This window comes from Butyrivibrio sp. XB500-5 (assembly GCF_003625505.1).
GTDB lineage: Bacteria > Bacillota > Clostridia > Lachnospirales > Lachnospiraceae > Butyrivibrio.
The window spans coordinates 519,044-634,386 of the sequence record NZ_RAIS01000001.1 but is presented as its reverse complement, the minus strand read 5'-3'; the positions used below and the strand labels follow the sequence as shown (position 1 = coordinate 634,386).

Below are 115,343 nucleotides of genomic sequence, written 5' to 3'. Positions count from 1 at the left end.
TGGGATGTATCAGAGCTCTCGGAGTTCGTTTCCTTGACAAGGACGGATGCGAACTCAAGGGTTACGGAAGAGATCTGATCAAAGTCAGAGACATCGATATATCAGGTATCGACCCAAGAATAAAAGATTGCAACATTGTGGTAATGTGTGATGTCAATAATCCCCTTTGCGGAAAAGACGGAGCGACATGGACTTTCGGAGCGCAAAAGGGCGCAACACCCGAGATTCAGGAACAGCTTGAAAAGGGGATGTGCAATTACCGCGATGTAATTAAGAAATGCTTTGATATTGACTGTGACACCATTAAAGGTGCCGGGGCAGCAGGCGGACTCGGAGCTGCGCTTTCGGTATTTCTTAAAGGAAAGATGAAGCCGGGGATAGATACCGTGCTTGATCTGATAAGCTTTGACGACAGGCTAAAAGGCGTTGATCTTGTTATTACCGGAGAAGGAAGAACCGACTGGCAGAGCTGCTTTGGAAAAGTAATGCAGGGCGTAGGCATTCGTGCCAAGACCAAAGGAATTCCCGTATTTGGCCTATGCGGGTCACTTGGAAAAAATGCACTTGATATCTGCGATTACGGAATAGCATCACTTATGACCACGGTCAATTCACCTATGGCGATCGAAGATGCTATGGGTAATGCAGAGGGATTATATTATGAAGGTGCGATCAGAATGTTTCGCTTTATAAAAGCGGGAATAGAGATCGGAAAAAAAGTTTGATGACGAGAGCTTCGAGAAATCGAAGCTCTTTTCATGTATAATAGAAAAGTGGACTATGGGGACGGGGTTAGCGGTCCACTTTACGGAGGTGCGACATGTTTAGAAAAATGAGAAGATTCAATCAGCAGATTACCGATGAGGAATGCATTGAAGTTCTTAAGAATACAAAAAGAGGCGTGCTGTCTCTTATAGGCGACGACGGCTATCCTTATGGCGTTCCGCTTGTCCACTGGTACTGCGAAGAGGACGGTAAGATATATTTTCACGGAGCCAAAACAGGACACAAGAACGATGCCATAAAGAACTGCGACAAAGCTTGCTACACTGTCCTTAATGACGGCTACCGCGAAGAAGGCGAGTGGGCGCTTAATTTCAAGAGCATTGTCACTTTCGGCAGGATCAAACTTGTTGAGGACGAAGAAAAGGCAAAGAAGATCTGTATCGCCATGGTCAAGAAATTCACCGATGACGAAGCCTTTCTCGAGAAAGAGCTCAAGTTCTTTTTCCCTGTGGTTCAGTGCTTTGAGCTTACGCCCGAGCATATGACCGGAAAGAGAGTTAAGGAAGAGTAACTATGAGCAATCCGTGGGAAGACATCAGTCTGGATACTTACGAGAATCACATGAAGCTTGATTCGGTTAAGCAGCTTCAGACACTTAACAAAATAATGAAGGCGCAGTTTGAAGCCTATCCCGTAAAGACAGCGATGGTTCTAGGCGTCGCCGGCGGTAACGGCTTGGAGCATGTTGATCCATCTAAATATGAGACTGTTTATGGAGTCGATATCAATGGAGAGTATCTCAAGGCGGCGACTGAGCGGCACAAAGAGCTTGTCGATTTCGGGATACTCAAGTTTTTAAAGATTGATATTATTGGCGAAGCTGCTAACTTGCCGCACGCCGAGCTCTTGATAGCAAATCTTTTGATAGAGTACGTGGGTTATGAGGCTTTTTCTAAGGCCATTTCTGTGGTTAATCCGAGGTACGTTTCCTGTGCAATCCAGATCAACGAGGATGTTCAAAACTGGATCTCCGATTCGCCCTACATTCATGCATTTGACGGCCTTGACGAGGTCCATCATCAGATGGAGGAAAAAGAGCTGGCTTCATTCTTGGAGCGAATCGGCTATTCTGAGATTTCCCGGACAAAAGAATCTTTGCCAAACGGCAAGGCACTTGTAAGGCTGGATTTTGAGAAAAGTTGACCTAATTTTCAAGATGATCATAATGAGTCAACTTTTTTGTGGAATTATGTTGACTCAAATTCACATAATACTGAAATGAGTCATATGATTTGAAAGAATTGGTTGACTCTATATCAAGTTATTGTAAATAAGGTCAATTAAGAGGTGAATTTTTGTTGACCTAATAGTATTTATTTCAAGATTGAGTCAACCACGTATCATATATGGAATAAAAGAATAAGATAAAAGTAGATTGATGCTATGAAATATATTTAGAATAGCGGGAAAGAGAATGAATACTAAAGTAATTGAAAGCGCAAAAAAATACATAGAGGTTTTTATTGAAGAATTTAACGCGGAGAAAGGCGTTTGAGTTCGCGGAGGAAAGAATTATTGCTTGAATATCATAAGACTACAGACTCGGAAAAATATGAGATATGTGAGTGGAAATATTCCGGGGAATATGCAATTTACAACAATCCATCGTATGGCGAACAACTTGAGAAGGGAATTGGGTTTGCGAACCCTCTGAACAATTTCTTTTCAGTGTATGATGGATCAAAGCTTGTCGGATACTTTAATCTTATAGATGAAGATAAAGAAGTTTTCTTTGGAATCGGCGTAAATCCTGAATTATGTGATAAAGGCTATGGGCAGGAAATCACGAAGATAGCGTGTGAGCTTTCACATGATCTTTATCCCGGAAAGCCGATTTATCTTGAGGTTAGAACTTGGAATATGCGAGCCGTTAAGTGCTATGAAAAAGCGGGATTTGAAGTTGTCGGCGATCCGATAGTGCAGACAACTCGTATCGGAGAAGGAACTTTTTATCATATGGTTAAAAGATGATCCTCAGGCGGATCCGAGCGCAAACTACGTAAAAACTTATAAAAGGAGAAAAATTAAAATGAAAAAAGTGAAGAAAAGCAATATTTGTTGGGGAATTATAACTGTGATCATATTGAACGCGGTACTTATGGCGGGCTGCACTGAAAAAAATGAAACAGTATCGCAGAGTGTACAAGAACTGACTAGTGAAAAACAAGATCAGGACGAAAGCACAAATAATTCATCTGTCGAATCGGACGAACCGGATGAAAGTGCGACTGCTTCATCTGGCAAACCGGAGGAAAAGTCTCCCGAGGAATTGTTTGATGAGTACTGTTCCAAAGAGTATTCTTCTGCATTTAGTGAAGACGCTGATGCTACAGAAATGCTAACCAAAGAAGATCCTGTTGATCTTGATAATGACGGTGAGAAGGAGTTTATCCTTCGCAATCCGGTCTACGGAGATAGGTATTATGATTGCAAAGACGGCAAGATCACATTATTGGCAGACAGTTATGGAACGGCAGATTATTGTTCATATGTTACTTATAAGGATGCCACCTGGATAGTTCACAGTGATACAACTCACGGCGGACGGGAATACTATCAGTTTGATAAGTATGATGGTGATCTAAACATTGTGGAATCATTTAATCTGTATTGGACTGCAGAAGATGAGGAAGAGAAGAATAAGACTTACTTCTTCAATGATGAAGAGATAACAGAGGAAGAATACAACAAGTATTATAATGAAATTTTTAAATGATAACAAAACGGCTGCAATGGTAACAAAAGATAACAAAACATAACAAAAGATAAAATATGTGGTATAATAATAACAAAACATAAAAACTGCAATAAATGATAAAAATGGAGAAATGTTATGGAGAAAAGAGTAGATCCTTTTACCAGAACCCCCGGAATTGCCGGTGCAGCCTATATTGATACCAAAATAGCAGATGAAATAATAGATAATTTTACAAGCGATGAGTCATCAAAATATGTTTATAAAATAACCGGGCTCAGAGGGGCCGGTAAATCAGTAGAATATGGAAAGGTTATACGTACACTGAAGGATAATAAGAAGTGGTTGGTATATCCTCTTTCTGCCGCCGGAGACGTTGTTAAGACTCTTATATCTAAAATGAGCATGGAAAGCTTTATTGATTCAAAGAGCAGGACAACAGAAGTCAGTTCTTCGGTATCGGCAAGTGGAGATATTTACGTGGCTTCGGGAAAAGGTGAAGTCAATATTGGAAAAAAGATAGCTGAAAATGAGCATTATTATTCAGATGAAGCAACGCTCGTTAAAATGGTTTCTGAAGCGAATAAAAAGAAATACAATGTCCTTGTTGGTGTTGATGATATTTCGAAGACTCCCGAAATGGTCAAACTATTATCTATGATAGGATCGATGATATTGGAAGGAATGCGTATTTATTTAGTTGTGACCGGTCTAGCCGAAAATATTGAAGAGTTCTCATCAGAGAAAAATTTAACGTTTTTTAAAAGGGCTGATGAGCTTGAGATAAAAGGATTAAACAAATTTGATATCACTGCAATGTATCAAAAACTATTGAAAATAGACGCACTGGAAGCAAAAAAAATAGAGGAAGAAACTAAGGGATATGCATATGCATATCAGGTATTGGGCTCGCTATATTACGGTAAGCAAAAGAACGAAACAATAAGTGATCTCATTCCTGAATTTGAAAGAATATTGTTCAGAGATTCATATGATCTGGTTTGGAAATCACTTAGTAAGGGTGAAAAAGAGGTAATCAGATGTATATGCAGAACTAAGGATGGGAAGGCTGAAGATATAAAGAATCTAATGAAAAATAAAGCTTCCTATCCGGTATATAGAAGCAGATTACTTAACAAGCATCTTGTCAACGATGAAGAAAGAGGTTACATGAAAATTAGACTTCCGCATTTCGACAGATTCGTAGAAATATGGGGAGAAGAGTAATGTGTTATATATCTAAGGAAATAGAAAAAGAGGACAAATAATGGCTTTGCAGATGACTCACATGGTTGTTGCTTATAAGCTTGCTGAGCATTTGAAGATAAAAGAGAATACGTCGGAATTTATTTTAGGTTCCATAGCTCCCGATTCTGTCTGGTTTTCGGATTTGTATATGGAGAAAAAGATTCATTCACACTGCTTTGAATGTTGTGGGCCGTGGGGCGAAACGCAGGATTATGTCAGATGGATAGAGAACATAAAAGAGTTTTGGAATAAGTATGTGACACAGGAAAAAGACAGCAGAACAAAAGCTTTTTTGATAGGGCTCTGTGTTCACAATCTGACGGATTACTGTTTTGATATTATGATCTGGAGTGTGCTGAAAAAGAAACTGATCCCGCCCATGACCTTTGATGAGTTTAAAGAGGTTTATTATCCGGAAGCACGTAGATTTGATGAATGGCTATATCAAAATTGTGAATGTACAGAAGAGATTTTTGACCTGTTGGATGATTCTAAAGAACTTGATTTTGAAGACTATGTTTTTGCAGAAAACCAGGTTACCATGAAAAAACATTTTGCTAAGACGCAGTATAATATTCAAGAAAAGGTTGATGCTTCCGTGAATAAATACTTTACTTTTGATATGCATCAGTATTTTATCGATGAGGCACCGGATAAGATCTGTGAGCTTATAAAGGAATTTTGATATAATGAAACACAAAAATAAATCAAAGAAAAAAAGGAAGATTCTTTTGATTATTCTTTTTCTAATAATTATTCTTACCGTTTGGTATGAAAAACTTGTTACCGAGATCATAAGTATAAGCGGCAAAGGGAAGATCGATACACCCGTCAGATTTGCGCTTGTCACCGATCTTCATTCTTGTTACTACGGAAAAGATCAGAAACGGCTTACGGATCTGATAGACAACGGCAAGGTTGACGGAGTTCTTTTGTCCGGAGATATTTTTGATGACAAGTTTAGTGATACGAATGCCAAGATTTTCATGGAAGCAATCTCGAAAAAGTATCCATGTTTTTATGTGACCGGCAATCACGAGTTCTGGAGCAAAAGAGAAAACGAAACAAAAGAGTATCTTAAATCCATGGGAGTTACCGTTCTTGAGGGAAATGCGAGCACAATAGAAATAAAAGGAAACAAGATAGATATTTGCGGAGTTGACGATCCGACCTACATGAAGAACGATGAGTGGAGATCACAGCTTACCAAAGCAAGTGAGAAGTCAGATCCGGAGCATTACAGAATTCTTTTGTCACATAGACCTGAAAAAGTGGATGTGTACAGAGAGTACGATTTTGACCTGGTGGTTTCCGGACATGCCCACGGCGGGCAGTGGACTATACCTTTTTTGCATAGAGGAATTGCAGCGCCTAATCAGGGTCTTTTGCCCAAATATGTCGACGGCCGGTATGATCTTGGAAACGGAACCGAGATGATAGTAAGTAGGGGACTTGCGAGGGAGAGGATGCCGTATCCCAGATTTTTCAACCATCCCGAGGTCGTGCTTATAGATATAGGAAAGTGAAAAACGGATTTTGCAAAATATAAACATCATTTATAATGATTAGGTTATTAGGAGGATTTTTTATGCACTACACTTACAATCCGAAGGGAGTATGTTCAACAGAGATTAACTTTGATCTCGACGAAAACGGCAAGATTTCAGGGCTTCGCTTTACAGGCGGATGCAACGGCAATCTGAAAGCTATTGGCAGGCTTTTGGAAGGTCAGGACGCTAAGAATGCGGCTGAGATACTTAAAGGAAATGACTGCGGCGGAAGAGGAACATCTTGCGCTGACCAGCTTTCAAAGGCTATCTTCGAGGCGCTTAATTCATAACTTGTAAAAAGAGGTTACTTAAATGAGGTTTTATGTAGATTTTGATGATTGTCTTTGCGAGACGGCGAAGGCATTTACCGAGATTGCAACGAGGCTTTTCGGAAAAAACGTTCCTTACGAAGAGGTACGTTTTTTTAACCTGCAGGAGTCTTTTGATCTGACGGATGAAGAATATGAACAGCTTATGAGCGAAGGCCATCGCCCGGAGGTGCTTCTTTCTTATGAGGAGACGCCGGGAGCATCGAAGGTGCTTAATGAGCTTATAGACAAGGGGCACGAAGTTTTTATCATAACGGGACGTCCGTCCAATTCTTTTGAAGCATCCAGAAGATGGCTCGATGAACACGGCTTGGAGCGTGCAACTCTCTACTGCCTCAATAAATACGGCAGAGACTTTTTTTACAAAAAAGGCGAGTTTAATCTGGAACTTGAAGACTATTACAAGATGTCTTTTGACTATGCCATCGAGGATTCACCCATGGCATTTAAGTTTTTTGGCCATTTGCCGGATCTAAAGGTTATGGTCATCGATAGGCCCTGGAACAGAGAACATGAGCTTCCGGGCAGCAATTATACAAGATGCTCCGGCTGGGAGCAGATCAAGGAAAAAATCATGCTTGACTCTCACATTATGTGAGGGATTATCGTTGTAGTGAGCTCAGGAAAACATCCATGGAGGTAAGTACAAATGCTTAAAATAGGAGATTTTTCAAAATTATCCAGAGTAAGTATCAGGATGCTGCGTCACTACGATGATATCGGACTTTTAAAACCGGCGGAAATTGATGAGTTTTCGGGGTATAGGTATTATCATGAGGAACAGCTTTTTACCATCGGAAGGATCACGGCATTAAAAGATATGGGATTTTCCCTTGCAGATATTATCAAGATGCTTGATAACTATGATGATAAAGAAATGATGGACAATTTTTTTTCGGAAAGACAAAAGGAATTATCCAAGCTCTCCGAAGAAACGCAGTATAAGCTGATGCTTCTGGATTCAGCACGTAAGAGGCTGAGGAAGGAGCAAAACATGAGTTATGATGTAACTGTAAAGACTATACCGGAAAGATATGCGGCAACGGTTCATATGATAGTTCCTCGTTATGAGGATGAAGGCATGCTGTGGAGTACAATGAGGAACGAGTGCAATAACTTGAATCCTTCAGATCCTTGTCTTGCGGCAGCTGAATTTCTTGATGACGAATACAAGGAAGAGAACGTTGAGATAATTGCATGGATGACGGTAAAAGGTACTTATACCGACACAGAGCATGTAAAGTTTAAGTCACTTCCTGCGGTTAAGGTCGCCAGCTGTATCCTCAAAGGCAGCTATGACCAAATGGGTGAAGTGTACGCTACGGTGGCGTCATGGATAAAAGAAAACGGATACAAGATGAACGGACACATGTTTAATATATATCATGTGAGCCCGGCTCAGACACAGAATCCAGATGAGTATGTGACTGAGGTTTGTTTCCCGGTTGAATAAAGAATGATGAAAATGCCGGATCGAGAGATCCGGCATTTGTGTTATTATGTTTTATAAGACAAAACGGATAGGAGAAGAATGCATGAACCTCAGAATTACTGCGGATGGAGATGAGCGCGACATAAATGAGATTTTTGAAATGCTAAAGGAATATAATCTCAAAAGTCGCGAAGAATCTGAGAATGTCCCGCTCGGAATATACTATGAAGATGAAAACAACGGAAAGCTTGCGGGATTAACCGGTGAAACATTCGGAAATTGGCTATGTGTGCATTATCTTTTTGTCAGTGAGAAGCTTAGAGGAAAGGGAGTCGGCAGCGAGCTTTTAAATGCCGCTGAGAGCGAAGCCAAGAGGCGCGGCTGCAAGTATGCTTTTGTGGATACCTTTTCTTTTCAGGCACCGGAGTTTTACAAAAAGCACGGATACAACGAGGTCTTTACCCTTGAGAACTATCCGTATACAGGAAAAAGACATTACTATACCAAAGAGTTGATCTGAAGGACTTATGATGAACATACGACAATTTGAGCACAGTGATGCCCACGCGGTTTCGGAGCTGATAAGAAATACAATAAAGATATCTAATACAAAAGATTATCCAAAAGAACTGATGGATGCGTTGGTAAATGTAGAGACACCTGAGCATGTTCTTGAAAGAGCAAGCTGGACGCATTTTTATGTAGTGGAAGATCAGGGAAAGATCATAGGCTGCGGCGCCATCGGTCCTTACTGGGGAAAAGAGGACGAGAGCAGTTTGTTTACGATTTTTGTTTCTCCCGAATATCAAGGGAAAGGCGTGGGGCGCGCGATCATAGATATTCTTGAGAAAGATGAATATTTTCTTCGCGCAAAGCGAATCGAGATACCTGCGTCGATAACAGGTGTACCTTTTTACCTGAAAATGGGATATCATTTTAAAAACGGCATTTCTGAACCTGATGATGAACATCTTATCAGGATGGAAAAAATACAACAAAGATAAAGAACGGCTTTATAAGGGAAAGAGAAATAAAATCGAGATAGGAGATCTTTCGAAATGGGTTCTTTGTTATTGGCGGTAATATATCTGATTTTTATAAGTTTGGGACTCCCGGATTCACTTCTGGGATCGGGATGGCCCAAAATGCAGATGGTGTTTGGCGTTCCGTCATCTTACGCCGGATATGTTTCTATGACTATCTCATTCATGACGATCATATCTGCGCTTCTAAGTCCTAAATTTATAAAAAGATTTCACACCAAATGGATCGTTATCTTTTCCGTATTTCTGACAATCCTTGGACTTCTTGGATTTTCGATTTCGGGGCAGTACGCGATGCTTTTCTTATTTGCGGTTCCTTATGGCCTTGGCGCGGGCGCGATCGATGCTTCCGTCAATCATTATGTGGCCAATAATTATTCAGGTTCCGTGATGAATTTTTTGCATTGCTTTTATGGAGTCGGAGCGGTCATAAGCCCTTCGATCATGGCTATGGCCCTGAAGTATGCAAGATGGAACGAAGGCTACAGATGGACGGCGTTTGTTCAGATGGGGATTCTTTTGATATGCATTTTCTCTTTGCCGCTCTGGAAGAAAAAAGAGTCCGAAAGCGCAGAAGATGAGATCAAGAACAGCGCGGGTATAAGAGAGACAATTAAAGCACCCGGTGTCATTCTCACACTTATTGCGTTCTTTGCGTATTGTTCGGGAGAAGCAACTTGTTTCCTTTGGACGCCGAGTTTTTTTGCGGGAACGAGAACAGGAATGAGCGATCAACTCATTGCCTCTTTTGGTTCACTGATATTTGGCGGACTGATGCTTGGAAGATTGATCTCGGGCTTTATATCAAACAGACTTGGAGACAGACTTCTTATCAGGATTGGAATAGTTGTTGAATTGTTCGGAATTGCACTGGTATTCATACCATCGCCCGGTTACTTGATCGCCGCAATCGGCTTTGTTGTTATAGGAACCGGAATGGGACCGGTCTATCCTGCAATTCAGCACATGGCACCTACCAATTTCGGAAAAAGATATTCAGCCGCGGTTATCGGACTTCAAATGGCATCGGCATATGTTGGAAGTACCTTTATGCCTATGGTGTTTGGACTTTTGCAGCAGGAAATCGGAATAGGAATCATGCCGATTTATCTTTTGATTTTTGCAGTTATGAATATAGGATTCTTGGAGTTAACGTATAAAGTAATCAAAAAAGTATGAGCATTAATATTAATACATTAGAAAATTTAAACATAAAAAGAATTTTGGAGCGCGGGAGCGGAAAAGAAATTTACAGGGATGAAAGCGCAATCCTGGTGCTTGATGAAGTAAGTAAAGCATTCATGATAGCATGTGATGATGCGGATTTCGGCATGAATGTTTTGGAAAAGAATGCGGCAAAAGATATATCGCTTCTTTTTACATCAAACAAAGAACTGGGAGCGCGGGTCTATGAAAAGTACGGTTTTACCGGAAATATGGAATGCTTCCAGATGGCATATCTGAAAAAAGAAATACCGGTAAGCAACGAAAGTCTTTCCTTCAGAGAGGCTACTTTAGAGGATTTTCCGTTTATTTCAGCCGGATATGATCTTATCAGTGATGAAGAATTAAAAGAAGTGATAAGTCGCCGAGGTATTGTCGTCGGACGAACGGATGAAGGAATCGTGGGATTTATCGGAGAGCATCTTGAAGGCAGTATCGGACTTTTGTATGTCTTACCTCAGCATCGTAGAAAAGGATACGCAGCTGAGCTTGAAAAAGAAATGATTCGTCGTCATTTATCAAAAGGTTTTATTCCTTTCGGACAAGTTGAAAAGACAAATGAAGCTTCTATGCGTCTGCAAGAAAGCATCGGGATGACAAAGTCAGACAATACTGTTTTTTGGATGTGGAAATAGATGTAGCAGAGTTTTTGGGGGACATATGAATAGCAAATTGTTTATGCAAGCAATAACAAAAGTTTTATCGGGAATAATTCTTGTGGGGCTTCTGCTCTTTTTACCCGCGGGATCTTTTTCGTATTGGAACGGGTGGCTTTTGATAGGAATTCTGTTTATTCCCATGATTGTAGCAGGATTTTTCATGATGAAGAAAAGCCCGGAACTCTTACAAAAAAGATTAAATGCAAAAGAAGAACAGTCTGAGCAGAAAGCTGTCGTCGTGCTGAGCGGTGTGATGTTTATAGTCGCTTTTATCGTGGCGGGACTAAATTTCAGATTTCGATGGATTGTTTTGCCTAATTGGATTGTATATGCCGCAGCAATCGTTTTTTTGCTTGGATATATATTGTATGCGGAGGTTCTTAGGGAAAACGCATACCTTTCCAGAACAGTTGAGGTACAGGAGAATCAAAAGGTTATTGATACCGGCCTTTATGGGATTGTGCGTCATCCGATGTATATGAGTACATTTCTTTTGTTTTTATCAATGCCTCTTGTCCTTGGTTCCGTAATTTCTTTTGTTATTATGCTCGTTTATATACCTATAATCTCAAAGCGTATACGCAATGAAGAGCAGGTACTTGAAAACGGTCTCGAGGGATATTCGGATTACAAAAAGCGTGTGAAATATAAGGTTATACCTTGGGTTTGGTGAACTTAAAATGACTATATGGATTATTGCAACATTGATTGCATTTTATATTAAAGGGTTATGCGGCTTTGCCAATACTCTTGTTTTTACTTCTATACTGGCTTTCGGAACAACAAATATAAATATTTCTCCGGTGGAATTGATCCTTGGTTATCCTACGAATCTTATTCTTACATGGAAAAACAGAAATAAACTAAACAAAGCTATTTTTATTCCGCTTTCAATTCTGGTTTTGATAGGAAGCATTATCGGAGCTGTTTTATTAAAGAAAGTTAATCCCGGATATATAAAAATAGTGTTTGGAATCATTGTTGTTTTGATTGGGACGGAGATTCTTTTGAGAGAGTTTAATAAACTACAGTTAAAAGAATCTAAGATTTTCCTGGGAGTGATCGGTGTCCTATCAGGAGTGCTTTGCGGATTGTTCGGAGTTGGAGCGCTTCTGGCGGCATATATCGGAAGAGTAAGTAATAACAGCGAAGAATTCAAAGCTAATATCAGCGCTGTTTTCATTGTAGAAAATAGTTTCAGAATAATCCTATACATAGTACTTGGAATATTTACCCTTTCCGGCATAAAGCAGGCGATTATCCTATTTCCGTTCATGCTTATAGGATTATTTTTGGGAATAAAAAGCAGCAAGATCCTCAATGAAAAGACAGTTAAAATTCTGGTTATCGTCTTGCTGATAATCTCAGGTGTGATGATGGTTGTAAATAATATATGATGGACAGACATATGAAATTGATAGCTAAAGGAAATACCGCAAAGAAAATAAAGTAAGGAGATAGTGGGTATGGAACGCCCTGAATTTCAGAAAATAAAAGACTTTGATGAGTTCTGTAAATATTATTGGTATCGTGAGGAATTAATCCAAATATGTAAGTCGCTCGGACTTAAAGCAAACGGTAGCAAGATTGAGTTAAACAATGTCATAAAAGCATATTTTTCCGGAGAAAGAATTCTGCCTGAGAAGAAAAAGATAAAGCGAACGAAGAGCACTGTAAAGGAGTTAACGCTTGATACAGGTCTTATAGAGTGCGGTTTTACTTTTGGAAACAGATTCCGAGAGTTCTTTGCTGAACAAACAGGGGTGACTCCGTTCAAATTCAATGTTGATATGGTCGCAACGGCTAAGGCTGTAAAAGAAAATGGAGATGAATCTTTTACGCTTGGAAATCTTCTTGAAATCTATTACGGAAAAAGAACCTACGCCAAATATGATAAATCTGCGCTTCAATGGAATAAGTTCGTAAAAGATTTTTGTGAGGATGACGCCACGAAGATATACGGCGAGAGATTGAAAGCCGCTGCTGCTCTGTGGAAAGTTGTAAGAGAGTCAGAAATGAAAAAAGTATACACACACGAGCTGTTCGAGAAATACAAAGACAGTATTATGTGATGAGGGAATAATATCTGTTCAAGATAAATCGGGAATAGTGAGGATGACTTATATGACTCGGCAGAGATAAAGGGAGGAAATATGGCAAAAAGAAGATCTGTTGATCCTATATATTCTATGTGTGTTCAGCCTTCGTTTATTATTGGAACGAATAATGAGGATGGCTCGGACAATTTTGCGCCCATCACTTGGGCCAGCGCTACACATGAAGAAGGTGACGGATATCTTTTCGTCATCAGTATGGCAGGAACTAAGATGACCAAGAAAAATGTTATTAGGACCGGTATTTTTAGTGCTAATCTTGTCAGCACCGATATGTTGCCGCTTATGGATTATTTCGGCTCAAAGCATGCGAAAGACGGCGCCAAAGATGATATTTACTATGAGGTCGTCCGAGGAGATGTTCTGGATGTTCCCATTTTAAATGAGAGCCGATGGGTCTATGAATGTGAAGTGGTGAAGACAGTTGAAACCGGCGATTCGACTACTTTCTTTTGCCGTATCCGAAATATTCAGATGGATGAAAACCTTGTGTGTGAAGATACGTTTGATGTGGACCTCACGGTATTGGATCCGGTCATTTATTCAGGAAGATACCATAGCCTGGGAAAGATGCTTGGCAAGATCGGGGATTTTAAAATAGACCGTTAACCTCGTACCTTAGGTACATACTGGGATTGGAGATATTATGAAAGATATCATTATAAAGAAATTGACAGCTGAATTAAAAGGCGATTATCTTGATTTTTTTGATAATCGTGCGTTTTCGGATGGAAATCCCAATGGCCCTTGCTATTGCACTTCTCCTAATCAGGATGAAGAAACAATAAAGCAAATGGTCAGTGAGTTTCAGAAAAACGGTGTAAAAAAGACTGTTAGAAAATATGCGGTAGATATGCTTGATAGGGGAATTATCAAGGGCTATCTGGCATTTGATGATGATCTGTCTATAGGATGGTGCAATGCCGCAGATATAGATAGTTACAAAGGTTTTGTCCCCGATTTTGCCAGAGAAAACAAGTGTGGGAAAACGATTGCAATTGTATGCTTTGAGATAGCTCCGGGATACAGAGGCAAGGGAATAGCCTCAGCATTTATTGAACAAGTGTGCATAGATGCAAAGGCAAACGGATATGTTGCCGTAGAAGGTTATGCCCAAATTTCTGAAACGCGGAATGAATTTGATTTTACGGGGCCTGTTCATCTCTATGAAAAAGCCGGATTTTCTCAGGTTATGGAACGGAATGGACAAGTAATTATGAGGAAGGTTTTATAAATCTGGGTTGTGCGTAATAACGTTAAATCCTTAAGAAAACAGGTCAAAATCTTAAGGATTTTTTCTTTATTCCTGTATCTTTGATTATGAGTTAAGCCTCTATGAACATCAATCCAGCCCTTGCCCCAACATTCTACAACGGAACGATCAAGCTTGAGTTGGATACTGTACATCAAATGGATTTGACAATATCAAAGGGTAATGTTAATCTATTGGCTAATACCATTAGCCAATAAGCTAAAATGATTAGCAAGGGGGAAATATGTCCAGAAAACAAGAAATCATAGATGTATGTGTTGAAATGGTTGATAAAGATGGCTTTCTGAATCTTTCTATAAAAACTATAGCTGATAAATTGGGCATAAAGCCGCCGTCTTTATATAAGCATTTTCAAGGCGGCCTGGATGAAATAAAAGAGGCGATCATTGTATATGGTTGGAAAAATATTGATATAAAGATTGCTAAATCAGCGGTTGGAAAATCTCGGGAAGACGGATTAAAAGCAATGTGTTATGCGCTGCGTGAGTTCGCGCATGATCATCCCGGAGTTTTTGAGGCAATATGTTGGCACAACTCATATACTTCCGATCAGAACCATGAAATAACAAAAGGGGTTATATCATCTTTGTATTCTATTTTGGATTCCCTTGAGTTTAGTGAAGTTAAGAAAATGCATGTACTACGAAGTATGCGAGGCTTTGTGGAAGGTTTTTCCATGCTGGAGTTACATGGTAGTTTCGGAGATAAAATCTCTTTGGATGATAGTTTTGAATATGGCGTAGATGCATTGATTTCAGGAATTATGAAAGGATAAAAAAATGTGGGTTGATGAAAAAAAGAAAGCACCGATAGCAGATTATCTTGGTTGGCTTTTGTTTATAACTGTGTTTGTTCAAATTATTATGCTTATTATCGAGCCTGTATCGGTTAGTTATGCGGAGACGGGAAAGCTGACAATTGCATATATCTTTTATGCGATCATTGGGATACTATTTACAACGCCGGCTCCGGTCATTTCCCTTTTTATCGTGCTCAGGAAGGAAGAGCATATCACTGTAAAAGAATATTTGAAGCGCTTTTTATATACACCCCAAAAGGTGAAAACGATTCTGATAACCGGCCTGTTCTGCATAGCGGCTTTGATATTTGCCATTCTCTGCGGTGAACCTAACGGCTCGCCATTGTACATGATGCCACTTGGCTTTCTTATTATGCTGCCGTTCGTTGGCTTTGCGGAGGAAACCGGCTGGCGTGGTTTTTTACAACCTATGCTGGAGAAAAGATTTCCGTTCCCGGTTGCAACCACTATTGTTGCGGTGATCTGGTGTGTATGGCATTTCCCGATATGGTTACAACCATCATCCAATCATTATGGTGATAGTATGGTGGGGTTTGCTATAAACATATTTGTATGGTCATTTGTAGCCGCTGCGATTTATAAATCCACAAAGAGCGTCCTGGCATGTGCCATTTACCATTCTTTTATAAACTCTATAGGCGCAATTTATGATTGGAATTCGTTATTTGACACATACCCGAAATCAAATGCAGCGTATATATATTTTGGTATTATTTTTATAGCTGCTCTGATAATTTGGTATAAAGAAGATCTACATCAAAAAAGTCTCTTTCCTTCTAGGTTTGAATAATGTATCATCAAATAAATATAGTTAGATCATGATTCCAGATTTGATGATACGGACAATTTTTCGCAAACTAGGAAATGTACCCTTTCCGGAACTCGTCCATAATGGACGTGTAAGGAGGAGAACAAAAGCATGGAATGGATCGAAGCATTACAAAAAGCCATCACGTATATGGAAGAGCATCTTCTCGAGGAGATCAACTATGAAGATGTAGCAAGGCAGGTGCACACGTCGAGCTATGAGTTTCACAGAGCTTTCAGTTTCGTGACCGGCTTAACGGCCAACGCGTATATCAGGAACCGCCGATTGTCTTTGGCGGGAAAAGAGCTTGTGGAGACCGATGCGAAGATCACTGATCTGGCAATGAAATATGGCTACGAGACGCCGGAAAGCTTTACCAAAGCATTTACAAGATTTCATGGTGTCGCGCCGAAAACAGCCAGAGATGACGCCGGCAAGCTTGTGCTTTTTAATCCGCTTACGATTACTATATCCGTGAAAGGTGGTAAGAGTATGGATTATCGAATTGTTCAAACGAAAGAAAAGAAGTTTATTGCGCTGGTAAGAGAATTTAGTAATGGAATTATTAACGATGAAGCCAACCACGATGTGGCGGACTTCTGGGGAGAGTGCAACAGCAAAGAGTTGCTTTCTCCGATCTTTATGCTTAGGGAGGACGGAAAGCGCGACCTCTACGGTCTCTGCAGTCCGACTACAGAAGGAAAAGATACCTTCGATTATGGTATCGGAATCATTATCGACGAGGATACCGCTGAGTTCGATCAGGCGGAGCTTGAGAAAAAAGGCTTCCGCATCTGGGATGTCAATCCCGGTACATATGTGGTTTTTGACTGTGTTGGAGAAGACGGCGATTGTATCGCAAAAACTTGGGTGAAATTCTATAAAGAGTTTCTGCCGCAGATGGGCTACGAGGCTTCCGCAGAGATGGACTACGAACTTTACTATGACGGAACCAAACCGGAAATATTCTGTGAACTGTGGATTCCGATCAAAAAGAAATAAATCAGGACAGCTATCTCGAAAGAGGTAGCTGTTTATTATAAATAAAGGACAAAAGAATATATGAAAGAATATATATCCGCTACAACCAAAGATCTGGAAAAAGTATTAAACATAGTTCAGACCTCAATAAAAATCACTTACCCCAAGTATTATCCCAAAGAGGTTGTTGATTTTTTCAGTGACCTGCATTGCAAAGAGAATATTAAAAAAGATATCGAGGCCGGCTTGGTTGGAATTCTTTTTGTTGATGGAACTTGCGTAGGCACCGGTTGCTACAAGGACAACCATATCACAAGAGTATATGTTGCTCCTGAATATCAAGGGAACGGATACGGAACATATATCATGGATTGTTTGGAAAAAGATATATCAAAAAATTATTCAAATGCTGTTTTGGATGCATCATTACCGGCTTGCCGATTGTATATAAAGAGAGGATATAAAACAGTTGATCATTGTAAATATCCTGTTGAAAATGGCGCTATCCTCGTGTACGAGGTAATGGAAAAAGAATTAGCCCGTAATATGACAGACATAGATTATAACGGAAGAAAATTCGTTCCTTTGATCAATTCCGAAAATGGTGAGGTGGACGGAAATACTGTTTTTCATTATAATCAAAAAGACTTTGACTTTTTCGCTGAATACTCCGGTGGGGAAATAAAGACGGGATTCATGGTCGGAAAGGTTAATAAAGCCGGCGAGATAGATTTTTATTATGAGCATTTAAATATCTATGACGAAATTCGCGCGGGTAAATGCCATAGTGTACCGACCATTAAAGATAACGGGAAAATAGAACTGCACGAAAAATGGCAGTGGCTTAACGGAGATTGCTCCATGGGAGAATCAGTAGTAGTTGAACAGGAAAGAGAGTGACACAATGATTGAGATTACATATTTTCAGATGTTTCTATTTATAACAATAATATGGATTATTTCGCGTTTTATAGTTGCGGTGAAAACCAACACTTTTTCTTTTAAACGAGAATTACAGATGCTTCTGGTTTACGTATGCATCGTGGTAATAGCCAGGTATGTATATTTTGAATTTCATCTTGAAAATGGAAGGATTCAGACAACAAAGCTAGGTCTTGAAGAAGATATCAATGATATGATCAGTATCATTCCGTTTTATTTCTTAGTAGACCGTTATGATGGTTGGCTTATGAACATTATCGCAAATATCGCGATGTTCATCCCTGTTGGAATCGTGTGGCCGATATGTTTTAAAAGACTTGATACTATCCAAAAAACTATTAAAGCCGGCGCCGGTTTCACCTTGTTTATAGAACTCACACAGCTGTTTTGCATCGGAAGACATACGGATGTTGATGACTTGTTTTTAAATACATTAGGTGTTGCGATCGGCGCGTGCATTGTTTTCGCGATTCGCGGAAGTAGAAAGGATGCTTTTGAGAGTTATAAATAATAACTCGAATTTTGCAGAATAAAGATATAACTATGGACCAAAAGAAAGTAGGGCGTTGGTTTTATGACAGGTATTCGCCCAAAAAAGATGAAAATGGAAAAATCGTTTTGATGACAAAGGCTTCGTTTGGACCATTAGAAGTCTATAAATGGGGAATTAACGCTGATAATCAATTGTATGAGGAATACCAATGGATCGAAAACGATTTTTTTAAGGATGAAAATTACGTTAGGATAATTACACCTGAAGAATATCTTGAGGTGTTAATGGTTCAACCAGTGGGGGACGGCTGGATTGATATGATATGTGCACCTGATGATATCGAGGCTTTTATCGATTTTTGCAATGTTATTGGAAAAACCATAAAGGGTTTTACATGGTGGTGTCATGTGACGGAAGGTCATACCCCCTGCGGCATGGGTGGCCCTAAGTCAAAATATTACGAAGGTTGGTTCAGTGAGATTCAAATGGATGATCTGATACGATTTAAAGATAACGAATCATATCGAGATTACTTCAGATACGAATGGCCGGCAGAAAAGCATTACAAAGAGTGTTATTGGCCGGGCTTTTGGCTTAAAAAGTGAGATAAAGCATGGGGAAAATACTAAAATCCTGGAGCGGAATGCGGAAATATCTGGAGAACGAAATGCTTGCCGATTCGCTCCGCGGAAGAGTCAGATACAATTGCACCGCATATGTCGGTATGGATGTTTGCCATTCTCGACAGAAGAGTAGGAAAAAGAACTCTCGAAAAAATGGCTGACAGTATAGATTCGGAACCAATGTGGCTTCAGGAAGTATATGAATTTAGAACTAAAGAAGAAAAGGGGAACAAATAAGATGATAAACAAGATTTCAAAGAAGCTTATCGCAGTACTTTCAATATCTTTTTTACTGATAGCGCAGCTTGCGGGCTGCGGCGCAGTTTCTAAGGAGCCGCTTACCGGAGTTACCAGGGTTGTATATATGTCTACCGGAGGAGATGTGGATAGAGTATCGTTTTATATACTTACCGATGATCTTCAGGTTAAGGGATATGAAATTCAGCCATATTCTGACAACAAAATTGATGTCTTTTCTGGAGAGATTCCTCCGGATGAGTATTTGGAAGAAGAGTATTCGATATCACAAGATGCTTGGGATAAGCTAATGGAAGATCTTGGTCAAAATGATTTTATGTCTATGCCTGAAGAACTTCCCGAAGTTAAGGCTTATGATGGGTCAGCGATGGAGATTCAGATAGAGACAGCCTCAGGGACTCATAGAACCGGAGGCTACCTGGCGGGATATGGCAAAGGAAGATACCATAAGCGTTTTGCAAATATTTCAAGAGCTTTTTTCGAAGCAATATCAAACGAAGAGTAAAAGCTCCGTCACAGGATCTTTTTTATCTTAAAGAAAGTCAGACTGCCGACAACGATGAGCAGGCTTAAGCCGATGATCACGGGGTATCCGAACTTCCAGGTGAGCTCGGGCATGTACTTGAAGTTCATTCCGTACCAGCCAACGATGAGTGTCAGCGGCATGAAGATTGTTGTTACCACGGTAAGGACCGTCATGATGCGGTTCTGCTTAACATCAAGCTGAGACTGATACAGGTCGTTAAGCTGGATGGTGTAATCTCTAAGGTGGGTTGCGGCGTCGTAGAGCCTGTCAACCCTGCTTGAGAACATGTGGAAATATCTGAGATTGTCTTCCTCAAAGAATCCGTTCTCGTTTTCTTCAAGCTCCTGACCAAGATCCTGGAGCTGCTCATAGTGCGTACGAAGGTCTCTTATATCGCCGCGAATTTCGTTGTTTCGCTGGATGTGAGCCTCCTCGGCATCAGTCATGATCTCTTTTTCTATTCCGTCAAGTTCGCGCTCATAGCGCTGCATGATCAGAAGGTCGTTGTGAATTATCTGCTCAAGAAAATCGTAGAGGAATCTCTCAAGTGAAGGCTTGCGCCACTTCTTGTTTCGCTGGATCTGCTTAACGAGCTTGAGTGCGCTGTCTGTTTTATCTATGAATATAATTCCGGTTTCATCCAGGGCAAAAGAAAAACTTTCAGGCTCATCGGTACACGCCGACTGCACGGGAATGCAGAAGGTTCCGGTTAACGAGTCGTAGTTTACTTCGGCCTTGGTTGTAAGGATCTCATCGTTTTCCATATCAAGATCTATGCCCATGTCAAAATTCTCGCTCTGAGCAAGCCATTGCTCCGGCGTAAGAACGGCAACATAAGGAAATCCCGCATCGTGGCACTGCTCTGCGCTGCATTCTTCAAGTGTGTTCTTGATAAGATAGTACATGATGATCCTCCGACATGGTTTATTTTATATCTTTTAGACTTTTGACATATATGATAAACGAATTGCTCCATGACTTATGTCATTTTCGCAATTCTACAAATATTCGAAAACCGCTAATTTGCTATGCAAATTGCTATTTTCTCATATTTGTTCGGGTCATAAAGTCAAAAAGCATAACATGCAAGCATGTACGCTTTTTGACTTTTGACACCTTTATCATATATCATATCACCCTAAAAGCTCATTAAAAAGGCACAAATATTGTATAATTAAAAAAGCGGGGATGAATATATGGAACGTTATGAATACGGGAATCCAAATTCGACGAATGTTTTGATTCAGATGATCGGCGACCATGAGCTTTTGGGCTTGGAAAAAGAGCTTGCTTATATCCGAAAGAACGCGGGAGAAGATTTCTTTTTGATCGCCTTCAAGGTTGATGACTGGAATAAAGAGCTATCGCCATGGAAGGCGCCGGCAGTGTTTGGAGATGAGGCCTTTGGCGGCTTCGCGGACGAAATGCTGGCAAAAGTCTTGGAGCAGCTTAATGATATTGGTAGGCAAAAGAAATACTGTATCGGCGGATACTCGCTGGCAGGCTTGTTTGCTCTGTGGGCAGCGTATGAGACAGATCTTTTTACTGCAGTGGCAGCAGCTTCGCCTTCTATATGGTTTCCGGGGTTTATTGATCATATGAAATCACGCTCCATCCATGCGGATAAGGTTTATCTTAGCCTTGGAGATCGCGAGGCGAAGACAAGAAATCCCGTTATGGCAACTGTCGCGGATTGTATAGAAATATCTTTTGACCTGCTGCAAAAGCAAGGCGTAGATTGCACGCTCGAGTGGAATGAAGGAAATCACTTCAAGGAAGCAGAGATACGGACCGCGAAGGCGTTTGCGTGGGCGCTGGATTGTAATCATTGATGCGGAGATGAGTCATCAAAAGGTATCGCTCAGGAGTAAAAAGTGAAAAACAGCATCATTTCGGTGTATTTTATTATTGGACTGTGGATTGCATTGTTTATATGCGGGCGATTCATAAGTATGAACAAGTATTTATGCGGTAAGGGATTTGATCTGATCGCAGGCCGGTTTTACCGATATATAACGGCATCTTTTTTACATGAAAACTTATTCCATTTGGCAGCAAATTGCCTGGGATTGTATTTTATAACAATCTATCTCGACGGAAAGATAAATAGCGTTGCAATAGCGGTGTTCGCGATCATATCCGCCACAGTTTCAAATATGATCTTTTCATTGATTTATAGATGGACAGAGAGCTTTGTGGGCGGATCGGTCATTATTTATTCCATTATAGGACTGATTGTGATAATGCAGCTGAGATGCCGTGACAGTGCACCGTTCATGCTGGGAACATGGTACGGAAATTGGACTTTGGGATACTTCATTTTGGCAAATGTGATCAATGGCTCAGCAAAGCGCGCAGATATTTCATCCATCATGATCCATGGAATCTCTTTTGCTGTAGGGATGGTCATAGGCGCGATAATACTGATAACCGGCATGATTAGAGTTTAATAAAGGGGAATACATGAAAATTGGAGTTATTCAAGCGGCGCAGTGGGTTTTGTAGTGACCGGATGTTCATCGGAAAAAAGGGATTTTTGCAATGAAGATTTTATTTATCGGCAACAGCCATACATATATGAATGACATGCCACAGCTGGTAAAGCAGATGATTGAAGACGTTACGGGCGAACCGGCCGAGGTTTTTATGCTGGCTTATTCCGGGAGGTCGCTTAAGTGGCACATGGAAGAGGAATATTTCTCTGAAAGGTTTAATATTCTTCACGGAGGCTATGACTTCTGTGTTATCCAGGAGCAGGCACATCCGATGCCGCCAAAAGAGGACACGGTAGCAAACGTTGATAGGATAATAAAACTTTGCAGGCAGGTTGATACGACGCCGATTATATTTGAGACTTGGGCGGAAAAAGAGAAGCCGGAGAACCAGGCTGAGATGAACAGAAGATACAGAGAGATCGCATTTAGGCAGGAATCGCTGCTGGCGCCCGTCGGAGAAGTGTGGGAGCATGCGAAGTTCGAGCTTAAAGATATTTCGAATGCGGATCTGTATTATCGCGACGGAGCGCATGCGTCGGCTGTCGGGGATTATCTGGTCGCAATGGTATTGACCAAAGTTATAACAGGAGCTATGCCTTCCGAGAACTTTAAAAAGTCGTTTGATTTCTCGCTTCCTGATGATGAGTGGAATCATGTGAAAGAAAAAGTGGAAGACGAGAGCGTGGAATTAACAAGTGAGGTGGTTAAAGCAATCAGAGATTGCGTGAAAGAAATATAATTCATTTTTATAGGGGCTAAGGGGGTAAAAAATGGATAAGGCTAAGATTGAACAGTTTGTCAGTAAACAGAGGGCTGCGCTTGTCGGTTCGGTTGATGGGAATGGGTTTCCGAACATCAAAGCGATGCTTAAGCCCAGAAAACAGGTTGGGTTAAAAGAGTTTTATTTTTCCACCAACACTTCGTCAATGAGGGTTCAGCAGTTTCTTAATAATCCCAAGGCGAGTCTGTACTTTTTTCACCAAGGACTGATCAGGTACACAGGGGTTATGCTTATCGGAACGATGGAGGTTTTGACCGATCAAGAGATCAAGAACGAGATCTGGAGAAAGGGCGATACCATGTATTACAAGGGCGGTGTCACCGATCGTGATTACTGCGTCCTTAAATTTACTGCGCAGAAAGGCAGATTTTACAGCGATTTAAAGACTGACAATTTCAGTGTGGAATAAAATGGGAGTATAAGGGGATAGTATGAAAAAGTATAAGATTGCAGCGATACTAATGATAATCCACGGCGGATTCATGGAGATTTTGTGTTCACTAATGATGATACCGGCTATGCTGTCAGGGGCGGGCGAAAGCTCTTTTGTCGGATTTAATCTTGAGTATTTCAGAGAGAATTTAAATCTGATGATCGTAGCAGGCGTCATATTCGGAGTGCTGCGAGTTATAGGCGCTGTGGGCCTTTTGAAAAACAGAATGTGGGGCCTTGCGCTTTCAGTGATAATCTCATCGATCACACTTGCACTTATGATGTTCCTTCTTCCTGCGGGAATCGTTGACGGAATACTTGCGGGCGGAGCGCTTGTACTGATGCTTATGCAATATTTCGGCGACAGCAGTGCAAGTAAATGACCTTTGCAACATCTTTGACTCCTTGATTGTTTGATAGTTAAAGAGATTAACGGTCGATAAAGGAGGAAAAAAGTATGGAATTGATAGCTGCGAAGGAAGAAAACGGATGGGTGCTCTCAAGATGGGATCTGACTTATAAGGTTGGCTGGGAGCACATTCAAAAAGGTGTTTCAGCCGTCTATGATTTTTACAGTAATCCTGAAATTCTTGTGGCGAGTTCGCCGATTAAAATCAACAGTAAAGAAGATATCATGAATATCCCTGAGACCATGAATCTGACTATTCGCGGAATGTCTGATATTATCAAGGCTCCCATCATGATCACTTTCTACAATCAGATGCAAGCGGTTGATGTAAGCGTCGCTCAGGTTTCGGACGAGTTTAAAAATATCAATTACGAGAAGTTCAATCACTCGCTCTGCCAGTACATGGACAGCATAGAGATTGCGATGTATAGGAAATAAAAGGTTGCGGGGATTGTTGGAGGAAGGAAAAAAGATTGTTTTGAAGAATAAAAAGAAACCGATCATCACTATAATTATCGGCATACTATGCCTAACGGCAATCGTTGTAGGTACGCAAGTGTACAAAAATCGTGGTGGTGTAAACGTGAAATGCAGTAAAGACTATCCTGTTTCTGAGGGCTTAGTAAGCTATCGCCAGGATGACGCGGCATGGAAGGATATTCATCTCGGTGATTCCGAATATACAATGGGATCGTCCGGATGCATAACAACTTGTATCGCAACTGCGATCTCAGAGACCGGAGGAGCCATGGATCCCGGAGAGCTTGCGGTTTATTTGTCGAATGAAAATGTATTTGATGATGAAGGAAATATGCTGTGGGGCGAGCTTGACGATCTGGCCGGATTTCATGCTGATGTTTACGGCCATGGAAACGCCGAGTATATAGATGATTGTCTGTCAAATGGCAGATATCCTATCGTTAAGGTCCATAGAAAATCTCTTTTGAGCTATCATCATTTTGTGTTGATCGTCGGAAGCCGTGACGGGGAATACATCTGCATGGATCCGTTAAAAGATTCGCTTACCAAGCTCAGTGACTACGGGAACAGAATCTATTCGGTCAGATGTGTGTGGTACAAGGATGAAATGGAGGATTTTAATGAGCATAATCTTGATATGATCAAGAGGCTTCCGAAGAACAAAGAGGACACAGATGAATTTTTGAAAACAATGAGGCTAGCTGTTATTGAAGTAGATGTTGACGGAGATCCTTGTTATACGACAACATCTGTTGTGGATTTTTCATGTGATAAGCTTTACTTTAATTGCGTAAGTTTCCTTGACTATACTGAGACAGATGAATGTACTCCTTTTTTAACGGAACGGAAAATAGAATATATAAATGATATCAAAAACGCAGTCGAGCATATAGAAACTCTTAATAATGCAGAGACCGATCCATACGAGAACGAATATAAGGATCTCACGGTGAAAATAATTATAGCGAATGATGATTGGACTATACAAAAATTTGAGTGTAGTGTTCCGGGAAGCAGAAAAGACGATCCCGGCGATATGTTAAGCGCATTTGCGTACAAGTTCTGTGATCTGGAGCGTTATTAAAAACTCTTGCATTGCATACTAATCAATAATGAGAGACAATATAGGCGTGATCAAATGAATTATTTTAAATAACGGAGAAATAACATGGGAAAAGAAATATTTGAAAAAGAACAGACCCATTTGACGACGACCTATAATAAACTGCTTGGAATTAAAAAAGATCTCGAGGAGCAGATCTCTGCCCTTAATGAGAAGGCGGTTGAAGACAAAAACGATATCAGGGACAACATCCGTTTTGATTATGCGGATATAGAGACTACAATGGAAACTCTCGCAGAGATTGAGGTATGGAATCGTTACATTGATACCTACAACGTTGAGAGTAATTCCCTTGGTAAAAGGCTTAAGACAGTTGATAAACTGCTTGAGTCACCTTATTTTGCCAAGATAGAGCTTTTGTTTGAAGGAGAAAGTCAGCCTGAAAGTTATTATATAGGACGAGCGGCGATCTCGGAAAACGGCTACGATCAGATGGTTGTAGACTGGAGATCTCCGATTGCGGAAGTTTACTACAATCAGGAAAACGGTAAAACAAGCTATACGGTTGATGACAGGACCATCCCTGTTGATCTAAGGCTTCGTCGACAGTTTGATATAAACAGAGACAAGCTGGTTTCATTTTTTGACACACAGATCGCGATCGAAGATCCGATGCTTCTTAAATCTCTTTCGCAGACTCGCTCTGACAAGATGCAGGCGATCACTGCCACAATTCAGAAAGAACAAAACAAGGTAATCCGTTATCCCGATGTACAGATTCTTTTGGTCAGTGGTATTGCAGGTAGCGGCAAGACTTCGGTTCTTTTGCAGAGAATAGCATATCTTTTTTATCAAAAGAGAAAGACACTTCGCCCAGAGCAGGTATGTCTTTTGACACTTAATCCCGTATTTCGCGATTATATCGATAACGTCCTTCCGGACCTGGGAGAGACCAATCCGCCGACTTTGACATGGCATGAGTTTTTGAAAAAAGTGGGCGTTCCTTTTGCTGACAATGAATATGACGGCACGGACGATGCAAGTTTGCAGAAGATTCATGACGAGCTGCTAAAGCTATGTCCCGAAGAGGATGATTTTTACGATATTACTCATAACGGCAAGCTTGTGATGACTAAGAGCGACGTGTTTGCCGTGATAAAAAAGTTTTCTAAATTCCCGATGGGAGTTCGTCTGATCCAAACAGCTTCGGAGGAAATTGAAGAAAGAGCGAAAAACATACTTCGAAACAAGGATATCTTTAATGATGAGTCCGAAAGCACGGCAAACTCCGATACCGCTGAGGATAATCGCATTGAAAACGATTTTGGCGGAGCGCTTAGCTTTATAAGGCGTTATGGTTTCATCAACGTCAAGCGTGTTGCGCAGAGAATCCTCGGAAGCGAGTATATCACTGCTGCTGAGTGGCTCTTTACCAAGATGGAGCTTACAGGTATATGTGACAGAAATGTGCGGTATGTTATGATAGACGAAGTGCAGGATTACACAGCTGCGCAGTTAATGGTGTTTGGTAAATATTTTCCTAGTGCTCGTTTTATGCTGCTTGGCGATGAGTTCCAGGCAATTCGGGGTGGCACAGTTTCTTTTGCACAGATAAAAGAGATGGCAGAGGCAGCGGGAAAAGAGTTTGCGCTTCTTCCGCTAATGACAAGTTACAGAAGCTCACCCGAGATAACTAAAATGTTTGCTTCTCTCCTTCCGAATGAAAAGAAAATGCTGGTTTCATCGGTAAGACGATTGGGCGAAGAGATTATTGTTAAGAGCTGTGATTCCGAAAAAAAATACTACGAGGAACTAAAGGCGCAGATAGATGAATTCGGCAAAAAAGACGGCCTTACTGCGGTTATATGCAGAAACAGTTACAGCCTTGAAAAGATAGCGGAATCGCTTGGAGATAAAGCGCCGCAGAATATTTCTGAAAATGACAGCCTGCCAAAAAGCGGCGCATTTCTTATTGAACTGGCGCTTGCTAAGGGGCTTGAGTTTGACAATGTAATCCTTGCTGACGCCGATGCAAAAGCCTATCCTTCGGACGAACTCGGAAAGCATTGCCTGTACACAGCTATATCCAGAGCTACGCAGCGTCTTGCTGTTTTGGCCAATGGCCTGTTGGGGACGGGTTTGGCGGACCGCTAAAAATAAAATTTTATAAAAGGAAAAGAGAATGAGGAAAAGAGTTTTTTTATCAACAATTATTATTGCATTTGCGCTATGTGCCTGTGCTAAAGGGGATAAAGCAGTGGGCGAAAATATAAGCGCGGTCGAAGAAAGTAACGAAGCTGTTTCGGAAGCGCCTTCTGAAGCATCATCAGAAGCATCGTCGGAAGTGACAGCATCTGTAGAAGGAAAAAAATACAGCGATTTTAAGGAAGCCTATGCCGACTTCCTTAAGACTAACGAAGTGGATGAAGACGGTTCTCCTATTCAAGAATACATGATATATGATATCGACAAGGACGGTACGCCGGAACTTTTGGCGTGCTGCGGCTTAGGAGAGGCGGATTCGCATAAGCGGGTATACACATTTGCTGACGGAGAGATCAAGTTTATTGATGTGTTATATACGAGTCACACCGGTATTTGGACATATCCGGATGATAACGGCATAATATTACGTTGGACTTTTTCAGGTGGTGAAGATTATACCCGATACTCTTTAAATAACAATGAATTTACAACAGAAGAGTTATATTCCGGAACTACTTTTTATGAAGATCCGGAGACAGGGGAGGCCATTACCAAATTTAAAGCGGCAAAAGATGTAGTTCCCGGCGCAATTTGGGTATCTGCTTTTTCACGTGATAATCTATATCCGCTTGAGATGTATGAAGTTATAAGCGGCGATGTACCTAAGCAGAATAATAAGAAATATACTTATCCGGATAACAATCCAAATTTCTATACGGAGATCATGGAAAAAGACAGTGTTATAAATGTGGTAAATCTTGGGTGGGCCAAAGACCTTGGAGAGATTCGGTTTAGTGAACTTTTAAAAGAAGGTGTGATAGATGCAGGTAAATCATCGGAAAAGCGGGATATAACATATGCAGATCTCAACTTTGACGGTGTGTATGAATGTATTTTTTATATAACGACACAGGATGTAAATTATGATGCCATCACGAATGATTATCGTGTGATCCTTAGTAAGCAAGGCGATGATATTTACGCTTATCTTGCAGGTTATCCTTACGAAAATTCCGTTACGGAAGATGGATATTTTATTACCGAACCGGATGAGAACTGCGATGATCGAGATGTAAGTAGAGTTATGTATGATAAAGAAAAAAGTTTTGACTATTATGTGGCATATTGATATAGTATAGGAAAAAGAAAGAGCGCTTAGCGCATAGGTGAAAGAATGTACAGAAGATAATTCAGTTTAGGTGAACACTATCAGTAATGATGAGGCTGCTTACAGCAGCTGTTTTGTGTACGCTTAATTTGGATTATCATGCATTTCCTGCCTATAAGTTATGTGGGCCTATTTGTGTGAGTCTATTTTGCGTATGCGAAATAGACTTTTTTGCTACCCGTAAATGGCAGCCATGACAGGAGGACGCATGCTCAATATTAAAAACTTAACTATAACGCACCGCAAAGATCTGCGGGTAATTCTTGATAAATTTAATCTTACTCTAAACGACGGCGACAAGGCTGTGATCATAGGCGAAGAGGGCAACGGCAAATCGACGCTCCTTAAATGGATATATGATCCGCTTCTTGCGGATGAATACGCGGAGTGCGAAGGCGAGAGGATACTCGGAAGCGAGATCTTGGGCTATTTGCCGCAGGAGCTCCCTGATAATGAAAAAGAAAAAACGCTTTACGAATATTTTTCGGAAGCCAAACTGTTTTTTGACAAGACACCCAAAGAGCTTTCGGAGCTTGCAAATGAATTTCGGGTTACGAGAGATTTCTTTTACGCAGATCAAAAGATGAAAAGCTTGTCCGGCGGCGAAAAAGTAAAGGCGCAGCTTATGAGAATACTGATTGACGAGCCGACGGTTCTTTTGCTTGATGAGCCGTCCAACGACATCGATATAAGTACGCTCGAACTGCTGGAGAGGCTGATAAATGGGTGGAAACAAATAGTTCTTTTTATCTCGCATGATGAGACGCTCATTGAAAACACTGCCAACGTGATAATCCACATCGAGCAGATCATGCGAAAGACCAAGAGCCGCTACGTGGTTGTGAAGGACAACTACAAGCATTATATCGCGAACAGGGAGGAGGCTTTTGAGAGGCAGGAGCAGCTGGCGATTAACGACCGCAAGGAAAAGAAGCTTCGCGATGAGAGATACAACAGGATTCACGACAAGGTGGAGCGGGCGCTTTTAGGTGTTTCGAGGCAGGAGCCGGGAGTCGGAAAGATGCTAAAAGACAAGATGCGCGCGGTAAAGTCCATGGAGAAGCGCTTTTCAAGGCAGGATGAGCATATGACCAAGATGCCGGAGCAAGAGGAAGCGATCTTTTTTAAACTGGGAAAAGAGAATTCGAAGATGCCGGAAGGTAAGACGGTTATCGAGTTTTCACTGGATAAGCTGATGGCGCCCGACGGATCCAAGGTGCTGGCAAAAGACATTTTCTTAAGGGTAAGAGGACCTGAGAAGATCTGCATTATCGGAACAAATGGAGTCGGTAAGACTACGCTTCTTAGGCTGATTGCGGAGGAGCTTCTTTCAAGGAGTGATCTGAGGGTTCAGTACATGCCGCAAAACTACGAGGATGAGCTTGATCTTGACGTGACGCCGGTGGAATTTTTGGACGATACCGGTGATAAGGAGATACGCACGCGCATCAGGACATATCTTGGTTCGCTTAAGTTTACCGCAGATGAGACAGAGCATCCGATCCGAGAGCTCTCGGGCGGACAGAAAGCGAAAGTGCTGCTTCTTAAGATGAGTCTTTCCGATGCAAATGTGCTTGTTCTGGACGAGCCTACGCGAAATTTCTCGCCGCTTTCGGGCCCTGTTATCCGCAGGATGATAGCTTCATTCCCCGGCGCGGTCATCAGCATTTCGCACGACAGGAAGTACATCGAGGAAGTATGTACAAAGACATATGTGTTGACGACGGAGGGACTTAAGCAATGACCATAGAGACGAATTACAGAGATAACGAAGCACTAAGAAATTCTTTTAATGAACTTGCCGGTAAGATTTTCAGCGGATTGAACTTTGAAAACTGGTACAGGAACGGCTTTTGGAAAGACAACTACATTCCGTATTCAGTTGTGGTTGATGGTAAAGTTGTATCCAACATTTCAGTGAATACTTGTGACATGAACTATGACGGCAGGATTGTAAAGCTGATACAGCTGGGAACGGTTATGACCGATCCTGATTACAGAGGAAGAGGCTATGCAAGGCTTTTGATGGAAAAGGTATTTGAGGAATACGAAGGAAAAGTAGACGGAATCTATCTTTACGGCAATGATTCGGTAGTTGATTTTTATCCCAAGTTTGGCTTTCGAAAGAGCAAGGAATATCGGTACAGCAAAGCGGTAGAGATTGATAATGACAGAACGGCAAAGCTTGTGCCGATGGCGGAAAAGAGCGACTTCGATAAGATGGTCCGGATACTGGATAGTACCGAGCAGAACGCCAAGCTTTACATGGTAAATAATCCGGGCTTGTATATGTTTTATCTTTCTCAGTTTATGCAGGAGAATACATTCTATATTGATGGCACGGACAGCTATGCTATTGCTGAGATTGACGCTGATACGCTCAACCTTCATGCGATTATCGGAAACGCACCTTTGGATGATGTGATCGCTTCGTTCGGAAAAGATATTAAGAATGCCGTTCTTTGCTTTACTCCGCACGATGTGACAGGGTATGATAAAAGCGAGGTTTTCGAAGAAGATACAACTTTTTTTGTCAGAGGAAAATTCTTTGACGAGACCTCAGAAAATGCATTTATGTTCCAGGAAATAACGCACGCGTAACGTATACCCGGGGACGGGGCAGCGGTCCGGTTTTGGAGGGAATGCTATGAATTTTTTTGAAGTGATAAATAAACGTAGAAGCTATCGCGGAAAATACCAAGCTGTAAAGGTTCCGCGTGAAGATCTTAAGAAAATAATGGAGGCCGGACTTGCGGCTCCTTCCGGCTGTAACAAGCAGACAACGAGTCTGATCTGCGTCGACGATCCGGAAGTCCTTGATAAGATTCATGCTGTCGTAACACCGCCTGTTGCAGAAACGGCTCCGATGACTATGAGCTTGTGTGCATTCTCCCTGTCGGTGTCGCTGAGAGTGAGCCCGTCGGCCCCGAGAAAAAGAGCTTCGAAGAGCGCGCGTGGTTTAATACGTTTAGAGGGTAAAAGACATGGAAGAAATAAGAATGATTTTATGTGGCGAAGTTGAAGAAGCCGATGGAACATCTGAGAAAACCGGAGTGGTGTCAGTTGTTTATGTGTCTAAGGATTTACAGAGGATAAAGGCAAAACTTGTTGAATTACAAGAGCGTAATCCGGATAAATTATACATGGATTACATTGTGCCGCTAGATGCTGATCTGACCGCATTAGAGCACTACCCATCTATTGAGATTTCCAGGGAAGATTTAGCGTGATGAAGGAATAGGAGGAGCAAAAATGACTGAGATAGTAATGACACCAATAGGCAAAGTACAAAAAGATGTTTCCTGGGGCGAGGATACTTCAAGTATTGTTCTGGAAAAAGAGTATGTGTCAGGCTTGAAGGGGCTTGATGCTGTTGACGGCACTCCGGTGCTTGATATAAAGCCGTATTATCCGGTTTATGATAAATAAGAAGGATAGGAAATGTATTTTAGGAAAGAGGAATTTAATGAGCAACATAGTTTTTAACTGGACAGATGGAAGCAACAAGGATTTTGGCGAGTTTTATAAAAAGACAGAAGAATACTACAGCAAGATGGTTGGCGGAATAGAGAACAGAAGGGCTTTTGTACCATACAATAATTCTGATGCTATTCCCGATGTGCTTATTGCATATTCGGATGATTCGGCAGTCGCGTGCGCGGGGCTCAAACGTTATTCGGATAGCGACGTTGAAATCAAGCGTGTGTGGGTAGAACCTGAATATAGAGGTCGACACATTGCTCAGGATATTATGAAATATATCGAAGATAAGGCACGAGAGCTTGGGTACAAAAGAACAATTCTTCAGACAAGAGAGATAATGGAAGACGCTGTAGGACTTTATACAAAGCTCGGTTACAGCAAAATAGAGAAATATCCGCCGTACGATAATTTGTCAGGTGCGGTATGTATGGCAAAAGAGCTGTGAGGTTATCATGAGAGTTGAATTGGTCAGAACAAAAAACTTATCGCTGGAAGTTGACTATACTGCTGAAGATTTTGACTATTATTCAAATATAATACTGGAATAGGTGGATTTGAAAAAGAAGACGAAAACAATGATATTTAAAGATAATTTGTTGGAGTTGTACAACATTGTGCGTCGTTACAAAGATGAGGGAATTCCGGAACTTCCGCAGGAGATTTATGATCATTCACTGGGTGTCATGTTGAATGATATTTATCAGAATGATAGTGAGGATAAAGATAATATAGAGAAGTATTGTGCTTATATATCTTTAGACTGCGCGACATGGTTTTTCCGTAAAGAAAAAACATACCGGTTGCAGATTACGCCAATGTATCAAGATGAAGCTGATTACAACGAATTTAGCAAAAACTGTAGTACTGTTTTTGCTTCGGAAATAGGTGGTGAGGAATTAAAAAGATTAGCAGATAGTATTGAGGAATTATATAAAAAGCTAATGTGAATCCATTGAGTATGTAATTAATCCAATGGTAGAGATATAAAAGGAAACTAAATGATCAAACTGACAACTGACAGGCTTATCCTGCGCGATTATTGCGAGGAGGATTTCGAAGCTTATTACAAATTAAAAACCGACGAAGAAACGATGTACTACATGCAGGACATTAAGCTTGGTTCTCGAGAAGAGGGGAAAAAAGATTTCGCTGATGTGCTTGCAGATATGAAGAGCGAACATCGAAAGTTCTTTTTCCTTCATATGGAACTTAAAGACACGCATGAGCAGGTGGGAAGCATCGGATATACCGTTGTCGATGAAACACCGATTGGGAAGATAGTTCATCTTGGTTACTTCACATACAAGAAGTTCTGGGGAAATGGTTACACATCCGAAGCGCTCGGGAAACTTCTGGAGTTTGCATTTACCAAGGACAACGTATACAGAGTTACAACCGGTTGTCTAAAAGAAAATGTGGGTTCCGAAAAGGTCATGATCAAAAACGGACTTATCAAGGAAGCGGAACACATTGATTATGAGTGGCATGACGGAAAGATGAAAACTCGCTTGGAGTACAGGTTGCTTAAGAGGGAGTGGAAAAAATGGTCCAATAGGTTCGCCTCGAAGGGCCATTACTAATATCCTGCAACTATTTTTTCTATGTATTTGTGTATTATATAAAGAAAAACAAATAATAAAAGCGTTCCTATATGCTGCATTGTAGAATGACAGAAACCGGGAGGAAACACATGGCAAGAGACTTAAGCTTTTGGAAAGAAAACAAAAATACCAATAACAGCTGCTCAGAGACATATAAAAACCTTTCGAACGAAGTGTATCTGGACTATGTTTCGGAACTTTCGATTGAGCAGATATTAAATGATGTAAGCACAACCTTTTCCGATTGGACCAAACTCGATGAAAAGAATTATGAAAAGGGCGATGCTGCGATTGAGATTTTTACAACCAAGCAGTTTTGCAGATTTGATTGTTATAGCGTGACTGAAGAAGACATGAATAAGATCATGGATATAATGTTCAAATATGATTGTCCGCTATATGATTCTGCTATAGATGTAAGATTTGCGTGATGATGAAGAATAGAAAGACTGTGAAAAAGGGAACTGTATCAAAAGATAATTAGAGAGTGTATTACGACTATGACAAACCAAATACGAGTGGAAACGGATGACGATTTACTATACATGGAGAATAATAAAATCCACGCCAATGTGAATTCAAAAGAATATGTTTATGACGTGTCGGCAGTAGAGAAGCTTGTAATTTTGACTACAGATATGGGGCCTTTTTATGATGACATGGGGCTTGCTGTCGATGTTGGGAATAATAATGTGATCTTTATCATGTCAGAGCATAGATGTTTTAAACCATTTTTATTTGAACAGATCGGTAAGGCATTGCCTATCGATTATCAGAAAGTAATCGACGCGTCCGCATGTACAGATAGAAAAGTATTTGAAATTTATAAAAAAGAACAGAGTGCATAATGGACAATTATTATGATTGGAGTAGAAAATGTATGATGATCTGAGAAGAATAATTGAGAAAGCGGGAGATATAGTTGATTTTGCTTCGTATGGAGAAGAGATTTATAGTGTGTATGGGATTGATTTCGAAGAGGTTGTTGGAGGCGATATCGTATATATAAATGAGCTAAGCAGAAAAAATGATCCTACTTTTATGGATAAATTGGTGATTTCAGAAACAGACGATGAAATGTTTTACTTTGATTTATCGAATGGATTGATAGAAAATGAATATCCGATTTATGAGTTCTATAGTAAAACATTATACGCTCCTTCTTTTGCTGAATTTTTGAAAAAGAAAATAATGGATATGGAGTTTGGCAATGAATTTGGAAATTGATGAATATTTGGTCGAGATCATTCAAAGTGCAACTGAAAAGGCTTTACTCAAACTGTTTGAAGAACACAATGAAAGCTTTTATTATTGTTCTCTTATAACAACCGGAGAAGGATTATGTCCTATAATCTCGGCATGGTCAAAGGAGGCTTTGGAGAGAGTTGCAAATGAGAGTGATGATGTAGAAGAGGCTAAATACTATTTAAAATGGTCTTATTCGGAAACTCCGTATTTTGCTTATGGCGAGGAATTTTTTGAAGATGTAAAGAACGTGTTTATAGATAGAATGAACAAGTTGAAAACCGCGGAAGAAAGGCAAAGAGAAGTTCAACTAAGAATTAATTCAATGGAAAAAGTAATGCACAATCTGGACGCCAAAGGTATGTTTGGACAAGGAGAACAACGATTAAATATCGTTATTAATGCCGAGTTTATGCCGCCGGACTACACTAATACGGAGAGAGCATTAAGATTAAATCCTCAAGAGGCGCTAAAAGAATGGTTGGAAGAAGCTGCGGAATAATACGCAGGAGGTAGAAATGGATTACACAGAGACAAGTAAATTCCTTAGTTTGATCTTAAGGCATAAGCCGGAAGTAATCGGGATAAGCCTTGATGAGCATGGTTGGGCTAATGTAGATGAGTTAATAGAAGGAATGGCAAAAGAGTATCCGATTGATAAAGATATTCTTGAGCAAATAGTGGCAAGCGATTCTAAGCAAAGGTATTCCTTTAATGAGGATAAGACGCTTATAAGAGCAAATCAGGGTCATTCCATCATGGTGGATGTTGAATTGGATGAGCTCGAACCGCCTGAGATTCTTTGGCATGGTACCGGAGAGAAATTTGAGAAAAGCATTGATGAGCAAGGACTGATTCCCAAAAGCAGATTATACGTTCATTTGTCGTCGGATATTGAAACCGCTACGAAGGTAGGGCAGCGACATGGGAAACCGGTTCTTTATAAAGTCCTTTCGAAAAAAATGTATGATGACGGCTACAAGTTTTATTTATCCAAGAACGGAGTATGGCTTACTAAACAGGTGCCAAGAGAATATTTGATAAAAGAAAAATGAGTGAGGCATAGTTAAGCAAATGCCCCAGACCTCGTCCTTTGGGTTATTATACGAATAATATTGGGGAGCTAAATAATATGAATATACAAAACTTCATAGATAAGATGGTTCTGTTTTTACCTAATTTACCTAATGAGAGGGAAAGGCATATTAAAGAAAATGGTGAATTATTGGCTACGGTTTTCATAGAAAATTCTATTATGCCTAGCGTAATTGAACTACTAAAAAGAAACAATGATAAAGTAATACTGAAAAACATATTTGATTATTTTGAAGATGTTTCTATAAACGCAGATGAAGATTTAAAGAATATTTTTTCTATTACTGTGCTTGAGATACTTGGTAATGACAAAGATGTTTTAGAGATTGCAAAAGAATATATGGGCGTGGAAACTAAGCGGAATCAGGAACAAGCTGATAAAGATTTAGGTCGAATTAGAATAGAGCAGAAAAAGGAGATAGAAAAGTTCAAAACAAGATATTACAAGTTTGATATTGGAGATGGGGGAATGAGAAGAACAGGACCAATATTTGAATACTTGGATTCAAACGGTAATTGGGTTGAAGATCGTAATTTAATTAGAAAATTCATTGGAGGAGACACAGATTTCGATGAAATAACCGAAGAAGAAGCAAATAGATTGGCGATGAATAGGAAAAGAAGGAGTCAGAAGTAGGGATTATGCGCACCCCGGAACACTTTATAAACAAGTGAAAAAGTGCTGTAATGTGGAGATAATTACATGAGAATAGAAGAGCTTAGTATGCAATTGGAAAAAGAAGGTCTATTGCAAATGGATTACTTGGGCTGCCGTAAGTACTATGTGGATGGCGAATTTGTATATAATGACGGACAGTGGAGAAATATACCGGACCTTTTCGGGATATATAAAAGTAAAGAAAGTGGCAACTATGTTTTCTTTATAACTGATACTGAGAGGGGAAATCGTTGTCATTCAGAGAGCTTTGCTACTGAAGAAGAAGCGTGTGAATGCTTGCTAGAGATGACGCGTAGTGGAAAAAGTGATAATACAGAATTATTTGATAAAACAAGCAAAACTACATCTAATGTCAACGAAGATAGGTATACATATTACAAATTTGATATAGGCGATGGCGGAATGAGAAAAAAAGGAAATATCGTCGAATATATTGATAAAAATGGGGAGTGGGTCGAGGATATCGAACTTTTGAGGATGTTTATTGGCTTAGATGGTGGATTTAAAGAAATAACCGAAAAAGAAGCTGAGATATTAGTTGAAAACAGAAAAAGAAATAAGATGGTGTAATCTTTAGATTACTTAAGTGAAAGTTGAAGTAATTATGAAAATACTGGTAGTTGGTGGAACAAGATTTTTTGGCATTCCGATGGTGAATGCTTTGATAGATGCGGGACACGACGTGACGGTCGCAACACGCGGCAACAACGAGCTTAGCTTTAAAGGCGGCGTCAAGCATATCGTCATGGACAGAACGGATGCCGATAGTGTCAAAAGAGCTGTCGAAGGCAGCAGCTTTGATGTTGTGATCGACAAGATTGCATACAGTTCAAATGATGTGAAGGCTCTTTTGCCCAATATAAAGTGCGATAAGTATATTCAGATGTCGACGTGCTCGGTTTATGCGGAAGATAAGCCTTGCATAAATGAAAAAGAGTTTGATGCGGCGGCGCACCCGCTTGTGTGGACGGACAGAACGCAGGATTACGGCGAGTCCAAGAGGCAGGCTGAGAGAGCTGCCTATGAATTTATGGACGCGGATAAGTGCGTCTTTGTGAGATACCCGGTTGTTATGGGAGAGAATGATTACACCGGAAGGCTTCGCTTTTATGTCGAGCATGTAATGAATGGTATTCCTATGTATGTGGATGATCGCGACTTCGCGATTTCTTTTATCAATGAAAAAGAAGCGGGAGAGTTCCTTGCTTTCTTGGCGGACAAAGCAGTGAGTGGGCCGATTAACGGCTGCTCTCGGGGGACGATCAAGATTTCCGAGCTTATAGCTTACATTGAAAAGAAAACGGGCAAGGCTGCAGTTTACAGTAATGACGGCGATGCTGCTTCGTACAACGGCCTTTTGAATGACATGAGTCTTGATACAAGTAAGGCGAAGAGCCTTGGCTACGAGTTCTCGGAGATTGGCGATTGGATATATGAGCTGATCGATCATGAGATCGCTAAGGTGGGATAAGCTATAAAAAAGTGTTTGAATCCTAGTATTTAGGAGGGCAACGATCATGGAAAAGAAGAACCAAGATAAGAAGAAACTAAAAGAAATCGAGCTTAAGCAGAACAAGTACGCCAAGAAGATATCCGCGGTTCCTTCGGATGAACTTGCAAAGGCGCTGAAATCTCTTTTGGCAAAAGATAAGGATGAGAAATGAAACAATACATTGTTGATGCATTTACAGACAGACTTTTTCATGGAAATCAGGCAGCAGTCTGTGTTCTTGATGAGTGGTTAACAGAAGAGCTTATGATGAATATCGCCAAAGAGAATAATTTCTCCGAGACGGCGTTTACCGTAAAGAACGGTGATAACTATGATCTTAGGTGGTTCACGCCCGGCGGAGAGATAAACTTGTGTGGCCATGCGACTTTGGCGACATCGTATGTTCTTTTTAATTACTATGAGAAGGATGCGGATGAGCTCACTTTCCATACCATGAGCGGAGATCTGTTCATACATAGGCAGCAGGATGAGATCGTCATGGATTTTCCTGCCTATAAACTTAATGAGGTACCTGTCACTGAGCAGATGGCTAAGGCGATGGGCGCTAAGCCAGTAAAGGCATATATTGATCGTGACCTTTTGCTTGTTTATGAAGATGAAAAGATGATCCGCGAAATGAAGCCTGATTTTGAAGAGGTGATCCTTCTTGAAGGTGAGGGCGTAGGTGTGACGGCTCCGGGAAAAGAGTATGACTGCGTATCACGCTTTTTTACCCCGAAAGATAAGATAAATGAGGATCCTGTGACCGGCTCGGCGCATTGTATGATAGCACCATACTGGGCGGAGCGCTTGGGCAAAAAAGAAATTCATGCATACCAAGCTTCAGAACGAGGAGGCAGTTTGGAGTGTAAAGTTCAAGGTGACCGAGTTGTTATTTCCGGAAAAGCAGTGTTGTATTCGGTTGGGGAGTTGTTTGTGAATTGAATGAACTCCGGAGCAGTGGGTTGGAGAAAGACAGAATTACGATGGAAAAAAATAGTTTTGAAAATCCATACAGTATAAAGAAAAAGGCAATGCTGGATGCTATTCCTGAACAAAAGAGGCGAGAGATAGATGATTTCTTTTCATTGCCCAAGGAACAAAGATATATCAAGCCTATAAAGCGCAAGATGAAGCCTGGCTTAAAAGCGGGGGATATCTTTGCAATGCATTTGCCGGAAGATGTTTATTTGTATGGCAAAATAATAAAAAAGGCTGAGAATCTTCCGATGATCGAGGATGATTTCTATATTGTTTTGATTGGGAACCTTTGCACTAAAGAACTTGAGAATCCTATTTTTTCTATAGATAAGAATAACTATTTGCTGGGGCCATGGATTATTTCGGATTCGTTATGGCGAAACGGAAAGTGTTTTACGGTCGGAAATTGTCCTGTTGTAGAAGATAAATTGGATATTGGCTTCTACAAAAGCAGGTTAGCGCCGGGAAAAGACGGAAAGTTGCATGAGGCAGGCTTTTTTATGGATATCCATGGGAATAAGCTGGAACGGGAACCGGATATTTTTGAATTATGTGCTTATATAACAATAGACGGTATTGAGCATGATATCAAAACGCAGATTATTCTGGGGAACTTGGGCGTTTCGGAATAAGAAAGAGGTGTCGATGACCACAGAGAAAGCATTGGAAATAATTTCAAAAAACTATAACTGTGAGGACGGAAGTCTCATTTCTTCATTGAATGATAAGAGTAGCTTTTCTGAGGAGCTTTTCCGGGAATTATATGACAGTATTGTTCTTTTGACGAAAGAGTCTTTTTATAACGAGGAACTGACGGAACAGATCAGTGTGAGCTATCAGAGTTTTTTGAAGCTTATGATCTATCATTTTTCACCATACGACATGTGTGAGATAAGTGATTTTCCAAAAGAATACAGTGAATATATTGAGCGGCTTGATCAGGCGGTTCTTGCGTATTATAGGAGGACGATTCATGCACAAAATATTATGTGAAATAGAAAGTATAATACATAAGAGTATTACAGAGGTGCTGCCGGATTTGTCATTTGATGATCTGGAAGATAATGGCACCGTTTTTTATATGAATGGAAAAAACGGCACAGAATTTGATTGGTACGTTAACGAGAAATTGCCTTCATTCATGGTGTTTTACAACGATGAGACTAATCTCGGGGCTGCCCAGGCATACATTTATGATGATGGTGGCATTGTTCTTTATATATATGATCAGCATGGGAATAATTTGGCAAAAGAAATAAAGACCTACGTAGATGCAACCGAAGAAGAAGTGCTCTGTCTGGCCACTATTCTTAGATTAAATTCGGATGAAAAGATGATATTTGATAAGGCAATTGGGGATATCGATACTGATGAATGTCCTACAGAGCAGGAAATTACAGAGTATAAAGAACATAAAAAATATTATGAAGAAATGATTCAGCGTAAGGCTATAATGGGAAAATATGCTGTTGTTTCCAAGAGGATTACAGAGGATGGTTATCGTGTTGGTTACATGAGGAGAGACGAACCAAGAAATGAAGAGGATAGCGGATGGAGCTTCTGGGCCGGAGATGAAGATGATGAATACAGCAATAACGCAGATAATGTCAACCTTTATATGGTTGGTTCAATCATTAATATGGATTCGGCTTTGATGAAATACATAGACAGACCAGCAGAAATTTCCATGATAAGGGTGTCCGATCATGAGTTTATAGAGGATAATGGACAGGACATAGTTCTTGGAAAGTGGAAGGAGACATCCTGATACGCGAAGCAAAAGAGGTGGGACATGCCGTTAGTTAAGATTGAAATGATAAAGGGCAAAGGCCCGGATTATAAAAAAGAGATCTTGGATATCGTTCACGACGGTTTGGTAGATGCTTTGGGCATTGAAGACTGGGACAGGTTTCAGAGGATCATCGAGATAGAAAAAGAAAATTTTGAGCTGCCGGAGGGCAAGACTGAGGATTTTCTTTTGATTGAGCTGATTCTTTTTCCCGGAAGAACGAAGGAGCAGAAGAAAGCCGTTATAGAAACGATTACGAATAGCCTTGGCAGTAAGCTCGGGGTAAAAGAGACTGATGTTTTTATCATCATCAACGAGCCGCCGCTTGAAAATTGGGGGCTCGCAGGAAAACAGAAGGGGTAAAATTATAATGACAACCAAAGAGGTTTTAGAAATAGCGATGCGCCAGTCGGCGGAAGACAACGGCTGTCGCGCTGAAGATTTTGTATCTGATAAGAATGTGGTATTTCCGTTTAAGCTTGGGAAGAATGCGCGTAAGTACTACATGGAGCCGATAACGTGCAACCTTATTTCCTACGGAAGTAACGTTGTCGCGGCGGTGTCGGATGAAGTCGTGGAGCTTGTGAAGGAGTACACAGATAAGTTTGAGTTTTATCACTGTTTTGAGACGCCGAACATGCATTGGCTAAATGAGAGGCTTGAAAAGCTTGGGCACAGAGTGTGTTTTATGGCGGAATATTTTTTGCCTAATGTCGAAAAGATGCCGGAGCTGGATTGCCCGTACGAGACTAGGATTCTTGGGCCTGAGGATTTCAAGGATCTGTATTTGCCACAGTGGAGCAATGCTATCTGCAGTGCCCGCAAGGAACGCGATGTGCTCGGAGTAGGAGCGTACGACAATGATAAGCTTGTTGGGCTGGCGGGATGCTCGGCTGATTGCGATGATATGTGGCAGATCGGAGTTGATGTTCTGCCTGAGTATAGGCGAAACGGGATCGCGTCCGCTCTTACAAATAAGCTGGCTAAAGAAATCTTGGCTCGCGGAAAAGTGCCTTTTTACTGCTGCGCCTGGTCAAATATCAGATCTGCGCGAAATGCGATAAGAAGCGGACTTTTGCCCGCGTGGGTTGAGATGACGGCAAAGCCCGTTGATATCGTAAATGATATGAATGCTTGAATGATGCAGGGGATGAGCAAGCTCATCCCCTTATGAAAGGACCTGATTTTGGAAAAAGACTACAAGATTATTATGGCGACGGAAGAAGATCGCGATGAGATAATGGCGCTTTATAAGGCGCAGATAGGGAGAGAGTTGTGCCCGTGGGATGAGGATTATCCTTCGCATGATACGATTGATGCGGATTTTGCGCGCGACGGACTTTTTGTTTTAAAAGAAGCGGGGAAGATAAAAGCTGCAATCTCGGTTGAAGAAGATGTGGAAGTGGATAAGCTTCCGTGCTGGGATAAGAAGCTGGAACCCGAGGGAGAGCTTGCGAGGCTCGCGGTTTTGCCTGATGAGCAGAACAAGGGGCTTGCGAGGATAATGCTTAAATATGGCATGGATGAGCTGAAAAGGCGCGGCTTCAACGGTATCCACATACTCGTAGGAAAGCATAATACCAAGGCAATTCGCTCGTATGCGGTGTTTGGCTTTGATGAAGTCGGTGAGTGCCACTTGTACGACCGGGATTTCCTGTGCTATGAAAAGAAACTGTAAAAGGAGCCCAAGCTTTTGAACACAAAGAAAAATCCGTTACAAAACAAATTCATAGTGTGTCTTTTGGCGGTTCTGTGCTGTCTTTTATGGGGCAGCGCTTTTCCGAGCATAAAAACAGGATACAAGATGTTCGAGATAGGAGCGCAGGACAGCGTTTCTCAGATTCTTTTTGCAGGAATAAGGTTTTCGCTTGCGGGAGTGCTTGCGATAATCTTCGGAAGTATGCTTCAAAAGAAGATTCTTTTTCCTAAAAAGACATCTTGGAAGATGATAGGGATACTGAGCGTATTCCAGACGATACTGCAGTACATATTCTTTTACATCGGGCTTGCGCACTCGTCGGGAGTGAAATCCTCGATAATTAACGGAATGAGCACGTTTTTTGCAATCTTGTTGGCGTGCCTTGTAAGAAAACAGGAGCGTTTGTCGCTCGTAAAGATAATCGGCTGCGTGCTGGGAACGGCGGGCGTTATCATAGTGAGCCTTTCGGGCGGAAGCATCGGCGCGGGCTTTGCGCTTACCGGAGAAGGCTTTATTTTGATCGCGTCTGTATCATATGCGATCTCATCGGTCATGATAAAAGAGTTTTCGGCAAAAGAAAACCCTGTAACGCTAAGCGGTTATCAGTTCGTGATAGGCGGCCTAGTGATGGTGGCAGTCGGACTCTTGGCAGGTGGAAAAATATACATGACAACGCCTTGGGGAATTCTTCTCATTATCTACATGGCGCTGATATCGTCGGTTGCTTATTCTTTATGGGGGATTCTTCTTAAGTACAACCCGGTATCGTCAGTTACGATATATGGGTTTTCCAATCCAATCTTCGGAGCTCTTTTGTCCGCATTTTTCCTTGCGGAGTGGGATAAACTCAGTGTTTGGTATGTTGTCGCGCTTGCACTTGTGAGTCTTGGAATATATGTCGTAAACAGAGAGTGATTTTTAATAGTAAAACACCTGATTTGTATAATTATAAAAGTATTATAAACATACGAAAATGCGTTTGCGGAGTGATATAATTCTAGTGTGGACATTTTTTTATGGAGGGCTTCTTTTATGCAGGAAAATCACTTAAAGCGAACTTGTAAACTTCTTTTTATCATTCACGCAATTACGACATTCTTTTCCATAGTCGGACTAATCTCACAGCTTGCGGTTGCAGAACTTCCTCCCGTTATGGGAATTTTACCGCTTGTTCTTGTTATTGTGGTTTTCATTGCGGATTCACTTTATCATTTTATTGCCAAAAACGGACTGAAGTACATGAGACTTGTAGCTATCACGTATTCAGTCGTTTACTTTGCGATGCTTAACAGTGGAAACACTGCAACGACATATCCTTACATGATACCGTTCCTTATCATGTTTCTTATGTCGCTTGATAAATTAAGTGTGAGAATCGGAGTAATAGGATTTGCGATTTCCAACTTGGTTCGTGTAATCCTTACAATCTCATCTACCGCTGATATTACCGCAGATATCGAGCTTATCATGATCGAGACGATAATAACTATCCTTACTACGGTAACAATCGTTAAAGGACATACCCTTCTTACAAGATTCTTTACCGATTCGCTTAATGAAGTTACTACCGTTTCGGATAAGAATAAATCAATCACAGGTAAGATCACAGAGGTTGCGGAGAGCGTAGTTGAAGACGCCGCTTCGATAAGCGATGCGCTTAAGACAATCGGAGAGTCCGCATCACTTCTTGATGAGACCATGAGCAATATCATGGACGGAACTCAGCATACAGCTGAAGCGATCACCAATCAGACAGTACAGACACATGATATTCAGGATATCATTGATGATACCAAGAAGAGTGCCGAAAAAGTTGACGGTATAAATGCAGAGGCTGCGGAAGCTCTTAAGGAAGGTATGAGTGTTATGGAGTCCTTGTTTGAGGAAGCAGAAAAAGCCAGAAAGGCCGGAGATGATCTTCAGAAGGCTGCTGACGAGCTTCGTTCCAATACCGATGATGTTAGCGGAATTACCAGCATTATCCTTTCAATTTCATCACAGACTAACCTCCTTGCTCTTAATGCAAGTATCGAGGCTGCCAGAGCCGGCGAAGTAGGTAAGGGCTTTGCGGTAGTTGCCGATGAGATCAGAAATCTTGCCGAGCAGACCAAGAAACAGACTGAGAACATCACAAGTATCATCGAGGTTCTTACAGCCAACGCCGATACCGTTGCGGACTGCGCTACCACAAGTTCACAGTCGGCTAATCGCGAGACTGAATATACTCAGAACGCTTCCAAGAAATTCGAGTTCATTCAGGAAAAGCTTGCTGAGCTTGGTACCGCAATAGGCGATATCAGTAATTACATTTCATCACTCAGTAGCTCCAACAACGAGATCGTCGACAGTGCAAGTACATTGTCCGCGACCAGTGAGGAGATAAGCGCAAGCTCTGCTGAGGCTGCCAAGGCAAGTACACGTAACGTTGAGCTTATCGATCAGTTCAAAGAGTCGATGGACGGCATCATTGCCAAGATCACTGAGCTTCAGAAATATACCCAGTGATAAAAAAGAATATTAGGAAAAAGATATTGTGCCGAAGGCGTAAGCTTTCGGTACTTTTTTCATGTAATGGGAAATCCCTGCGACATAAATATGTCGGTGTTATAATATGAGCGTAGGTTAATAAAATTAAATTAATGTTAAGAGCTGTTCACTACCGCTTTTTTATCGGCACAGATATAATGATGGTCATAACCGGTTATATAAAAGGAAAGATTGGAGAAAATTATGCAGATAAATGAAGTTATAAGAAAATATAGAAAAGAAAAAAACATGACTCAGGAGGAAATGGCAAACAGACTCGGAGTGACCGCACCTGCAGTAAATAAGTGGGAAAGTGGCGCATCTATGCCTGATATAGCTCTTTTGGCTCCTATAGCAAGGCTGCTTGGCGTTTCACTTGATGAGCTTCTTTCATATAATGAGAGTCTTACTGAGATTGAAGAAGCAAACATCATCGGCGGAATATACGCAATACTGAATGCGGAGAAACCTGATGTTGTTTACCAAAGAATCGTGGACATAGCAAGAGAGTATCCTAACGCAGATAACCTCAATCTTACTCTTACGACGCTATTAAACGCAAGGTCTTTTCTCCTTACCGGAAAGGAAAGGAAGAAGTATGATGAATGGATTCAGAGTTCTTTCGAAAATCTTTTGCAGACCCATGATGAAAAGATTAATATGCAGGCAGCTGACGGCTTGTACTCATTTTTTATAACCAGAGAAAAGTATGAGGAAGCGGAAGGATGCCTTAAGTATTATTCGGATCAGAATCCTGATAGAAAGAGAAAGCTTGCGACAATATATGCCGGGACGGGCAAGTATGAAGAAGCATATAAAGCACTGGAGGAAGTTCTCTATTCAAATTATTCGACTTTAAGCGGATTGCTTTATGAGATTTATGGGGTCGCAGTCAAAACCGGAAATCTTGAAAAAGCCGAGGCGATAATAGAAAAAGAAAGTGCGTTTGCGGATCTTTTTGAGATGGGAGAGTATCATAAGAACGCCGGAAGGCTCAGCTTGGCGGTTAAAAAGAAGGATGCTAAAAAGGCACTTGAGCTCATGGACTTGTTATTTGAAAACGTTGATACTATGACAGATTACACGAAATCAAGCTTGTACGAGCATATGACCTTTAATGAAGCTCCGGGCGCATCTCAGATGGTTATCGTCACACTGCTCAAGCAGTACAAAGAGAGTGAGGATATGGAGTTCATCAGAAAAACACCCGAATGGGAAAAGTTTTTAAAGAAATGGGACACAATCCCCTTCCCTACGGTCCAATAAAATTTTGCATAGACCGGTACCCTGGGGACACCAGGACAGTACCGGTCTATTATTATCTATAAATAATGTGGATATGAAGGAGCATATCCAAGTATCTTGTTACAGTTTTTAATATAGCAAAGGATAACACAAAATGAATATCTGCAAAAAATTGGAGATAATTGGTCTTTTGTGACATAATACAGATAATAAAAACAGTAGATATGAAAGAGAAGTCCAAAAACAATACTGTAGTAAAAATCAAGAACAGGGGATTCTAAAGAGGATGGAACTAAAAAAAGTAACTTGTCCAAATTGTGGTAGTTCAGAAATAGAAAAGATAAACATAGAGCAGTATAAATGCCAATATTGTAAAACTACCTTCATGATAGATTATGACGAAGAGGATGCTGAGATTATTAGCAAGAAAACAGATCTGAAAATCCATCGTTCACGAATGATCTTTGCTGCGTCAGGCATATTATTTGCGCTGCTTCTTTTTGGAGGTCTATATTATAGTGACCAGACTTATAGTGAAACAGATGTAGCTCAGGAACGCTCTACAGAACCGGAGCTTCGATACTTGGATGCCTCGGATATTGAAGCTGGAATTGACCTGTCCGAATTCACAAAAGCTACGGACAGCTATGCAAAAAATGATGTTAAGGAAGTCTACACAGGCTCCTGGAAACAGACTGATGATCCCAAACTTGTTGGGGAATATCTTTTGAATTGTGATGACGGCAATATGCTCTGGTTCTTTTACGAGTACAGTTGGGCAAAAGATACTGGCGAGACCGACAAGCGCTATGTTGCAATCAGTTTTGAGGACATACGCATAACAGAAGATGGCAAAATCAAGTCCAATTACAACCCCAAAACAGACATGCATTCAGAATTATTAGGAAACTATCTGGTTTATGGCTATTTTGATTTTGATACTGCTTACAGAGTGAGCATTACCGCACATCCGGAATATAAAGTAACTAAAATAGAGCTTAGTAGGGGATAAACATGGGTAGAAAAATGACATTATCATTGAAATTTCTCATTGCTGCGATACTTTGCCTTTTGTTCGCCGTTTTATTTGGTTATACACTTAGAATGATAGAAACATTTCATAGGTTCAGCTTTATGGAAGTAATCATTTTCGGAACTATTGAAATATTCATGCTAAAGATTGCCCCAATTGCTCTTTTATTGATTGGTCTTGTAATGAAAGTGCTAAAAAAATAGTATAAAAAACTACCGATATATATTACAGTTTTATTGACGATGGAAATGGAAAGACGCGAGGTATGTTTGGAATGTTTATTAATGAATTCGTTGGCGCATTAGTACAGGTATTGCTATTTTCTTTGATTCCCCTGATCTTTTGGCTGATATTTGCCAGGAGAAAACAGAACTTTTTTAAGTGGATAGGAATTAAAAAGATCAAGCATGAAGGGAAATGGTGGGGAACAGCATGTGCAATCCTTATTGCTACGGGACTGTATATAGGCTTAACGTCATTTGCAATCCGTTTTCTTCCTGAAGGGGTGACCACCGCAGGCAGTGACTTTGCCGGCAAAGGATTTGCTGCATTTCCTGCTGTGCTGGCATATGGCTTTATCCGTACCGGATTATCCGAAGAAATAGTCTTCAGGGGTTTTTTATTAAAACGTTTAGGAGAAAAGGTTGGGTTCATCACCGGCAATATCATACAGGCAATCCTGTTTGGCATGATGCACGGAATTCCTTTTGGTTTAGCAACACACAATATACCTGTGACTATAGTAATGACTATACTTCCCGGTGCTTTTGGGTGGTTCCAGGGATGGATGAACGAAAAAAAATTTGGTGGGAGCATTATTCCAAGCTGGTTTTTGCATGGAACGATTAATGTCATAGTGGCGACAATAGCACTATAACTTGGAAGTTAATCGCACAAATTCAAATTTGTCGACCTAATTGAATATTGAACGTAACATAGAGCAGTTATCTCAAATTGAGATAGCTGCTTTTTATACTTGCTTTGCTAAAGCGCGTAAGGGAATTACGAGATTCTCGAGATGGAAGACGAATAGAATACCCAGGGTAGAGAAATAAATAGAAAATGAAACTAGGAATCGGGGAGGCCCCGTAATTTCACGTAGTTTCACATAATCTCCCAAACCCGCATATATTCTAACCTTTCGGAATTTTGAATTTCACGTAATCTTACACAATTTTACATATTTTTAATGCCATTGGCGTAAAGCTGGCGTAGTGCTGGCGTAAATAACAGGTGTAAGTGCATCCTCATGGAAGAAAAAATTGGTAAACCTAGGAGTGATAGTTTTACCAACATATTTTACATAGAGCAGTTATCTCGGAAGAGGTAACTGTTCTTTTTTTATGATTTTTTGAATAGTGTATTCTCTGATAGATAGAGATTCGATATAATTGAAAACAGTGAAATAAACAAATCGGGATTTGTAGGAATATTCATTTCTCTTATAAACAGGCACCAAGGTGCGAGGAGGTAAATAACATGGATATGAAGCAGGCAATGAAAGAACGTCATATGGTTCGAAAGTACACTGATGAACCTATTCCGGAGGATATCGTAGAAAAGTTGAATCATCGGGTAAGAGAGAATAATGAGCAGTATGGACTATCTATCAAATTGATGACCAATGATGATAGTGCTGTTCCCGGTGTGATCAAACTGATCCTCGCTAAGGGGGTCAACAATTTCTTTATCATGGCCGGGCCTGATGGTGCAGATGAACTGTGTGGATACTGTGGAGCTGATCTGATGCTTTACGCACAGACGCTGGGACTGAATACATGGTGGGTCGGAGGAACCTATAACCGAAAAGGAGCACAGGAAAAAATCGAAGGTGCAAAGCCCGTAGGAATCATCGCTGTTGGTTATGGCCAGACACAAGGTGTTCCACATAAGACAAAGACAGCAGAACAGGTCAGTTCATACGACGGAGAAGCACCACAGTGGTTTAAGAACGGCATTGAAGCAGCACTCTTGGCACCTACCGCACTGGCAAAACAGGCATTCACCATCAAAGGTAAAGGAAATAAGGTATCTATCTCCTGCGATAACGGCATCTTTACCGGTGTGGATACAGGTCTTGTGAAATACCACTTTGAGCTGGGAGCGGGAAAAGACAGCTTTGAATGGGTATGATTCCTAAGGTTGAGCATTACAGAAGTGTTTTTCTGGCTGAAAAATAAAAGCTGATAACTTCTGGTTTGTCGACCTAATTGAATATTGAACGTTACATAGAGCAGTTATCTCAGAAGAGATAGCTGTTCTTTTTTTGCGCTCATTTTGCGCGGTAACTATTCACTATTCTAAGGAGGTACGAAATGGAGTACGAGAAATTCAAAGAGCAGTTTGTGGAGGATTTGAAGGAGAGATTAGAAGCTGGAGGCGAGAAGTTCAGTGTCGACCTTAATGCGGTTCAGAAGATGAACCAGAATTATGAGGCAGTCACAGTAAAGCCTGAGGATGCAATCATCGGTGTAAATCTCAACATGACAGAAATCTACGAGCGTTATGACAGGGGCATGAGCTATGACACCTTGGTAAGAGAGGTGGCTGATAAGGCTGACAGAGCTCTTCATGATCGTCCGGATTTCAATCTTGAGGCGCTTCAAGATTACGACCAGATGAAGGAGAAGCTTTCAATGGAGGTGGTTTCAGCCGAGCGTAATGCAGACCTTTTGGAGAAGGTTCCCCATAAGGATATGGAGGATATGGCTGTTGTGTATCGATTTGTACTTGATAGTGATTCTGAGGGCAGAGGTTCTATTTTAGTAACCAATCAGCTCATGGATAACTATGGTATCACAGCAGATCAGCTTCGAGGAGTACGACCATTTTTGTCGGACAAATATGATGTAACCCAGCATCCGCTTTATAAGGAGACTGGTGAGTATGATGACAGGAACAAGTTGGATATCCAACGGTTCGTACATCAGACGCTGAAAGTCAAAAGTGGAGAAATGTTTGATGTGGTGAGGATTTAAGGTAACTTCAGCCCCTTTATTTAGATAAATACTGTATAATGAGTAAGTGTTGAAAGGGGTTGAAATTCATGGATAATAGACGACGAAAAATTATTAATTCAAGTACTGCAAGTGATAATATTTTAAAGTACATCAATGAGCAAGTTTTTATAAAAATATTTGAGCCGCATGATGTAAATGGTAAAGAACAATTAGAAGATTTTTTTGAACAAACAAAAGAAAATAATAATGTTACAAGTGAATTTGGATGTACATGGATATTATTAGAAAAGAAAGAAGATATTTATAAAGCAATAACACTAGGGCAATCTCAAAATATAAGAAATGAGTTGCTAGGAATTTATAGGGATATGCAGTCTATTTCCCTAAGTTCTGACAAAACTAAAAGAAAATATTACAGAGCTTTATATGAGAAAGATACTAATCTTTGTTTTTATATAGTTGATATTGATTTATACATGAATATCTATTGGAATAATTATAAAGATGATTCTCAAAACAATTTATTTTACGAAATTTCAAAAGATTATTTTGCAGAGGCGACGTTAGCTTATTTTACAGGGGCTATAGATTGGAACTATAGTTTTGGTGGTATGGATAAACGTTTTTATTTTCATCTTTTGGATATTCTTGAAGAAAAACAAAAAGATTTTAAGGAGCAATAAATTTGGAAAACAATAATGTTAAAGCACTTTTAGTTGGAGTGAGTGATTATAGCCAGATAGAACGTGATAAAGACTTGTATGGCGATAATGATGTTATGGTATTAAGTAATGCATTAAATAAAGGGTTAAAAATACCATACAGTAATATTAGGATTCTTGGGTTAGCATCAAGAACAGTTAACTATAATAGTTTTGTAGAGACATTAAAACAAGAATTATCAAAGATAAATGGAGGCGATACATTTATTTTCTATTTCTCAGGACATGGTGGGATTGATTGTACTGGAAATTCTATTCTATTTTTAAGTGATCGTCCTATTAGTAGTCAAGAGCTTATTTCTGTTTTTGACGAGAGTTTAGCCGGGACAAAAATTGTGTTAATAGATGCGTGTCATGCGGGATCTGGAAGTCTTACAGACAATAGTTTGGATGAAGAAAAATTTGCAACTAGTTTTATGGGTAAAGGAACCATTGTGATGGCTTCGTGTAGAAAAAATGAAAAGAGCACATATTTACCTAATGTAAATATTCCCGTGAGCGTTTATACCTCTGTATTATCTGGGGCATTCACCTCCAAATATTTAGTAAGAAATGGGTATATAGCAATGGAGGATATTGCACGGCATGTATCAGTAGCAGCGGAAGTATATAATAGAAAATATAGTGATATTCAACAGACGCCAATTTATTATTCAAATATAATTGGAGATGTTCGTTTTCATGTCGAAGAATACCATCCATACAATGCAAAAAAATACTATTCTGAGAATGAAGATTATATTGTTTACAATGTAGAGAATATTAGTACGGCAAGTACAAAGAGATATTCTGCAAAAATAATTTTAAAACATCCAGCAGATATAACAGCGGTTGCAGATATCAGCTCTATGGTTGTTAATGAACTGAAATATGTAGATGTATATAAAAGTGCAAAATCCGAAATAAAATGGAAAGGAAAAAACGCAAATATTATATTCATGTATTGGGGATATGATGAGATAGACATGGATGGGAATTTTGCTTTTAATTCTACGTGGGCAGAAACTAGTCAGGATAGAGCATGGTTCTATAGAGATAAGACTGAAATTAATGATATTGGAATTAAAGCTAATAATTCATATGATATGCTGCGTAAGTTTACTATTGAAAATACTGCTAATAAGGATGAACTTATAAAAGAAACAAGGCTTTTGTTAAATAGTCTTATAAATGCTGGGAACGAATTAATTAGTAAATTTAGAGCTTTTTTGAATGCTGAGTTTGATGAGAATAATTTTATAGAGAAAGCTTCTGATAGTTGTAATGAAATAGACAGGCTCTACTTTGAAATGTCTAACTTAGATATATCTCCAATAGAAATATCACGATGGACTAATTTGTGTATGTGTGTAGCCTGTGATATAAGTAATATGTCTTTATATTATAACGCAGAAATATTCAAAAACCGTACCGCTGACAATCGTAAAGCATGTATGGAAATGGAGATAAAGCATTATCAGCAGGATTTAATAGCTTTAAAAGATGAGGAGAAAAGACTAGGATTTACCATAGCTTAGAAAAACGATTAATTTAATTAGAATAATAAACTTACATAGACCAGTACCTCTTGAGACGCCCAGATTGATTCGTACTGGTCTATTATTATGCCCATTTTTAGCGCAAGAAATGGACATGAGCGTAACTATCAATTCATTTTCAAGAAAGGAAAATTCGGGAGCGCTACTTCCGAATAAAGGTATTTAGGGTAATCAGATCCTGGTGTAAAAAGGTGTTTAGGAAAATTAGAGATGGATGATGAAGCCGTTTAGGAAGAAAGCGAAACCTGGACCAGAAGAGAAAAATATGGCATTTTTCAATTCAGCAATCACAGTATTACAGACACTTGTTATCGCTCTTGGAGCAGGCTTAGGAGTATGGGGCGCGGTAAACCTTCTTGAGGGTTACGGCAACGACAACCCAAGTGCGAAGTCACAGGGGATGAAGCAGTTTATGGCCGGAGGTGTATGAAAGTTGTCACTACACGTTTTTACAAATCCGTCCTGACATGGTAATATATATTCGCTGTGTCAGGACTATTTTTATGTCATGATAGATAAATGGTGCCCGGCGTGGTACTCGGTACAATGAGCTGAGATAACAAATGGCTTAAATAAAGCATTTTTAGAAGGAGATATATAGAAAATGAAACTAGGAATCGTAGCAATCCGCCTATTTCACGTATTGTCACGTTTGGTTTCATATCCTGATATTTCCTAATGTTTCCCAAATCCCTATTTTACATAAATTCACGTAGAATCACGTGAAATAGATAATGCTGGTACAGAGATGGAACAAAATTGGTACAAAGATGCGTTCCTACGCCATTAAAGTATGGTAAACCTAGGGAGGGTAGTTTCACCAGGTTTTTTGATTTAATTTAATAGTGATCATTACATAGAGCAGTTATCTCAAAAGAGGTACCTGCTCTTTTTCTATGCCTTTTTGGCGGCAACAATTCACTTTCAGAAGGAGGTAGGCGATGAACTACGAAGAATTTAAAGACAAGGTTACAGAAGACGTAAAAAGAGAGCTTGAGAGTAGAACCGGAAAATCCTATGATGTGCAGACGCACTCGGTAGAGAAGATGAATGAGAACTATGATGCTCTTACCATTAAGCCTGAGGATGGGATTCTTGGTGTGAATCTTAATATCGGAGAGCTTTATAAGGCTCATGAAGAAGGGCACAGCTACGAGGATCTGATTGACAGCGCAGCTTCAAGAGCAGAATCAGCTCTTGAGAATCACCCTGATTTCAATCTTGAAGCCCTTCAGGACTACGACCACATGAAAGAGACTCTTTCCATGGAGGTTGTATCTGCAGCGCGTAACGCAGAGCTTCTTGATAAGGTTCCACACAAAGAGATCGAGGATATGGCTGTTGTGTACCGCTTTGTGGTTGATACCGGAGATGATGGCAGAGGTTCAATCCTCATCACTAACCAGCTCCTTGATAACTACGGCATCACAGCCCAGCAGCTCCATGAGGATGCTCTTAAGTATGCTCCTGTCATGAGACCAGCAGTCATCAAGACTATGTCAGAGACCCTTATGGAGATGATGGGACCTGAAGCTAAGGACATGATCCCCGTTATGCCAAGTGATCCTTTGTTCGTTGCCTCAGTACCTGACAAGATCCAGGGAGCCAGCGTAATCGCATATCAGGATTTCATGGATCAGGCTGCTGAGAGGGTCGGCGGCGACTTCTACATTTTGCCTTCATCGATTCATGAGGTTCTCCTTGTAAGAGACGACGGAACCATTGACCGCAGCAATCTTGAAGGCATGGTAAAAGAGGTAAATGAGACCCAGGTAGCGCCTGAAGATCTCCTTACGGACAGCGTTTACCACTACGATTCCAAGGACAAGGTATTTGAGCTTGCAGAAAAATACGAGGAGCGCATGGCATCAAAGCAGCGTGAATCAGTCATTGATAAGCTTGATGGAAAAAAGCGTGAGACCATTTCTCATGATTCTATCCCTCGTCCACGTGCCAGAGGAGGGGAAGCCTTGTAATGAAAAGAAAAGCAAGTAAGAAGCCCTCTGCTTGCGATGGTTGCCCTTACGGAAAGCATCAGCCATGCATTGGCTGGTGCACCCGTAAGATCATAGAAGAGATGAAAGAAAAGAGGAAGCGGCATGACGTTTGATTATTTTTACGGTCGGGAATCCGATCTTTTTTCATTTATGAGGGTTCCTAAAGCTCTTTTCACAGAGGAACGCTTTAAACGGCTATCTGCGGAATCGAAGCTTTTGTACGGACTTCTCCTGGACCGCATGTGCCTGTCTGCTGAAAACGGTTGGCTTGATGAAAAGAGGAGAGTCTTTATCGTCTACACCATTGATGAGGTTCAGACGAGCCTTAACTGCGGTAGCAAAAAAGCTGTAGCCATTATGAAAGAGCTTGAAGAATGCGGTCTTATTGAAAAGAAACGTCAGGGACTTAGCAGGCCCAATCTTATCTATGTAAAGAACTTTGCAACTGAACCGGAAGGAAAATTCAAGAATTGTCAAAAAGACAATTCAGGAGTTGTCCAAAGGGAAATTCAAGAATTGTCCAAAGCACAGTCAAATAATACTGAGCATAATAATACTGATTTTAGTGATACTGATTCTGTTCCCTTCGCTTCAAGGCCATTGCGTATCTATTCTGGCAGCGGTTCCTGTACCGAACAGAACAGAAGCGAAGAGATGGATGAAACAGAGCAGTATCGAAGGCTGATTGAAGAAAACATCTCTCTGGATATCTTAAAAGAGCGGTATCCACACGAGGCAGACTTCCTTGATGAGATAGCAGCTATCATCCTTGACGTTGTCGTCTCTTCCAGGGAAAAGATACTAGTTGGCAGAGAGCAGAAACCAATAAATCTGGTTAAGAGCCAGTTTTTAAAACTAAATAGTTTGCATATCGAGTATGTCTTGGAGCGGCTAAGTAAGAACACCACCGAGATCACAAATATGCGCCAGTACCTGATAGCAGTTTTGTATAACGCACCGCTTACCATGGATGCACATTACAAGTCTATGGTTAATCACGACATGGCGCATGGCTTGATATAAGGAGGAAACGATGAGTAAACCAACAGTAATAGCCCTTGTAAATCAAAAGGGCGGAACAGGAAAGACGCAGAGTACCGAGAATCTTGGAATTGGTCTTGCATCTGAAGGAAAGAAGGTACTGCTTGTGGATATGGACCCGCAGGGCTCACTTACCATAAGCCTTGGGCATCCAAGAGCAGATGATCTTCCGGTCACAATAGCAGATATCATGGCAAAGGTATTGCAGGAACAGCCTATAGAGCAAGGTGAAGGGATTCTTCATCATCCTGAAGGTGTCGACCTCATGCCGGCAAACATAGCTCTATCAGGCATGGAAGTGTCCCTTGTAAATGTCATGAGCAGGGAAAAGGTGTTAAAAGAGTACATCGACTCTGTGAAGAACAATTATGATTACGTCCTGATCGACTGCATGCCTTCCCTTGGAATGCTGACAGTTAATGCACTGGCAGCGGCAGATAAGCTGGTGATCCCGGTGCAGGCTCAGTATTTATCAGCTAAGGGCCTTGAGCAGCTTCTTCAGACTGTGAATAAGGTACGCAGGCAGATCAATCCTAAGTTAAAAATCGATGGCATTTTGTTGACTATGGTGGATAACCGAACCAATTATGCCAGGGATATCAGCAACCTTATTCGTGATACCTATGGAAGCAAGCTCAAGGTCTATAGCACTGAGATTCCTCATTCAGTGAGGGCGGCTGAGATAAGTGCAGAAGGCAAGAGCATCTTTGCGCATGATCCAAAGGGTAAAGTGGCAGAAGCCTACAAGAATCTGACAAAGGAGGTGCTAAAGAATGAAGAAAGAGCGCTCAAACATTCAGCTGAGCAGCTACGATGATATCTTTGGTGATAACAAGGCTGCGGAAGTCACAGCTGATCAGGTAGTAGAGATTCCCTTATCACAGCTTCATCCATTTAAGTATCATCCTTTTAAAGTCAGAGATGATGAGGAGATGGAAAAGACAGTTGAGTCCATCAGGGAGTTTGGCGTACTGACGCCAGCTATTTGCAGACCGGATGGAAAAGGAGGCTATGAGATCCTGTCAGGACATCGAAGACATCATGCCTGTGAGATAGCAGGGCTTGAAACACTTCCTTGCATCGTAAGGGAACTTGATGATGATGCAGCCACAATACTCATGGTCGATAGCAATCTTCAGAGAGAGGAAATCCTTCCAAGTGAGAGAGCCTTTGCTTATAAGATGAAGCTGGATGCGATGAAGAGACAGGGACGAAGATCTGATTTAGAGGCAGGAATAACTTCCACCCAAGTTGGGCGGAAGTTAGAATCAGCAGAAATATTGGGACAACAAGTTGGAGAGAGTAAGAATCAGGTAAGACGATATATTTCACTTACCAACCTCATCCCCGAACTCCTCGACATGGTAGATGAAAAGGTCATCGGCTTAAATACCGGAGTAACACTTTCGTTTCTCGATGATAAGCAGCAAAAAGAACTGTTATCAGCCATGGACTATGCTCAGGCAGTTCCATCACTTGAACAGGCACAGCGCATCAAGAAGCTTGCTCAGAATAATGAGATCTCACAGGAAGGAATGAACATCATTCTTTCTGAAGAGAAGAAAACAGATGTAGACCGTGTAACTTTAAAACACGACACCCTTAAGAAATATTTCCCTAAGTCATATACGCCAAAGCAGATGGAGGATACCATCATTAAGCTTCTTGATCAATGGCAGAAGAAACGTAACAGGGAGATGAGCCTGTAAGGAGGTGATCACATGCAGGAAGAGATAGAAGAGAAAACCGTGAGACTTGCCATTTCAGGAACAAGGCTCACAGCCAGAGCTATAGTATCTGCAATCAGAGCATATCTAAGACACCGTGCTAATAGAAACCTCGCATCCATAGACGAGCACATCCAGGGCAAACAGTCCATTGATGAGCTTGTTAAGCAGAATCAGGGCGTTAGCAGCATGGTTGTTGGAGATGCAGGCATCAGAGATTTTGAAAAGATAGCCAAGAAGTACGGCGTTGATTTCGCCATCATGAAGGACAAGAGTGAAAAGCCAGCCGTCTACACAGCTTTTTTCAAAGCAAGAGATACAGATGCCATGGAGGCAGTAGTCAATGAATACAGCAAGAAGATGATGAAGATCAAAACAAGGCCGAGCGTAATAGCCAAGCTGAAGCACTTCATTGATATTGCCAAGAACCAGCCAATGAAGAACAGAAACAGAGCACAGGAGATGACGCGATGACTAAGAAACAAAAACGCTTCATCCTGCTGAATATCCCTTATCTGCTGGTAGGAATACTTGCGACAAACTTAGGAGAGGCTTGGAGGCTGTCCCAGACAGTGGATGCAGTTAATGAGGTAGCGGCGCTGGCAAAGACCATACCTATTGCATTCTCTAATCCCATGCCAAGCCTTGTTCCCTTTGACCTTATCATAGGTATTATCTGCGGAGCAGTCCTTAAGATAGTAGTTTTTATCAAAGGGAAAAACGCCAAGAAATACCGCCACGGTGCAGAGTATGGAACTGCCAGATGGGGAAATGCGCAGGATATAGAGCCCTTTATGGCTCCCAATTTTAAGGATAATATCATCCTTACACAGACAGAGCGGCTCATGATGAACAGTCGCCCTAAAAGTCCAAAGTATGCAAGAAATAAAAATGTATTGGTAACAGGAGGATCTGGTTCAGGTAAGACCAGGTTCTTTTTAATTCCTAACCTTTTGCAGATGCATTCAAGCTATGTAGTAACTGATCCTAAGGGAGATGTGGTCATCAATACAGGCAAGACCCTGCTCCATCATGGATATAAGGTGAAAATCTTCAACACCATCAATTTTGGTAAGAGCATGCACTACAATCCATTTGCCTACATCCGCTGCGATAATGACATCCTAAAGCTTGTGAACACCCTTATCGCAAATACAAAAGGCGATGGCAAGGCAGGGGATGAGTTCTGGCAAAAAGCCGAGACTCTTTTGTACTGCGCACTCATTGGATATATCCATTATGAAGCTCCCGAAGAAGAGCAGAACTTTAACACCCTCCTTGAGTTCCTGAACGCATCGGAAGTCAGAGAAGATGACGAAGACTACGAGAATCCGGTAGATATGATGTTTAATGAGCTTGAGAAAAAGAATCCCAAGCACTTTGCGGTAAGACAGTACAAGAAGTACAAGCTGGCAGCCGGGAAAACAGCTAAGTCCATCCTTGTCAGCTGTGGTGCCCGCCTTGCGCCATTTGATCTTGATCAGGTGCGAGAGATCACCATGTATGATGAGCTTGAGCTCGATACCCTGGGAGATAGGAAGACAGCTCTTTTTCTTGTAATGAGTGATACGGACCCGACCTTCAACTTCCTGATATCCATGATTTATAGCCAGCTTTTCAACCTGCTGTGCGATAAAGCCTACAACGTCTATAAGGGAAGACTTCCGGTTCATGTGCGCTGCCTTATCGATGAGACAGCCAATATCGGCCAGATTCCTAATCTGGAGAAGCTTGTAGCCACCATCCGAAGTCGTGAGATCAGCGCATGTCTCTTCCTTCAGGCTAAGTCCCAGCTTAAGGCAATCTATAAGGACAACGCCGATACCATAATCGGCAATATGGATTCACAGATCTTTCTTGGCGGCACAGAGCCTACCACGTTAAAAGACCTGTCTCAGGCTCTGGGAAAAGAGACTATCGATATGTATTCCACAGGCGAAAGCCGCGGCAACAATCCTTCATACTCCATGAACTACCAAAAGAGCGGCAAGGATCTCATGACAATAGACGAGCTTGCAGTCATGGATGGCGACAAGTGCATCTTGCAGCTTCGCGGTGTACGACCATTTTTGTCGGACAAATATGATATAACCCAGCACCCACTGTATAAGGAGACTGGCGAGTATGATGACAGGAATAAGCTCGATATTGAGAAGTTTGTGCATCAGACTTTCAAGGTGAAAAGTGGAGAGATGTTTGATGTGATGAGGCTTTAAATCATTTTATGCACCTCTTCTTACATGAAATAAGATATAATAAAATGTGCGGGGAGGTGCTTATTTACTGCATCTTTGCTAGATGGATTATCTGCTGGAGGATATATGCTAAATGGGTGAATTGGAAGAGTTATATTTTCAAAAAGAGAACGAAAAAATAGTAAGAAATGAATTGGGGAAGGGGCAATGGATACAGGTATCTGGTAAAAAAATTATTAATCATGCAGATGCTACTTTTTGGTGCGGATTAGTTAAAGTGGATAAGGTAGATACTGTATTTCGTGATGTTGGATGGGATATTGATAATAGAATTGGTTATCCAGGCTTTCTATATGACGAAGGTGATGATTCACAGTATTATAAAAATTGCAACGAGGATGAAGGTAAGGAAGCTTTATTATATGAACGAGACTATTATGGGATTAAACCATCCACTATAGAAGTGGCAGAGGAATTTAGACTTATCAATAACCTTTATTATGAAGAAAATGATAAGTCTTACTATTCTATAAAAGAAGATGGACAATGTGATCAGGCTGTAAGAATCGAAGGGAATGCAGTTTTTATCAAATTGAATTATCTTATGCGATATATTGCAGCAAAACAGATGGCATTAGTTCTTTTCTTTGATATACGTTTTGAAGTGAAAGGTAGTCTAGAAGAAAATGGGTTAAAAGAGTTTTATGGTAAAGATATCAAAGAAAAAAATATATTTTATTCTATTAATGGTGGAGAACTATCTTTCCCAAGGAAGTCTTTTAGTCGTTTGCTTGGTAAAAAAGTATTTATGCCACGAGACAAAAAAACATGTGGTTACTGGCCTTTTGAAAAAGAAAGAAAATATGTTGATTATATAATTGGTTCAGATGAGTACGGTGAACCAATTACTTTTAATTCGAATCCTGACAAACTTGGAAATTACTTTGGAGGGAATCCGACAGCACCACATTATTTAACACCTGTCTTTTTTAAGAAAGATGTATTACACAAGTATATGTCAGAACCTTCAAGATTTACGATTAAAGATGGATATTTATCATGTGGTTATTTGTGGGGGCTGAGCATTGATGTAGACCATAAGGATTATGTAATGGTATATTTGGGAGATTTGGGGAGAGATTTGCCGGAATGCGAGCAGGATCATTGGAAAAGTTATAATGTTCTGACAGACGAAAAAATAAGTAAATCAAGTTTTATGAGAGATTTTATGAATGTAGCATCATCACCAGAGATTGCTGATGTAAAGTTTAGAAATAAATATAAGTCTCTAAATGATAAGTGGGAAAAAGAGCTTGACTGGCCGCTTTTCAATCCTTTAGCTGACGGAGATGAATATAATCTCGAAAATATAAGGATTCCACTAAGTCAAAGTCAGGAAGAGTTTGATCAGCAGGTACTAGCATTAAATAAGACCCTGGTAGATTCATTAAATGAGAAAAAAATAGGAAAAGATATTACTCTTCAAGATGGCATGAAAGGAATTTCAAAATTGGAAGAATGGTTGCGAAATAAGAATTGTAATGGCTTTGAAAAGCATATTTCATTTTTAAGAGATTTACAGGAACTAAGATCTGCAGGTACAGGACATAGAAAAGGTAAGGGATATATAAAAATATCAGAGAAATTTGGATTATCAGACACTGATAAAAAATCGGATTTTGAAGGGATTTTAAAGGAAGCGATAGCTTTTCTTGATTATATGGAATCGATTTTAGAAAGTATTGCTTGATACCTGATTATATATTACATAGGCCAGTACTTATGGTGCCAAGAAAGTGCTGGTCTATTAAAAACAAAGGGTAAAATCTTTGTAAACAATATCCATACCATATTGAATTTGACATTGCATGATGTTATATTCAAGACAAATAAGAAACCTATGAAGAGTGCGCGAGGGACAAGCCCTATGACCGCACGACAACCTGCCACAAATATTGGTGGTAAGGTGCCAAAGCTTGATCGATGGGTGTGGACTATTTCGTAGTTAGGACTCATCGAGACGATGGGTCTTTTTTGTTGGATTTCCAACGGGAAAGATGTCTTTAGCTGCCCTCTTTATAGTAGATAAGGAGAAGAGAATATGAGTAATGAAAGGAAACTTAAGGAAGGCGCAGCGACATTCTATATTTATGACAAAGAATTGCATCATAAAGATGATGACCCGTTTATTGTTTGGCTAAAATCTGAAGGTTTTAAAGCAGAGTACTTTGGCCATGGGAATGTTGATAATGCAATTTATGTAAATATCAATTCAAAAGTATACACATGGGGAATGGCTGGAGTTAGTTTGAGCGCTGTTGTTGGAAATCATGCAATACACATCGATGAGTTTAAGAAAATCTATGAGATTTTTAAGAAATACAGTGGATTTACTTTCTCAATCTACACTGAGGAAGACCAGAGAGCATATGATGATTATATGGCTCAAATACCTATTCTTAAAGAACAAGCAGAAAAGTCCAGAAAAGAGTATTTTTCTAAAAATCCAACTTACGAAGAATGGTGCCATGATGTGGCTTGTAAAATTATGGAAGATGAGTGGTATAGCCAGTATACTTCAATGGAAAAAATATATGATGACATGAAGGACAAGTTTATAGAAAGCGAATTAAGATTTGATTTTAGTGAAAAAAAACTACCAGCTGAAATTGCATGCGAATGGTGGATCATAACGTTTTGAATTCTTACATAGACCAGTACCCTGGGGACGCCCAGACAGTGCTGGTCTATTTCTATGCCCAAAATCATATGCGCAGTGATGGGGCACGAAACTATCAATCACATTTTAAAAGAAAGGGAAATTCGGAGGCTCGCGCTTCCGGATGAAGGTATGACGAATGAAGGTATTTAGTCGGATCAAGGATTTAATAATGAAGGTGAGAAGGAGGCTTGCGAGGAACCGAAAAGGTAACAGTATGGAATTTTTCCAGAGTTCAATTCAGGTACTTGAAACACTCGTAGTCGCACTTGGTGCAGGTCTTGGAGCATGGGGCGTTGTTAACCTCCTTGAGGGGTATGGCAACGACAATCCGGGCGCAAAGTCACAGGGAATGAAGCAGCTCATGGCTGGCGGTGGAGTATGTCTTCTCGGCACACAGCTCATTCCTCTTCTCGCAGGATTGTTCTAAGAACCGCGTTTACGGGCAGTAGGAGCCCAGACCGTGCAAGAACAATTGCACAGTCTGACCTCCCCGAGCTGGCAAGAACAAGTTGCCAGCTCAGAACCGCCCGCAAACTACAACCAAGTTAAGGAGATCATCACATGGAAAGAATTTTCGAGCAGATGACCTCTTGGATTAAGGGATGGATTGTTGATGCGCTGATGGTGCTGCTTGAAGGCATGTTTGACAGTATCAACGATCAGGTTGGACAGGTAGCAAGCGATGTAGCTACGAGCCCGGCGAGTTTTACGCCGGGCGTATTCGACCTGATGAAGCAGGTATCCAATAACGCGATCATGCCAATAGCAGGAATGGTCCTGACGTTCATTGCCTGCTACGAGCTGATACAGCTGGTCATCGCCCACAACAATCTGGCAAACTTTGAAACCTGGATATTCTTCAAATGGATATTCAAGACCTGTATAGCAGTAATGCTCATCACAAACTGCTTTGATATCACAATGGCGATATTTGACGTTGCAGGGAATGTCATCACCAACAGCGGAGGCATTATCCAAAGTTCCACCGCAGTAAACGGATCGCAACTTGAGACCCTACGCGAGACCTTAGAAGCAATGGACATCGGAGGACTTCTTTCAATGTTTGGAGAGATCTTCCTCATAAACATCGGAATCAAGATCATGTCCATGATGGTATTCCTCGTTATCTATGGCCGAATGATTGAGATTTATCTCATGATCAGCCTTGCGCCGCTTCCATTTTCAACCTTTGGCAACAAGGAGCAGAGCATGGTGGGACAGAACTACGTAAAGAGCCTTGTAGCCCTTGGCTTTCAGGGATTCCTTATTCTCATATGCGTAGGTATCTATGCCGTGCTGATCCAGAACGTCACAATCTCAGATGATGTCGTAGGCTCTTTGTGGGGAATCATGGGTTACAACATTCTGCTAGTGTTTGCTCTGTTCAAGACAGGCACCTTATCCAAGAGAATTTTTTCAGCACAATAAGGAAGGATGATTATGGCAATAAGAGTAAATGTGCCAAGAGATTTATCCAGGGTAAAAGAGAAGGTGGCATTCAATCTCACCAAAAGGCAGCTCCTATGCTTTTCGCTCGCCGGAATGATTGGACTTCCCACCTTTTTTCTTGTTAAAAGCGTATCTGAAAACGTAAGCTGCGCCACATTTATCATGATGGCTGTCATGATGCCAATGTTTTTCATGGCCATGTATGAGAAAAATGGGGAGAGCATAGAGCGCATAATTCAACACGCTATTGATTGGAAAAAGAGAAAAAGAAACCCCGATGAGGATAAGTATTCATGGCAGATGTTTAAGAACGGTATCTGCAGAGCAGATGAAAACTTCTATTCGAAGACCATGAGCTTTTCAGATATCAATTACAAGCTTGCTACCGATGAGGATCAGCAGGCTATTTTTGACAATTGGAGGAAGTTCCTTAACTTCTTCGACAGCTCAGTTTCCTTTGAGCTTACCTTTGTGAACGTAACCAAGGATGAAGCCAAGTTCTACGAGACAATCCGTATCAAGGAAAGAGACGATGGCTTTGATGATGTAAGGGCTGAGTATTCAGAGATGCTAAACAGGCAGCTTGAAAAAGGTAACAACGGCCTTGAGAAATCCAAGTACATTACCTTTGGCATAAACGCAAAGTCCATCAAGGATGCCAAGCCAAGACTAAGAGCCATAGAAAGCGACATCCTAAATAACTTCAAAAAGCTCGATGTAAAAGCAAAGCCCCTTAATGGAAAAGAGCGTATCGACCTTATCAGGGAGATACAGCGCCTTGGCGGCGAAACAAACGACCCGCTGAAATACCCAACCAAGAACACCATACGCACCAAGACAAGGTATGCGACAATTTCAGCCTTTTCCTATGATGCACCAACCATGGAAGACAGATTCCTTATGGAGCTTCAAAACTCAGATTCATCTCAGGTCATCAGCATCCACCTGCAGTCCATCAACCAGAACGACGCTATCAAGAGGGTAAAAAGAACTATAACCAGCATCGATTCTACCAAGATCGACGAGCAGAAAAAGGCTGTTCGTTCCGGCTATGACATGGATCTGATCCCGGGAGACCTTGTGACCTATGGAAAAGACGCAAACTCATTCCTTCAGGACTTGCAGGATCAGAACGAGCGAATGTTCAAGATGACATTCCTTATCATGAACACCGCAGGCTCCCAGATAGAGCTTAAGAACAACTATCTGCAATCATCAAGCATGGCCCAGCAGTTTAACTGCGACACCTTCAAGCTGGACTATCGCCAGGAACAGGCCCTAATGACCTGCCTTCCACTTGCCAAGGACTGGATCAACGTAGACAGAAGCCTTACCACAAGCTCTGTAGGCATCTTCATTCCATTTACAACCCAGGAACTCATGCAGACAGGCGAAGAAGCTCTTTACTACGGCCTTAACGCCTTATCTCAGAACATCATCATGGCAGACAGAAAGAGCCTCTCTAACCCTAACGGCATGATCCTTGGTAAGCCTGGCTTTGGTAAGTCATTCTCAGCAAAGAGAGAAATGAGTAACGTAATTCTCTCCACAGATGATGACATCATGATCTGTGACCCTGAGCAGGAGTACTCGGCACTGGTTAAGAAGTTCAACGGTCAGGTTATTCATATCAGTCAGAAATCCAAGCAGTACATCAATCCTATGGATATCAACGAGAACTATTCAGATGGCGACGATCCGGTATCCCTGAAGGCTGAGTTTATCTTATCCCTCTTTGAGCTCATCATGGATGGCAAGGGAGGTCTCGGTCCTGTGGAGAAGACCGTTATCGACCGCTGCATCCATAAGATCTACGAGAAGTACTTCAAGGAACCTATACCGGAGAACATGCCAATCCTTGCTGACCTCTACAACGCACTTATGGATCAGGAAGAAAAAGAAGCTACAGAAGTGGCAACAGCCCTTGAAATCTATGTATTTGGTTCCCTAAATGTTTTCAACAACCATACCAACGTAGATATCAATAACAGAATCGTCTGCTATGACATCAAGGATCTTGGTAAGCAGCTCAAAAAGCTAGGTATGCTCATAGTTCAGGATCAGGTCTGGGGCCGCGTTACCGCAAACAGAAGCGTTGGTAAGGCTACCCGCTACTACATGGACGAGTTCCACCTGCTCCTTCGTGATAAGCAGACAGCCAGCTACAGCGCAGAGATTTATAAGCGTTTCCGTAAGTGGGGCGGCATACCCACAGCCATAACTCAGAACGTAAAAGACCTTCTGGAGTCATCAGAGGTCGAGAACATTTTCGAGAACTGCGAATTTATCTACATGCTCAATCAGGCACCGGGAGACAGAGCAATCCTTGCCAAAAAGCTAGGCATCAGTAAGTATCAGCTTTCCTATGTTGAAAAAGCTGAGCAGGGCGAAGGACTTCTTGTATTCGGAAGCCTTATTTTGCCATTTAAGGATCAGTTCCCTGAAGACCTTGAACTTTACAAGATCATGACCACTAAGCCAAAGGAGGTTGCTGCCTGGCAGAAAGGAGTATAATCGTGAGCTTTAACCAGGATGAAAACATTGGCGGACAGGCCCTTGAAGAAGGCGCAAAAGCAGCTGGAGAAACAAGCCGCGAGATGCAAAAGCATTATCAGCGCCAGCAGATAAGGAAAGGTTATTACAAGAAGGATACCGACAACCCTTATGTAAAGAGCTTCTCCGACAAGATGAAAGAAGCAGCAGAAGGCGCCAGGGATGCTGCTAAGGAGACAATAAGACGCATAGTAGATCTGATCAAAGAGCACCCTGTGGTGCTTATTTTAATTGTGGTTGCGCTCCTGTGCTTCTACCTGATGCACTTTCTTATAAGCGGCTTTGAAGTGATGATATCCAGTATGGGAGATACGACACTTTCAGCCACATATACAGCCTACGACGAGGATATAACCGGCGTAGATGCTGATTATGTGAAGCTGGAAAAAGAGCTGCAAAAGACCATAGAAAGAACGGAAGAAGACTTCCCTGAGTTTGATGAGTACGAATACAACCTTGATGAGATAGGCCATAACCCGTATGAGCTTGCATCCTACCTCACAGTCAAGTACGAGGACTATAAGCGCAAGCAGATGAAGAACGTGGTAAAAGACCTTTTCAACGAGCAGTACGACCTTTCCTACAGTAGCCGCATAGAAACAAGATCCCGCACTGTCACTAAAACAGAAACAGTACGTGTTACAAACGGCGACGGGTCAGTAACGGAAGAAGAAATCGAGTATGAAACGACAGAATACTATCAGGTCAAGATCCTCACAGTAACTCTTGTTAATAAGAGCCTTGGAGCAGTCATTGAATCCAAAGGTCTTAGCGAGGATGACATGGCAAGGTATGAAGTCCTTCTTGCTACTCAGGGCAATAAGTCCTATCTCTTTGATGATGTCTACGCAGATTATGAAGATCCTGACGATTATCACCCTGCCACAGATGCAATGTCCAATGAGAGATTCGCAGCCATGATAGCAGAAGGTGAGAAGTACCTGGGACGAGCCTATGTATGGGGAGGTTCAAGCCCTTCAAGCGGCTTTGACTGTAGCGGATTTGTCTGCTGGGTTCTGAACCACAGCGGCTGGAATGTTGGCAGGACGACAGCCAACGGCCTTAAAAACATGTGCACTGTGGTTTCACCTGGAGAGGCACGACCTGGAGATCTCATATTCTTCCAAGGAACCTACGCTACCAACGGAGCAAGTCACGTTGGCATCTACGTAGGTAACGGAATGATGCTTCACTGCGGAAATCCAATACAGTACACGTCCATAAACACACGTTACTGGAAAGAACATTTTTATTGTTTTGGTAGATTGCCGTAAAAGGAGAGAAACATGCTTGAAAGGTTAGAAAAGTACAAACAAGAGCTTGAAAAGGCAAGAGGTAAAAGAGCTGAATGGGATGCCAAGGTCAAAGCTCTTGAAAAGAAGGTTTCCGAAGAAGAAAAGACAACCATCCATGAGATGGTAAAAGCAGCAGACCTGTCCCCGGAACAGTTATCAAGACTCATTGCCTATTCCAAAAGTCACATACCGGGAGATATGCCGGTAGAGGAAATAATAAAAGAGGGTGCAGACACAGTCCCTGCATCTCATATAAACGATTTAGAGGAGGTTACAGAAGATGAAGAATAAACTAAGGCTCCTTGCCATATCTGTTGCACTTATGACCTGCGCTATGCCCCTTACAGTAAGTGCCAACGTCCCTGACAACGTAGATACCACAGTAATTGATGAAGAGGAAGAAGATCCCACTCCCCTTACACCTGAAGGAAACATGACCCTTGTTGATGACATAGTAAGCAGCGACAATCACAGCAAGGAGTTTTTGACAGTAACTACCAGGAACGGAAATATCTTTTATATCATCGTAGACCGCGATAACAATACGGGAGTTAATAACGTCCATTTCCTCAATCAGGTAGATGAAAGAGACCTTCTGGATGTTCTAAGCGATGAGGATAAAGAGGCACTGGAAGCTTCCCTTGGAAGTAAGGTTGAAACTCCTGTAGAACCCGTTGTAGAGCCTACCCCTGTAGAGCCCGAACCGGAAGAGCCTGTCAAAAAGTCAGGGCCCAATCCTATCCTTGGACTGATCATAGTCCTTGGTCTTGCAGGCGTAGCAGGATTTTATTTCTACAGTAATTCTGAGAGCTTCAAGAAAAAGAAAAGCGGCGAAGATCCTGACAGCGCCTATGCTGATGATTATATTGATATCCCTGAAGAAGATGAGAAGGAGGAAGAGTAATGGAGCAGATGATATTTGATAAGGAGGCGGCAGTTCGCCGCTTTCAGGCATTTAGTAAAAAAATGGATACCATGGTAAAAGAGCAGGTGAAAAAGCCATCTGTTCTAAAGAAGCTTGATGAATACAAGCAGATGTAGGAGGCGTTTATGGATGGACTCGATATTGCTGAAAAAAGATTAGCCAAGGAAGAAGAGCTTTCAAAGGTAGAAGAAAATATATTAGAGGAGCATACGATCTTTTCAAAAAAGAACCATCTAAAGGCAGTAGAGGATGCCATAGAAGGTAACGACAATAACTTCGACGGCATTATCAATAACATGCCAGAGGATGCACCAGCTGAGACTACCATTAAGAAAGCCAAGGAGTATGAAAAACTCATAGAGAAAAAAGCTGAGGTGGTGAAAGTTGCAAAATCGCACAAACAAGATCTCGGTGAGATTGTCAGATGATGAGCTGACCCGCATGAAAGCCAAGATGGAAGAAGCCGGTATCACAAACATGAGTAAGTACATGCGTAAGATGCTGCTTGATGGCTACTGCGTAAGAGTTGATACCACGGATATTAAAGAGATGGTATATCTTATCCGCATGTGTTCCAACAACCTTAATCAGTATGCCAGGAAAGCAAACGGTCTTGGCGTTATCCATGAAGCAGATATCAAGGACCTGCAGCACAGGTTTGAAGATATCTGGGAAGGCATGAGAACGATCCTTAAAAAGTTTGCTGCCATCAGATAACCATCAAAGAGCCATCAACTTTCCATAAACAAAAAGAGGCATCCTTGCATTTTGTTTTTACTGGAAATAGACTTAAGGCAAAAGATGGATGAAGGAGGTTTGACATGTGGATTATGAGATTTCTTTTAAAGATAATAGTGTTACCATTACTGCTAGTGGTCGACGTACTGACACTCATTACGAAGGCTTCTATATTCGTTGGATGCTATGTCGCTGGTTTTGCTGTGTGGCTGTGTGGTATCTGCTGTGTTCTTTCAATCGTATTTAAGATGATCCCATGCGCAATCTTCTTTGGGGCAATTCTTATAGCGATGTTTATATGTCTGTTCGCAGCAGCCAATATCCAGCTTCTCCTAGAGTCAGCTCACGGAGTTCTCAAAAGAGTATAAAAACTAAATAATTGGTAAATGTCTAAAGGGCAGTTTTTCCAAAACGGAAGAGCTGTCCTTTTTCTATGTCCAAAAGAAAGGAGGAACCCATGGCAGCTACAAGGCTTATGGCTCTTCATATCGTCCGGGGCAGGAGCCTTTCTTCGAGCTTAAAGGAGCGAATGGATTATACAGAAAATGATCTTAAGACAGAAGAGAAAAAGTATATTTCCACCTATGGCTGCGATATCGAAACCGCTGATGAAGAGTTCTTGCTATCTCACCAGCAGTACCACAGTAAGGTCAGGGATATCAGAAAAAAAGAGATAATCGCATACCAGATCAGGCAGTCCTTTAAGCCGGGAGAGATTACGCCGGATAAAGCAAATGAGATAGGATACGAGCTTGCCATGAGGTTCACCAAAGGAAAATACGCATTCACGGTCTGCACTCATACTGATAAAGCTCATATCCATAATCACATCATATTCAATGCAATCTCCATGGATGGGAAAAAGAAATTCCGTAATTTCTACTTTTCAGGAATCGCCGTAAGGAGAATCTCAGATATTCTCTGCGCGGAAAATGGCTTATCTATCATAAAGCCTGCCCCATATGCAGAGAGGAAAAGTCATGGAAGATATTCAAGAAAAGGCCATTTCTATGATAAGAGGCTTGAGTTTCTTAAGGATATTGAAGCAAAGCTCCATGAAGGAAAGGGCAAAGGTTATGTGACCTGGGCTAGGCGCTTTAATGCAAAACAGATGGCAAAGACAATTCTCTTTTTGCAGGATCACAAGATTGAATCTTACGAGCAGCTAAAAGAAATCACAGATGAGCGAAGTGGGAAGCTGCAAAAGCTAAAGGATTCCATGAAGGAGAAAGAAGCTCTTTTGTCAGAAAACAAAAAGCGGCAGCAGGCCATAATCGATTATTCCAAGAACAGAAGCATATTTGAATCCTACAAGAAGAGCGGCTACAGTAAGAAGTTTTACGCTGAGCATGAGTCTGAGCTTCTTATCTATAAGGCAGCAGAGGAAGTCTATAAGTCAGTGCCAAAAGGACAGAAGCTCAACATGCAAAAGCTCCGTGATGAATATGGCTGCATTCTTGAAGATAAGAAAAAAGAGTTTTTGGAATATGCTCAGCTTAACAAAGATATGCATGAGTATATGATCGCGAAGAAAAATCTAGAAATGCTATACCAGCAGAATGCAGAGAAAAACGAAAAAGAGGGTCGTGATAAACGTACCCGAAACTCACATTCAGAGAATGTGTTGTAAGAGCCGCAAAACGCGTTTGTCGGACAAACGCACTGCTCGCCACAACGAAGGCCCTCAGAGAAGTGCCAAAAAAATCAGGAGGATTAAAACCTATGAAAGTTAGTGTTAAAGCAAATAAGCTTGAAGCCAGTTCAAATAATGTGCAGGGACTTTGCACAGTTACCTTTGGAGATGCCTTTGCAGTTAAAAACATCTCCATCGTGGAAAGTAAGAAAGGTGGCAATTTTGTCTCTATGCCAAGCTTCAAAACCAAAACAGTTGATGAGGAAGGAAATCCGATTTTCAAGGACATCGCATTTCCTATAACCAAGGAGTTTCGTGAGAAGCTTTTTGCCAAGATTATGGAAAGCTACGAGTCCGGCGAAGCGGTAGAGTTTGAATGGGAATAATGGGGAGAGACTGCTATGGGAAAAAGAAAGACACCTGAAGAGATACCACTTATGAAGAGCGAGCTGGTGGCTGAAGCTTTTACAATTCTGATGGAAGCCTACACCAAGATGATAGGTCGCTGCGCCTCAGGTCAGAAGATGACCATCACCATGAAAAGCTACAACCGCTATATCAGATTTTCAGGATTCCGCGAGTACTTCGACATCTGCCTCTACAAAAGCGGCGATATCGATATCAAGATGGATGAGTATTGCCACGACAAGTACGTAGAGAGAATCTTCGAATTCACAGAGAACAGATCAGAACAGAATGCGTTCCTCGACAAACTGCGAAATGGTCTGGCTGAAGAAATCATGGAAGTAGCAACTTGTAAGCTGGTGGATTATCACTCCTTTATGGATATGCTGCATGGGGAGTGGAAGTTTACGGATGCGCATAATTATTTTAAGAATGAGATAATGGGATAGTAGAACAGCCTGTGAGGTCTAGATGGCTTCACAGGCTGATTTTTTACTGTAATTTAAGCAATTCTTTTATTTTGTCTTTGGTTGAATCATCTGCAACGCTGTATGCTTCTATAACTTTATATTCATCATCCGTAACTCGTATGCTCTTTTTGAGCCCGTTCTTACGTACTTCAGCATCGATTTCATAAACTGTCATAGAAGGGTTAATATCAGCATTCAGTAACTCCTGCTTGCTCCATTTTGCCATTTTCTCTAGTTGAGTTGAACTATAATCTTTAAAGTTGTAGTCTAGCTCAAATTCTTTTGTATGAGTATTGAAAATGAAAAAATGCCTGGCAATAGTTCTCATTACTTGAACATTTCCATGTTTATATCCAAGAACTCCTTCAGCAAATTCATCTATATTTTGGTAGCCAGAAAAACCACAGTCAAATTCTTTTAGAAGATCAATCATTATGAAATCTGGTATGAAATCAAGCACATTATGAGGGCTGGCATTTATGGCTATTAAACTATCTTTTCTGGCTTCATAATCCTTTAAAGAAGCAACAATTCCGTTACGTTTCAGAATGTCCTTCATATTTTTTGTTAATTCTCTTTCATTGCTCATAAGGCCCCCCTCATATACATGATATATGCGATATTTTAACATAACTGAGAGTTGTGCGAGGATATAGAGTCAGATCTTGGTCAGATCTTTTTGAATGAAATGCTTGTTTTTTTATTGTTAATTGGTGCGAACGCGAGATTTTTAGAGTGCTTGTTAAGCATTTATGGTATAATATAAAAGACGCGTAATAGGCTCTGTTGAGCCGTTTTAAAAGGTTAGAGGAACAATTTATGGCAGTATCTTATAAGAAGCTTTTTAAACTGATGATCGATAAGGATATGAAACGTAAAGATCTGATCAAAAAGACTGGCTTAAGCTATGCGACAATTACCAAACTTGAGAAGGGTGAAAATGTGCAGATGGAAGTATTGGAGAGAATCTGCAAAGAGTTTAAATGTCAACTAAATGATATAGCTGAGATTATTTTTTGATATGAAGTCCGATTTTTAGGACACATGATTGGCTAGAATAATAGTTGTAAAAGAATATTCTTTGAAAATAGTGAGGATACCTTCATGGTAGAAAATGAGATTAAATATGCTCCTGGAATGCGAATTATAGTTCGCGGCGAAGAGTGGATGGTTAAAAAAGTTGAGAGGAACAGTTTAGGAAATCAGACCTTGCATGTTATAGGTCTTTCTCAGCTTGTAAAAGATTATGAGTCAATGTTCCTGGTGGATGTTGAAGATGATATAGAGATTGTTGACCCGGCTAAAGTTACACTTGTGCCAGATGATTCTGCGTTCTTCAGAAAGTCTAAGGTTTATATCGAGAGTCAGTGGAGAAGTAAGATTCCTACAGACAATAAGATTCATATTGGTAATAAAGCAGCTATGGATCTTATGTCTTACCAGCTTGAACCGGCGCAGATGGCACTTAATAAGACTCGTCAGAGAATTCTAATAGCTGATACGGTAGGCCTTGGTAAAACTCTTGAGGCAGGAATACTTATGTCAGAGCTTATAGCTCGTGGCAAGGGTAAGAGAATTCTTGTAGTTACTGTAAAGAGTATGATGACTCAGTTCCAGAAAGAAATGTGGAACAGATTCACCATTCCATTGGTGCGCCTTGATTCTGCACGAATTCAGAGTGTTAGGGCGAAGCTACCAACAAACTATAATCCATTTTTCTATTATGACAAAACAATTATTTCTGTAGATACATTAAAGAATGACCTTGATTATCGCACGCATCTCGAAAATGCATGGTGGGACATCATTGTAATTGATGAAGCGCACAATGTTGCTAAGAGAGGAGATAGAAGTTCCCAGAGAAGCAAATTGGCAGCGCTTCTTGCTAATAGATCAGATACATTGATCATGCTCACAGCTACCCCTCATGATGGCAAGGGACAGTCTGTGGCATCACTTATGAATATGCTAGATCCAACTGCTATCGCTGATGAAGAAAACTATACTAGAGATGATATTCAGGGGCTTTTGATCAGACGTTTTAAGAAAGATATTCAGGATCAAGTATCTGGTGCATTTAAAGAACGTGTCATAAAGATCGAAAAATGTCATGCCTCAGCACGCGAAGAAGCTGCTTATGAAATCTTTGCAAATATGAAGCTTGAGATGGATGAATCAAAAGCAAGGGGAAAGGGGATTCTATTTAAGACAAGTTTGGAAAAGTCGTTGTTCTCATCGCCTGCTGCGTGTATTAAGAGCCTTGAAGCAAGAATAAAGAAATTAGAGAAGAGATTTTTAGATGGCGAAATGCCTGATATAGCGGCTCTAAAAGAACTAAAAGATGCTTTAGAGCTTATTACTCCTGCAGATTTTTCTAGATATACGCAGTTATTGAGCGTGTTAAAAAGTGAAGAATATGGTTGGAAACCAAATAAGCATGATGATAGGTTGGTGATTTTTACTGAGCGCATAGAAACAATGCGTTATCTCGAAGAAAACCTTAAAAGGGATCTAGGACTTAAGGATAATCAACTTAAAGTGATGCATGGTGGAATGAGTGATAAAGATCTTCAGGGAATTGTAGATGAGTTTGGTAGATCAGAGTCTCCACTTAGAGTAATTGTGGCATCAGATGTTGCTTCAGAAGGTATCAACCTTCATTACTTATCTCATAGGCTTATCCATTTTGATATTCCATGGTCTCTCATGGTATTCCAACAGAGAAATGGACGTATCGATAGATATGGTCAGCATGAACAGCCTGATATTAGATACATGCTTATAGATAGTACTAATCCTAAGATAAAGGGTGATGCACGTATTATGGAAATACTTGTTCAGAAAGAAGAACAGGCATTGAAGAATATCGGAGACCCTGCAATGTTGTTCGGAAAGTTCAATCAGGAGGAAGAGGAAGAAGAAACAGCTAAGGCAATAGAAAGTGGAGAAGGAGCTGATGCATTTGAAAAGCTCCTTACTTCTGATGCAGAAGAATTTGATCCATTAGAACTTCTGATGGGACTGGGAGAAGACAAGGAAGTTAATGTTGAATTTAGTGATGAGGAGACTCTTTTTTCTGATTTAGATTATGTTAAAAATGCTCTTGATATCTTTACAGATACAGAAGAAATAAAGTATGCGGATCTCACTGGTACGCAGGGAGTTGAGATAAAGCTAACAGATAATGTAAAAAAGAAAATCAGAAAACTCATGCCACCTGAGGCTATGCCATCAGATGATTATTTGAGGTTGTCTCCGGATAGGGATTATTGTTTGGAAGACATGAAAAGATGCATGCAGAATGATCTTGCTGAGACTACATGGCCAGCAACGCAGTACCTTTGGAAACTTCATCCAATATTTAATTGGATTGAGGATAAAGCAGGAGTGTTTTATAAACGAAGCGAGGTGCCAGTGTTGGGATTATCCAATAGTCTCGCGACTGATGAAATGATTTTTCTGGTTGCTGGACTTATTCCTAATAGAAAATCAACGACAGTAGTTGATGAGTGGTTTGGAGTTTCGTATAAAAGCGGACAGTTTAGCCGGATATTATCAATGAGTGAAGTGCTTCAAAAAACTCATATGAATGTTAAGGCTTCAAATACTCAAAAAGTTTCTGAACAGCAAATAGAAAAAGGACAAGCTTTACTAAGTGATGTTATAGCGCACGCCCAGAAATTAATGGCGGATAAGTGTGCTGAATACAAAGAAAAGACGGATCCATATGTTTATGAAGAAATGGAGCGCCTTGAGCAGCTGAAGGCCAGGCATAAGGAAGCTCAGTTATCATTCGCAGATTTGGGAGTAAAGGGTTTTGAACGTAAGAAATCCGAGAAGGAACGTGAGATTGACAATATCTTTGAAAACTTCATGGATTGGGAAAAAGATACATTAGAGATTGAAGAGAATCCTTATATAAGAATAATTGCTGTAGTGACAGGGGTGAACTAAATGGAAATGATTCTAACAGGAATTGAAAATAAAAATGAATATTACACCAATCATTACTTCACATCAATATTCCAGGATAATGCTGAGGATACTATAAAAAAATGGAAGGAAAGAGAGAAGACAGAAGAAATACAACTTCCTTGGAAAAAACTTCGTGATGTAAGGACACAGTATTATAACATTCGAGACAGATATCTTCGTTCAAAGAATGAAGAGGTTAGTAAGCCAATGATACAGGAGCTTGCTGAACTATACTTGAACGCATTTGGCTATGAAACGATTAATAGTGTAACCGAAGAAGTAGAGGATGGTTTATCTGTTCCGATATTTCATGAGGAAACTAAGACAAATGGAGCGCCATTGTTATGGGCTTTTTTGACTGTTGCAGAAGAACGTGACGATGATATTCTTCAGGGCAAGATCTTTGAGAAGAGTGATGATGAGGAAGAAAACGGGAAGTCGCTGGAGATAATCAACGATGATGTTTTGGCTAAGCTCTTTTTTGCAGGAGAGGAAGCTCCTCGATTCATCATGCTCATTGGCATAAATCAGATTGCGTTGATTGATAGAAATAAGTGGAATGAAAAGAGATACCTTCAGTTTATGATGGAGGATATCTATAGCCGTCATGAAGATTCCACATTTATGGCAATGACTGTACTTCTTCATAAAGAAAGTCTTTGCCCAGCAGATGGCTCTATAGTGCTAGATAGTCTTGATGAGAATTCTCATAAGCACAGTGCTGGAGTATCTGATGCTCTTAAGTATGCCCTAAGGGAAAGTATTGAGATACTGGGCAATGAAGTGATCTATGACATGAAAACAAGACAGGGCATCAATTTGGATGAAAATCCTGTAGATGCTGCGGAGCTTACTCTTGAATGCTTACGATACATGTATCGCTTCCTATTCATGCTTTTTATCGAAGCAAGACCTGAACTTGGTTATGCTCCAATGAAATCGCAAACCTATGTGCAGGGATATTCTTTGGAAGGCCTCCGTGATGTATGCGATATGGTCAAGGAAGATTGCGAGGCATTATCTGAAGGGTATTACATTGATGATACTTTGAAGAAGCTCTTTCATATGACATATTATGGCTATCCAGAGAATCTGGAAGACTATAAAAAAGCTATAGAAATCGAAAAGAATTCTATGCACGATGCTTTTACAATCGAGGCACTTAAGGCTCATATTTTTGACCCGGAATATACAAAGCTTATTACTAAAGCTCGTCTTCGTAATAGTGCTATGCTCCAGATTGTAGATCTTATGAGCATATCACGTCCTGGTAACTCAAAAGAGAGGAAAGGAAGAATATCTTACTCTGCGCTGGGAATCAACCAGATGGGTGCTGTATACGAGGCACTTCTTAGTTATAGGGGGTTTATAGCTGAGGAAGATTTATATGAAGTAAAGCGAGCTGGAGATAAATTCAATGAGCTGGATGTCGGATATTTTGTAAAAGAGAACGAATTAGAGAACTATGATGAAAAGACCGAGCGTGTTCGTTATGAGTCAGGAGATAAAAAAGGTCAGCTTCGTATGTATGAGAAAGGGACCTTTATTTATCGACTTGCTGGAAGAGAACGTGAGAAGTCAGCATCATACTATACTCCTGAGGTGCTTACCAAGTGCCTAGTGAAATATGCGCTTAAGGAGTTACTGAAAGATAAGACCGCAGATGAAATACTAAATCTTACCGTTTGCGAGCCTGCGATGGGAAGCGCAGCATTCTTGAATGAGGCAATTAACCAGCTTGCGGAAGCATATCTTTCAAAGAAGCAGGAAGAACTTGGCGAAACGATTGCTTTTGATAAACGTTTTGAAGAGCTTCAGAAAGTAAAAATGTATATAGCAGATAGAAATGTGTATGGTTGCGATTTAAATCCTGTAGCTGTGGAATTAGCGGAGGTTTCTCTTTGGTTAAATACCATATACAAAGGAGCATATGTTCCGTGGTTTGGTACCCAGCTTGTAAATGGTAATTCTCTTATTGGAGCAAGAAAGCAGGTTTATTCTCAGGCACTTCTTGAGTCTGGAAAGTGGTACGAAAAGGCACCGAGAAGAGTAATGCCTGGAGAAGAACGCACTAAGAAAGGTCAACATGAGCATACAAAAGAAGTATATCATTTCCTGCTTGGTGATCCAGGTATGGCTAACTACACAGATAAGGTTATAAAGAGCCTTGAACCGGAGAATATAAAAAAGCTCAAAGAATGGAATAAATCTTTTACATCAAAATTTGATGATGAGGATATAAAGACAGCGCTTAGGTTGTCAGAAAGTATAGATAAATTATGGAAAGATACTGTGAAAATGAGAAAGGAGGTCGAAGAAGCAACGTATGAACCTTTGAGTGTATATGGACATGAAGAAACAAAAGAGAGCTCTCATACAACAATAAGGGAAAAGGATGGCATTTATAAGACTTATTATAAAACAGAACAAGCTCAGAATGCAGGACCATATGCACGCTTAAAAGCAGCTATGGATTATTGGTGTGCTCTTTGGTTTTGGCCAATAGATAAGGCGGAATTGCTTCCATCAAGGCAGGAGTTCTTTTTTGACATGTCTTTGATTCTTGAAGGCAATATACGTGCAGTGGATGTTAGTTCAACTGGACAAATGAGCTTTCATTTTGATGATAAGGACAATGTATCATATGTTACTGAAGGTGATCAGCTTGCTCTTCAATTCCGGTCTCAGTATAGCGATTTAGGGGAAGTATGTCTTGATGACTTGAGAGAAAGAAGTGAACGACTTGCCTTAGCAAATCAGATTTCTGAAAAACAAAAGTTTCAGCATTGGGAGTTAGAATTTGCAGATGTGTTTGAGAAAAATGGAGGATTTGATTTAGTTATAGGAAATCCACCATGGCTAAAACTTGAATGGAAAGAGCAAGATGTGTTGGCTGATATGCAACCTTTATTTGCTGTAAAAAAGATGTCAGCTACTGAAACTGCATCAAATCGTATGAAACAATTAGAAGTACCAATAGTAAGAAAAATATATTTTAATGAGTATTTGTCGATAACGGGGGAGCAAAACTTTTTGAATAGTACTCAGAACTATATTCTTCTTAAGGGACAACAAACAAATCTATTTAAATGTTTTATTCCAGTAGCATGGATGATTCAAGGACATAAGGCTGTATCAGCATATGTTCATCCAGAAGGTGTTTATAAAGATCCTAATGGGGCCATATTTAGGAAGGAAGTATATAGAAGGTTAAAATATCACTTTCAATTCAGCAACGAACTGAAATTATTTTCAGAAGTAGATCACCATACCATTTTTTCCATAAATATTTACGGTGAACACGGAAAGGTGGCATTTGATTCTATTTCTAATTTGTTGACCACATCTACTATAGAAGAATGTTATAACAATAGTAATATCGGAGCTTTTCTAGGTATAAAAAATGATTCAGGCGAATGGAATACTTTAGGTGCTTATGAAAGAATCGTTCATGTAACTGAGTCTGAATTACAATTATTTTCAGAATTGTTTGATGGTGTTGATGATGCACTGGGTGCCAGACTGCCGTCCATACAGATTCAACCCTTACTTTCCGTGCTAGAAAAGTTATATTCGTATAAGCACAAAATTTATGATTATGAAAAAAATATATTTTTCACTCAAATGTGGAATGAAACAGGTGCACAGAATGACGGTACAATAAAACGTGCTGTGGGTTTTCACAAAGGGATAGATAACATTTTTTCGGGACCACACTTTGGATTAGGAAACCCAAGGTTTAAGTCTAGCCGGAAAAAATGCGAAATCAATAGTGATTATGACAATATAGATTTGGAAGCAATAGATTTAAACTTTATTCAGAGAAATAATTATATCCCTTGCTGTAGTAAAGAAGAGTATAAAAGAAGAATTCCAATGATAGATACGGATTGTTATACAAATCATTATAGAGTGTTTATGCGTCGTATGATGGGAATGTCTGCTGAAAGATCTTTGATACCTGCTGTAATTGAACCTGAAATTGGACATATTCATACAGTTGTTGGCATGGCATATAAAGATGACAAGAGGATGTTGATTGATTCAGCGATGTTGATGTCAATAGTAGCAGATTTCTATATACGTTCTACAGGAAGGACTGACTTGTATTTTAGCACCATTCGACAGCTGCCCAGTATTGCTAATGAGGATATTTGTAATATGTTGATAAACAGAGTACTTAAGCTGTCGTGCTTAACAGTTGGGTATGAGAATTTGTGGAATGAAAATAAAAAATATATCAATGAGAATGATCAATGGTTAAGAAAAGATGATCTATTGGATGACTCACATATAAGTTATAGAAGTGATTTCTCAAGGCTCTCTTCATTAAGAACGGATTATGAACGACGGGAGGCATTGTTGGAAATAGATGCATTAGTGGCATATGCATTAGATATGTCATTGGATCAATTAATTGATGTTTATAAGATACAATTCCCGGTTCTAAGAGCATATGAAGCTGATACTTGGTACGATTCGCACGGAAAGATTGCGTTTACAAATAATCGGAGTCTGACAGGAGTAGGTTTTTCTAGGAAAGCCTTTGAGGAGAATGTTAAAAAAAATGAGGGTTCCTATCGTATCAAATACAGTAATGAGGCTTTTTCTGATATTGCGGAAGACAGAGAAGTTGTTTATGATGCACCATTTTTTGTGTGCAACCGAGAAGATAATTATGGTGAAATATGGGGCACAATAAATAAGATTTTTCAATAATAAAGTAAGGGGCAGTATGTAATGTTACCATCAATTCTTGCAAGGCAGTATCAGGAAGGCCTGATAGATTATATTGATACTTCATTTCCTATAACAAATCCTATATTTAAAGGTTCAATTAGGAATATGCTCAACACAAAGGACGCGGTATTTCATGAGCCTTATGTTGCGGTGCGTCTTCCTTTCCGTGTATATGAAGGCGAGAACAACTTATTTGAAGCTATACATCAGCCATTTAGCCCTTATGTTCATCAGCAGAGAGCATTTGAAAGGCTGACTGGAGAAGATGGTCGTTCAACGCTAATTGCTACGGGTACCGGCTCTGGTAAGACGGAGTGTTTTCTGTATCCAATTCTTGAGTATTGTTATAGACATCGTGGTGAAAAAGGAATTAAAGCGCTAATTATATATCCTATGAATGCGCTTGCTTCTGATCAGGCGAAGCGTATAGCAGAGCTCGTAGATGGAAGTAATGAGCTTAAGACTGCTGGCATCCGTGTTGGTATGTATGTTGGCGGACAGGAAAAGACATCTGCAAAGATGATGCTTCCAGATAGAGTAATTACTGATCATGATACTCTTTTGGCAGCTCCACCGGACATTCTTATGACTAACTATAAGATGCTTGACTATCTGTTGGTAAGACCAAAGGATGCAGAGCTTTGGAGAAATAACAATCCGGATACTCTTAAGTATATTGCGGTTGATGAATTACATACATTTGATGGAGCACAGGGAACAGACTTGGCGTGTCTTTTAAGAAGGTTAAAAGCACGTCTTAATGTGCTACCTGGACAAATTTGTTGCATCGGAACATCTGCTACTATGGGGGCAAAAGATAGTGCAAAGAGTATAAAAGAGTACGCGTCAGATGTATTTGGCGAGATCTTTGATGATGATGCTGTAATAACAGAAGACAGGCTTTCATCTGACGAGTTCTTTGCAAATTCTGATGTTACAGATTACAAAATACCTAGTCATGAAGAGGCTATAAGAATAAAGGAATTATCTTCAGGAGAAGATGAAGAGGAATACCTTAGAACAGCTGTAGATATATGGCTTGATAATGCAAAAAAGATTTCTTCTGTTATGAGCGATGATTCAAGGGTGGAACTCGGAAAGCTACTCATGCATCATAACTTCACGCAGAGCATTATCGCGGAAGCAAAAGGATCATATATTCAAAACTCTTACGCATATGAAAACTTGATAAAGAGATTCCCGCTGCTTAGTGAGCTGGGGGAAGAGCTGGCATGCATTGCAATTGATGCTTTATATGCTTTGATTTCACATGCAAGAACAAAGACTTCGTCAGGAAAGCTTCGCCCATTTCTGAATGTTCAGGTTCAGGTTTGGATGAGGGAACTAAGAAGATTGGTTGGTGAAGTAGCAGATAAAGATATTAAGTATGCTCTCTCTACAGATCTTAATGAACAGCAAGCTAAACATTATCTTCCTGTAATAAACTGTAGGGAATGTGGACAGACCGGATGGGCTTCTGTTGAAGATAACGGCAGTGTCGAAATACGTGATATTAGAGCATTCTATAATGCATTCTTCAGTGCTGATCCTAAAGTAAGGATAATGTTTCCTCATAAAGAAGGCGAAGAAGCATTTAATCTATCCAACAGGATGCGTATTTGCCCTACGTGCATGGAAATCATGTTTGATGAGGACAATAGAAAACTTTGTTCTAATGGACATGAGACAATTCCGATATGGGTGCCAGATCTTATTTCAGAAGGTAAAGCAAATTCTAAAGCTTATAAGTGTCCATTCTGTAATAGTAAGGGGACTCTTTCTATTATTGGTTTAAGAAGTGCGACTGCCATCAGCGCTGGTATTTCGGAACTTTATGCATCTAGATTTAATGATGATAAGAAGCTGCTGGCATTTACTGATAATGTTCAGGATGCTGCTCATCATGCAGGATTTTACAATTCTAGGACATGGAAGTTTGGCCTTAGAACAGCTATAACTCAGTTTATAGAGATTGATTCGAAGGAATACTCTTTTGATGAGTTTATTCAAAGAGTTGCTGCATATTGGAAGAATTTCCTGGGAGAAGAATACTTTGTATCTCATTTCATTCCGGCTAATCTCACATGGATGAGAGCTTATGAAAGAATGTGTGCAGAAGGACAACTTCGAAAAGATGATGATGCTAAAAATCTTGTTAGTTTTGTAGAACAGAGATTTAAGTATGAGACTTTAATGGAGTATGGAGTATCATCGAGAATCGGAAGAACACTTGAAAAATCAGGCTGTTCAGTTTTGTCATTAGAATTTGAGAAGGCTATTCCTTCAATCATGGAGCGAGTTGCTAATGAGGTTGGTAGGCTTCAGAGTGCAGATGTAGAAACATTCTATAAAATGGTACTTGGTGTCTTATATCAGATGAAGACGAACGGTGCCTTTACTTATTATGTATTCGAACAGTTTATTGAGTCTGGTGCAAATTATTACCATCTAAGTAATGACAGAAAGAAGTGGCTTCCAGGCGTGAACCGTGGATTAAATATGCCAAAGTTTGTTGCTGTTAATCGTGGTTCAAAGAAAGCAAAGGATTTTGACATCGTTAATCCAAAATCTTGGTATTCAAAGTGGATCGATAAGTACCTTCCAGAGTTTTCATTGGAATCTGATGCAATTGATATCATGAAGATTATTTTGGAAGAACTTACCAAGGCGGGGATTCTTGATAAGGTTGTAACACCAGATTCTATTGATGTTTGGTCTATCAATCCTTCAAAATGTACAGTCACTAAAGATGTAAAGCAGATGGTTTGTGATGAATGTGGATCACAGATATCAATGTCTTCAGATAATGCTGAAATTTTTGAAGGAGCCTGCTGTACAAGACATGGATGTTCTGGTCATATGCATGTTGCTAATGACAAAGGGCTTGACTTCTATGGAAAGCTTTATAGTCAGGGAGAGCTTGTTCGTATAGTTGCCAAAGAGCATACAGGCTTACTTCAGCGTGATGATAGAGAAGAATTAGAAAGAAAGTTTAAGAAAACAAAAGAAGACAAGAAGCCGTGGGAGCCTAATTTGCTCTCATGTACTCCTACTCTTGAGATGGGTATTGATATCGGGGATCTTTCTACAGTAATACTTAGTTCAATACCTCCGGCACAGGCTAACTATGCTCAAAGAGCAGGACGAGGTGGACGTAAAGATGGTAATGCTCTAACTGTAGCTATAGCTAGTGCAAGACCGCATGATCTTTATTTCTATCAGGATCCAATGGAAATGATTGCGGGAGCTGTAGAACCACCAAAGGTATTCTTGAAGGCATCAGCCGTATTGGCTAGACAGTTTACTGCTTATTGCATGGATTGCTGGGTAAAGAGTGGGAAAGCTCAAATATCACCAAATGTTGGAGCATGTCTGGCAAAACTGGACGAGAAATCAACAGAGAGATTCCCTAATAACTTCTTGTATTATGTACAAAACAATATGACTCGTCTTATCAGAACTTTTGTGCAGACATTCTCTGTAAATCCTGGCGGTGGGGACGGATTAGACGAAGCATCTATAGAGGATATAAAGGCTTTTGCTATGGGCGATGGGACAACAAACAGTCCTATGCATATAAAGATATACAACGAGTTCTATGATCTGAAGAAACAGAGGAATGGAATTCAGAAGAGTATCAAAGAACTAGGAAAGATGATCAAGGATTTGGAGGCTAAGCCTAAAGATGCATCTTATGATGAGCAGATAAAAGAACTTAGAGCTGAGAAAGCCGCTTGGTGCAGTGTAGTCGAGAAGATAAATAGAAAAAACGTTTTTAATTTCTTGTCAGACTCAGGCCTCTTACCTAACTATGCATTCCCTGAAGAGGGCATAGTACTCAAAGCTGTCCTTACAAGGGTTGAAAAGGATGAGCACGATAAAGAAAAGAATAAGTATGAGAGTACAACCTATGAATATAATAGGTCTGCTTCTGCTGCAATCAGTGAGTTTGCACCTTTAAATAGCTTCTATGCAGGAGGACATAAGCTGACAATTGATCAGGTGGACATTAACACAGCAAAAGCAGAACCATGGAGATTATGTCCAAATTGTTCTCATGCAGCAATAGAGGATTCGAGCACACCAGTGCATGTATGTCCTAAGTGTGGCAACCCAGGATGGGCTGATGCAGGACAGGTTCGGTCTATGTTTAAAGTCCAGATGGTTTATTCCAATATGAAAGAGGAAGAAAGCCAGATTGGCGATGAAAGTGAAGATAGAGCAACTATGTTCTATGATAAAGAGCTCCTTGTTGAGGTTGATGAGGACAAAGATGTTATTCAGGCTTTTGAGATGGATAACAAGGACTTCAAATGGGGTTATGAATTCTTGCAGAAAGCTACTATGCGAGAGATTAACTTTGGTGAACAGTCAATTACAGGTGATAAGCTCCTTGTTGCAGGACATGAGGGCGTAAGAAAAGGATTCACCATATGTAAGTACTGCGGAAAGATTCAGGTTCAGGGTTCGCAGCCTAAGCATTCAAGATTCTGCAAAATGGCTAAGGATAAGACTATAGTTGCGGATCCATTTGAAGAATGTCTGTTTTTATATAGAGAATTTGAAACAGAAGCATTACGACTTCTTATTCCGGCAACTACTATGGATGCTACAAGTGTAAGGGTAGAATCCTTTGTTGCGGCTTTCATGTTGGGAATGAAGAAAAAGTTTGGTAATGTTGATCATTTAAGAGCCACTGTTAGTGAAGTACCAGTGCCAGAAGCAGATTATCGTAAACAGTATTTGGTTATTTATGATTCTGTTCCTGGAGGAACAGGATATCTAAAGCAGCTCATGAATGATAAAAATGGAATTATCGATGTGTTTGAAGGCGCTCTTGAGACAATGGAGCACTGCAATTGTAATGATGATCCTCAGAAAGACGGATGTTACAAGTGCTTATATGCTTACAGACAGAGCCAGCATATTGGAGATATTTCCAGGGATCGCGCAATTGATCTGCTAAAAGCTATATTGAGTGGAAAAGATAATAGAGTAGAGATTAAGAAGTTGTCGCAGGTTGATACAAATCACCTGTTTGATAGCGAATTGGAGAGAGAGTTTGTAGGAGCTTTTGAGAAACTTGGTACCGCTGAGCGTCCTATTAGAGTTCATAAAACTCTTGTTAATGAAAAAGAAGGTTATTCCTTACAGGTTGGAGAAGCTTTGTGGACTATTGAGCCACAGGTGGACTTTGATGAAGGCATGGGCATATCAGTAAAATCACGTCCGGACTTTGTTATCAGACCAAAGAGAGTAACCGGAAATCAGAAACCAATAGCTGTGTTTACTGATGGCTTTTACTACCATAAGGATATTGTGGAAGATGACACATTAAAGAGAATGGCCATTATGCTTTCTGGTAAATATAGGGTTTGGTCTTTAACTTATAAGGATGTTCATAACGTCTTTAAGAGTCAGGGAGATTATAGAACTGAGACACTTAATTCTGTAAAGATGCCTTCAGCTAAGTTGTATAAACCAGCTGTAAAGAGTGCTAATGCAGAGGCTATTAATCCTGAGAAGGAAAATAGCTTAGAGTTATTAGTTGATTATATGTCGCTTTCAAATGCTGAAGATCTTTTTGCTGTACATGCCAGATCTTTTGCCATGTCGATCATGGACATGAAACTTATGAGTAATCAGGTTGTTTATGGCGAGTGGCATAGTAAGTGGCAGAAAGTATTACATGTCATGGATTCAATGGATGAAATTGATGAGTTCGGACAGGCTATTTATGGTATATGGAGACCTAGGCAGGATATGGGCAATCTCGAGATGATGTCGGAGGTATCTTTGCCTGAAATGACTGGAATGAAGATGGGAGCACCAGCTAAGATTATAGCAATCATAGATGATGATCCTTCAACAAGGACAGATAAATATGAAGCTGATTGGAATGGTTTCTGGCACTTTGCAAATGTCATGCAGTTTAACAGCACTGCTATATTCTTGTCTAAGCTTGGAATTGAAAAAGCAATTTATACAGTTCTTGGAAGTATAATTCCAGAGCAAGATTTACCAGAAGTAGTTGCTGACACAGATATTAAAATTGATGATAAGTGGAATGATATCATGGATGAGTTTATCGATGATATTGCGATTACCTGCGCTACTGAAATGTATAAGAATGGCATTCCTGCACCAAGTGTGGTGGGTTATGAACTTTCAAGTACAGCAAATGGTGCAACAATAGCTGAAGCTGAAATGGCGTGGGAAGACAGAAAGATAGCTTGGCTATTGCCTGATCAGGAAGATTATTCTGAGATATTCAAAAAGGAAGGGTGGACTGTTCTGCTCAGCAGTGAAAAGATAACTACTACAGTGTTTGGAGGGAGTGTAAATGAGTGATAAAGCAACGGTTGCAATATCTGCAGACTTTTTAACAGCATATGCAGCTTTACCAAGGCAGAAACAGGGAAAGGTAACCGAGTTTTTTAATAAATTCAGAAATGATCCTACACATCCTGGAATCAATTTTGAGAAGATAAATGAAGGGATAGATAAAAATATCTGTTCCGTAAGGATTGATGATACATATAGGGGAATAGTTGTACGTGAACCAGAGAGCAATGTCTATATTCTTCTTTGGGTGGATCATCATGATGAGGCTTATGACTGGGCAAAGCGTAAAAAATGCTCAATCAACAAGCTTACTGGAAGTGTGCAGATTTTTGATGTTAAAGAAGTTATAGAAGAGCAAAAGGCAATAGATGAGCCAGCGCTGTTCCGAGATATTTCTGACGATGTATTTGCAAGAATTGGACTTCCTGAAGAGCAGCTTCCAATGGTAAAAGCTATAAAAACTCTTGAAGGATTGCATTCTATGAAAGGAGCAATTCCTGAGGAAGCATTTGAGGGACTTGAGTGGTTAGGAAATGGCTTTACTGTAGAAGAAGTGCTTTCAACATTATATCCAGAGACTGATCATGTAGATGTTAAGGAGAATGACTTTGCAGCAGCCCTTCAGACTGACGCTAGTAAAAAGAGTTTTGTTATTGTAGATGGTGAGGAAGAGCTTCAGGCTATCATGCAGGAGCCTTTGGAAAAGTGGCGTATTTTCTTGCATCCTACACAGAGAAAAGTTGTTGGTAAGAAGTTTAGTGGACCAGCAAGAGTCCTGGGCGGAGCGGGAACAGGAAAAACTGTTGTTGCAATGCATAGAGCAAAGATGCTTGCTGAGACTCTCGAACCAGGAAAGAAGATCCTTTTCACTACATATACAAAGAACCTTGCAGAAGATATTAAGGATAATCTCAGAAAGATTTGCATAGCAGATGAAATGAAGAGAATAGATATCATAAACCTCGATGCATGGGTGTCTAACTTCCTGCGTAGACAGGGCTATGAATATCAGATTGTTTATGATGACGAAGTAGATAAGGCTTGGAAAGATGCATTGGCAATAACTGGCGGAGAGCTGAGTTTTGTTGATGGCTTCTATAAGGATGAATGGGTTAAAGTTGTTCAAGCTCAGGAGGTGTATGATAAGGTTTCCTATTGCAAAGCACCAAGGCTTGGTCGTGGCGTACGCTTAGATAGAAAAGTACGTATGCAGTTGTGGGATGTTTTTGATGAGTACCAGAACATCATGAATGAAAGACAGCAGCGAGACGTTGAGACTGCTATGTATGAGTGCAGGAAGATTCTTGAGAGTAAGAATATGACCGGACAGTATGATTCTGTCATCGTGGACGAAGGACAGGATCTTAGTCCAAGTGCATATAGGCTCCTCAGAGCTCTTGCTGGAGATGAGCATGAAAATGACATATTTATTGTAGGAGATTCTCATCAGCGTATTTATAGAAATAAAGCTGTTCTTTCAAAGTGCGGTATTAATGTACGCGGTAGAAGCAGCTATTTGAGAATTAATTACAGAACTACTGAAGAAATCCGCAAATTTGCTTTCGCACTTTTGAATGGTGTTTCTTTTGATGATCTTGATGAAGCTTATGATAATGATAAGGGTTGTCAGTCTCTTACTCATGGAGATAAACCAGAGATTAGTGAGTTTGCAACACCTGAAGAAGAACTTGATTTTATTGTAAAGAAGATCAAGGAATTAGAAGCAAACGGTGTAGAGCAGAAGAATATATGCATTGTAGCAAGAACTCATAGGCTCCTAGATAACTATGTGGCAGGACTTCAGAGAGCAGGTATTAAGTCTTTTGAAATCAAAGCAAATAAGACAGATGACCGCTCATTTGAAGGTGTAAGAATTGCAACCATGCATAGAGTGAAAGGACTTGAGTTTGATCATGTATTTGCTGTTGCAGTAAATAAGAAGGTGCTTCCTTTCGGAACAAAGGCAGATTTCGAAGATGATATTTCTCTTGAAGAGTTCAGAACTGGAGAGAAATGTCTGCTTTATGTTGCTCTTACAAGAGCAAGGAAAAGTGCTTATGTTACATGTTATGGTGGGTTGAGTGAATTAGTAAAATAAGTATGGCGTTCTTGATTTAATCAAACTTCTTGAGGGGCATCAAAAAGAAGAATTATTTAGTAGGCGGTGTGCATTAATTTGCACATCGCCTTTGTTATTATTTTTCTAAAAGTATTATAAAATGTCCGTAATTACAACAAAAAATGTGCCATTAGTAATAATATAGTATATGTGGGAATATGAATTTCAGAGCAAGAAAAAGAGGATGATTATATGACTAATGCGATCGACTTTAAAGCAGTTATACAGCAAATGAAGGAGGCGGGAGTTCGTTTTGTTACAGATAAATCTGACTTGGATATATCTGCGGCCTATGCTGTTTTGGGGAGTAAATCTGCAATAAGATATTTAGAGGGCGAATCTGATGGTATAAATGGACTAGTAATACTGTGTGCAGAAGACGAAGTAGATATGAATCGCCTTTGTGCTGTTTTTAACAGAGCATATTTTGATACTGACGATGAGAAGAGACCTTTCAAGGTACAGTTTGATATTGAGGAATTACAGAAGGTCATAAATATTCTTAAGATGAACACTCTTAATGTGGCATGCGTTGAACGTACTTCAAGCAGGCCTAGATCAAGCGAAGCGGGAGAAAAGCATACTCGAGCACGAGCTTCAAGGGGAAGTACGGAGATAAGGGGACCTATCAAATGGATTGTTTCTGCCAATGCAGGTTTTGATACGGTGCGAGCATTCAAAAAGTTGAAAACATTGGACTGGAAACAGTACAATTGCAAATTTAAGGTTGATGATATCGTATACATCTATTTTGGACTTCCAGATCAGAAGGTGAGGCTTAAGTGTAAGGTTGTGAAGGCTGATTTGCCTCACACGGAAATAGATGACAGACAATTTATTGTTGGCATTCAGGATTATGAGCTTGAATATGAATATGAGCCGGTATATGAAACTACCATGCAGCTTACAATACTAGCAGAATTCGTCGATTCAGACTTGTTTGGATTTGAAGCACTGGCTGAGCATGGAGTTAAAGGAACAATAAGATCGCCCAGGACAATTACAGGAAAAGTGTTGGAATACTTTGACTCAATTGATGTTCCTGAGAATATAAAGAAAAGCTACGAAAAATAATCATTGCATAGATGTTGATAGGAGAATGTAATAATGGCATACGAAACCCCTTTAACTATTTCTGAAGTGATTTCTAATATTTCATCAAACAAATATGTACTTCCGGCTATTCAACGAGAATTTGTTTGGGATACTGATCAGATAGAGCGTTTGTTTGATAGTATTATGCAGGGATATCCTATAGGTGGGTTCTTGTTTTGGGAGTTGTCGAGTGATAAATACAGAAAGTATGACTTCTATAGTTTTTTACAAAATTATCACGAGAAAACGTCAAGACATAATCCTAAAGTGAATTTGCGTGGAAATGATAATGTGATGGCAGTGCTTGATGGACAACAGCGACTTACTTCCTTGTATATCGGCCTTTGCGGAACATATGCATATAAAATGCCATATAAACAGTGGAAGAGCGAGGGAGCGTTTCCAAAAAGAAAACTATACTTGAATATTATTCAGCCATTAGAAGGTGCTGATAATAAATTTGAGTTTGAATTCCTTGCTGAAGATGAGACTGTAAATGATGAGAATCATTATTGGTTTGAAGTTGGGCGTGTACTGGATTTTGAGAGCAGTTCTAGTGTTCACAAATACATAACGCAGAATATTTATAGGGGAAGCGTACAGTATACTGATAATCAGGAGGATTTTGCTACAGATGCGCTGTCATTACTTTTTAATGCAATATGTGTTAATCCATCAATTAGTTATTACAGAGTGAAGTCTGATGAACTAGATAGGGTCCTTAACATTTTTATACGTGTCAATAGTGGCGGTACTCCTTTGAGTTATTCAGATTTATTATTATCAATTGCTTCAGCACAGTGGGAAGAAATCGATGCTAAGAAAAAGGTATCAGAAGACGATCTGGATTGGTATGTTGATCATGTAAATGACATTAGTAATTTACAGTTACTAGAGGCTATGCCGAATATTGAGAAACAGAATACTGACTTTGAAGAATGGTATGAAGATGAATATCCTACAGAAAAGGACAAGATTCAATACCGAAAGATAAATTATATTCCTGATATGGAGTATACGTTTGCAGATTTCCCGGAGTTTATGGATCAAAGACGAGAACTGCTTCGAAAGGCATTTGAAAAAGTATTGAAATGAACAATGAAGAGCACAGTCGTACCCTTCGCTTCAATGATCATTCATGTTATCGTTTGGAGGTTAGAATTATGCTTACGTTTACAGATGTACTGAAAAAGGCTGGTTTGGATCCCAAAAAAGTCAAGCTGATAAGGCATTCACTCACGCATAAAAAATTCAAGGAATGCTATGAAAAGGGATTTCTATATGAATATACATGCCATCAGAAGATGACTGATGTGAGAGAGTTGGATACCAAGGTCAAGCCGATGAAGCAAGTAGAAGGTCTTGAACATGGTCTTAATCTTCCTAAGCACATGGCTGAGCATATTTATATGTTTAGCGGTCCGACTGTCAATGTGAAGATGGAGACAGTTCCAGAGATGTTCTCTGATATTACTGATTGGTTTGGTACAGATGTAAAGATAGTAGAAGAAACAGAGGATAAGTTGATTGTAAGAGTTAATTGTAATGAAAAAGCTATGAGATATTGGGCTTTGCAGTACGGACCATCGGTTGAAATCTTGGAACCGGAATCTTTGAGAAACCAGCTGATTGCCGACATGAAAGATATGCTTAAAAGATACCGGGATTAACTACGTGATGAACTGTATATTACTGATTCAGAAAGGAGCTTCGGCTCCTTTTTGTGTGCAAAAAAATGCACATCGACTTTGATACGATATAGTCACACAAAGGAGGTAGAAATGGATCTGCTTAAGGAAGGCAAAAGGCCCGAATTTAAGAGAAACTGTTAACTGCGATTTATGAAGATTTATATAAGTTTGAGGTAGCGTGATGGATGAGATGTTCAGAATTCGAAATGATTCATATGAGATTTATGAGGAGTTACTCCTGAAAAGGGATCAGTTGGAGCGCGAGGCAGCTTCCATAAGGATTTCCTATTTCAAAGAGTTTGGAGATCTGATTACGGAGAGTTTCAATCTTAAGGTTGAGTGTATCAAGAAGAAAAAGACGATTGCATACTGTCAGCAGGCGATAAACAGAGGAGAGTTTATTGACATGCAGGCTGTTAATGAAGCTGTAGAAGAAGATATGGAGCTTTACAATCTTGAGCTTGAAAAACTTATGAACGAGTGCAAGTTTGCTAAAGAGTCCAAGATTTCTTCTTCATCAAAGGCAGAGAGAGCCAGAAAGATTTATAGAAGAATAGCTAAGAGAATTCATCCGGATATCTATCCGGAGGTGATGGAGTATGAGGAACTTATAGATCTATGGCAGAGAACAGTGGTTGCATATCATATGCTTGATGCTGACGAGCTTGCTGATCTGGAGGTTCTGATAAATAGGTTCCTTAGAGAAATTGGTGAGGGAACAATAACGATAGACATACCTGATATAGAGGATAGGATTGATCTTCTTGAGCAGGAAATCAATGAGATTCTGACAACAGAGCCATACACATACGAGAAATTGCTTCGCGATGAATTAGCAGTAGCAGAGAAAAAGAGCGAGCTTAAACTTGAGATCCTAGAGTATGAGAAATACCTAAAAGAACTATCGGAGATTCTGAATAATCTTCTGGCAGAAGGAGGTGCAACATTTATATGGCGAATGAATTAACTATTGGAAAAGAGAATATGGTTGCCCTTGTTTCTGAGAAGGGTGTAGGAGATTTGATCAAGCCTCTGACAAAAGAGATATTTCTTTTTGATTCTTATGTTGCTGGGACCACACATCTTAAGGATGACAGCGTTCTAGATGAAATCAATGAAGGGGATAAGCTTGTTCTACAGCGAGAGAATAACCGGTTTGATGAAAATGCGATACTCGTTATGACTAAGGAAAAGAAGAGGCTTGGATATGTACCTGAGAAAGACAACATTGTATTTTCAAGGCTTATGGATGCAGGGAAGATGCTTACGGCACAAATAAGCAGAATAGAGCACAAGGGCACTTTTAGACAGGTTAATATTGGGATTTATCTTGTGGATTTTTAATGGAGATGAGTAATGAAGGATATTCCAAAGGAAGTACAGATTTGGAAGGTAATTGAGGAAGATATCCCAGATGAGATTGGAGTAAGTGCTGAAGACTATTTCTTTGCCGGATGGCAGTATGAGTATGGAATAAATGCTACAAAAAGCTTTGAATATGCTGTTAAAGCATATGAGATTGCACTTTCAAAGGGATATATGAAGGCCTCCAGAGCACTGGGGGATATTTATAAGAAAGGCAGGAATATACCTGAGGCATATAAGTGGTATTTAGAAGGGTGTCTGAATGAAGAGGTTGATGCTTTATCTGCGTATGAATTGGGAATGATGTATCAAAGTGGTGAGTATGTCTCGAAAAACCATGCCAAGGCATTTGGCTTTTTTGAGCTGGCCTATCATGGAGGATGCAGTAAGGCGGCTTATTATCTGGGAAGATATTACGAGAATGGCATAACGGTCGAGGCAGATCAGGAAAAGGCACTAGAGATTTATATGGCAGGCGCTGGGAAATATGAGGAAGATTGTAGGGATGCAGTTAAAAGGCTAAAGGGTGATGTTTATGGAAATGATGGGACAGGATGTTGATATTGTTGAACTTATGAAAGAAGCGGAGAACGGCGACGACGCAGCTGTAGAAACACTTTTGTTAGCTTCAACTTTTATTGATGAATTATCTTCGTCTAATCATGAATTTTGGACGCTTATGCATGGATATTATAAAAGAATGGCAGCTAGAGGCAATGAGCGCGCATTTATTTATTTGGCAGATAATTATAAAAATGGTGTTGGAGGTGTGGAAAAGGATATTAGAAAAGCAAAGGAATACTATGAACTTGCGATAGGACATGGTTGTCCTGCTGGATATGAATTCCTTGCACATCTCTACATGTTAGGCGACACGTTGCCAGTCAATTACAAGAAAGCATATAGACTGTTTATGAAGGCATTAAGTTATGACGAGAATAGGCAAGCACTTCAATCTGATGTTGGTTGCTACTTGCTGGCAGAAATCTATTTCCGAGGGCTATATGGATATCAGAATTTAAAATGTGCAGAAGAACAATATAAAAATGTTATTAGCATGGGAAGTGACTTTGATGCTTCATATTATTGGCGTGCTCAGTATAGGCTTGGCCAGATCTATGAGCTTGAAGGAGACAATGAGAGTGCCAAGAAACATAAAGATATAGCGCGCGAATACTATAACGCCGATGAGGCGTGGGATGAGGTTAATGTCGAGAAATTGCTTATAGATTATAAATGATTACTCGTGGATATTTGTTAAGGTTCGATATGAAAGAAATTTATGATGACTCACAATTTCATGATATGACTCTGGAAGAGTTTCAGAAGCTTATTGAAGAAAGCTCTGAAGTAGATATTCCTTTGGATTCATTTCAGGATTTTGTGAATGAAGTTAATTATATTGATGAAGCTGCTTATTGGGACACTAACAACTATCTGTCTTATGCCGAGGAATGCTTGTGTAAAGCAGAGTATAAAGAAGCATTTTCTGTGGCGCATCAGTATAGTAAGGCTGTTCCCCAAACGCAGCAGGCACGACTACGAGGAATTTATGACGCGTGTTCAGAGCATGGGATATTAGATGCAAGCATCATCATGGCTGATTATTATTTTGAACGATGGGAATCATCTGATGAGTACAGAGGAAAAGCATACAAATATCTTAGACGTGTATACAAGGCAGGATATCTTCCGTATTTCTGGAAGTATGGTTATTGCTATTTGAATGGAATAGGAGTGTTGCCTAGCAAACTTCAGGCAAAGTGTATTTTTATGGACGGTATGCTGTGTGGTGGAGACGATATGTGCGCCGGATACTTGAAATACCTGGTGCCGGAAGTAGAAAATGCATTGGAAGATGCTACAACACTTTTCTTTGATACTTCAAAGGAACATAACTATCGAAAAGCGTATGAGTTATACATAAATGCCGCAATACATGCCGGCTGGAACTCTGACAGGGGATATCCTATAATGAGAATTGCAGATATTCAGATGCAAAAAAACATTGATGATAGTATTACTCCTAGGAAATGCTTCTTGATGTATAAAACTGCCCTCAAATTGGGAGTATGGGGATATCCGGAGCAAGACAGTGATTTCGACGAATCAGAGTTATATTACAAGCTGGGAGAAATATATTTTGATGGATATGGTACAAAGAAGGATTATTACAGGGCTGCACAATATCTAAGCTGTGGTTGGTTGCCTGCTTTTGATGAGGATGAAAAAGCTTTGGCAAAAAGAGAAAAATATATCAATGAAGCATGGGAAAAAGCAGAATTGCTTTCAAATGATGATGCGGACTGGAAGTATTATCGAGAGTGCTTTAAAAGAGGAGAAATGGATATATACGAAGAGGATGAAGACCCTGAGGATAACTTCTTATATCTTTACTAGATTTCTTAATAAGAGCATGGACTTTGAGGGGAGTTGTGATGGCTAAAGATTTATCTTTGATTTTTGAAAGAAAACCGGAAACATGGGGAGCGCGTGGTAATCCATATATGTGGGATGCTATGCAAGAACTCTGCATTGGAGAATCATTGGATAATGATGCATATGGAATTGCCGGGATGGTCAGTGAAGTATTTGAAAAGATGACAGGAAAACCGCTGACCTATGATGCTGAGGAATATGTTGAAAGCCTTGCTCATGGTGGAATGTCATCTGGAATTGTGACAGGTTCATTTTGGATGAGCTTAGGAATACCTTATTTAATCGAGAATTTGCGTAGAATAAAAGCTGGATATCCAGTAATAACGCTTTGTGGAAGTACTCGTTTCAAGGATGAGTTTATGGAAGCGCAGAAGAGGCTTACACTGGAAGGCAACATTGTTATTAGCGTAGGACTTTTTGGGCATTCAGGTGATCAGGAAGTCTGGGAGAATATGGATGAGGGAACTCTTACCAGAACCAAAGAGATGCTTGATGATATGCACAAACGCAAGATAGATATGGCGGACGCAATATATGTGATAAATGTAGGTGGCTATATCGGAGACAGCACGCGTTCTGAAATAGAATATGCTATAAATCACGATAAGGAAGTGAGATATCTGGAGGTAACGAATTATGAGAATTGAAAACTTTGAAGATCTGCATAAGGCTATTATTTCCGTTCACGAGGCATTGGCAAAAACGGAGGATTACCCCGAAAGTGCTGAAAAAATAGAGTACTGGCTGGATTTTGCGGATGAACTCTATGAAGACTTCTTAGCAGCTGGAATGGATATCGCAAGTACTTTGCATGACGCTGATGGTGCGTTGCCTTTACATCCTGCTGTTGCTGAGCTACTGACAAGTATATATGAAAAAGGCGTTGAAAAGGGTGATAGTGAAGCGGCTTGTGACCTGGGATCTTTATACTATACCGGAAGAGCCGGCACACAGGATTATGAGAAGGCTGCACATTATTATCACATTGCTGATAAGGGCGGTGACAGACAAGCTACGGAGAACCTTGGATACATCTATTACTATGGCCGCATAGGCAAGAGGGACTACGAGAAGGCTTTCAATTACTTCATAAAAGGTGCATTGGACGGACATCTAAGGTCTTTATATAAGATTGGAGATTTTTATAAGAACGGCTATTACGTAGAAAAGGACGAGAAGGAAGCCTTCAGAATCTACCAGCAGTGTGTAAATATGATTTCAGACGAATCAGCTCCTTTGGTTGGCGCAGATATCTATATGAGGATGGGCGATTGCTTCTTTGAAGGCTGTGGAGTAGAGAAAGACATGATTGCTGCTTCTAAATTTCTTAGTGTCGCAGAGAACATGTTTTATGTGAGATTGATGGAAGGCGATTTTTACCAGCAGAAGAATCTTGAACACGTTTTGGAACGTCTTTCAGAGATCAGGAAGATTATCAAAGAAGAAATGCTTCCGGATTTATCATGGTCAGGATATAACGAATAAAAAATAATAGATACTAAAAGAAAGATTCTTACCTTTGGAAGTTATATTCTTCCTATACTCAATTATCTTAGGTAAGAATCTTTCTTACAATATTGGTGTAGCACTTTCGTGGGAGATAAGGAGGTGTCTTCACCATGTTAACAGGCCAAGATATTATTGCTAGAATTGATCAACTCCAGAGCGAAAGGCACATGTCTGATTACGATATCACTAAGAGGGGGAATCTTTCCACAGGCTGTATGAGCAAGCTTCGCGGAAAGGGCAATTTTCCCAGATTAGATACATTGCAGAAGATATGTGAAGCGTTAGAAGTATCGCTGAGCGAATTTTTTAATATGTCATCGGAGGCTCGCAATGGGGAGTTCCTGACGGAGTATGAGCTGAGACTTGTAAGTTACTCTAGGCTGATTGATAAGAATCAGAAAGAAAGGCTTATGGCCTATGCTGAGGGAATATGCGGCTACGTCGATGGCGGACAACAGGATAATACGTAGGATTCGCATCGGGATTGAGGTCTCAGATTAGTGTCTAGATAGCTAAAGAGAAGGTTGGACTTAAGTTCCGATACTTCTCTTTTTGTTATACACGCGTTTATACAAGGAGGGAGGTATAAGATATGTTATCGAGGAATGAAAAAAGGATTGATAATCTGTGTATTTCGGAGGGCTTCGAACCCAAGGATGTCTACGACCTGACCAAGATCTTGCTGGAACATTATCGCAATGGATTTGGGACATCTGAGTTGTTTCGGTTTAATCTTGACGAAGAGGGAATCAAAAGACAAAAGGCACAGATGCGGAGGGACTTCTTGGAAGCGATTAAAATGCCTATGGAGGAATCTAAGGAGTATCAGGATAGGCTTTATCAGAATCTGAGGGATTGTCCCTGGATGAGGCAAGTGTTGGATACGATCCTGGATGCGATAGGCGCCAGTATTGAAGATGGACCACTTTATAAGCGGATCATCGAGAATTACTATTTGCAGTCCGGTGGACGTTCCAATGAGGATATGGCTCGTGTCGAGCATCTGTCCACGGCATCAATTGAACGCAAGAAGCGCGAAGCAATCAAATTTTTGGGGATTTGTTTGTATCGCTTTGCTCATAGGCGAGAAATGGAGGATGTAGAAGAAATTTCATATGTTGGAACAAGGTGATCTGTAGGCTGCTGTTTTGCATGAAAATGTGAGACAGCAGCCTTCTATCGTTGATGGTTCTTTGATGGTTTCTTGATGGCATTGTGATGCCTGTTGTTAGGGTAGATTGACGCCATGTTGATGGAGTTTCCAGTGTTTATGCGTGTTATCATAATGCCAATAAGACGTGCGTCAGGTTTTCAGAGGGGGACTAAACATGTGAGGAGGAATTCTATGCGGTGGAGAAGGTAAAAAAACAGAGGTATAAGATTTTTTGTCCTAAATGCGGGCACAGGCTTTTCAGAGGAAGCAGCTTTGATCTTGAAATGGACTGCCCTAATTGTGGCTCCAATATAGACTTGGAGCGTGAGGATGTTGGTATTCGTATTGTTCTGGAAGTGCATCAGGTTCCAGAGGGGTGACTATAAAGAGAATAATGAAATGAGCTGCCTGTAAGCTGGCATTGTATTCGGTGTAGGGACCGGAAGGTTTGCTGGTTGGCAGCAAGAGTTTGTTAACGGCTATGAACGGCTAAGAATCGTTGGAAGGCGGAGCAAAACAGAAGAAAGTATTTGATTCAAATACGCTGTTTTGCTTCGCCTTCTTTTTGTGCACTTTCTTCTGTTGCTCTGAGAGTGAGTAACGGTGCATGAGTGGGAAACGTATGTAGGCAGGTATCCATGACCTTCGGTTTTGAAACTATTCACTTTTTCAAAATCGGAGGTCAAATATGGAGAAAAATCATGAAGGAAAGCTTGTAATAGCTAAGAAGATAAATGAAAGTCAGGATATGTTTAAGCTTCACAGCTTAGAGGTGCAGTATCCAGGGATTAAAGGCGGTGTTAAGTGGGCTGTAGCTACTGATCTAACCAGAGAAGAACTTGAAGCGTCTGATGGATGCGAGCTTCAATCATTTAAGCCTTACATCATCATTACACCTGAGCAGGGAGAAGTATTTGAAGAGTTCGAGCGCATGCAGAAAAAGCTCCGCATGCAGGACTTTCGCCATACGGACATGAATGCCTATGAGGACGGTATGGAGATAAGTCTTCGTGCTACAGACTATATTCACGGCCTTAGCAGGGAAGTAGATTCTGATGAAGCTCTGAATGCTTATCTTATCCGCGTGGCTATTAAGCAGCTTCCTGAGCTTTTACAGAGAAGACTTCGTATGTTCTTTTTCCACGGACTCAGTGAGCAGGAGATTGCAGACATTGAAGGTGTATCACAGCCAGCTGTGCATTATTCGATAAAAAGTGGGATTAGACAGTTGAGGTACATGCTGGATATCTAAAATTTTTTCGTTTCAGACTTATAATTTGCCCACTTTCTGTAGTTATAGGTAGAAGGATTTTTATCCTTGGTACCTTGACATCAGAATACACATTCACTAAGTACGTTCCTGTATACCGGAGCACCATAGGTACGCCTTGCGCGAGATAGCCTCACTGGAAAGTCGGTAGCACCGGCCTTTGCCAAGATGGATACAGGGATAATGATACTTCCGCTTAGCCACAGCAAGTAAGCTTTGTGCTGAACACGCAATGGGAGCGGCCTGGCGAGAACCGCGAGGAGGATTAACCTATGGAGCTGTGCTGCAGCCGCTTAGTGATTCCCGTATCTCCGGGGTGTCGAGGACAAATTAGAGAAATGATAACTGTATTGTAAGAAGGCACCCATCGTGTACTGGCGGTGGGCAGCCTTCTTTTTACATCCATATAGGAGAAAACATATGAGAGAGATAAAGAGGGGAGATATTTATTTAGCAGACCTTGGACAAAACATAGGATCAGTCCAGAGGGGAGAGCGACCTGTGATAGTCGTTCAGAATAATAAAGGCAATAGATTTTCTCCAACCATAACAGTGATACCCACCACAACCAAAATACATAGGAGCAAAGGTTTTCCTACACATGTCATCCTGGACCATATGGGAGGCTTAGATGAGGAATCAGCATCCATGGCTGAACAGATAACTACAATCAGCCGAGACAAGCTGGTGAGGTACATTGGAAGCCTTTCAGACCATTTCATGGCTACGAAGATAGATAAGACCTTAGGTATTCAATTGGGACTTAAAGCTGATAATAGAACTGATATCAGGAAGGAAGCTCCTGACAGGGCTTCGGAATCCTGTGAAGTACCTATATGGCATAAAGCATCTCTGACAGTGGAAGAGGCTGCTGCATACACCAATATAGGGCTAAATCGTATCAGGGAATTATGCAAAGTTCCACACAACAATTTTACGTTTCTGGTAGGTAGAAAAATACTTATAAAGAGAGAAGCATTCGACAAATATCTCCGTGATATAGAGGCGTTATAGAGGGAGCCTGAAAGCGGAGCTATGCTTGATAATATCGCATTTCTGTGGTATTTTAATACTCGGCGTAGGAATGCTTCTTTTCATAATTAATGGAAGGAGGCTTCTCTTATGGGTAAAGACTTGAAAGGTCGCGAAATAGGTGAAGGAATCAGTCAGAGAAGTGACGGTTATTTCTTGGCCCGGTTCACGAACTCTTGTGGAAAACGAGTCGTTAAGTACTTTGATAATGTTGCTGATGCAAGGAAATGGATTTTAACTGCCAAGTATGAGGATATGAGCGAAGATCATGTTGCTGTGCAGTATTCCATGACCGTTGACGAGTGGTTTGATTACTGGATTAAGAACTTTAAGAAGGATTTATCTCCTAATACAGTACGAAACTACAGAGAACGTTATAATAACGATTGCAGACAGCAGATTGGCAAGATGTTACTTGCGGATGTTAAGGGAGTGCATTGCCAGAAGATTTTAAATGATATTCAGGCTGTGTATGCCAGAGGAACAGTCTATCAGACTTACATTTGTCTCGGCACCATGTTTAAATGTGCTCTTAAGAACGAACTGATAGAAAAGCACCCGCTTGATTCTGTAGAGCTTAAGTTCAAGAGGCTTAAGAAGAAGCAGGTCAGGGCACTTACTATCGAAGAGCAGGAAACATTTTTGGAGTATGCAAAGAAGACTCGCAATTCAAAGCAGTTCAGGCTACTGTTAAACACAGGACTTCGAACCGGAGAACTGATTGGACTTACATGGGACAATTTTGACAGGAAGAACCGTATGCTTACTGTAGATAAGGCATTAGAGTATAGGCACGAATGGAAAACATGGCGTGCAGGTCCTCCAAAGACAATGTCAGGATTTCGGAAGATTCCCCTTACAGAAGAAGCTTATGATATATTGATGGAGCTTTACAAAGAACGTATGGATCGCAAAGAGGATGAAAGTCTTTCACAGGTTTTGACGTTTGTTGACCCTCGAAGCGGTATTGAACGCGAGGTTTGTATGAGAGACCTGATCTTCATCAACTGGAGAACCGGTAAGCCGATGAAAAATTCAACCTATGACAACGACATATACAAGATATGTGATAAGGCAGGGATCAAACCCTTCTGTATGCACGTACTCAGGCACACCTTTGCTACCAGATGTATTGAGAGAGGAGTTAGTCCTAAATCTCTACAGAAAATCTTGGGTCATGCACAGCTGTCCACCACAATGGACACATATGTACATGTGACAGATGAATCTCTTGAGCTTGCGATGAAGACATTTGAGGCTGCAATATGAGTCTTGAATTTTTTTTAACGAAATTGCTTGGGGATAAAATTAATAATCAAAACTTAGGATTTCTGGTACAATTGGTACAAAAATTGATAAAAAATTTTTTAAGAAACCCAGTATTATTGGGATATAGGAGAAAAACATGAAACTAGGAATCGTCGGACTTCCGAACGTCGGAAAGAGTACACTTTTCAATTCACTTACAAATGCAGGAGCGCTTGCTGCGAATTATCCTTTCGCAACCATTGATCCCAACGTGGGTGTTGTTGCCGTTCCGGATAACAGACTTAAGCAGCTCGGAGACCTTTACCATTCCAAGAAGGTAACACCCGCTACGATCGAGTTCGTTGATATCGCCGGACTTGTAAAGGGCGCATCCAAGGGTGAAGGACTAGGAAACCAGTTCCTTGCCAACATTCGTGAGACTGATGCTATCGTGCATGTTGTAAGATGTTTCGAGGATCCCAACGTTGTACACGTAGACGGAAGTGTAGATCCAGCTCGTGATATAGAGACAATTAACTTGGAGCTTATTTTTGCGGATCTTGAGGTTCTTGAGAGAAGAATCGCCAAGGTTTCCAAGACAGCCAGAATGGATAAGGCTGCAGCAAAAGAGCTTGAGACTTTAAATAAGATAAAAGCGGTTCTTGAAGCCGACAAGATGGCAAGTGCACTTGAGGTGGATGATGTAGAGGAGAAGGCGTTTATTAACACACTCGATCTTCTTACATGGAAGCCTGTTATTTACGCTGCCAATGTAAAGGATGAGGACCTTGCGGACGACGGAGCCTCCAATCCTTATGTTAAGGCGGTTAGAGAGCTTGCTTCAAAATCAGGAAGCGAAGTATTTGTTATCAGTGCTCAGATCGAAGCTGAGATCTCTGAGCTTGATGAGGATGAGAAGGCTGAGTTCCTTGAGAGCATGGGACTTTCCGAATCAGGACTTGATAAGCTCATAGCTGCAAGCTACAAGACACTCGGGCTTATGAGCTTCCTTACATCAGGTGAGGATGAGACAAGAGCTTGGACCATCAAGATCGGAACCAAGGCTCCTCAGGCTGCAGGTAAGATCCACACTGACTTTGAGAGAGGCTTCATCAAGGCGGAAGTTATCAACTATCAGGATCTTCTTCGCGAGGGTTCGATTGCTGCTGCCAAGGAAAAGGGCCTTGTTCGTATGGAAGGTAAGGAGTACGTTGTTCAGGACGGCGACGTTATCCTCTTTAGATTCAACGTTTGATAAAGACTGATGTAAAAGGGAGAGACTGATATGCCGGACATGATGGAAAAAATGGACATTGCGTTTCCCAATCTCAATATTTATCTTCGCAATGTGCCAAAGAGCTTTAGCGTATTCGGATTTGAGATAGCTTTATACGGAGTCATAATCGGATGCGGTTTTTTATTCGCGCTTCTTCTTATAGCAAAGCTTGCAAAAAAGACTGATCAGAATCCTGATGAATACTGGGATCTTGCGATTTATCTCATTGTCTTTTCAATAATAGGAGCAAGAATCTACTACGTTCTGTTTGCGTGGGATTCTTACAAGAACGATCCGATAAGCGTTTTTTATATAAGAAACGGCGGACTTGCGATCTACGGCGGAGTAATAGCGGGATTCCTTACGGTATTTATTTATTCGAGGATTAAAAAGAAATCCTTCCTTCGCTATACGGATACGATCATGCCGGGACTTGTGCTTGGACAGGCTATCGGAAGATGGGGCAATTTCACCAACAGAGAGGTGTTCGGAGAATATACGAACGGCCCCTTTGCAATGAGACTTCCCCTTGAAATGGTAAGAGCGAGTGATGTTTCAGAGCTTATGAGAGAGCATATGAGCACTGCGACCAACTATGTTCAGGTCAGTCCCACATTCCTTTATGAATCACTTTGGAATGTAGCTCTTCTTATAATATTGCTTCTATATATAAAGCGTAAGAAGTTTGACGGTGAGATGACTCTTTTGTATCTTGGAGGTTATGGCCTCGGAAGAGCATGGATTGAGTTTGTGAGAACAGACCGCTTGTATATTGCAGGCACACATATTCCCGTATCTATGGCGCTTGCTATTGTATGCGTAGCGTTTGCGGTTGTATGTGAGATACTTGTGCGCGGAAAGTTCATTAAAATCAAAGCTTCCGTGGGAAATACTGATGAGATTGAAGCTTCGGAAGAATCTTCCGAGGAAAAAGAATCTTCTGAAGAATAATACGGATAACAGAATAGAGATAATCAAAAAAGAGTCGACCTCTTTAAGAGGCCGGCTCTTTTTTATTTTCGAAAACCTACTTAAATTTACGAAATTTTTTCAAATTAAAGGTTGTTAAATAAAAATTTATAGTCTATAATGGGGTTAAGTGGTAAAAAGTGTTAAAAAGTGGTTGAAAGTGGTAGAAAATAATTGGGAACAGCATTCAGAGGCGAATACAGTCATTCCATTGACGCCAAGGGAAGACTCATAATTCCTGCTAAGTTCCGTGAACTCCTTGGTGAGCAATTTGTGGTTACCAAGGGATTTGACGGTTGTCTTTTTGTGTTCGCTCAGGAAGGTTGGGACAAGTTCGAAGAAAAGCTTCAATCACTGCCCATGGACAAGCCTGAGGCTCGTATGCTGGGACGTTTCTTTATCGCCGGAGCCATTGACGCTGAGACGGATAAACAGGGAAGAATACTTATTCCCGCCAATCTGTTACAGCACGCAGGTATCGAGAAAGAGGCTGTTATCGCCGGAGTCGGAAACAGAGCCGAGATCTGGAGTAAGACTGAGTGGGAGAAAGCAAGCTCTTTTGAAGATATAAATGGAATAGCGGCTAAGATGAGCGAGTACGGCTTGAGCATCTAAGCTGTGTAAATGGCAGATCGTAAGGATATATAGATGGAATTCAAACACTATTCGGTGCTTCTTGAGGAATCGCTGGAAAATCTGAATATAAAGCCCGACGGGATATATCTCGACGGAACGCTTGGCGGCGGAGGACATTCCTACCACATAGCTAGCAGATTGTCGGACAAGGGACATCTGTACGGCACGGATCAGGACGCCGATGCGATAAAGGCGGCAAGCGAGAGATTGTCCGAGTTTGGAGATAAAGTAACCATCATAAGAGATAATTACGAGAATGCCGTAAACAGACTTAAAGAGCTTGGAGTTACAGGTGTTGACGGCATCATACTTGACCTTGGGGTTTCATCTTATCAGCTTGATAACGCTGACAGAGGATTTACTTATAAAGAAGATGTTCCGCTCGACATGAGAATGGACAGGAGGCAGCCGCTTACTGCCGGAAATATAGTCAACGAGTATTCGGAGACTGAGATCTTTCATATTATAAGGGATTACGGTGAAGATAAATTTGCCAAGAATATAGCCAAGCATATATGCCTGGCAAGACAGAAGGCTCCCATAGAGACAACTTTTCAGCTTAACGACATCATCAAAGCGGCAATCCCCGCCAAGATGAGAGAAAAGGGAGGCCATCCTTCCAAGAGAACATATCAGGCTCTTAGGATTGCACTTAACAGAGAACTTGATGTTCTCAGGGATTCACTCGACGGATTCATAGATTTTCTTAATCCGGGCGGAAGGTTGTGTGTTATCACTTTCCATTCATTGGAGGATCGCATAACCAAGACCAATTTTAAAAAGAACGAAAACCCATGCACGTGTCCGCCGGAATTTCCGGTCTGTGTATGCGGAAATGTTTCAAAAGGAAAAGTAATCACAAGAAAGCCCATTCTTCCGAGTGAAAAAGAGCTTTCGGAAAATAAAAGATCACAGAGTGCGAAGTTAAGAGTATTCGAGAAAGCACAGTGATCACGGTAACTAAGATAAATACGTATTAAAAGGCATGACATCATAGATGGAAAGGAGAGAGAACATGGCACAGTACGTACGCGGTAACGCAGCAAGACAATTTAATAACGCACCTGCATACGAGCGCAGAAGAGTTCATGTCCACGATCCTTTACATCAGCATAAGAGACGCCATCACATGAGCCTTGGATATCTTATATTCTTGTCTCTTGCCATGGTTCTAATGGTAGGAACTCTTGCATGGTATATTTCGCTTCAGTCTCATGTGACCAATAGCATCAAGAATATAGCAGCACTCGAGAGTCAATTAAATAATTTGAAACAAGACAACGATGAAGCGTATAATAGAGCTAATGGCAACGTGGATCTTGAGGAAGTTAAGCGTAAAGCCATACAGGAATATGGTATGACCTATGCGACTGACGGTCAGATAGTCACATATTCCGACGGCGGCGGTAACGATTATGTAAGACAGATTGCACCGATACCGCAGGCCGATAGTAAGTAATAAGGAAACGCTTTTTAAAATGAAACAGAATTCCCGTGTTAATAAACAGAAATTTACTATAGGAATGAAGAAAAAGCTGGTAGTGCTATTTGTGATAGTGCTACTGGCTTTCGTTGGATTAGGAGTCAGACTTATTCTGATAACCAAGAATAACGGCGAAGAGTATGAGAAACAGGTGCTTTCACAGCAGCAATACGATTCGACGACTATTCCTTTCAGAAGAGGAGAGATCAAGGATTCTAACGGAACAATCCTTGCTTACAGCGAGAAGGTATATAACGTTATTCTTGATGCCAAGCTCCTTCTCAGAAGCGATAAGTACGTTGATCCGACCGTCAATGCCCTTGTTAAATACTTTAAGCTTGACGGAGGCGAGATCAGAAATTATCTGAGCGAGCATCCGACATCCCAGTACTATACTTTGGCTAAGAAGATTGAGTATGACCAGGTTGCGCCTTTCCAGGATCTTATGACTCCCGGAAGCGATACTTACGATGAGAATATCCAGGGCGTCTGGTTTGAGGATAATTATATAAGAAAGTATCCCAACGGAACAATGGCATGTGATGTTATCGGATTCACAACGAGCGATAATATAGGAACTTACGGGCTTGAAGAGTATTACAACGACACACTCAGCGGAACACTCGGAAGAGAGTTCGGATATCTTGATGAAGACTCCACTTTGGAGAGAACAACCATTCCCGCTACCGATGGAGACAGCATTGTAACTACGATCGACGGTAACCTTCAGACTATCGTTGAGAAATATATCAAGCAGTACAACGACGAACATGCAAATAAGGCTCGCCAGGGAAACGGCGCCAATAATATCGGATGTATCATGATGGACGTTCATACGGGAGATATCCTTGCCATGGCAAGCTATCCCAACTATGACCTCAACAATCCGAGAGATACGTCCAAGCTAATCGGAATGCCCATGGTGGATGAAAAAGGAAAGCTTTTGGTTTTGGAGGACCAATCTGTTTTTGACTCCGGTGTCTATATGACAGAGGAGATGATCGCAGATTTTTCCGATGAGGAAACATACAGACAGCTTAATGCGCTTTGGAAAAATTATTGTATAAGCGACACATATGAGCCGGGATCTGTCTCAAAGCCTTTTACAACCGCCACAGGTCTTGAAATCGGAGCGCTTTCCGGTAATGAGCACTATAATTGTAACGGTTCGTTGGAGATCGGTGACTGGAAGATTCACTGCCATAATACATACGGTGACGGCGATGTTTCCGTTGAGCGTGCGATTGAGATTTCATGCAACGTAGCGCTTATGCATGAAGCGCAGGCTATAGGAAAAGAAAATTTCACCAAGTTCCAGAGACAGTTTGGCTTTGGCCTTAAGACCAATATTGATCTTGCCGGTGAGTTTAGAACAGAGGGACTTACAATTGCGGCAAGTGATATGACATCGACCGACCTTGCGACCAATGCTTTCGGACAGAACTATAACTGTGACATGATCGAGATGATCACTGCTTTTTCTTCACTTATTAATGGTGGTTATTATTATGAACCTCATGTGGTAAAAAAGATTGTTTCAAGCAGCGGATCTACTATTAAGAATATAGAGCCCAGAGTGCTTAGGCAGACTATTTCTCCGAGCACTTCGGAAAAGATTATTCAGTATTGCAATAAAGTCGTGGCGGGTGAAGAAGGTACAGGTAAAACTGCAAGACCTGCCGGATACATGATAGGTGGTAAGACAGGTACGGCGCAGACCCTTCCTCGTGGAAACAGACAGTACGTTGTATCGTTCATGGGTTATGCTCCTGCAGATCATCCGGAGATCGCAATCTATGTTGTTGTGGACAGACCAAATGTAGCGTTGCAGGATGATGCCAAGAATGCAACCTGGATCGTGAAAAGAGTGCTTACAGAGGCTCTTCCTTATCTTAATTATCCTATGACAGAGGAGATCAGTGATAAGGAGCAGGCTGAGCTTGATGAGATCCGTGCCAATATGGTAACTCCGACACAGCCCAATCAGGAAGACGGAGCTGCAGCCGAAGACGGAAATCCTGATGGTGAAAATTCCGAGGGTGAAAAGGCAGAAGAAACTTCTGAAGAAGGCAAAGCCGACGAAAAGAAAGAAGATGCCGAAAAGCAGAAGAAAGACAAGAAAGAAGAGAAAAAAGATGACACCAATATTTGGGAGTCATTTGACGTAGACGAGACAACAGGGTATTATATTGACCCGAACACAGGTAATCTTGTTAACCCCGAAAACGGAAATGAAATGGGCGGGGATGATTTGCCTGATTTCACGGGAGCGCCTACAGCGGAGGCTGCCGAAGGAAAGAGTAGTGAATGATTTAATCAGTTAGTGAGGTTTTATCGTGAGTAGTTATGTTTTGAGAACGTTTATTCCTGTGGTTGTTTCATTTATGATAGCTGTTATTACAGGACCTGCTATCATAAATGAACTTAGAAAGCTAAAGGCAGGACAGACTGAGAGAAAAGAGGGACTTGCATCCCATCAGAAAAAGACAGGAACACCTACAATGGGAGGAATTATCTTTCTCCTTCCGCTTTTGGTAGTAGGGCTTTTTTACGCACCCACTCATAAGGAAGTTATACCCGTTCTCATTCTTACATTCGGATTTGGATTCTTGGGATTTCTTGATGATTTCATCAAAGTAGTTAAAAAAGACAATTTGGGACTGCGAGCTTGGCAGAAGTTCCTCGGCCAGTTCGTTGTTTCTATGGCTTTTGCTTTTTATATTGAGAGTTGTACGGACCTTTCGCTTGCAATGAGAGTTCCTTTTACGGATATCATGCTTGATTTCGGATTCTGGAATATCCCTATCATGTTCTTTATCGCGATCGGAACAGCAAACGGAACCAACTTTACTGACGGTGTTGACGGCCTGTGTGCATCGGTTACGGCTGTAATAGCCGGATTTTTCGGAGTTGCGGCAATAGCATACGGAAGTGACGGAGCACAGGTGGTATCTTGTGTAATGCTGGGAGCTCTTTTGGGCTACCTTGTATATAACGTATATCCCGGAAAAGTTATGATGGGCGATACCGGCTCACTGGCTATCGGTGGCTTCGTTACGGGAATAGCATATGTTCTTCAGATGCCGATCTTCATAGCAATTGTTGGATTCATCTATATGTTTGAGGTTATTTCCGTAATGCTTCAGGTATCATACTTTAAGCTTACTAACGGAAAAAGAATATTCAGAATGGCACCCATTCATCACCATTTTGAAAAGGGCGGCTGGTCAGAGACTAAGGTCGTTAACGTGTTTACAACAGTCACAATTCTTTTGTGCCTGCTTGCATATATTGGACTGTAATTTGAGGTAAAAGAAATGAAAACAAGCGATATTATTGACAAGAAAGTATTGGTCATCGGCTCCGGATTATCAGGTGTCGGATCGGTAAACCTTTTAAACAAAGTGGGTGCTAAACCAGTTGTACTTGAAGAAAACAAGTCTTTATCAGAGGAAGACATCAGATTAAAGCTCCACGAAGAGGACAGAGATAAGACAGAAATAATCGTAGGCGAAATAAGCGATGCGGTTCTTGACGAGCTTGTTTTGGTTGTTCCAAGTCCTGCTGTTCCTCTTGATTCACCAACCGTACTTCGTATTAAAGAAAAGAATATTCCTATCTGGAGCGAGATAGAGCTTGCATATAATTTTGCAAAAGGCAAGGTTGTGGCTATTACCGGTACAAACGGAAAGACTACAACTACAACACTTGTCGGCGATATCATGAAAGCTCATTTTGGAAAGGTATATGTTGTCGGCAATATCGGCGTGTCGTACGCAGAGAGTTCGCTCCTTATGGATGATTCATCGGTTACGGTCGGAGAGATCAGCTCTTTCCAGCTTGAGGCAGTTGATAATTTCCATGCGAATGTGTCTGCCATATTAAACGTTACACCCGATCATCTCAACAGGCATCATACAATGGAATGCTATGCTGCGATGAAGGAGAATATCACCAACAATCAGACTAAGGACGATACCTGCGTCCTTAATTATGACAATGAATATACAAGAGATTTCGGAAAAAGATGTCCCGCCAAGGTGGTTTTCTTTTCAACAAAAGAAAAGTTATCGGACGGTCTTTTCCTTGACGGAGACGAGATTTACATGAGCACAGCGGGTAATGCCGTAAGTGTCATGAATATCCACGATATGAATCTTGTCGGACTTTGCAACGTGGAAAATGTAATGGCTGCGATTGCAATGTCACTTGCCATGGGCGTTCCGATGTCTACTGTTCTTGAAGTTATCAGAAATTTCAAGGCTGTTGAGCATAGAATTGAATTCGTTGCCACAAAGAGAGGCGTTGATTATTACAACGATTCCAAGGGAACCAATCCCGATGCCGCTATTCAGGGAATCAAGGCTATGAGTAAGCCTACAATCCTTATCGGAGGCGGATACGACAAGGGCAGTGAATACGATGAATGGATCGAGAATTTCGGAGATAAAGTTAAGCTCCTTGTTCTTATAGGACAGACCAAAGAGAAGATAGCAGAGTGCGCCAAAAAGCACGGCTTTAATGATTTTGTATTTAAGGATACTTTTGAAGAGGCACTTGAGTTCTGCACTCAGAGTGCAAATGAAGGCGATGCGGTTCTTCTTTCTCCCGCATGCGCAAGTTGGGACATGTTCCCGAATTATGAGACCAGGGGTAAAAAATTCAAAGAATACGTTTGCAAATTATAATATTTTTTGTAGCGAGGGGATGTTTTGAACAGGATCAGGGCACTTAGAAAACCAAGAGAAGAGTCTTATATTGATTACAGTTTGATATTTATCATACTGTTTCTTTTGGCGTTCGGACTTGTAATGGTTTATTCCACAAGTTCCTATGAGGCCAATCTTGACCTGGGTGACTCATCTTACTATTTCAGACACCAGATGGTTTCAACAATTATCGGTCTTGCTGCAATGATGATCGTTTCATATATTCCATACAGATTTATAGCAAAATTTGCATTTCCGATTTATATAGCGGCGGCTGTGTTGCTGATTTTGGTTATTCCTTTCGGAAAAAGGATCAACGGTGCTAAGCGTTGGATCTACATCATGGGTATGTCGGTTCAGCCTGCCGAAGTTGCGAAGTTTGCGGTTATAGTCTTCTCCGCAGTTCTGATCATCAAGCTTAGAAAAAATCTTATGAGTCCCAAGGGATATATGACAGCGCTTGCGTTTCCGGCACTTTATTCACTTATGGTGTACGGCATTACCAAGAACCTGAGTTCTGCCATTATCATTATGGGAATTACTGTTGTCATGCTCTTTATCTCAACTCCCGGATACAGAAGATATGTTATCGCGGCATTGTCGTTATTTGCGCTTGTTGCGGTTGTTGTCATCATTATAGTCAATTCGGAACATTCTAGCGGAATGAACTACAGATTTGAAAGAGTACTTGCTTGGCTTGATCCCAAAGCTCATTCAAGCGGAAAGGGATTCCAGACACTGCAGGCTCTTTATGCGATCGGTTCCGGTGGAATATTCGGAAAAGGCTTGGGTGAGAGTATGCAGAAGATGGGATTTATCCCCGAAGCTCAGAATGACATGATCTTCTCGGTTATCTGTGAGGAGCTTGGATTATTCGGAGCAATAGCCGTTATGCTTATGTTTCTCCTTCTTATCTGGAGACTTATGATCATTGCAAACAATGCACCTGATATGCTTGGAGCCCTTCTCGTTATCGGAGTTATGGGACATATTTCCATTCAGGTTATCCTTAATATAGCGGTTGTTACCAATACAATTCCAAATACGGGAATCACACTTCCGTTTATAAGTTACGGAGGATCGGCGGTTATTATTCAGTTGGCGGAAATTGGTCTGGCGCTTAATGTTGCAAGAAATATAGGAAGATAAAAATGGCAAGAAGACGTAGAAAAAGGTCGTCTTCCGTAAGGCGATCCGAGTTTAATAACAGGTGGCATATTAAAGACTCCATCAGAAATAACAGGAGTCTTTATATTATTGCGCTTATAATTCTTGCTGTTCTTTTGATAATACTTGGTGTTATTAAATACATTTCCGACACCTATACAATTACCAATGTTTATGTTTCCGGTAATAAGCATTATACGGATGAAGAGATAATAGACATGGTAATGACTGACAGACTGTGTAAGAACTCGATGTTTCTTTCTCTGAAGTACCGAAATAAGAGCATTGGTGATATCCCGTTTATAGAAAAGATGGATGTAGACATAGTCTCCCCTGATACGGTTAAGATCAATGTCTATGAAAAGGCGATAGCGGGATATATTTCTTATCTCGGTCATTACATGTATTTTGACAGAGACGGGATTGTTGTTGAAAGTTCTTTTGAACCTTCCGACGAAGTACCGCAGGTTATGGGACTGTCGTTTAACAGTGTAATAATTCACGAGAAGCTTCCGGTGGAAAACGATGAGGTTTTTGATGAGATACTTGATATCACACAGCTTCTTTCCAAATACGAACTTAACGCCGACAAAATATTTTTTGACAGCGAATATAACGTTTATCTGTATTTCGGAGGCATAGAGGTCAGCATAGGAACAAAGGATTTTATTGATGCCAAGATCATAGAACTTAAAAAAATTTTTCGTACCGATCAACTTGACGGAAAAACGGGACTTTTGGAGATGAAAGATTTTAATGAAGATACCAAAAACACCTCGTTTATTCCAAAAAAAGAATGATATTTCGTATTTTTTGGATTAATTATCGAACAAAAAAACGGGTTGATAATTTGTTTTAAAAATCGTATCATTGATAACAGGAGTTTAAAGGTCGTGAAGGAGGAGTTGTTTTGCTCGAGATAAAGTCAAATGATGCGGAATCTGCTTGCAAGATCATCGTTGTCGGGGTCGGTGGTGCAGGTAATAACGCTGTTAATAGAATGGTAGATGAGAATATAACCGGTGTTGAATTCATCGGTATCAATACAGATAAGCAGGCGCTCCAGCTCTGTAAGGCACCCAAGCTTTTACAGATCGGCGAGAAGCTGACCAAGGGACTTGGCGCAGGTGCTAAGCCTGAGATCGGTCAGAAGGCTGCCGAGGAGAGTTCTGAGGAGATCTCGGCTGCTCTCAAGGGTGCAGATATGGTATTCGTTACCTGTGGTATGGGTGGCGGAACCGGTACAGGAGCTGCTCCCGTTGTAGCTAAGCTTGCGAAGGATATGGGTATCCTGACTGTAGGTGTTGTAACCAAGCCTTTCAGTTTCGAAGCTCGTGTTCGTATGCAGAATGCTATGCTCGGCATACAGAACATCAAGTCCAACGTAGATACGCTTATTGTTATCCCTAATGATAAGCTTCTTCAGATAGTCGACAGACGAACAACGATGCCCGATGCTCTCAAGAAGGCCGATGAGGTTCTTCAGCAGGCAGTTCAGGGAATCACAGACCTTATCAATGTACCCGCAGTTATCAATCTTGACTTTGCCGATGTTCAGACGGTTATGAAGGACAAGGGCATTGCTCATATCGGTATCGGTACAGGTAAGGGCGATGAGAAGGCATCAGAGGCTGTTAAGATGGCCGTTGAGTCTCCTCTCCTTGAGACTAAGATCAATGGCGCTTCAAGCGTTATTATCAATATTTCCGGTGACATCACTCTTCAGGATGCTTCAGATGCTTCCGAGTATGTTCGCCAGCTTGCGGGAAATGATGTTAACATCATCTTCGGTGCAATGTATGATGAGAATCAGCAGGAATCATGCACGATTACAGTTATTGCTACAGGTATTGACGACAAGCAGATCAATACACCTGTGAAGCCCGTTGCGGCAGCTACAGCTTCACCTGTTTCAGCTACGATAGCTCCTCAGCCTCAGGCCGTTGCAGCACATACACCCGTGGCTCCCGTTACACCTGTAACACCTATTCAGCCTACGATCACACCTATCGGTGTTTCATCAGCTGATGCTTCTGCAGCAGCTGCGGCAGGTCCCAGACCTACACTTGGAATCAGCCGTCCCAGTGAGATCAAGAGCACAGTAGAGCCCAAGTCTCTCAAGATTCCTGATTTCTTACAGAGAAAATAATAAGACAATAAGCCCTCCGCTAAAGCGGGGGGCTTTTTAAGTACTTTTTTTTTATGCAAAATAATGATACAATAACTGGTAGAAATGCGTGTATTTTCGGCAAGATGTTGTGGATGAAATCTGCCGATAATAAATACTTATCAAATGTCATTTTGTTGAGATGGAGGATTTGGTATGAAATGCCCATTCTGCGGAAAAGATGATACAAGAGTAATCGATTCAAGACCTGCGGATGAGAATACGTCCATTAGAAGAAGACGTGTATGCGATTCCTGCGGCAAGAGATTTACCACTTATGAGAAGGTTGAGACGATTCCGCTCATAGTTATAAAAAAAGGCGATGTGCGTGAGCCGTACGACAGAGCCAAGATTGAAGCCGGCGTTTTCAGAGCTTGCCACAAGAGACCTGTTAGTGCCGAGCAGATCACTAAGCTTGTTGATTCGGTTGAGACCGAAGTTTTCAATATGGAGCAGAAGGAAATTCCCAGCCGTGCTATCGGTGAGATAGTAATGGACAAGATGAAGAACTTAGATCCGGTCGCATATGTAAGATTTGCTTCCGTATACAGAGAATTTAAGGATGTTAATACCTTTATGGACGAACTTAAATCTGTTCTTCGAAAAGAGGCTGACGGAACTATCACAGATACAACAGATAAGAACACTCCGCTACTTAAGAAAGAATGACTTGGAAGCCTTGACAGAGACTTGTCAAGGCTTTATATTTTATCAGTAATGGCATAGCCAATGCCTATAATTCAATAAGGAGGAAGATTTTTAACATGATTAAAAGAAGTATTGGCAGAAAGGTAGGCTGCCGTCTTCTGATGGTTGTGTTGACAACACTGACTGTTGCATTGAGCGGCTGCTCAAGTGACAAGACAGGAGATTCCAAGAA

General features: G+C 40.7%; 131 protein-coding genes and 1 riboswitch (2 of these 132 running past the window's edge). Of the genes, 129 read left to right on the top strand and 2 right to left on the bottom strand.

Going from position 1 to position 115,343, the window contains the following annotated elements:
- The 29 genes from D6856_RS03000 to D6856_RS02865 form a co-directional block, all read left to right on the top strand.
- Positions 1 to 725: the 3' portion of a glycerate kinase family protein gene (locus D6856_RS03000; RefSeq protein ID WP_120685665.1), read on the top strand. 424 nt of this gene lie to the left of the window's left edge; 725 of the gene's 1,149 nt are visible here — the last part of the coding sequence; its start codon lies off the left edge, out of view; the stop codon is at positions 723 to 725.
- Between the two features lie 95 nt (positions 726 to 820).
- Positions 821 to 1,297 carry a pyridoxamine 5'-phosphate oxidase family protein gene (locus tag D6856_RS02995; protein ID WP_092249427.1) on the top strand — a complete coding sequence of 159 codons (477 nt, stop codon included), beginning with the start codon at positions 821 to 823 and terminating at the stop codon, positions 1,295 to 1,297.
- A gap of 2 nt (positions 1,298 to 1,299) precedes the next feature.
- Positions 1,300 to 1,929, top strand: a complete 630-nt coding sequence (locus D6856_RS02990) for a methyltransferase type 11 (RefSeq protein ID WP_120685664.1) — start codon at positions 1,300 to 1,302, stop codon at positions 1,927 to 1,929.
- A 372-nt stretch (positions 1,930 to 2,301) separates the two neighbouring features.
- Complete coding sequence (locus tag D6856_RS02985; protein ID WP_120685663.1) at positions 2,302 to 2,757, top strand: GNAT family N-acetyltransferase; 456 nt, start codon at positions 2,302 to 2,304, stop codon at positions 2,755 to 2,757.
- Between the two features lie 58 nt (positions 2,758 to 2,815).
- Positions 2,816 to 3,502 carry a hypothetical protein gene (locus D6856_RS02980; protein ID WP_120685662.1) on the top strand — a complete coding sequence of 229 codons (687 nt, stop codon included), beginning with the start codon at positions 2,816 to 2,818 and terminating at the stop codon, positions 3,500 to 3,502.
- A gap of 117 nt (positions 3,503 to 3,619) precedes the next feature.
- On the top strand, positions 3,620 to 4,708 hold the full coding sequence (locus tag D6856_RS02975; RefSeq protein WP_120685661.1) for a hypothetical protein: 1,089 nt from the start codon (positions 3,620 to 3,622) through the stop codon (positions 4,706 to 4,708).
- Between the two features lie 40 nt (positions 4,709 to 4,748).
- On the top strand, positions 4,749 to 5,414 hold the full coding sequence (locus tag D6856_RS02970; RefSeq protein ID WP_120685660.1) for a zinc dependent phospholipase C family protein: 666 nt from the start codon (positions 4,749 to 4,751) through the stop codon (positions 5,412 to 5,414).
- A gap of 46 nt (positions 5,415 to 5,460) precedes the next feature.
- Positions 5,461 to 6,255: a metallophosphoesterase gene (locus D6856_RS02965; protein WP_243114016.1), complete on the top strand. Its 795-nt coding sequence runs from the start codon at positions 5,461 to 5,463 to the stop codon at positions 6,253 to 6,255.
- A gap of 62 nt (positions 6,256 to 6,317) precedes the next feature.
- Entirely contained in the window at positions 6,318 to 6,569 is a 252-nt protein-coding gene (locus D6856_RS02960; RefSeq protein WP_092249446.1) for a TIGR03905 family TSCPD domain-containing protein, read from the top strand.
- A gap of 22 nt (positions 6,570 to 6,591) precedes the next feature.
- Entirely contained in the window at positions 6,592 to 7,206 is a 615-nt protein-coding gene (locus D6856_RS02955) for a 5' nucleotidase, NT5C type (protein WP_120685658.1), read from the top strand.
- A 51-nt stretch (positions 7,207 to 7,257) separates the two neighbouring features.
- Positions 7,258 to 8,061, top strand: coding sequence for a MerR family transcriptional regulator (locus D6856_RS02950; RefSeq protein WP_120685657.1), 804 nt, complete (start codon positions 7,258 to 7,260; stop codon positions 8,059 to 8,061).
- An 82-nt stretch (positions 8,062 to 8,143) separates the two neighbouring features.
- On the top strand, positions 8,144 to 8,560 hold the full coding sequence (locus tag D6856_RS02945; protein ID WP_120685656.1) for a GNAT family N-acetyltransferase: 417 nt from the start codon (positions 8,144 to 8,146) through the stop codon (positions 8,558 to 8,560).
- A 7-nt stretch (positions 8,561 to 8,567) separates the two neighbouring features.
- Entirely contained in the window at positions 8,568 to 9,044 is a 477-nt protein-coding gene (locus D6856_RS02940) for a GNAT family N-acetyltransferase (RefSeq protein WP_243114014.1), read from the top strand.
- Between the two features lie 54 nt (positions 9,045 to 9,098).
- Positions 9,099 to 10,262, top strand: coding sequence for an MFS transporter (locus D6856_RS02935; protein WP_120685654.1), 1,164 nt, complete (start codon positions 9,099 to 9,101; stop codon positions 10,260 to 10,262).
- Between the two features lie 44 nt (positions 10,263 to 10,306).
- Positions 10,307 to 10,942 carry a GNAT family N-acetyltransferase gene (locus D6856_RS02930; protein WP_158588805.1) on the top strand — a complete coding sequence of 212 codons (636 nt, stop codon included), beginning with the start codon at positions 10,307 to 10,309 and terminating at the stop codon, positions 10,940 to 10,942.
- A gap of 25 nt (positions 10,943 to 10,967) precedes the next feature.
- Positions 10,968 to 11,639 carry a methyltransferase family protein gene (locus D6856_RS02925; RefSeq protein WP_120685652.1) on the top strand — a complete coding sequence of 224 codons (672 nt, stop codon included), beginning with the start codon at positions 10,968 to 10,970 and terminating at the stop codon, positions 11,637 to 11,639.
- A gap of 7 nt (positions 11,640 to 11,646) precedes the next feature.
- Complete coding sequence (locus D6856_RS02920; RefSeq protein ID WP_120685651.1) at positions 11,647 to 12,363, top strand: sulfite exporter TauE/SafE family protein; 717 nt, start codon at positions 11,647 to 11,649, stop codon at positions 12,361 to 12,363.
- A 69-nt stretch (positions 12,364 to 12,432) separates the two neighbouring features.
- Positions 12,433 to 13,038: an SAP domain-containing protein gene (locus D6856_RS02915; protein ID WP_334295368.1), complete on the top strand. Its 606-nt coding sequence runs from the start codon at positions 12,433 to 12,435 to the stop codon at positions 13,036 to 13,038.
- Positions 13,039 to 13,119: 81 nt separating this feature from the next.
- A complete protein-coding gene (locus tag D6856_RS02910; protein WP_120685649.1) occupies positions 13,120 to 13,689 on the top strand; it encodes a flavin reductase family protein in 570 nt (189 codons plus the stop codon).
- Positions 13,690 to 13,726: 37 nt separating this feature from the next.
- Positions 13,727 to 14,314, top strand: coding sequence for a GNAT family N-acetyltransferase (locus D6856_RS02905; RefSeq protein ID WP_120685648.1), 588 nt, complete (start codon positions 13,727 to 13,729; stop codon positions 14,312 to 14,314).
- A gap of 262 nt (positions 14,315 to 14,576) precedes the next feature.
- The gene (locus D6856_RS02900) at positions 14,577 to 15,128 is read left to right on the top strand and encodes a TetR/AcrR family transcriptional regulator (protein WP_120685647.1); all 552 of its coding nucleotides are present in this window, start codon (positions 14,577 to 14,579) and stop codon (positions 15,126 to 15,128) included.
- 4 nt (positions 15,129 to 15,132) lie between these two features.
- On the top strand, positions 15,133 to 15,963 hold the full coding sequence (locus D6856_RS02895; RefSeq protein WP_120685646.1) for a CPBP family intramembrane glutamic endopeptidase: 831 nt from the start codon (positions 15,133 to 15,135) through the stop codon (positions 15,961 to 15,963).
- A gap of 129 nt (positions 15,964 to 16,092) precedes the next feature.
- Complete coding sequence (locus tag D6856_RS02890) at positions 16,093 to 16,983, top strand: AraC family transcriptional regulator (protein ID WP_120685645.1); 891 nt, start codon at positions 16,093 to 16,095, stop codon at positions 16,981 to 16,983.
- Between the two features lie 60 nt (positions 16,984 to 17,043).
- Positions 17,044 to 17,862, top strand: coding sequence for a GNAT family N-acetyltransferase (locus D6856_RS02885; protein WP_120685644.1), 819 nt, complete (start codon positions 17,044 to 17,046; stop codon positions 17,860 to 17,862).
- 118 nt (positions 17,863 to 17,980) lie between these two features.
- Complete coding sequence (locus D6856_RS02880) at positions 17,981 to 18,415, top strand: VanZ family protein (RefSeq protein WP_243114012.1); 435 nt, start codon at positions 17,981 to 17,983, stop codon at positions 18,413 to 18,415.
- 32 nt (positions 18,416 to 18,447) lie between these two features.
- Positions 18,448 to 19,002 (top strand): hypothetical protein, encoded by a 555-nt coding sequence (locus D6856_RS02875; protein WP_120685642.1) that lies wholly within the window; start codon positions 18,448 to 18,450, stop codon positions 19,000 to 19,002.
- Between the two features lie 8 nt (positions 19,003 to 19,010).
- Positions 19,011 to 19,181, top strand: coding sequence for a hypothetical protein (locus tag D6856_RS15535; RefSeq protein WP_442861330.1), 171 nt, complete (start codon positions 19,011 to 19,013; stop codon positions 19,179 to 19,181).
- Positions 19,114 to 19,257 (top strand): hypothetical protein, encoded by a 144-nt coding sequence (locus D6856_RS02870; RefSeq protein ID WP_158588804.1) that lies wholly within the window; start codon positions 19,114 to 19,116, stop codon positions 19,255 to 19,257. Before D6856_RS15535 ends, D6856_RS02870 begins: the two co-directional genes overlap by 68 nt.
- A gap of 1 nt (position 19,258) precedes the next feature.
- Complete coding sequence (locus D6856_RS02865; protein ID WP_120685640.1) at positions 19,259 to 19,783, top strand: hypothetical protein; 525 nt, start codon at positions 19,259 to 19,261, stop codon at positions 19,781 to 19,783.
- Between the two features lie 8 nt (positions 19,784 to 19,791).
- Here D6856_RS02865 and D6856_RS02860 read toward each other — a convergent pair whose 3' ends face one another.
- Positions 19,792 to 20,709 carry a magnesium transporter CorA family protein gene (locus D6856_RS02860; protein ID WP_092250682.1) on the bottom strand — a complete coding sequence of 306 codons (918 nt, stop codon included), beginning with the start codon at positions 20,707 to 20,709 and terminating at the stop codon, positions 19,792 to 19,794.
- A gap of 291 nt (positions 20,710 to 21,000) precedes the next feature.
- Here D6856_RS02860 and D6856_RS02855 point away from each other — a divergent pair, with 291 nt between their 5' ends.
- From D6856_RS02855 to D6856_RS02545, 66 genes are all read left to right on the top strand, one after another.
- A complete protein-coding gene (locus D6856_RS02855) occupies positions 21,001 to 21,636 on the top strand; it encodes an esterase (protein ID WP_120685639.1) in 636 nt (211 codons plus the stop codon).
- A 120-nt stretch (positions 21,637 to 21,756) separates the two neighbouring features.
- Positions 21,757 to 22,254, top strand: a complete 498-nt coding sequence (locus D6856_RS02850) for a rhomboid family intramembrane serine protease (RefSeq protein ID WP_120685638.1) — start codon at positions 21,757 to 21,759, stop codon at positions 22,252 to 22,254.
- Positions 22,255 to 22,345: 91 nt separating this feature from the next.
- Positions 22,346 to 23,038 carry an SGNH/GDSL hydrolase family protein gene (locus D6856_RS02845; protein WP_120685637.1) on the top strand — a complete coding sequence of 231 codons (693 nt, stop codon included), beginning with the start codon at positions 22,346 to 22,348 and terminating at the stop codon, positions 23,036 to 23,038.
- 31 nt (positions 23,039 to 23,069) lie between these two features.
- Positions 23,070 to 23,489: a pyridoxamine 5'-phosphate oxidase family protein gene (locus D6856_RS02840; RefSeq protein WP_120685636.1), complete on the top strand. Its 420-nt coding sequence runs from the start codon at positions 23,070 to 23,072 to the stop codon at positions 23,487 to 23,489.
- A gap of 22 nt (positions 23,490 to 23,511) precedes the next feature.
- Positions 23,512 to 23,895, top strand: coding sequence for a DUF2127 domain-containing protein (locus D6856_RS02835; RefSeq protein ID WP_120685635.1), 384 nt, complete (start codon positions 23,512 to 23,514; stop codon positions 23,893 to 23,895).
- Positions 23,896 to 23,969: 74 nt separating this feature from the next.
- Positions 23,970 to 24,359, top strand: coding sequence for a hypothetical protein (locus tag D6856_RS02830; RefSeq protein WP_120685634.1), 390 nt, complete (start codon positions 23,970 to 23,972; stop codon positions 24,357 to 24,359).
- A 40-nt stretch (positions 24,360 to 24,399) separates the two neighbouring features.
- Entirely contained in the window at positions 24,400 to 25,485 is a 1,086-nt protein-coding gene (locus tag D6856_RS02825; RefSeq protein ID WP_147367794.1) for a hypothetical protein, read from the top strand.
- A gap of 84 nt (positions 25,486 to 25,569) precedes the next feature.
- Positions 25,570 to 27,618: a HelD family protein gene (locus tag D6856_RS02820; protein ID WP_120685632.1), complete on the top strand. Its 2,049-nt coding sequence runs from the start codon at positions 25,570 to 25,572 to the stop codon at positions 27,616 to 27,618.
- Between the two features lie 103 nt (positions 27,619 to 27,721).
- Positions 27,722 to 28,798 (top strand): hypothetical protein, encoded by a 1,077-nt coding sequence (locus D6856_RS02815; protein WP_147367793.1) that lies wholly within the window; start codon positions 27,722 to 27,724, stop codon positions 28,796 to 28,798.
- 247 nt (positions 28,799 to 29,045) lie between these two features.
- Positions 29,046 to 30,581 (top strand): ATP-binding cassette domain-containing protein, encoded by a 1,536-nt coding sequence (locus tag D6856_RS02810; RefSeq protein ID WP_120685630.1) that lies wholly within the window; start codon positions 29,046 to 29,048, stop codon positions 30,579 to 30,581.
- Entirely contained in the window at positions 30,578 to 31,438 is an 861-nt protein-coding gene (locus D6856_RS02805; RefSeq protein ID WP_120685629.1) for a GNAT family N-acetyltransferase, read from the top strand. Before D6856_RS02810 ends, D6856_RS02805 begins: the two co-directional genes overlap by 4 nt.
- A 46-nt stretch (positions 31,439 to 31,484) precedes the next feature.
- Positions 31,485 to 31,859, top strand: coding sequence for a nitroreductase family protein (locus D6856_RS02800; protein WP_120685628.1), 375 nt, complete (start codon positions 31,485 to 31,487; stop codon positions 31,857 to 31,859).
- Complete coding sequence (locus tag D6856_RS02795) at positions 31,822 to 32,067, top strand: hypothetical protein (protein WP_120685627.1); 246 nt, start codon at positions 31,822 to 31,824, stop codon at positions 32,065 to 32,067. Before D6856_RS02800 ends, D6856_RS02795 begins: the two co-directional genes overlap by 38 nt.
- Before the next feature lie 22 nt (positions 32,068 to 32,089).
- A complete protein-coding gene (locus D6856_RS02790; RefSeq protein ID WP_120685626.1) occupies positions 32,090 to 32,266 on the top strand; it encodes a TrmO family methyltransferase domain-containing protein in 177 nt (58 codons plus the stop codon).
- A 37-nt stretch (positions 32,267 to 32,303) separates the two neighbouring features.
- Entirely contained in the window at positions 32,304 to 32,765 is a 462-nt protein-coding gene (locus tag D6856_RS02785) for a GNAT family N-acetyltransferase (protein ID WP_158588715.1), read from the top strand.
- A gap of 130 nt (positions 32,766 to 32,895) precedes the next feature.
- The gene (locus tag D6856_RS02780) at positions 32,896 to 33,267 is read left to right on the top strand and encodes a hypothetical protein (protein ID WP_120685624.1); all 372 of its coding nucleotides are present in this window, start codon (positions 32,896 to 32,898) and stop codon (positions 33,265 to 33,267) included.
- A 51-nt stretch (positions 33,268 to 33,318) separates the two neighbouring features.
- Complete coding sequence (locus D6856_RS02775; RefSeq protein ID WP_120685623.1) at positions 33,319 to 33,900, top strand: GNAT family N-acetyltransferase; 582 nt, start codon at positions 33,319 to 33,321, stop codon at positions 33,898 to 33,900.
- 110 nt (positions 33,901 to 34,010) lie between these two features.
- On the top strand, positions 34,011 to 34,352 hold the full coding sequence (locus tag D6856_RS02770) for a hypothetical protein (protein WP_120685622.1): 342 nt from the start codon (positions 34,011 to 34,013) through the stop codon (positions 34,350 to 34,352).
- A 114-nt stretch (positions 34,353 to 34,466) separates the two neighbouring features.
- Positions 34,467 to 34,769: a hypothetical protein gene (locus D6856_RS02765; RefSeq protein WP_243108332.1), complete on the top strand. Its 303-nt coding sequence runs from the start codon at positions 34,467 to 34,469 to the stop codon at positions 34,767 to 34,769.
- Positions 34,770 to 34,797: 28 nt separating this feature from the next.
- The gene (locus tag D6856_RS02760) at positions 34,798 to 35,148 is read left to right on the top strand and encodes a hypothetical protein (protein ID WP_120685621.1); all 351 of its coding nucleotides are present in this window, start codon (positions 34,798 to 34,800) and stop codon (positions 35,146 to 35,148) included.
- Positions 35,132 to 35,668 carry a DUF4303 domain-containing protein gene (locus D6856_RS02755; protein ID WP_120685620.1) on the top strand — a complete coding sequence of 179 codons (537 nt, stop codon included), beginning with the start codon at positions 35,132 to 35,134 and terminating at the stop codon, positions 35,666 to 35,668. The genes D6856_RS02760 and D6856_RS02755 overlap by 17 nt, the downstream gene beginning before the upstream one ends.
- 16 nt (positions 35,669 to 35,684) lie before the next feature.
- Positions 35,685 to 36,221: an RNA 2'-phosphotransferase gene (locus tag D6856_RS02750; RefSeq protein WP_120685619.1), complete on the top strand. Its 537-nt coding sequence runs from the start codon at positions 35,685 to 35,687 to the stop codon at positions 36,219 to 36,221.
- 77 nt (positions 36,222 to 36,298) lie between these two features.
- Positions 36,299 to 36,898, top strand: a complete 600-nt coding sequence (locus D6856_RS02745) for a DUF7674 family protein (RefSeq protein WP_120685618.1) — start codon at positions 36,299 to 36,301, stop codon at positions 36,896 to 36,898.
- A gap of 66 nt (positions 36,899 to 36,964) precedes the next feature.
- On the top strand, positions 36,965 to 37,510 hold the full coding sequence (locus D6856_RS02740) for a hypothetical protein (RefSeq protein ID WP_120685617.1): 546 nt from the start codon (positions 36,965 to 36,967) through the stop codon (positions 37,508 to 37,510).
- 34 nt (positions 37,511 to 37,544) lie between these two features.
- Entirely contained in the window at positions 37,545 to 38,411 is an 867-nt protein-coding gene (locus D6856_RS02735; protein ID WP_120685616.1) for an NAD-dependent epimerase/dehydratase family protein, read from the top strand.
- A 46-nt stretch (positions 38,412 to 38,457) separates the two neighbouring features.
- Positions 38,458 to 38,604: a hypothetical protein gene (locus D6856_RS15130; RefSeq protein WP_158588801.1), complete on the top strand. Its 147-nt coding sequence runs from the start codon at positions 38,458 to 38,460 to the stop codon at positions 38,602 to 38,604.
- Positions 38,601 to 39,377 (top strand): PhzF family phenazine biosynthesis protein, encoded by a 777-nt coding sequence (locus tag D6856_RS02730; RefSeq protein ID WP_120685615.1) that lies wholly within the window; start codon positions 38,601 to 38,603, stop codon positions 39,375 to 39,377. Before D6856_RS15130 ends, D6856_RS02730 begins: the two co-directional genes overlap by 4 nt.
- 41 nt (positions 39,378 to 39,418) lie before the next feature.
- The gene (locus tag D6856_RS02725; RefSeq protein WP_147367792.1) at positions 39,419 to 40,045 is read left to right on the top strand and encodes an Imm26 family immunity protein; all 627 of its coding nucleotides are present in this window, start codon (positions 39,419 to 39,421) and stop codon (positions 40,043 to 40,045) included.
- Between the two features lie 13 nt (positions 40,046 to 40,058).
- Complete coding sequence (locus tag D6856_RS02720) at positions 40,059 to 40,406, top strand: Imm41 family immunity protein (protein WP_158588800.1); 348 nt, start codon at positions 40,059 to 40,061, stop codon at positions 40,404 to 40,406.
- Complete coding sequence (locus tag D6856_RS02715) at positions 40,387 to 41,181, top strand: immunity protein Imm33 domain-containing protein (protein WP_120685612.1); 795 nt, start codon at positions 40,387 to 40,389, stop codon at positions 41,179 to 41,181. The genes D6856_RS02720 and D6856_RS02715 overlap by 20 nt, the downstream gene beginning before the upstream one ends.
- 24 nt (positions 41,182 to 41,205) lie before the next feature.
- Positions 41,206 to 41,565 (top strand): tautomerase family protein, encoded by a 360-nt coding sequence (locus D6856_RS02710; RefSeq protein WP_120685611.1) that lies wholly within the window; start codon positions 41,206 to 41,208, stop codon positions 41,563 to 41,565.
- A gap of 7 nt (positions 41,566 to 41,572) precedes the next feature.
- Positions 41,573 to 42,340, top strand: a complete 768-nt coding sequence (locus D6856_RS02705) for a GNAT family N-acetyltransferase (RefSeq protein ID WP_120685610.1) — start codon at positions 41,573 to 41,575, stop codon at positions 42,338 to 42,340.
- Positions 42,341 to 42,388: 48 nt separating this feature from the next.
- Positions 42,389 to 42,880 carry a GNAT family N-acetyltransferase gene (locus D6856_RS02700; RefSeq protein ID WP_243114008.1) on the top strand — a complete coding sequence of 164 codons (492 nt, stop codon included), beginning with the start codon at positions 42,389 to 42,391 and terminating at the stop codon, positions 42,878 to 42,880.
- A gap of 15 nt (positions 42,881 to 42,895) precedes the next feature.
- On the top strand, positions 42,896 to 43,816 hold the full coding sequence (locus tag D6856_RS02695; protein ID WP_243114006.1) for a DMT family transporter: 921 nt from the start codon (positions 42,896 to 42,898) through the stop codon (positions 43,814 to 43,816).
- Between the two features lie 117 nt (positions 43,817 to 43,933).
- Positions 43,934 to 45,406 (top strand): methyl-accepting chemotaxis protein, encoded by a 1,473-nt coding sequence (locus D6856_RS02690; RefSeq protein WP_120685609.1) that lies wholly within the window; start codon positions 43,934 to 43,936, stop codon positions 45,404 to 45,406.
- Positions 45,407 to 45,631: 225 nt separating this feature from the next.
- A complete protein-coding gene (locus D6856_RS02685; protein WP_120685608.1) occupies positions 45,632 to 46,693 on the top strand; it encodes a helix-turn-helix domain-containing protein in 1,062 nt (353 codons plus the stop codon).
- A gap of 265 nt (positions 46,694 to 46,958) precedes the next feature.
- Positions 46,959 to 47,684 (top strand): hypothetical protein, encoded by a 726-nt coding sequence (locus D6856_RS02680; protein ID WP_120685607.1) that lies wholly within the window; start codon positions 46,959 to 46,961, stop codon positions 47,682 to 47,684.
- Between the two features lie 2 nt (positions 47,685 to 47,686).
- Entirely contained in the window at positions 47,687 to 47,908 is a 222-nt protein-coding gene (locus D6856_RS02675) for a hypothetical protein (RefSeq protein WP_120685606.1), read from the top strand.
- Between the two features lie 71 nt (positions 47,909 to 47,979).
- Positions 47,980 to 48,582, top strand: coding sequence for a CPBP family intramembrane glutamic endopeptidase (locus D6856_RS02670; protein WP_207667259.1), 603 nt, complete (start codon positions 47,980 to 47,982; stop codon positions 48,580 to 48,582).
- Between the two features lie 602 nt (positions 48,583 to 49,184).
- Positions 49,185 to 49,838 (top strand): nitroreductase family protein, encoded by a 654-nt coding sequence (locus tag D6856_RS02665; RefSeq protein WP_120685604.1) that lies wholly within the window; start codon positions 49,185 to 49,187, stop codon positions 49,836 to 49,838.
- 182 nt (positions 49,839 to 50,020) lie between these two features.
- A complete protein-coding gene (locus D6856_RS15295) occupies positions 50,021 to 50,683 on the top strand; it encodes a DUF5688 family protein (RefSeq protein WP_243114003.1) in 663 nt (220 codons plus the stop codon).
- Between the two features lie 68 nt (positions 50,684 to 50,751).
- Complete coding sequence (locus D6856_RS02655) at positions 50,752 to 51,348, top strand: hypothetical protein (RefSeq protein WP_120685603.1); 597 nt, start codon at positions 50,752 to 50,754, stop codon at positions 51,346 to 51,348.
- Positions 51,349 to 51,350: 2 nt separating this feature from the next.
- Positions 51,351 to 52,904 (top strand): caspase family protein, encoded by a 1,554-nt coding sequence (locus D6856_RS02650; protein WP_158588799.1) that lies wholly within the window; start codon positions 51,351 to 51,353, stop codon positions 52,902 to 52,904.
- A gap of 286 nt (positions 52,905 to 53,190) precedes the next feature.
- On the top strand, positions 53,191 to 53,355 hold the full coding sequence (locus tag D6856_RS02645) for a Maff2 family mobile element protein (RefSeq protein ID WP_120685965.1): 165 nt from the start codon (positions 53,191 to 53,193) through the stop codon (positions 53,353 to 53,355).
- A gap of 511 nt (positions 53,356 to 53,866) precedes the next feature.
- Entirely contained in the window at positions 53,867 to 54,901 is a 1,035-nt protein-coding gene (locus D6856_RS02640; protein ID WP_199704105.1) for a DUF5688 family protein, read from the top strand.
- Positions 54,901 to 55,035 carry a hypothetical protein gene (locus tag D6856_RS15425; RefSeq protein WP_256372400.1) on the top strand — a complete coding sequence of 45 codons (135 nt, stop codon included), beginning with the start codon at positions 54,901 to 54,903 and terminating at the stop codon, positions 55,033 to 55,035. The genes D6856_RS02640 and D6856_RS15425 overlap by 1 nt, the downstream gene beginning before the upstream one ends.
- Complete coding sequence (locus D6856_RS02635) at positions 55,025 to 55,945, top strand: DUF6017 domain-containing protein (RefSeq protein ID WP_120657721.1); 921 nt, start codon at positions 55,025 to 55,027, stop codon at positions 55,943 to 55,945. The genes D6856_RS15425 and D6856_RS02635 overlap by 11 nt, the downstream gene beginning before the upstream one ends.
- A 10-nt stretch (positions 55,946 to 55,955) precedes the next feature.
- On the top strand, positions 55,956 to 56,780 hold the full coding sequence (locus tag D6856_RS02630; protein WP_120685601.1) for a ParA family protein: 825 nt from the start codon (positions 55,956 to 55,958) through the stop codon (positions 56,778 to 56,780).
- Positions 56,737 to 57,672, top strand: coding sequence for a ParB/RepB/Spo0J family partition protein (locus D6856_RS02625; RefSeq protein ID WP_120685600.1), 936 nt, complete (start codon positions 56,737 to 56,739; stop codon positions 57,670 to 57,672). Before D6856_RS02630 ends, D6856_RS02625 begins: the two co-directional genes overlap by 44 nt.
- A gap of 12 nt (positions 57,673 to 57,684) precedes the next feature.
- Entirely contained in the window at positions 57,685 to 58,164 is a 480-nt protein-coding gene (locus D6856_RS02620) for a PcfB family protein (RefSeq protein WP_120657718.1), read from the top strand.
- On the top strand, positions 58,161 to 59,906 hold the full coding sequence (locus D6856_RS02615) for a VirD4-like conjugal transfer protein, CD1115 family (RefSeq protein WP_120685599.1): 1,746 nt from the start codon (positions 58,161 to 58,163) through the stop codon (positions 59,904 to 59,906). Before D6856_RS02620 ends, D6856_RS02615 begins: the two co-directional genes overlap by 4 nt.
- A 112-nt stretch (positions 59,907 to 60,018) precedes the next feature.
- Positions 60,019 to 61,635 (top strand): hypothetical protein, encoded by a 1,617-nt coding sequence (locus tag D6856_RS02610; RefSeq protein ID WP_120685598.1) that lies wholly within the window; start codon positions 60,019 to 60,021, stop codon positions 61,633 to 61,635.
- A 145-nt stretch (positions 61,636 to 61,780) separates the two neighbouring features.
- Positions 61,781 to 61,875, top strand: a riboswitch (SAM riboswitch).
- Between the two features lie 111 nt (positions 61,876 to 61,986).
- On the top strand, positions 61,987 to 62,586 hold the full coding sequence (locus D6856_RS02605) for a hypothetical protein (RefSeq protein ID WP_120685597.1): 600 nt from the start codon (positions 61,987 to 61,989) through the stop codon (positions 62,584 to 62,586).
- A 235-nt stretch (positions 62,587 to 62,821) separates the two neighbouring features.
- A complete protein-coding gene (locus tag D6856_RS02600; RefSeq protein WP_120657715.1) occupies positions 62,822 to 63,034 on the top strand; it encodes a Maff2 family mobile element protein in 213 nt (70 codons plus the stop codon).
- Positions 63,035 to 63,168: 134 nt separating this feature from the next.
- Positions 63,169 to 64,035, top strand: a complete 867-nt coding sequence (locus tag D6856_RS02595) for a VirB6/TrbL-like conjugal transfer protein, CD1112 family (protein ID WP_120685596.1) — start codon at positions 63,169 to 63,171, stop codon at positions 64,033 to 64,035.
- Between the two features lie 12 nt (positions 64,036 to 64,047).
- Positions 64,048 to 66,570 (top strand): VirB4-like conjugal transfer ATPase, CD1110 family, encoded by a 2,523-nt coding sequence (locus D6856_RS02590; protein ID WP_243114002.1) that lies wholly within the window; start codon positions 64,048 to 64,050, stop codon positions 66,568 to 66,570.
- A gap of 2 nt (positions 66,571 to 66,572) precedes the next feature.
- Positions 66,573 to 67,883, top strand: a complete 1,311-nt coding sequence (locus tag D6856_RS02585) for a C40 family peptidase (protein WP_120657713.1) — start codon at positions 66,573 to 66,575, stop codon at positions 67,881 to 67,883.
- Positions 67,884 to 67,895: 12 nt separating this feature from the next.
- On the top strand, positions 67,896 to 68,195 hold the full coding sequence (locus tag D6856_RS02580) for a DUF4315 family protein (RefSeq protein ID WP_120657712.1): 300 nt from the start codon (positions 67,896 to 67,898) through the stop codon (positions 68,193 to 68,195).
- A complete protein-coding gene (locus tag D6856_RS02575; protein WP_120657711.1) occupies positions 68,185 to 68,808 on the top strand; it encodes a CD1107 family mobile element protein in 624 nt (207 codons plus the stop codon). Before D6856_RS02580 ends, D6856_RS02575 begins: the two co-directional genes overlap by 11 nt.
- Complete coding sequence (locus tag D6856_RS15125) at positions 68,808 to 68,945, top strand: hypothetical protein (protein ID WP_158588708.1); 138 nt, start codon at positions 68,808 to 68,810, stop codon at positions 68,943 to 68,945. Before D6856_RS02575 ends, D6856_RS15125 begins: the two co-directional genes overlap by 1 nt.
- 9 nt (positions 68,946 to 68,954) lie before the next feature.
- Positions 68,955 to 69,257, top strand: coding sequence for a DUF4316 domain-containing protein (locus D6856_RS02570; RefSeq protein ID WP_120685595.1), 303 nt, complete (start codon positions 68,955 to 68,957; stop codon positions 69,255 to 69,257).
- A complete protein-coding gene (locus D6856_RS02565; RefSeq protein WP_120685594.1) occupies positions 69,214 to 69,546 on the top strand; it encodes a plasmid mobilization protein in 333 nt (110 codons plus the stop codon). The genes D6856_RS02570 and D6856_RS02565 overlap by 44 nt, the downstream gene beginning before the upstream one ends.
- 104 nt (positions 69,547 to 69,650) lie before the next feature.
- On the top strand, positions 69,651 to 69,935 hold the full coding sequence (locus tag D6856_RS02560; RefSeq protein ID WP_120685593.1) for a hypothetical protein: 285 nt from the start codon (positions 69,651 to 69,653) through the stop codon (positions 69,933 to 69,935).
- Between the two features lie 89 nt (positions 69,936 to 70,024).
- Positions 70,025 to 71,197 (top strand): relaxase/mobilization nuclease domain-containing protein, encoded by a 1,173-nt coding sequence (locus D6856_RS02555; protein WP_158588798.1) that lies wholly within the window; start codon positions 70,025 to 70,027, stop codon positions 71,195 to 71,197.
- A 92-nt stretch (positions 71,198 to 71,289) separates the two neighbouring features.
- On the top strand, positions 71,290 to 71,586 hold the full coding sequence (locus D6856_RS02550) for a SpoVG family protein (RefSeq protein WP_120685591.1): 297 nt from the start codon (positions 71,290 to 71,292) through the stop codon (positions 71,584 to 71,586).
- A 15-nt stretch (positions 71,587 to 71,601) separates the two neighbouring features.
- Positions 71,602 to 72,054 carry a hypothetical protein gene (locus D6856_RS02545; RefSeq protein WP_120685590.1) on the top strand — a complete coding sequence of 151 codons (453 nt, stop codon included), beginning with the start codon at positions 71,602 to 71,604 and terminating at the stop codon, positions 72,052 to 72,054.
- A 43-nt stretch (positions 72,055 to 72,097) separates the two neighbouring features.
- Here D6856_RS02545 and D6856_RS02540 read toward each other — a convergent pair whose 3' ends face one another.
- Entirely contained in the window at positions 72,098 to 72,664 is a 567-nt protein-coding gene (locus tag D6856_RS02540) for a hypothetical protein (protein ID WP_120685589.1), read from the bottom strand.
- Between the two features lie 230 nt (positions 72,665 to 72,894).
- On the opposite strand from D6856_RS02540, the gene D6856_RS02535 reads away from it, so the two are divergent.
- From D6856_RS02535 to D6856_RS02370, 34 genes are all read left to right on the top strand, one after another.
- On the top strand, positions 72,895 to 73,095 hold the full coding sequence (locus D6856_RS02535) for a helix-turn-helix domain-containing protein (protein WP_120685588.1): 201 nt from the start codon (positions 72,895 to 72,897) through the stop codon (positions 73,093 to 73,095).
- 84 nt (positions 73,096 to 73,179) lie between these two features.
- Positions 73,180 to 76,029 (top strand): DEAD/DEAH box helicase, encoded by a 2,850-nt coding sequence (locus tag D6856_RS02530; protein ID WP_120685587.1) that lies wholly within the window; start codon positions 73,180 to 73,182, stop codon positions 76,027 to 76,029.
- On the top strand, positions 76,030 to 80,769 hold the full coding sequence (locus tag D6856_RS02525; protein WP_243114001.1) for an Eco57I restriction-modification methylase domain-containing protein: 4,740 nt from the start codon (positions 76,030 to 76,032) through the stop codon (positions 80,767 to 80,769).
- Positions 80,770 to 80,790: 21 nt separating this feature from the next.
- Positions 80,791 to 87,141, top strand: coding sequence for a DEAD/DEAH box helicase (locus tag D6856_RS02520; protein WP_120685586.1), 6,351 nt, complete (start codon positions 80,791 to 80,793; stop codon positions 87,139 to 87,141).
- Positions 87,134 to 89,233, top strand: coding sequence for a UvrD-helicase domain-containing protein (locus D6856_RS02515; RefSeq protein ID WP_120685585.1), 2,100 nt, complete (start codon positions 87,134 to 87,136; stop codon positions 89,231 to 89,233). Before D6856_RS02520 ends, D6856_RS02515 begins: the two co-directional genes overlap by 8 nt.
- A gap of 213 nt (positions 89,234 to 89,446) precedes the next feature.
- Complete coding sequence (locus D6856_RS02510; RefSeq protein WP_120685584.1) at positions 89,447 to 90,328, top strand: hypothetical protein; 882 nt, start codon at positions 89,447 to 89,449, stop codon at positions 90,326 to 90,328.
- A 33-nt stretch (positions 90,329 to 90,361) separates the two neighbouring features.
- Entirely contained in the window at positions 90,362 to 91,444 is a 1,083-nt protein-coding gene (locus D6856_RS02505) for a DUF262 domain-containing protein (RefSeq protein WP_120685583.1), read from the top strand.
- 68 nt (positions 91,445 to 91,512) lie between these two features.
- Entirely contained in the window at positions 91,513 to 92,019 is a 507-nt protein-coding gene (locus D6856_RS02500) for a WYL domain-containing protein (RefSeq protein ID WP_120685582.1), read from the top strand.
- Positions 92,020 to 92,221: 202 nt separating this feature from the next.
- Positions 92,222 to 93,007 (top strand): hypothetical protein, encoded by a 786-nt coding sequence (locus D6856_RS02495; protein ID WP_120685581.1) that lies wholly within the window; start codon positions 92,222 to 92,224, stop codon positions 93,005 to 93,007.
- Positions 92,992 to 93,384, top strand: a complete 393-nt coding sequence (locus D6856_RS02490) for an HIRAN domain-containing protein (RefSeq protein ID WP_120685580.1) — start codon at positions 92,992 to 92,994, stop codon at positions 93,382 to 93,384. The genes D6856_RS02495 and D6856_RS02490 overlap by 16 nt, the downstream gene beginning before the upstream one ends.
- Before the next feature lie 12 nt (positions 93,385 to 93,396).
- Positions 93,397 to 93,966: a tetratricopeptide repeat protein gene (locus tag D6856_RS02485; RefSeq protein ID WP_120685579.1), complete on the top strand. Its 570-nt coding sequence runs from the start codon at positions 93,397 to 93,399 to the stop codon at positions 93,964 to 93,966.
- Positions 93,941 to 94,645 (top strand): tetratricopeptide repeat protein, encoded by a 705-nt coding sequence (locus D6856_RS02480; RefSeq protein ID WP_158588797.1) that lies wholly within the window; start codon positions 93,941 to 93,943, stop codon positions 94,643 to 94,645. Before D6856_RS02485 ends, D6856_RS02480 begins: the two co-directional genes overlap by 26 nt.
- A gap of 29 nt (positions 94,646 to 94,674) precedes the next feature.
- Positions 94,675 to 95,805, top strand: a complete 1,131-nt coding sequence (locus tag D6856_RS02475; RefSeq protein WP_147367791.1) for a sel1 repeat family protein — start codon at positions 94,675 to 94,677, stop codon at positions 95,803 to 95,805.
- Between the two features lie 38 nt (positions 95,806 to 95,843).
- Positions 95,844 to 96,491, top strand: a complete 648-nt coding sequence (locus D6856_RS15290; protein ID WP_243113999.1) for a hypothetical protein — start codon at positions 95,844 to 95,846, stop codon at positions 96,489 to 96,491.
- The gene (locus tag D6856_RS02465) at positions 96,481 to 97,329 is read left to right on the top strand and encodes a tetratricopeptide repeat protein (RefSeq protein ID WP_120685576.1); all 849 of its coding nucleotides are present in this window, start codon (positions 96,481 to 96,483) and stop codon (positions 97,327 to 97,329) included. Before D6856_RS15290 ends, D6856_RS02465 begins: the two co-directional genes overlap by 11 nt.
- Positions 97,330 to 97,463: 134 nt before the next feature.
- Positions 97,464 to 97,823 (top strand): helix-turn-helix domain-containing protein, encoded by a 360-nt coding sequence (locus D6856_RS02460; protein ID WP_120685575.1) that lies wholly within the window; start codon positions 97,464 to 97,466, stop codon positions 97,821 to 97,823.
- Positions 97,824 to 97,945: 122 nt separating this feature from the next.
- A complete protein-coding gene (locus tag D6856_RS02455) occupies positions 97,946 to 98,485 on the top strand; it encodes a hypothetical protein (RefSeq protein WP_120685574.1) in 540 nt (179 codons plus the stop codon).
- A gap of 218 nt (positions 98,486 to 98,703) precedes the next feature.
- Positions 98,704 to 98,886, top strand: a complete 183-nt coding sequence (locus tag D6856_RS02450; protein ID WP_120657687.1) for a hypothetical protein — start codon at positions 98,704 to 98,706, stop codon at positions 98,884 to 98,886.
- Positions 98,887 to 99,194: 308 nt separating this feature from the next.
- Entirely contained in the window at positions 99,195 to 99,758 is a 564-nt protein-coding gene (locus tag D6856_RS02445) for a sigma-70 family RNA polymerase sigma factor (RefSeq protein WP_120685573.1), read from the top strand.
- Positions 99,759 to 100,196: 438 nt separating this feature from the next.
- Positions 100,197 to 100,790: an excisionase gene (locus D6856_RS02440; protein WP_120657685.1), complete on the top strand. Its 594-nt coding sequence runs from the start codon at positions 100,197 to 100,199 to the stop codon at positions 100,788 to 100,790.
- Between the two features lie 108 nt (positions 100,791 to 100,898).
- On the top strand, positions 100,899 to 102,077 hold the full coding sequence (locus tag D6856_RS02435; protein ID WP_120685572.1) for a tyrosine-type recombinase/integrase: 1,179 nt from the start codon (positions 100,899 to 100,901) through the stop codon (positions 102,075 to 102,077).
- A gap of 136 nt (positions 102,078 to 102,213) precedes the next feature.
- Positions 102,214 to 103,311, top strand: coding sequence for a redox-regulated ATPase YchF (gene ychF, locus D6856_RS02430; protein ID WP_092249692.1), 1,098 nt, complete (start codon positions 102,214 to 102,216; stop codon positions 103,309 to 103,311).
- Positions 103,312 to 103,341: 30 nt separating this feature from the next.
- A complete protein-coding gene (lgt, locus tag D6856_RS02425) occupies positions 103,342 to 104,283 on the top strand; it encodes a prolipoprotein diacylglyceryl transferase (protein WP_243113997.1) in 942 nt (313 codons plus the stop codon).
- Positions 104,284 to 104,475: 192 nt separating this feature from the next.
- A complete protein-coding gene (mraZ, locus tag D6856_RS02420; RefSeq protein WP_120657668.1) occupies positions 104,476 to 104,916 on the top strand; it encodes a division/cell wall cluster transcriptional repressor MraZ in 441 nt (146 codons plus the stop codon).
- A gap of 33 nt (positions 104,917 to 104,949) precedes the next feature.
- Positions 104,950 to 105,888 carry a 16S rRNA (cytosine(1402)-N(4))-methyltransferase RsmH gene (gene rsmH, locus D6856_RS02415; protein WP_120685571.1) on the top strand — a complete coding sequence of 313 codons (939 nt, stop codon included), beginning with the start codon at positions 104,950 to 104,952 and terminating at the stop codon, positions 105,886 to 105,888.
- A gap of 64 nt (positions 105,889 to 105,952) precedes the next feature.
- Positions 105,953 to 106,396 carry a cell division protein FtsL gene (locus tag D6856_RS02410; protein WP_092249701.1) on the top strand — a complete coding sequence of 148 codons (444 nt, stop codon included), beginning with the start codon at positions 105,953 to 105,955 and terminating at the stop codon, positions 106,394 to 106,396.
- Between the two features lie 19 nt (positions 106,397 to 106,415).
- Positions 106,416 to 108,731, top strand: coding sequence for a peptidoglycan D,D-transpeptidase FtsI family protein (locus tag D6856_RS02405; protein ID WP_120685570.1), 2,316 nt, complete (start codon positions 106,416 to 106,418; stop codon positions 108,729 to 108,731).
- 25 nt (positions 108,732 to 108,756) lie between these two features.
- On the top strand, positions 108,757 to 109,722 hold the full coding sequence (mraY, locus tag D6856_RS02400) for a phospho-N-acetylmuramoyl-pentapeptide-transferase (RefSeq protein WP_120685569.1): 966 nt from the start codon (positions 108,757 to 108,759) through the stop codon (positions 109,720 to 109,722).
- 15 nt (positions 109,723 to 109,737) lie between these two features.
- Complete coding sequence (gene murD, locus D6856_RS02395; protein ID WP_120685568.1) at positions 109,738 to 111,108, top strand: UDP-N-acetylmuramoyl-L-alanine--D-glutamate ligase; 1,371 nt, start codon at positions 109,738 to 109,740, stop codon at positions 111,106 to 111,108.
- Between the two features lie 24 nt (positions 111,109 to 111,132).
- Entirely contained in the window at positions 111,133 to 112,278 is a 1,146-nt protein-coding gene (locus tag D6856_RS02390; protein WP_243113996.1) for an FtsW/RodA/SpoVE family cell cycle protein, read from the top strand.
- A gap of 2 nt (positions 112,279 to 112,280) precedes the next feature.
- Positions 112,281 to 113,096: a cell division protein FtsQ/DivIB gene (locus D6856_RS02385; protein WP_092249712.1), complete on the top strand. Its 816-nt coding sequence runs from the start codon at positions 112,281 to 112,283 to the stop codon at positions 113,094 to 113,096.
- 110 nt (positions 113,097 to 113,206) lie between these two features.
- Positions 113,207 to 114,445 carry a cell division protein FtsZ gene (gene ftsZ / locus D6856_RS02380; RefSeq protein WP_120685567.1) on the top strand — a complete coding sequence of 413 codons (1,239 nt, stop codon included), beginning with the start codon at positions 113,207 to 113,209 and terminating at the stop codon, positions 114,443 to 114,445.
- 174 nt (positions 114,446 to 114,619) lie between these two features.
- Entirely contained in the window at positions 114,620 to 115,132 is a 513-nt protein-coding gene (gene nrdR / locus D6856_RS02375) for a transcriptional regulator NrdR (RefSeq protein ID WP_092249718.1), read from the top strand.
- A gap of 95 nt (positions 115,133 to 115,227) precedes the next feature.
- Positions 115,228 to 115,343 carry the beginning of an ABC transporter substrate-binding protein gene (locus D6856_RS02370; RefSeq protein ID WP_120685566.1) on the top strand. The gene runs 1,465 nt beyond the window's last position, so only the first 116 of its 1,581 coding nucleotides appear in the window; the start codon lies at positions 115,228 to 115,230; its stop codon lies beyond the right edge, outside the window.

Bases quoted from the DNA above. Each gene is read 5' to 3' on its own strand.
- D6856_RS02995 (WP_092249427.1), top strand. From the start codon at position 821: ATGTTTAGAAAAATGAGAAGATTCAATCAGCAGATTACCGATGAGGAA.
- D6856_RS02725 (WP_147367792.1), top strand. From the start codon at position 39,419: ATGGAAAAAAATAGTTTTGAAAATCCATACAGTATAAAGAAAAAGGCA.
- D6856_RS02845 (WP_120685637.1), top strand. From the start codon at position 22,346: ATGAAGATTTTATTTATCGGCAACAGCCATACATATATGAATGACATG.
- D6856_RS02745 (WP_120685618.1), top strand. From the start codon at position 36,299: ATGAATATACAAAACTTCATAGATAAGATGGTTCTGTTTTTACCTAAT.
- D6856_RS02465 (WP_120685576.1), top strand. From the start codon at position 96,481: ATGAGAATTGAAAACTTTGAAGATCTGCATAAGGCTATTATTTCCGTT.
- D6856_RS02530 (WP_120685587.1), top strand. From the start codon at position 73,180: ATGGTAGAAAATGAGATTAAATATGCTCCTGGAATGCGAATTATAGTT.
- D6856_RS02645 (WP_120685965.1), top strand. From the start codon at position 53,191: ATGGCATTTTTCAATTCAGCAATCACAGTATTACAGACACTTGTTATC.
- D6856_RS02495 (WP_120685581.1), top strand. From the start codon at position 92,222: ATGGATGAGATGTTCAGAATTCGAAATGATTCATATGAGATTTATGAG.
- D6856_RS02405 (WP_120685570.1), top strand. From the start codon at position 106,416: ATGAAACAGAATTCCCGTGTTAATAAACAGAAATTTACTATAGGAATG.
- D6856_RS02640 (WP_199704105.1), top strand. From the start codon at position 53,867: ATGAACTACGAAGAATTTAAAGACAAGGTTACAGAAGACGTAAAAAGA.
- D6856_RS02935 (WP_120685654.1), top strand. From the start codon at position 9,099: ATGGGTTCTTTGTTATTGGCGGTAATATATCTGATTTTTATAAGTTTG.
- D6856_RS02560 (WP_120685593.1), top strand. From the start codon at position 69,651: ATGTGGATTATGAGATTTCTTTTAAAGATAATAGTGTTACCATTACTG.
- D6856_RS02485 (WP_120685579.1), top strand. From the start codon at position 93,397: ATGAAGGATATTCCAAAGGAAGTACAGATTTGGAAGGTAATTGAGGAA.
- D6856_RS15425 (WP_256372400.1), top strand. From the start codon at position 54,901: ATGAAAAGAAAAGCAAGTAAGAAGCCCTCTGCTTGCGATGGTTGCCCT.
- D6856_RS02810 (WP_120685630.1), top strand. From the start codon at position 29,046: ATGCTCAATATTAAAAACTTAACTATAACGCACCGCAAAGATCTGCGG.
- D6856_RS02555 (WP_158588798.1), top strand. From the start codon at position 70,025: ATGGCAGCTACAAGGCTTATGGCTCTTCATATCGTCCGGGGCAGGAGC.
- D6856_RS02615 (WP_120685599.1), top strand. From the start codon at position 58,161: ATGACTAAGAAACAAAAACGCTTCATCCTGCTGAATATCCCTTATCTG.
- D6856_RS02730 (WP_120685615.1), top strand. From the start codon at position 38,601: ATGAAACAATACATTGTTGATGCATTTACAGACAGACTTTTTCATGGA.
- D6856_RS02900 (WP_120685647.1), top strand. From the start codon at position 14,577: ATGTCCAGAAAACAAGAAATCATAGATGTATGTGTTGAAATGGTTGAT.
- D6856_RS02635 (WP_120657721.1), top strand. From the start codon at position 55,025: ATGACGTTTGATTATTTTTACGGTCGGGAATCCGATCTTTTTTCATTT.
- D6856_RS02775 (WP_120685623.1), top strand. From the start codon at position 33,319: ATGATCAAACTGACAACTGACAGGCTTATCCTGCGCGATTATTGCGAG.
- D6856_RS02780 (WP_120685624.1), top strand. From the start codon at position 32,896: ATGATATTTAAAGATAATTTGTTGGAGTTGTACAACATTGTGCGTCGT.
- D6856_RS02715 (WP_120685612.1), top strand. From the start codon at position 40,387: ATGCACAAAATATTATGTGAAATAGAAAGTATAATACATAAGAGTATT.
- D6856_RS02705 (WP_120685610.1), top strand. From the start codon at position 41,573: ATGACAACCAAAGAGGTTTTAGAAATAGCGATGCGCCAGTCGGCGGAA.
- D6856_RS02830 (WP_120685634.1), top strand. From the start codon at position 23,970: ATGGAATTGATAGCTGCGAAGGAAGAAAACGGATGGGTGCTCTCAAGA.
- D6856_RS02925 (WP_120685652.1), top strand. From the start codon at position 10,968: ATGAATAGCAAATTGTTTATGCAAGCAATAACAAAAGTTTTATCGGGA.
- D6856_RS02990 (WP_120685664.1), top strand. From the start codon at position 1,300: ATGAGCAATCCGTGGGAAGACATCAGTCTGGATACTTACGAGAATCAC.
- D6856_RS02800 (WP_120685628.1), top strand. From the start codon at position 31,485: ATGAATTTTTTTGAAGTGATAAATAAACGTAGAAGCTATCGCGGAAAA.
- D6856_RS02490 (WP_120685580.1), top strand. From the start codon at position 92,992: ATGGCGAATGAATTAACTATTGGAAAAGAGAATATGGTTGCCCTTGTT.
- D6856_RS15535 (WP_442861330.1), top strand. From the start codon at position 19,011: ATGGGGAAAATACTAAAATCCTGGAGCGGAATGCGGAAATATCTGGAG.
- D6856_RS02505 (WP_120685583.1), top strand. From the start codon at position 90,362: ATGGCATACGAAACCCCTTTAACTATTTCTGAAGTGATTTCTAATATT.
- D6856_RS02955 (WP_120685658.1), top strand. From the start codon at position 6,592: ATGAGGTTTTATGTAGATTTTGATGATTGTCTTTGCGAGACGGCGAAG.
- D6856_RS02735 (WP_120685616.1), top strand. From the start codon at position 37,545: ATGAAAATACTGGTAGTTGGTGGAACAAGATTTTTTGGCATTCCGATG.
- D6856_RS02945 (WP_120685656.1), top strand. From the start codon at position 8,144: ATGAACCTCAGAATTACTGCGGATGGAGATGAGCGCGACATAAATGAG.
- murD (WP_120685568.1), top strand. From the start codon at position 109,738: ATGAAAACAAGCGATATTATTGACAAGAAAGTATTGGTCATCGGCTCC.
- D6856_RS02960 (WP_092249446.1), top strand. From the start codon at position 6,318: ATGCACTACACTTACAATCCGAAGGGAGTATGTTCAACAGAGATTAAC.
- D6856_RS02435 (WP_120685572.1), top strand. From the start codon at position 100,899: ATGGGTAAAGACTTGAAAGGTCGCGAAATAGGTGAAGGAATCAGTCAG.
- D6856_RS02785 (WP_158588715.1), top strand. From the start codon at position 32,304: ATGAGCAACATAGTTTTTAACTGGACAGATGGAAGCAACAAGGATTTT.
- D6856_RS02475 (WP_147367791.1), top strand. From the start codon at position 94,675: ATGAAAGAAATTTATGATGACTCACAATTTCATGATATGACTCTGGAA.
- D6856_RS02445 (WP_120685573.1), top strand. From the start codon at position 99,195: ATGGAGAAAAATCATGAAGGAAAGCTTGTAATAGCTAAGAAGATAAAT.
- D6856_RS02540 (WP_120685589.1), bottom strand. From the start codon at position 72,664: ATGAGCAATGAAAGAGAATTAACAAAAAATATGAAGGACATTCTGAAA.
- nrdR (WP_092249718.1), top strand. From the start codon at position 114,620: ATGAAATGCCCATTCTGCGGAAAAGATGATACAAGAGTAATCGATTCA.
- D6856_RS15125 (WP_158588708.1), top strand. From the start codon at position 68,808: ATGGAGCAGATGATATTTGATAAGGAGGCGGCAGTTCGCCGCTTTCAG.
- D6856_RS02625 (WP_120685600.1), top strand. From the start codon at position 56,737: ATGAAGAAAGAGCGCTCAAACATTCAGCTGAGCAGCTACGATGATATC.
- rsmH (WP_120685571.1), top strand. From the start codon at position 104,950: ATGGAATTCAAACACTATTCGGTGCTTCTTGAGGAATCGCTGGAAAAT.
- D6856_RS02855 (WP_120685639.1), top strand. From the start codon at position 21,001: ATGGAACGTTATGAATACGGGAATCCAAATTCGACGAATGTTTTGATT.
- D6856_RS02850 (WP_120685638.1), top strand. From the start codon at position 21,757: ATGAACAAGTATTTATGCGGTAAGGGATTTGATCTGATCGCAGGCCGG.
- D6856_RS02515 (WP_120685585.1), top strand. From the start codon at position 87,134: ATGAGTGATAAAGCAACGGTTGCAATATCTGCAGACTTTTTAACAGCA.
- D6856_RS02870 (WP_158588804.1), top strand. From the start codon at position 19,114: ATGTCGGTATGGATGTTTGCCATTCTCGACAGAAGAGTAGGAAAAAGA.
- D6856_RS02720 (WP_158588800.1), top strand. From the start codon at position 40,059: ATGACCACAGAGAAAGCATTGGAAATAATTTCAAAAAACTATAACTGT.
- D6856_RS02455 (WP_120685574.1), top strand. From the start codon at position 97,946: ATGTTATCGAGGAATGAAAAAAGGATTGATAATCTGTGTATTTCGGAG.
- D6856_RS02580 (WP_120657712.1), top strand. From the start codon at position 67,896: ATGCTTGAAAGGTTAGAAAAGTACAAACAAGAGCTTGAAAAGGCAAGA.
- D6856_RS02795 (WP_120685627.1), top strand. From the start codon at position 31,822: ATGGAAGAAATAAGAATGATTTTATGTGGCGAAGTTGAAGAAGCCGAT.
- D6856_RS02740 (WP_120685617.1), top strand. From the start codon at position 36,965: ATGAGAATAGAAGAGCTTAGTATGCAATTGGAAAAAGAAGGTCTATTG.
- D6856_RS02865 (WP_120685640.1), top strand. From the start codon at position 19,259: ATGATAAACAAGATTTCAAAGAAGCTTATCGCAGTACTTTCAATATCT.
- D6856_RS02385 (WP_092249712.1), top strand. From the start codon at position 112,281: ATGGCAAGAAGACGTAGAAAAAGGTCGTCTTCCGTAAGGCGATCCGAG.
- D6856_RS02545 (WP_120685590.1), top strand. From the start codon at position 71,602: ATGGGAAAAAGAAAGACACCTGAAGAGATACCACTTATGAAGAGCGAG.
- D6856_RS02885 (WP_120685644.1), top strand. From the start codon at position 17,044: ATGAAAGAATATATATCCGCTACAACCAAAGATCTGGAAAAAGTATTA.
- D6856_RS02790 (WP_120685626.1), top strand. From the start codon at position 32,090: ATGACTGAGATAGTAATGACACCAATAGGCAAAGTACAAAAAGATGTT.
- D6856_RS02760 (WP_120685621.1), top strand. From the start codon at position 34,798: ATGTATGATGATCTGAGAAGAATAATTGAGAAAGCGGGAGATATAGTT.
- D6856_RS15130 (WP_158588801.1), top strand. From the start codon at position 38,458: ATGGAAAAGAAGAACCAAGATAAGAAGAAACTAAAAGAAATCGAGCTT.
- D6856_RS02940 (WP_243114014.1), top strand. From the start codon at position 8,568: ATGATGAACATACGACAATTTGAGCACAGTGATGCCCACGCGGTTTCG.
- D6856_RS02590 (WP_243114002.1), top strand. From the start codon at position 64,048: ATGGCAATAAGAGTAAATGTGCCAAGAGATTTATCCAGGGTAAAAGAG.
- D6856_RS02620 (WP_120657718.1), top strand. From the start codon at position 57,685: ATGCAGGAAGAGATAGAAGAGAAAACCGTGAGACTTGCCATTTCAGGA.
- D6856_RS02440 (WP_120657685.1), top strand. From the start codon at position 100,197: ATGAGAGAGATAAAGAGGGGAGATATTTATTTAGCAGACCTTGGACAA.
- D6856_RS15290 (WP_243113999.1), top strand. From the start codon at position 95,844: ATGGCTAAAGATTTATCTTTGATTTTTGAAAGAAAACCGGAAACATGG.
- D6856_RS02610 (WP_120685598.1), top strand. From the start codon at position 60,019: ATGGGTGAATTGGAAGAGTTATATTTTCAAAAAGAGAACGAAAAAATA.
- D6856_RS02840 (WP_120685636.1), top strand. From the start codon at position 23,070: ATGGATAAGGCTAAGATTGAACAGTTTGTCAGTAAACAGAGGGCTGCG.
- D6856_RS02975 (WP_120685661.1), top strand. From the start codon at position 3,620: ATGGAGAAAAGAGTAGATCCTTTTACCAGAACCCCCGGAATTGCCGGT.
- D6856_RS02685 (WP_120685608.1), top strand. From the start codon at position 45,632: ATGCAGATAAATGAAGTTATAAGAAAATATAGAAAAGAAAAAAACATG.
- D6856_RS02535 (WP_120685588.1), top strand. From the start codon at position 72,895: ATGGCAGTATCTTATAAGAAGCTTTTTAAACTGATGATCGATAAGGAT.
- D6856_RS02550 (WP_120685591.1), top strand. From the start codon at position 71,290: ATGAAAGTTAGTGTTAAAGCAAATAAGCTTGAAGCCAGTTCAAATAAT.
- D6856_RS02570 (WP_120685595.1), top strand. From the start codon at position 68,955: ATGGATGGACTCGATATTGCTGAAAAAAGATTAGCCAAGGAAGAAGAG.
- D6856_RS02970 (WP_120685660.1), top strand. From the start codon at position 4,749: ATGGCTTTGCAGATGACTCACATGGTTGTTGCTTATAAGCTTGCTGAG.
- D6856_RS02575 (WP_120657711.1), top strand. From the start codon at position 68,185: ATGAAGAATAAACTAAGGCTCCTTGCCATATCTGTTGCACTTATGACC.
- D6856_RS02665 (WP_120685604.1), top strand. From the start codon at position 49,185: ATGGATATGAAGCAGGCAATGAAAGAACGTCATATGGTTCGAAAGTAC.
- D6856_RS15295 (WP_243114003.1), top strand. From the start codon at position 50,021: ATGGAGTACGAGAAATTCAAAGAGCAGTTTGTGGAGGATTTGAAGGAG.
- D6856_RS02755 (WP_120685620.1), top strand. From the start codon at position 35,132: ATGAATTTGGAAATTGATGAATATTTGGTCGAGATCATTCAAAGTGCA.
- D6856_RS02510 (WP_120685584.1), top strand. From the start codon at position 89,447: ATGACTAATGCGATCGACTTTAAAGCAGTTATACAGCAAATGAAGGAG.
- D6856_RS02835 (WP_120685635.1), top strand. From the start codon at position 23,512: ATGAAAAAGTATAAGATTGCAGCGATACTAATGATAATCCACGGCGGA.
- lgt (WP_243113997.1), top strand. From the start codon at position 103,342: ATGCCGGACATGATGGAAAAAATGGACATTGCGTTTCCCAATCTCAAT.
- D6856_RS02880 (WP_243114012.1), top strand. From the start codon at position 17,981: ATGCTTCTGGTTTACGTATGCATCGTGGTAATAGCCAGGTATGTATAT.
- D6856_RS02910 (WP_120685649.1), top strand. From the start codon at position 13,120: ATGGCAAAAAGAAGATCTGTTGATCCTATATATTCTATGTGTGTTCAG.
- D6856_RS02680 (WP_120685607.1), top strand. From the start codon at position 46,959: ATGGAACTAAAAAAAGTAACTTGTCCAAATTGTGGTAGTTCAGAAATA.
- D6856_RS02525 (WP_243114001.1), top strand. From the start codon at position 76,030: ATGGAAATGATTCTAACAGGAATTGAAAATAAAAATGAATATTACACC.
- D6856_RS02460 (WP_120685575.1), top strand. From the start codon at position 97,464: ATGTTAACAGGCCAAGATATTATTGCTAGAATTGATCAACTCCAGAGC.
- D6856_RS02920 (WP_120685651.1), top strand. From the start codon at position 11,647: ATGACTATATGGATTATTGCAACATTGATTGCATTTTATATTAAAGGG.
- D6856_RS02860 (WP_092250682.1), bottom strand. From the start codon at position 20,709: ATGTACTATCTTATCAAGAACACACTTGAAGAATGCAGCGCAGAGCAG.
- D6856_RS02500 (WP_120685582.1), top strand. From the start codon at position 91,513: ATGCTTACGTTTACAGATGTACTGAAAAAGGCTGGTTTGGATCCCAAA.
- D6856_RS02630 (WP_120685601.1), top strand. From the start codon at position 55,956: ATGAGTAAACCAACAGTAATAGCCCTTGTAAATCAAAAGGGCGGAACA.
- D6856_RS02410 (WP_092249701.1), top strand. From the start codon at position 105,953: ATGGCACAGTACGTACGCGGTAACGCAGCAAGACAATTTAATAACGCA.
- D6856_RS02820 (WP_120685632.1), top strand. From the start codon at position 25,570: ATGGGAAAAGAAATATTTGAAAAAGAACAGACCCATTTGACGACGACC.
- ychF (WP_092249692.1), top strand. From the start codon at position 102,214: ATGAAACTAGGAATCGTCGGACTTCCGAACGTCGGAAAGAGTACACTT.
- D6856_RS02520 (WP_120685586.1), top strand. From the start codon at position 80,791: ATGTTACCATCAATTCTTGCAAGGCAGTATCAGGAAGGCCTGATAGAT.
- D6856_RS02690 (WP_120685609.1), top strand. From the start codon at position 43,934: ATGCAGGAAAATCACTTAAAGCGAACTTGTAAACTTCTTTTTATCATT.
- D6856_RS02600 (WP_120657715.1), top strand. From the start codon at position 62,822: ATGGAATTTTTCCAGAGTTCAATTCAGGTACTTGAAACACTCGTAGTC.
- D6856_RS02710 (WP_120685611.1), top strand. From the start codon at position 41,206: ATGCCGTTAGTTAAGATTGAAATGATAAAGGGCAAAGGCCCGGATTAT.
- D6856_RS02770 (WP_120685622.1), top strand. From the start codon at position 34,011: ATGGCAAGAGACTTAAGCTTTTGGAAAGAAAACAAAAATACCAATAAC.
- D6856_RS02750 (WP_120685619.1), top strand. From the start codon at position 35,685: ATGGATTACACAGAGACAAGTAAATTCCTTAGTTTGATCTTAAGGCAT.
- D6856_RS02805 (WP_120685629.1), top strand. From the start codon at position 30,578: ATGACCATAGAGACGAATTACAGAGATAACGAAGCACTAAGAAATTCT.
- D6856_RS02915 (WP_334295368.1), top strand. From the start codon at position 12,433: ATGGAACGCCCTGAATTTCAGAAAATAAAAGACTTTGATGAGTTCTGT.
- D6856_RS02950 (WP_120685657.1), top strand. From the start codon at position 7,258: ATGCTTAAAATAGGAGATTTTTCAAAATTATCCAGAGTAAGTATCAGG.
- D6856_RS02980 (WP_120685662.1), top strand. From the start codon at position 2,816: ATGAAAAAAGTGAAGAAAAGCAATATTTGTTGGGGAATTATAACTGTG.
- D6856_RS02655 (WP_120685603.1), top strand. From the start codon at position 50,752: ATGGATAATAGACGACGAAAAATTATTAATTCAAGTACTGCAAGTGAT.
- D6856_RS02605 (WP_120685597.1), top strand. From the start codon at position 61,987: ATGAGTAATGAAAGGAAACTTAAGGAAGGCGCAGCGACATTCTATATT.
- D6856_RS02890 (WP_120685645.1), top strand. From the start codon at position 16,093: ATGGAATGGATCGAAGCATTACAAAAAGCCATCACGTATATGGAAGAG.
- D6856_RS02875 (WP_120685642.1), top strand. From the start codon at position 18,448: ATGGACCAAAAGAAAGTAGGGCGTTGGTTTTATGACAGGTATTCGCCC.
- D6856_RS02895 (WP_120685646.1), top strand. From the start codon at position 15,133: ATGTGGGTTGATGAAAAAAAGAAAGCACCGATAGCAGATTATCTTGGT.
- D6856_RS02480 (WP_158588797.1), top strand. From the start codon at position 93,941: ATGGAAATGATGGGACAGGATGTTGATATTGTTGAACTTATGAAAGAA.
- D6856_RS02765 (WP_243108332.1), top strand. From the start codon at position 34,467: ATGGAGAATAATAAAATCCACGCCAATGTGAATTCAAAAGAATATGTT.
- D6856_RS02905 (WP_120685648.1), top strand. From the start codon at position 13,727: ATGAAAGATATCATTATAAAGAAATTGACAGCTGAATTAAAAGGCGAT.
- D6856_RS02675 (WP_120685606.1), top strand. From the start codon at position 47,687: ATGGGTAGAAAAATGACATTATCATTGAAATTTCTCATTGCTGCGATA.
- D6856_RS02595 (WP_120685596.1), top strand. From the start codon at position 63,169: ATGGAAAGAATTTTCGAGCAGATGACCTCTTGGATTAAGGGATGGATT.
- D6856_RS02670 (WP_207667259.1), top strand. From the start codon at position 47,980: ATGTTTATTAATGAATTCGTTGGCGCATTAGTACAGGTATTGCTATTT.